Source organism: Nonomuraea sp. NPDC001636 (assembly GCF_040298265.1).
In the GTDB taxonomy this organism is placed as follows: domain Bacteria; phylum Actinomycetota; class Actinomycetes; order Streptosporangiales; family Streptosporangiaceae; genus Nonomuraea.
This window is the reverse complement of sequence record NZ_JBEOZT010000008.1, coordinates 52,518-166,520: the sequence shown is the minus strand read 5'-3', so window position 1 is coordinate 166,520 and position 114,003 is coordinate 52,518. Positions and strand designations below refer to the sequence as shown.

Sequence of the window (114,003 nt, the reverse complement as noted above, 5' to 3'; positions counted from 1 at the left end):
GCAGGGTGCCCTTGCGCCGCACCGTCAGCAGATCCGCGTCGCGCAGGATCTTGAGGTGGTGGGAGGTGGCGGGCTGGGACAGCTCCAGGTGCGCGGCGATGTCGCCGACGCTGCGGGGCTCCGCGGACTCCAGCAGGTGGACGACGATCTCCTGCCGGCGCTCGTCCCCCAGGGCGGTGAACAGCGGCCGGGTCCGCGCGAACAGCGCCAGGACGTCCCGGGCCTCGATCGAGCCGCTCATGCGGGCAGCGAGTCGCGCACGGCCGACAGGCGGCCGACCGGCAGCGCCCTGGCGGACCCTTCGGCGATCCAGCCGTCCAGCATCAGGCGTGTCTGCGCGCTCACCTTCGTGAAGTGCGTCTCCAGGTAGCGGCGCAGGTCGAACGGGAGCAGCCGGGGCAGCACGCGCAACGCCAGCCCCACGGCCCAGGACGGGACGGGGACGGGAGCACGCAGCCCGTGCCGGGCGGAGACCACGGCGACGGCCTCCCGGACGGCCGCGGCGGCGCCCCGCAACCGCGCGCCCGACGCGGGCAGCCGCCAGCCGGCGGACTCCAGCGCGGCGATGTAGGGGATCATCCGGGCGGCGGTGAGCTCCCCCGCGCCGGCCCGCGTCACCCGCCTGGCCCGCACGCCGCCGGCCCGCAGCGCGGCGACGACCTGCGGGGCGCGCGCTCCGGTGACGCCCATGGCCGTACCGGGCGGCACCCAGTACGCCACCCCCGGCGCGGGCACCTCGCGCTCCAGCGGCGCCTGGTAGGCCAGCAGCGTCGGGGTCACCTGGACGATCTGCTCCCGCGGCCAGACGCCGGCGAGGGTGCGCAGATCGCCCGGATCCTGGCCGATGGTGACCACCGTCGCCGCACCGGTCACCGCGCGCAGCGCGCCCGTCCAGTCGCCGCGCAGCGCCGGGGAGTCCACGCAGAGCCACACCATGTCCCACCGTTCGCGGGGCGGCTCGCTGCGCACCTCGTACGGCGTGACGCGCTCGGCGACCGGCGCTCTCCCCCGCCTGAGCCGGTACAGCGAAGCCCCTTCCCAGCCCTCCCGGCCAGGCCGCACGAGATAGCTGACCCGGGCCCCGCCCGCGGCCAGCCACGCCCCGAAGACCTGCCCCAGCGCGCCGGCACCGACAATCAGCACCTTCGTCATCACTGCTCCATACATCTAAATATTTGGATATACGGAACATTACCACCGGAGAGATCTCCGGCGTCCGCGGCGTCTTCTCCGCGCCGGCGACACCTTGACAGCGGGCCCCGCGCTGCCGATGATCGAGGCGCTATACCGATTTATCTCCAGCGCCCGCGCAGCCTTGCGGGAACGCGTGGACTGGACTTAACCGATATAGCAAATCATCCCCCCATGCCCTGAGGAGCCGATCGTGAGTTCACCGCTCATGCGCAGAAGGACCCTGCTCGCAGCGCTGGCCGCGACCACCGTGGGTGCCGCGTTACCCACCGCGGCACACGCCGAGCGCCGCGCGGCCGCCAAGACCGGCCCGCTCTCGGTGGTCTACATCGAGGTCAACAGCGAGAGCATGACGAACGTCGCGAAGTACACGCTCGCGCGAGGCGGTGCGCAGGTGTTCGACATCGCGGTCATCTTCGCCGCCAACATCAACTACGACGGCACGAAGGCCTACCTGCACTGCAACGAGAACGTCCAGCGGGTGCTCGACAACGTGGCGACCGAGGTCCGCCCGCTGCAGCAGAGGGGCATCAAGGTCCTGCTGTCCATCCTCGGCAACCACCAGGGCGCCGGCTTCGCGAACTTCCCGTCCCAGCAGGCCGCCGACGCCTTCGCCCAGGAACTGGCCGACGTGGTGACGACGTACGGGCTCGACGGCATCGACTTCGACGACGAGTACGTCGAGTACGGCAGGAACGGCACCGGCCAGCCGAACGCCTTCTCCTTCGTCTACCTGGTCCAGGCCCTGCGCCGGAAGCTGCCGGACAAGCTCATCACGCTGTACGACATCGGCCCGGCCGCCGACCGCCTGTCCTACAACGGCGTCAGCATCAACAACACCTTCGACTACGCCTGGAACCCCTGGTACGGCACCTGGTCCGTGCCGAACGGCCCGACCTCCAGGGCCCGCCTGTCGCCGGCCGCCGTGTCGTTCACCGGCACCGGCTCGTCCACCGCCGCGTCCCTGGCCCGCCGGACGGTCACCGAGGGGTACGGCGTCTTCCTCACCTACAACCTCACCTCGGCGAACACCGCCTCCTACATCTCGGCGTTCACCAGCAAGCTGTACGGCAGCTCCGCCGTCTACACCCCCTGACGACTCCACCGTGCACGCGGGTGAGGGGCGCCCGGACGGGCGCCCCTCACCGGAACGCGCGGTCAGCGGCCGAGCCGCAGGGTGACCAGCTCGAACGGCCGCAACGTCACCGGGATCGACCGGCCGGGCCGCTCGGGCTCGGCCAGCGGGCGCTCCAGCAGGTCGGTCACGGTCACCGACGTGACGGGGAAGCCGGCCGTGAGCGTGGCCGCCGCCCGGCCGCCGCGCGACTCGTGGAAGCGCACCACGACGTCGCCGCTGCCGTCGTCGGCCAGCTTGACCGCGGTGATCACGACCGCGTCGTCGTCCACCGTGACCAGCGGCGCCACCTCGGCGGCGCCGGACAGCACCCGCTCGGGCAGGTTGAGGAACCAGCCCTCGCGCACCGCGTCGCCGATCGTCGCGCCGGGCAGCAGCGCGTGCCGGAAGGTGTGCCTGCCCTGGTCGGTCTCGGGGTCGGGGAAGCGGGGGGCGCGCAGCAGCGACACCCGCAGGGTCGTGGTGGTGCCGCCGTCCGCGCGCACGGTCCGGGTCACGTCGTGGCCGTAGGTGGAGTCGTTGACCACGGCCACGCCCCAGCCGGGCTCCTCCAGGTGCACGAACTTGTGGTTGCACGCCTCGAACTTGGCCGCCTCCCAGCTGGTGTTGGTGTGGGTGGCGCGGTAGGCGTGGCCGTACTGGCTCTCGGCGGCGTAGCGCTCGGCGCGCACGTCGAGGGGGAAGGCCAGTTTGAGGAACTTCTCCGTCTCGTGCCAGTCGACGTCGGTGGCGATGTCGACCCGCCGCCCGTCCAGCGAGATCACCTGCGTGACGGACGAGCCGCCGAACGAGCGGGTGACGCGGACCGAGCCGGGCCGCTCGCCGGCCGTCACCTCGTCGGCCGCGGTGAGGTCGGCGACGGTGTTGCGGTAGAACTCGTCCACGTCCCAGGCGTCCCACATGTTGGGGAAGTCCTGGTGCAGCTGGAGCAGGTTGGCGGCCTGGCCGGGGGGCAGGGTCTCGCGCCGGGCCAGCAGGTCGTAGGCGGAGACGATCAGGCCGCGCCCGTCCACCTCGACCCGGAGCAGGCCGTTGTCCAGCACGAAGCCGCCGCCCTCGCGGGGTTGCCTGCTCGCCGGGGTCCCCGGTGCGGCCGGGGCCGCGCCGCCGGCCGGGACGCCGTTGCGGGCGTGCGGGGCCGCGTTGAAGACCAGCTCGTGGGGGCCGTCTCCGGCCAGGGCCCGCTGGGCGTCGCCGATCAGGCCGGTCAGCTCCTCGGCCAGCGCCGCGTAGGTGGCCCTGGCCTCGCGGTGCACCCAGGCGATCGACGAGCCGGGCAGGATGTCGTGGAACTGGTGCAGCAGCACCGTCTTCCAGATGCGGTCGAGCTGCTGGTACGGGTAGGGCGCGCCGGCCCGTACGGCGGCCGTGGCGGCCCAAAGCTCGGCCTCGCGCAGCAACGACTCGCTGCGCCGGTTGCCCTGCTTGGTCTTGGCCTGGCTGGTCAGCGTGGCCCGGTGCAGCTCCAGGTAGAGCTCGCCCACCCAGACCGGCGGGTCGGGGTACTCGGCCTCGGCCTTGGCGAAGAAGCCGGCGGGGGTCTCCCAGGTGACGGTGGCCGAGCCCTCCAGGTCGCGCAGCCGGGCGGCCTTGGCCACCATCTCGCGGGTGGTGCCGCCGCCGCCGTCGCCCCAGCCGGTGGGGGCCAGCGAGTGCCGGGCGACGCCCTTGTCCTTGAAGTTGCGGGCCGCGTGCGCGATCTCCCGGCCGTTCATCGAGCAGTTGTAGGTGTCGACCGGCGGGAAGTGCGTGAACACCCGCGACCCGTCGATGCCCTCCCACAGGAACGTGTGGTGCGGGAACGTGTTCGTCCGGCTCCACGAGATCTTCTGCGTGAGCAGCCGCTTCGAGCCCGCCGCCTTGATGATCTGCGGCAGCCCGGCCGCGAACCCGAACGTGTCCGGCAGCCACACCTCCTCGTTGTCGACGCCGAACTCGTCGATGAAGAAGCGTTTGCCGTGCACGAACTGGCGGGCCATGGCCTCGGAGCCGGGCATGTTCGTGTCGGACTCCACCCACATGCCGCCGGTCGGGACGAACCGCCCGGCCGCCACGGCCTTGGTCACCTTGGCCCACACCTCGGGCCGGTGCTCCTTGATCCACGCCCACTGCTGGGCCTGCGACATCGCGAACACGAACTCCGGCTCGTCGGCCAGCAGCGCCGTCATGTTGGAGGCGGTACGGGCGACCTTGCGGACGGTCTCGCGCAGCGGCCACAGCCAGGCCGAGTCGATGTGGGCGTGCCCGACCGCGCTGATCCGGTGGGCCGAGGGCACGGCGGGCGCGGACAGCACGCCGGCCAGCTCGGCGCGGGCCGCCGCGGCGGTGGCGTTGACGTCCTGGAGGTCGATCGCGTCCAGGGCGCGGTCGATCGCCCGGGTGAGCTCCGCGCGGCGGCCGCTGTCGGCGGGCAGCTCGTGCATCAGCTCCCCCACCACCTCCAGGTCGAGGATCAGGTTCCACACCGTCTCGTCGAACACGGCCAGGTCCATGCGCGCCAGCCGGTACTGCGGCTCGCTGCCCGCCGTCTCCTTGTCGCCGAGCAGGGTGGGCACGAACGGCTTGTAGTCGAGCACGACCGGGTTGGAGGCCGCCTCGATCCGCAGCTCGACCCGCTCGCCGCCGGTCACCGGCGCGCCGACGCGCACCCACTGGTTACGCGGGTTGAGCCCCTTCACGGGCGTGCCGTCGGGCAGGTAGACCAGGCCCTCGCACTGGAAGCCCGGCATGTTCTCGTCGAAGCCGAGGTCGAGCACCGCCTCGACGGTCCGGCCCGCCCAGGCGTCCGGGACGGTGCCGGTCACCGTGAACCAGCTCGTCGCCCACGGCGCGCCCCACGCCGCGCCGACCGCGATCGGCTCGGTCGGGGCCGCGAGCCCTTCGGCGACGGGCACGGGCTCGCCCGGCGCGGTCCACACGCGCACGTCCATCGGCACGGACTCGGGGTGGACGGCCGGGCGCAGACGTTCGTCCAGCACGCGCTTGAGACGGGCTTCGACCAGTGTGCGGTCGTCATGCATGGAGAGAGACTCCTCGTTCTCGGAACCGGCTCAGCCCTTGATCGCGCCCTCGGCGACGCCGCGGAAGAAGAAGCGCTGCAGCGAGGCGAACAGGAGCACGATGGGCAGGAAGGAGATCATTGTCCCAGCGGCGATGAGACGGGGGTTGGCGCTGAACGTGCCGTTGAGGTACTGCAGTCCGACGGTCAGCGTGAAGTTCTTCGGGTCGTTGAGCACGATGAGCGGCCACAGGAAGTCGTCCCAGGCGCCGATGAACGCGAAGATCGTGATCACGCTCAGCATGCCGCGCACGTTCGGCAGCCCGAGCCGGACGAGCCGCTGCCAGGGGGTCGCCCCGTCGATGACCGCCGCCTCGTCCATCTCCTTGGGGATGGCCTGGAAGGCGGTGCGCATCAGCAGCACGTTGAGCATGCCGATCGCGCCGGGCAGGGCCACGCCCAGCAGCGTGTCGGCCAGGCCCATGCCGCGGACGGTGACGTACTGGGAGACGATCGTCACCTCGCCCGGCAGCACGAGCGTGGACAGGAACAGCACCAGGAGCAGCTTGGCGCCCCGGAACTCCAGCCGGGCCAGCGCGAACCCGGCCAGCGTCGCGCCCACCGCGTTGCCGCCCACCACGATGACCGCCACGACCACCGAGTTGAGCGCGTACGTCCACACGGGGATGGTGTCCGCGACGCGCGCGTAGTTCTCCAGCGTCGGCCGGCGCGGGACGAAGCTCGGGGTCTGCGCGAAGACGTCCTCGAACGGGCCCTTCAGCGAGGTGGACAACTGCCACAGGAACGGCAGGATCGTGATCGCCAGGACCAGCAGCAGCAGCGCGTACCGCAGGACCAGCTCACCCGGCCTGGTGGCGCCGAACCCGCCCCGGCCCCGGCGGCGGCCGTGCCGCCCAGGCCGGGCCACCGCGGCGGCGGGTCGCGCGCTCGCCTTCATGGCCGCCATGTCAGTCCGCCTTCCTGTTGAGCCGGGTCAGCAGGAGCATCGGGCCGATCGTGATGACGAAGAGCAGGATGCTCAGCGCCGAGGCGTAGCCGAAGTGGCCGTAGAAGCCGCGGCTGTACATCTGGATCAGCATGACCAGCGACATCGCCCGCCCGCCCGGACCGCCCGTGCCGTTGGACAGCACGAACAGCTCGGAGAACACGCGCAGGGCCGACACCGAGACCAGCACCGACACCAGCAGCATCGTGTTGCGCACGCCGGGCACCGTCACGCTCCAGAACCGGCGTACCGCCCCCGCCCCGTCCACGGCCGCGGCCTCGTGCAGTTCGCGCCGCACGTTCCCGAGCGCCGACAGGTAGATGATCATGTAGTAGCCCAGCCCCTTCCACACCGTCAGGGTGATCGCGCTGAGGACCAGCAGCCACCGGTCGGTCAGGAACGGCAGCGGCCCCTGCAGCACGCCCAGCGCCTGCATGAGCCCGTTGATCAGGCCCCGGTCGCTCAGCAACCAGCTCCAGATCAGCGCGACCACGACGGCGGAGGCGACGACCGGCGTGTAGAAGGCGGTGCGGAAGAACGTGATGCCGGGGATCTTCTTCTCCACCAGGACCGCCAGCAGCAGCGGCAGCAGGGTGAGCACCGGCAGGCAGACCAGCATGAAGACGACGCTGTTGAGCAGCGCGTTGCCGAGCTGGTCGTCGTCGAGCATGCGGCCGAAGTTGGCCAGCCCGGTGAAGTGCCCCCCGCTGAGCGGCTTGGCGTTGGTGAAGGCCAGCACCAGCGTGTTCAGCGAGGGCCAGACGTTGAAGACGAGTAGCCACAGCGCGGCGGGCGCCACCAGCAGCCAGGGGGTGAGCCGGCGGCGGAGGGCGCCCTGTGCGGGGAGAGCGGGGGCGATCACTGGTTGAGCAGCTCGTTGCACTTGGCGACCGCGGCGTCCAGCGCCTCCTTGGCGGAGACCTCGCCGTTGAGCGCGAGGGCGATCTGCTGGCGGATGAACTTGCTCATCGCGTCGGTCACCTCGACCGGCTGCAGCATCTTGGCCGATGCCAGCGACTTGAAGGCGATGACCTTGGCGTCGCCGGCGTTGGTGCCGTCGCTCTGCGTGAAGAACGGGTCGCCGGCCGAGGCCTTGGTGCTGGGGAAGACGCTGACCTCGTGCGCGAACGCCGCCTGGTTCTCGGCGCTGGTCACCCAGCGGGCCAGCGCGATCGCCGCGGCCGGGTTCTTGCTCTTCTTCGACACCGACAGGCCCTGCACGTACAGCGGCGGGGTGCCCATCGCGGTCGAGGGCACGACCTTGGGCGCGAGGGAGGGGTTGTCGGTCTTGACGGCGATGATGTGGTTGGCGCCGGCCGTCGTCCAGGCCACGGTGCCCTCGTTGAACAGCTTGGCGTTGCCCGCGTAGGTGTCGGTCAGCACGTCGCGCGGCAGCAAGCCCTCCTTGAAGGCGGCCCGGTACTTCTCGATCACCGCGACGGCCTCGGGGGTGTTGAAGACGAAGCTCTTGCCGTCGTCGGACAGCAGCTTCACGCCCGCCTGCGCCAGGTCGCCCAGCTCGGGGCGGCGGCTCATCAGGTACGTCTTGCCGCCGGACTTCTCCTTGTAGGTCCTGGCCTGCTCGACCAGCTCGTCGAACGTCGTCGGCGGCTTGGCCGGGTCGAGGCCGTTCTTCTTCATCAACTCGGAGTTCCAGTAGTTGACGTCGGTGTTGAGGTACCAGGGGTAGCCGTACGTGCCGGGGTGCCCGCGGAAGGTGTAGGCGTCGATGCCGCCCGCGACGTACTCGTCGGCGAGCTTGGGGTCGGCGGCGGCGACGTCGAGCAGCATGCCCTGCTGGACCAGGGGCCTGGCGAAGTCCGGGGGCAGGTTGGTGACGTCGGGGAGTGTTCCGGAGGCGGCCTGGTTGAGTACCTTCTCGGAGTAGGCGTCCGCCGGCTGGTCGAGCCATTCGACCTTCGTGCCGGGGTACTTCTTCTCGAAGGCGGCGACGACGCCCTCGACGTACGCCGTGAACTTGGGCTTCAGGGCCCACGTCTGGAGGCTGACAGTGCCCTTCACCTCTCCCGTGGCCGCCGCGGTCGGGGCGGCGGCTCCCGGCTCGCCGGACCCGCCGAGGCCGCAGCCCGAGACGACCATGACGGCTGCCACCGCCGGTCCCGTCCAGTACCTACGCATGGCGCTCTCCTTGGTTACTAAATCGCTCTAGTTGCGGGACTATTCACCTGGCTAGACTCGTGTGTCAATAGCTGAGACGAATTCGTGAAGGAGCAGTGGTGCGCCGACCGACGATCACCGACATCGCCGAGCGGGTCGGGGTTTCCAAGGGCGCGGTGTCCTTCGCGCTCAACGGCCGCCCGGGGGTCGGAGAGGCCACCCGCGCGCGAATCCTGCAGGTGGCGAAGGAGATGAACTGGCGTCCGCACAGCGCCGCCCGCGCCCTCGGCGGGGCGCGCGCGGAGGCGGTGGGCCTGGTCATCGCCCGGCCCGCCAGCGCCCTCGGCGTGGAGCCGTTCTTCGCCCAGTTGCTGTCCGGCCTGCAGGCGGGGCTGTCGGCCCAGGCGGTCGCGCTGCAACTGCTGATCGTGGAGGACGCCGAGGCCGAGATGGAGATCTACCGCGAGTGGACCTCCGCCCACCGGGTCGACGGTTTCGTCATGGTGGACCTCATGGTGCGCGACCCGCGCATCGCCGTGCTGGAGGAGCTGGGCGTGCCCGCGGTCGTCCTGGGCGGGCCGGGCAGGCACGGGTCGCTGTCCAGCGTCTGGGCCGACGACCGGGAGGCCATGCTGTCGATCGTGGACTACCTGGCCGCGCTCGGCCACCGCAGGATCGCGCACGTCGCGGGCCTGCCGGCGTTCCGGCACACCCAGCGGCGCGCCCGCGCGCTGCGCGACCGCGCCGGGCGGCTGGCCCTGGAGGAGGCGGTGTCGGTGCACACCGACTTCAGCGACTCCGAGGGCGCCGCCGCGACCCGCGCGCTGCTGTCGCGGCCCCGCCGGCCCACCGCCATCGTCTACGACAGCGACGTGATGGCCCTGGCCGGGCTGGGGGTGGCCGGCGAGATGGGGGTGAAGGTGCCCGACGACCTGTCCATCGTGGCCTTCGACGACTCGGTGCTCACGCGGATCACCCACCCCGCGATCACCGCGCTCTCCCGCGACACCTTCGCCTTCGGCAAGCGGCTGGCCGAGGTGATGCTGGAGGTCATCGCCGACCCCGAGCAGCGCAAGGACGTCAAGACCGAGACCCCCCGGCTGACGGTCCGGGAGAGCACGGCGGCTCCGGGGGCTTGGCAGGGCGACTAAATCGCTTTAGGCTCCGCCGGGAGATCGTACGACCCCCGGAGGACGCGTGCCCCTGCTCGACCCCATCCGCCACGGCGCCAACTACGTGCCCTCCGCCGGCTGGTTCCACAGCTGGCTCGACCTGTCGCTCGACGCGGTCCGCCGCGACTTCGAGGACCTGGCCTCGATCGGCCTGGACCACGTGCGCGTGTTCCCGATCTGGCCGTGGATCCAGCCCAACCCGGGGCTGGTCCGGCAGCGCGGCGTGGCGGACCTGCTGGCCGTGATCGACGTCGCGGCCGAGTTCGGCCTGTCCGTCGCCGTGGACCTGCTCCAGGGGCACCTGTCCAGCTTCGACTTCCTGCCCTCCTGGGTGCTCACCTGGCACCGGCGCAGCCTGTTCACCGACCGCGGCGCGCGCGACGCCATAGCCGCCTACGCCGACCGGCTCACCCGCGCCGTCGCCACCCGCGGCAACGTGTTCGCCGTCACGCTCGGCAACGAGGTCAACAACCTCTACCCCAGCAACGCCACCACCCCCGAGGCGTCCACGGCGTGGGCCGCCGAGCTCATCGACGTCGTGCGTGCCGCCGCGCCCGGCCTGCTCGCCCTCCACTCCCTGTACGACGCCTCCTGGTACGACCCGGAGCACCCGTTCCGTCCCGCCGACAACGTGGACCTGGGCGACCTGACCACGGTGCACTCCTGGGTGTTCAACGGCGTCTCCGCGATCGACGGCCCGCTCGGCCCGGCCACCGTCTCGCACGCCGACTACCTGGTCGAGCTGGCCGCCGCCACCTCGCTCGACCCGGCCAGGCCCGTCTGGCTGCAGGAGATCGGGGCGCCCAGGCCCGACGTGCCCGAGGCCCGGACCGCCGAGTTCGTCCGCCGCACGCTCGACACGGTGACGGCCAACCCCGCCCTGTGGGGTGTCACCTGGTGGTGCTCCCACGACCTGGACCGTTCCCTCTCCGACTTCCCCGAGCGGGAGTACGAGCTGGGCCTGTTCACCGTGGACCACCGTCCCAAGCCGGCGGCCAAGGAGCTGGCCGCGATCATCGACGAGCGCCGCGGCCGGACCGAGGCGCGCCGTCCCGCCCTGCGGTGCGAGGTGGACCTGCGGACCGAGCCCGGACGCCGGGCCGAGGTCGCGCCGGGCAGCGCCTTCCACGCCGCATGGGTCCGGCTGCGCCAGGCCGGGCCCGTGGCCATCGTCGCCGGCGACCGCGCCGACGACCCCGGCCACCTCGCGACCCGGGGCATCGGCAGCGTCCTCACCCCGGAGTGAACGGCGGGCCGCCCGCGTGATCATCGATTTCCAGAAGGGAAGACCGTGTCAGTCGCCATCGTCTCCGTGGAGTCCACGGACCTGTTCACGGGCACCGAGGACGCCCCGCGCCAGGTGCTGCGCGTGACGCTCGACGGCCCGCCCGCCCGGGTCGCCGTCACCGGCCCGGGCGTGTCCGGGGAGGCGGAGGGCGCGGGCGCGGTCGAGGTCCCGCTGGAGATCGCCGACCCGGTCCCGGGGGCCGAGCTGCCGGTCGTGGTGACGGCGGGCGGCGCGCGGGCCGAGGCCGTGGTGGTCGTGGCCGAGCCCGGCTGGACGATGTTCCTGGTCTCCCATTTCCACTACGACCCGGTGTGGTGGAACACGCAGGCGGCCTACACCTCGCCGTGGGAGCTGCTGTCCGGGGACGCCACCACCCGCCCGCTGTGGGAGCGCAACGGGTTCGCGCTGGTGGAGGCGCATCTGGACCTGGCGCTGCGCGACCCGGTCTACAAGTTCGTGCTGGCCGAGATCGACTATCTCAAGCCGTACTTCGACGTCCATCCCGAGCGCCGGGCCGACCTGCGGCTGCTGATGGAGCGCGGGCAGGTGGAGCTGGTCGGGGGGACGTACAACGAGCCCAACACCAACCTCACCGGCGCCGAGGTCACGATCAGGAACATCGTGTACGGCATCGGCTACCAGCGCGACATCCTCGGCGGGGAGCCGGCGACGGCGTGGCAGCTCGACGCGTTCGGGCACGACCCGCAGTTCCCCGGCTACCTCGCCGCGGCGGGGCTGACCGGCAGCGCGTGGGCGCGCGGGCCGTTCCACCAGTGGGGGCCGATCCAGAAGAACTTCCGCGAGGCCAAGGACGACGCCCGGGTGATGCAGTTCCCGAGCGAGTTCGAGTGGATCGCCCCCTCGGGGCTGGGCGTGCTGACGCACTTCATGCCCCACCACTACTCGGCCGGCTGGTGGATGGACTCCGCCGCCGACCTGGCGGGCGCCGAGCACGCCGTGTACGAGCTGTACCGCAAGCTCAAGCCGGTCGGTGCGACGCGGAACCTGCTGCTGCCCGTGGGCACCGACTACACCCCGCCCAACAAGTGGGTCACCGATATCCACCGCTCCTGGAACGCCCGCTACGTCTGGCCGCGCTTCGTCTGCGCCACCCCGCGCGACTTCCTCGACGCGGTCCGGGCCGAGCTGGCGGCCACCGGACGCCGTCCCAGCCCGCAGACCCGCGACATGAACCCGGTCTACACCGGCAAGGACGTCTCCTACATCGACACCAAGCAGGCGCAGCGGGCGGGCGAGGTGGCCGCCGTGGACGCGGAGAAGCTGGCCACCCTCGCCGCGCTCGAAGGGCTCGGGACCTACCCCGAGGCCGCGCTGGACAAGGTGTGGCGGCAGCTCGCCTACGGGGCACACCACGACGCGATCACCGGCAGCGAGTCCGACCAGGTCTACCTGGACCTGCTGTCCGGCTGGCGCGAGGCGTACGACCTGGCGGGCGCGGTGCGCGACGTCTCGCTCGCCTCGCTCGTCGCCCGCGTGGACACCGGCGGCGAGGGCGTCGCGGTGGTCGTCGCGAACACGCTGTCGTTCGACCGGTCGGCGCCGGTGGCCGTACGGCTGCCCGCCGGGCTCGACGGCGGACGGGTGCTCGACGACGCCGGCGCGGAGGTGCCGTGCGTCGTGGACCGGGGAACCCTGCGGTTCCTGGCCGAGGACGTGCCCGCCACCGGCTGGCGCACCTGGCGGCTCCTGCCCGGATCGTCCCGGCCCGGTGCGGCCGCCTGGACGCCCGCGCCCGGCGTCACCGTCGAGAACGCCCGCTACCGCGTCACCGCCGACCCCGAACGCGGCGGCTGCCTGTCCGCCGTCCTGGACAAGAAGGCGGGACGCGAGCTGCTACGGCCCGGCTGCGTCGGCAACGAGCTGCGCGTCTACGAGGAGTACCCCGCCCACCCCGACTTCGGCGAGGGCCCCTGGCACCTGGTGCCCAAGGGCCCGGTCGTCGGCGCGGCGGAGGGCGCGGCCCAGGTGCGGCGCGAGACCTGCCCGCTCGGCGAGCGCCTGGTGATCACCGGAACGGTGGACGGCATCGGCTACGAGCAGACCGTCACGCTCTGGGACGGCGTGGACCACGTGGACCTGACCACCCGCGTCCTGGACTACCGCGGGGCCGACCGGCTGCTGCGGCTGAGCTTCCCCGCCGACCTGCCCGGCGCGCTGCCGGTGAGCGAGGTGGCCGGGGCCGTGGTCGGGCGCGGGTTCGCCCTGCCCGACGTGGACGCCGCCGAGGCGCCGTGGACCCTCGACAACCCCGCCAACACCTGGTTCGGCCTGGGCTCCACCGCCCGCGTCGCGCTCACCGGCCCCGGCGGCCGGCCGCTGGGCGAGCGGGCGCTCGGCGTGGCCGAGGTGGTCGTGCCCGGCCCGGACGACGCCGCCGGCGTGCGCGACCTGCTGGTCGCGCTGGTCAGGGCCGGGGTCACCGCGACCACGGCCGGTGCGGACCGGTCCAGGTACGGCTGGCTCGACGTCGACTCCAACCTCCCCGACTTCCGCATCATGATCGGCGGCCCGCACGAGAACGACGCGGTGCGCGAGCTGCTGGACCGCGCGGGCCCTGCCTATGCCGAGGTCCTGGAGCGGGACGGGCGCGTCTGGGTGCCCGCCGCCCGGCCGCTGCGCGAGGTCTGGCGGCCCAACGCCGACCTGCGCGACCTGCGGGCGCTGCCCGCCCTGGTCACCACCGACCCCGCCGCGCTGACCGCCGACCTCGCCGACGCCCGCGTGAGCTCCGCCTGCCCCGGCGAGGTACCGGAGTCCGAGCTGCTCACCGGCCACACCGTCGCGCTGCTCACCTACGGCCTGCCGGGGTTCGCCGTCGATCCGGCCGGCACGTTGCACCTGTCGCTGATGCGCTCGTGCACCGGGTGGCCGTCCGGGGTGTGGATCGACCCGCCCCGCCGTACGCTGCCCGACGGAGCGGGCTTCCAGCTCATGCACTGGACCCACGAGTTCCGTTACGCGCTGGTCTCCGGCGAGGGCGACTGGCGCACGCTGACGCTGCCCGCCCGGGGGCAGGAGTTCAACCATCCGCTGTACGCCGTGCTCGCCGAGCCGCACGGGGGCCCGCTGCCGGCGACCCGGTCGTACCTGAAGGTCGAGCCTGCCCGCGAGGTGCTGGTCGGCACCGTCAAGCCGGCGGGCAACCCGACCGCGCACGGGTCGGCCGCCGCGGCGGACCCGGCTTCCGGGGTGACCGTGCGGCTGATGGAGTCCACCGGACTCGGCCGCGACGCCGTCCTCTCCGGTGCGCTCGCCCTGCGCGAGACGCACCGCGCCGACCTGCTCGAACTGCGGCGCGGACCCGTCCAGGGGGCCGTCCCGCTGACCGGCGCCGAGGTCGCCACCGTGATCGCCGTCCCCGCCCTGCCCTTGGGCGGGGCGGCCCGCGGCGGTGCGGTGCTGGGGCCGGCGGCCGAGGTGGCGCAGCCGGTGCACGCGCGGTACTGGCTGCACAACCGCGGGCCGGCGCCGATGGGCTACCTGCCGGTGAGCGTCACGGCGTCGCCGGGCCTGGTGCGGACCGAGGGCGAGCCCGCCGAACTGTCGGTGGTGCTCTCCTCGCACCTGCTCGACGCGGACGTGGAAGGAGCCGTGGAGATCCTCGTCCCCGAGGGCTGGACGGCCGGTCCGACGCGGCGCCCGTACCGGCTGGCGGCGGGCGGGCACGTACGGTTCCCGGTGACGGTGACCCCTTCCGCGGGCGTCGAGCCCGGCCTGTACTTCGTCGCCGCCCGGATCCGGCACGACGGCCAGACCGTCGAGGACGTGGTCACCGTCGCCGTCGGCGACCTGCCCGGCGTGCTGCCCGTGCCCGGTGACGTCCCCGAGGACTGGGTGGCCGCGCAGGGCAGCAAGGACCGTCCCGGCCGCGACACCGGCCTGTCGGTGGAGGTGACGACGCCGTCGGTGCGCGTCGCTTCCGGCGGGCGTGCCGTGCTGGGGCTGGCGTTGCACAACCGCACGAACGGTGAGATCCGGGGCGAGCTGCAGGTCGTCTCGCCCTGGGGCACGTGGGACCTGATCGCCGCCCCGGTCCGCGGGTTCGTCCTGGCGGCCGGCGAGCGCACGGTCGCCGAGTTCGAGGTGTGCGCACCCCGCGACGCCGTCCCGGGCTCCGCGTGGGCCCTGGGCAAGGTCATGTGGTTCGGCCGCTGCCAGTACGCGCCGACCGTCGAACTGGTGGTGACCCCGTGACCCCCACTCCCCGCCCCGACCTTTCGACCTCTGCCCGCGTGCCTCACGTCAGCCAACCGGACTCCGCACACGCGCCCGTCACCGGCGAGCCGGTCGCGCCCGGGGTGGGGCCGGTGCTCGGCTGGCTCGACGGCTGCCCGCTCCCCCGCCACGAGCTGGACCGGCGGCTCGCAGCCCTGCGGGCCGGCCCGCGGTCCTCGGCGCTTCCGGCGCCGGGCACGGCCGAGGACCGGCAGCTCACGCGCTGGGTGGCCCAGGTGGTGCTGACCGAGCAACTGTGCGCCGCCGAGGCCACAGCCCGCGGACTCCCCCTGGACCAGCCCCCACCACCCCACCCCGACCAGCCCACCACCGACGCCCTCGCAGTACGGCGGGACCGACGAGCCACCGACACCATCACGGCAGAGCCTGTCCAGCGCGCCACCGCGGTGCGGCTCGATCAGCGGGCGGCTGTTGAGCTGGGGTCGATCGCTGCGGCGGCCTACGAGGGGAGCGCCGCCGTCCGGGCCGTCTATGAGGCCGTCACCGCCGACGTCACCGTCTCCGCGTCGGAGGTGGCCGCGTATCGGGAGGCCACCGCGCGACCGCCCACCGGACCGACATGGCGGCTGCGCACCCCGGACGGCGAGTTCGACGCCGACCCGACTTCGCTACCCGTCGCCCTGGCCGAAGCTCTGGCCGCCGCCGTACCGGGCCGGACGGTGACGGCCGGCCCTTGGACCGCCACCCTCGTCGCCTGCCACGACCCGGCCCCGGACCGGGATGCACCCGCCGACGGCCTCCTCGACTCCGCGCGCAGGGTGGCGTTCGTACGCTGGCTCGACCACGCCCGCGCCCACCGGCTGCGCCTGGTGCCGGGCCTCGAACACCCCGGGGACCCCGCCCAACCCGACAACCACCACCGCCACTGACACCACCGTCGACCCACCCGGACCCGGCCCGTCCGAGTCCCCCGCCCTCGACCAGGCGGCGGCGCTCCCCGGCGCGGCCGCCGGCCACTCACGTGCTCGCCACCCGTACCGAGAAGTTCACCCGGATTCGCCCGAGCACTGGGCGCTTCGGCGCGCTTCGAGGGCGTCCAGGATCAGGTCGAGGCCGTAGCCGAACTCGCTGGTGTAGTCGTAGCCCGGTCGCAGGGCGTGGTCGCGGATCAGCTCGGTGAGGTACGGCAACTCCTTCTCCGGCAGTTGCCGGAGGATGTCGCCGGCCACGTCCTCGACGTCGTCCGGCGTCGCCATCGGCAGGTTCGCCTCCTGCAGGACGAACCCGGAGACGTAGCTGTCGATCAGCGACACGGCGTGCGCGGCCATCGGCAGCGTGAACCCCGCCTCCCGCAGGACCCCCAGGACGGCGTCGTGGTGGCGCAGCGTCGCCGGTCCTGGATCGCGGCGGGAGTCCATGAGGCCGAGGGCCCAGCTGTGCTGCGACAGGACCGCGCGTGCGGAGGCGGCTCGCGTACGGATCGCATCGCGCCAATCGTCGCATTCGGCACCCGGCAGCTTGATCGCCGCGAACACCATGTCGACCACGCCGTCGAGGATCGCGTCCTTGTTGGGCACGTGGTGGTAGAGCGACATCGCCTCCACGCCGAGCTCCTGCGCCACCCGGCGCATCGTGATCGCCTCCGCGCCGCCGCGATCCGCGACCCGGATCGCGGCTTCCAGGACGAGGACTCTGCTGAGCGGTTGCGGCGGCATGACGGCTCCGGGACGTGTGCGGGTTGACAGCCTTACGAGCGTAAGCCAACCTTACAGCCGTAAGCAGACTTACAGGCGTAAGGCTGTTCTGGCGCTCACGAAGCCGCAGAGAGGGAAATTTCCATGCCGATGCCGAGGTGGTGGGGGCACGTGAACAAGAAGGTGTTCAACCCCCGCGCGATGACCGGTGGTAAATGGCCGGTGCTGATTCACGTCGGCCGCAATTCCGGCGCCACGTACCGCACGCCGCTCGACGCGCATCCCGTTGACGGCGGTTACCTGTTCGTCCTGGTGTATGGATCACGCTCGGACTGGGTGCAGAACGTCCTGGCGGCCGGAAACGCGCGGCTCCGGGTCGGCGGGAGAGAGGTGGAACTCACCGCCCCGCGCCTCGTCGGTGAGGACGAGGCTTTTCAAGCCCTTCCCGAGAAAGTGGCCCGCCCGCCGAAGCTGCTCCGCATCACCGAGTTCCTGCGCATGGACCTGCTCACAGACTGACCACCACGACGATCTCGGGACCAGAATTGCACACGAACAGGCGGGCAACCGCAATCGCCGGCGCCCTGGTCATCCTGGGTATGATCGCCGGTGCGCTGAGCGTCGTTCCCGCCGTCGACGAACCACGCCGGCTCGCTCTCGTTTCCGCACACGAGGGCCAGGTCATGCTCGGCGCGGTCGCTCAGTCCATCATGATCCCCGCGTATGTCGGGTTCGCGCTGTGCCTGTATCCGATGGTGCGGGCCGAGAACGAAGGACTCGGCCTGGGTTTCCTCGGGTTCAGGCTGATCGCGGCGACGTTCCACTTCATCGGCGTCATCATGCTGCCCTTGTTTCTCGTGCTGGGCCGGGAACTCGCCCAAGCCGGCGCCGCGGCCGCATCCGGCATCGAGGCCGTCGGTGAATTACTGCGGACGGCCCGCGACTTGGTCAATCATGTCGCATTGATCATCTCGCTGGGCCTTGGAGATCTCCTGTTGTTCCGCATTCTGTGGCGGTCGAGATCTGTCCCCCGATGGTTGTCCGGGTGGGGATTCCTGGCCATCGCAGCAGCGGTGTCGGCGAGTTTCCTGGTGCTGCTTGGCGTAACTGACGTCGTGACGCCGCTCTACCTGGCGATGAATGCGCCACTGGCCCTGCAGGGCTTCGTCTTCGCCGTGTGGTTGATGACAAGAGGCTTCGTCACGGAGAAGGCATCTTTTCAGAGCTAGCGGCGGGCCGTTCACCCCACCCCCCCGCGCCCGGCCTGTTCCTGGCGCGGAGGCGCTACCGTCGCCGCCGGCTCGTCAGGTAGGAGAGGGCTTTGGCGAAGGCTGCGTCGTGGCCGCCGTTCAGTTCCTCGTCACTGAGGACGCCGGGAACGGACAGGTGCGGCGGGATGCCCGTGACGTCGAAGGTGGTGCCGTCGCGGGTCAGGAAACGTTCGTTGGGCAGCGCGAAGCTCCACCCGTTGGGCAGCTTCCGCCACAGGAAGTCGGAGAACGCTCCCTGCGTGCTCTCCCCGATCCGCTCGGGGCGGGGCGTCCGTCCCGTCATGGCCTGGGTGAAGGTCTCGCCCGCGCTGATGGTCAGGCTGCCGGTGAGCATGGCGATGGGGCCCGTGTACACCGGGGCGGTCGCCGGCCGTACGGGCACCGGCTGGGGGCGGGTGAAGCCGGGCGGATCGCCGGGGGTGTTGCGGGCCTGCTTGGCGTACGCCCGGTACGGCCTGCCGGTGAGTCTGGAGGCGAGCCGCAGGCCGAGTGCGTCGTAGCCGCCCAGATTGACGCGGACGTCGATGATGAGACCGCGCAGCCGGCCGGGCCCGGAGGTGCGGGACACGGTGAAGATCTCGTCGAGCGCCCGGTCCAGCTCGGCGGCGTTGGGCTCGTAGCCGCCGTCGGCGTAGCCGTCGAACGCGCCCAGCCGCAGGTAGCCCAGGCCGTCCGGGAGGTCGGCGTACCCGATCACGCCTCGTCCCCACTGTTGCAGGGGCTTGCGGGTGTCGTACTTCTCGACGAACTCCCGGACGCGTTCGTTGAAGGCCATGTAGGCCGGCACCCCGTCCAGTTGCCTGGTGCCCGGACGCAGCGGTCTGGCGAACTGCCTGCCGCCCGCGACGAGCGCGGTGTGCGCGTCGCCGAGCTCCTTGAGGATGTCGCGCAGTACGGCGAACAGCTCCTCGTCCCCGGTGCTCGGGCTGATCCTGGACCGGTACCGGTCCCGTACGGCTCGCCAGTCGACGCCCTTGGTGGCGAAGAACGGGTAGTTCTCGGCGAAGGTCGTCCAGAAGACGTCGAACACCGTCGCCGGATCAGCGGGCGTGGGGGTGGCGCAGGCTCCGGGCAGGCGGGGCAGCTTCCGCAGGTCGATGGCGCCGACGCTGCCCGGATACCGGAGCCGCGCCCGGCCTGGCCCCCGCGTCTGGACGACGATCCGCCGGCCGCCCTCCCCGGCCGTGAAGGACGCCGAGTCGCGCGTCCGCGCCGTCTGTTCCGCCGAGAGCACTCCGCGCAGGCAGCTGATCGCCGTCGTGTCGTAGGTGGTGAGCCGCCCCTGGCCGATGTCGAAGACGGTGCCGTAACCGTCGGCCCGCCAGAGGCCGTCCAGCGGTTGCCGTCCGGCGGCGGCGTCCGCGGGCGGTGCGGCGACCTGTCCCGCCACGGCGACGCCCAGCGCGGCCAGTACGGCGGCCAGCCGCCGGAGCGTCCGTCCGCGCCCCCATTTTCTGCTGTCAATGCCGAGATCGTTGGTGTCGTTCATGGGGTCCGACGCTAGGCAGCGTGCCCGGCCGGGCACGTCACACCACGGAGCCGTCCATACCGGTCATACCTTCTGGCCATCCGGCCGGCGCGTCATACCCAGGTGGGAGGCCCGAAGTCGGCTCTGAGGCTGATCCGTGCGCGAAGGCCGACGGCTACGGTGATGGCATGTCGCGCGCCTTCACCCCGGCCCCGGCCCCGGCCGGAACGGCGGTCCTGTCCGCGCTCCGGTTCGCGCGAGTGCGGGCCGGAGCGCCCTGGGTGATCGCCTGCTTCATGTTCGCCATGAACGTGGGGATGCTCGCCACCGTCTACGGCGCTCCGGTCGAGCTGACGGTGGCGCTCGCGGCCGCCTGCGCGGCTCCGGTGACGATCTGCCGCCACCGGCCGGTGACCGCCTGGCTGCTGCTCTACGCCGGGATGCTGGTCACGCCGCTGCTGGTCGCGCCGCCGCCGGCGAACAATCCGTGGCCGTGGCTGCCGATGCCCGTGGTCGCCTACCTGATCGTGCTGTTCGTGCTGGCGCAGCACCGGCCGCGATGGATGCTGGCGGCCGTGTGGGCGCTGTCCCTGCTCGGCGCGCTGGCGGACGTGTCACTGGTGCCCATGTCGTCCACGGAGCGGGCCGTGGCGCTGCAGCTCGTGGCGGCCGTCGTGCCGGTGCCGCTGATCGTCGGCGACAACGTGCGCTGGCGCCGCCGGGCCCGGGCGCGGGTCGCCGAACAGGAACAGGTCAGCGCGGCCGAACGGGCCCGGCGCGAGCTGCTGGAGGAACGGACCAGGATCGCCAGGGAGATGCACGACGTGGTGGCGCACCACATGTCGGTGATCGCCGTACAGGCCGCCAGCGCGGCGCGCAGGCTCGGCGGGGTGCCCGCCGACGCCGAGCGGGAGTTCGACTCCATCGGGGCGGCGGCCCGGCAGTCACTGGCCGAGATGCGGCGCCTGCTGGGCGTGCTGCGCAGCGACGACGCGCTGCCGCCGCGCGCCCCGCTGCCCGGCCTCGACCAGCTGGACGTGCTGGCGGAGAGCGCCAGGCGGGCCGGCACACCCGTCGAGCTGACGGTGAGCGGCCTGCCCGCGCACGTGCCTCCAGGCGTGGAGCTGCCGGTCTACCGGATCGTGCAGGAGGCGCTCAGCAACGTGATCCGGCACGCGCCGGGCGCCGCCACGGCCGTGGCCGTCACCGGGAACGGGTCCGGGCTGCGGGTCGTGGTCGAGAACGCGCCGCCTGCGGGCGCGGCGCGCGCGCTCGCCGAGCCCGCGGGCACCGGTCACGGGCTGGCCGGGATGCGCGAACGGGCCGCCATGGTGGGCGGCGTCCTGCTGACCGGCCCGACGCCACGGGGCGGGTTCCGGGTCGAGCTGACGTTACCCCTGGTGCAGGCCGGACACGAGGAGGAGCACCCATGACGATCCGGGTGCTCGTCGCCGACGACCACGCGATGGTCCGGGCGGGCTTCGGCGCCCTGCTGGCCGCCGAACCGGACATCGAGGTCGTCGGTGACGCGGCCGACGGCGAGCAGGCGGTGGACCGGGCAAGGCGGCTGCGGCCCGACGTCGTCCTCATGGACGTCCGCATGCCCGGCATGGACGGCCTGCGGGCGGCCCGGCTGCTCCTGGCGCCGCCCGGCGGCCAGTACAGGCCGCGTGTGGTGATGCTGACCACCTTCGACCTGGACGACTACGTCTACGAGGCGCTGCGCGCAGGCGCCAGCGGGTTCCTGCTGAAGGAGGCGCCGCCCGCGGACCTGGTCTCGGCCGTGCGGGTGGTGGCGGCCGGCGACGCCCTGCTCGCTCCCTCGGTGACCCGGCGGCTCATCGAGGAGATCGCCCGGTGCCGGCCCGCGCTGCCGGGCGCCGCACCCCGGGTGCAGTCGCTAACCGAGCGGGAGTCCGAGGTGCTTGTGCACGTGGCTCGCGGCCTGTCCAACGCCGAGATCGCCGCGGCCCTGATCGTCGCCGAGCAGACCGTCAAGACGCACATCGGCCGCATCCTGGCCAAGCTCGATCTCCGCGACCGTGCCCAGGCGATCGTCTTCGCCTACGAGAGCGGCCTCGTCGTCCCCCGCTCCGACCTCCCGGCGCACGGAAACTGGAGAACGCCGAGTTGAAAGGGTGCCGAGAAGCCGGCACACGCGCACCTGCCCCACCTCGAACGTCCAGACGGAGGCCCGTCCCCTCGGGGACCAGTTGGCCGCGATCGCGAGCAGTCGTACCTGCCCGTCCGGCACATCCACGGCTTGCATCGCGTTTCCGCTGGTCACCCGAATGCGTACGTCTGCACCTGGCCCCCGGGCTCTTCGCCGAACCACTGTGCACGTGCACCGCCCACATTTCCCCGTGAAGGATTTCGGCCTGGCGCGGTAAGTACAGGTGACCGCATACGCCAGGAAAGGTCGGTATGCATGACAATCCCTCGCGAAGCAGTCGAGGTCGACGACGCGCTCCTCATCGAGAGATCGCTGAACGAACCCGAGCTCTTCGCCACGCTGTTCGACCGGCACGCGCCGCTCCTGCACCGCTACGTGACCAGACGCCTGGGCCCCAGCGAGGCGGAGGACGTCGTGGCCGACACCTTTCTGGCCGCCTTCCAGCACCGCGGCGGCTACGACAGGAATCGCCCCGACGCCCGACCGTGGCTGTACGGCATCGCCTCCAACCTGATCGGCCGCCGGCGGCGTACCGAGATGAGCCTCTACCGCGCGTACGTGCGCAGCGGCGTGCATCCGGCGGAGCTGTCCGGCTCCCGGGTCGAGGACGAGGTCAACACCCTGGCCGTCAACCGCCCGCTGGCGCTGGCCCTGATGGAACTCGCACCGGCCGACCGTGACGTGCTGCTGCTCGTCGCCTGGGCCGAGCTGAGCTACCAGGAGGTGGCCGACGCGCTGGCCATCCCGCCGGGAACCGTCGCCTCGCGACTCAACCGGGCCCGTCTTCAGATCCGGCAAGCCCTGGGCAGAGAAGGAGAACGCCGATGGACGCCCTGAAAGCCATGTGGCAGACCGTCCCCCCCGCCACCCCGGACGAACTCGCCGGAGCACGGCAGCGGCTGCTCCACGGGATGCACCCGCGGCGACGCGTCGTCACCGGCCCTCGGCTGCTGATCGCGGCCGGAGTCGCGGCGGCGATCACGATCACACCGTTGGTCGTCGGAACCGGGCCCGCCGCCCACGCGGTGACCAGAGGCCCGGACGGCACGGTCGAGGTCACCGTCAACGAGCTGCGTGATCCCGCCGGCCTGGAGGCCAAGCTCGATGCGGTGGGCATCAAGGCCGACGTGACCTTCCTGGCCCCGGCCACGCGGTGCGCGGGCCCGCGATTCACCGGCGTGGACCGCACCTACGGCGGGGAACCCGCCTCCAACGCGAGCGAGCTGCGTTCGCGGGTGGAGGAGTCGCGATCGTACAAGGCCACCCGGGTGAAGTCCGTCCGGACGATCCAGATCTTCCCGCGGTACATCAAGCCGGACGAGACGCTCGTGGTGGAGTTCCGCGACAACGGGAACCCGGAGGCGCCCTGGCAACTCGGCGCCTGGCTGGCCGAGGCGGGCACCCCCGTGAAGCCGTGCACGCCCGTCGCGGGCGCTCGGTGAAGGCCGCCGCGGCCGGTTCACCACCGCTCCGCCGCGTGCTCTGACCGGCGGGAAACGACCGGCCACGTCGGGTGTGCTCGACGGGACCTGGCCACGGCGCCTCATCCTCGCGGCCGGTGGCCGGCGGCAGGCGGGGTGGACGGCAGTTGGCCGAGGTGGATGGCGGCGTGCCAGTACGCCGGGTTCCCGGGCACGGTCCACGCCCTCTGCACCACCGCGCCGAGCCCGGGCGCGTCCCAGGACTCCGCGCCGTACCGGCTCAGGTCCGTCAGGATCGCGTCATGCACCGCCCCGAACCGATGCAGGAGCAGCGAGGCCGGGAGGTGCCGGCCCGCTTCCACGCCGCCGAGGTTCAGCGCCTGCCCGACGGCGGGGTCCTCCCATCGTGGATCGAGGCTCCAGTGCGGCCGGCCGGCGGCGGCTTCCGTCAGCACCGCCAGGTTGATCTCGTCCCACATCAGGACGTGTGCGATGAGGTCGTGCAAGGAACGGCAGAAGTCGCCGAGCGGGCCGGAATCCACCAGATGGTCGGCGTCGAGCTGCTGCTCGGTGAGTCCGGTGACGCGAGCGAGGAGGATGTCCCGATCGGCGCTCAGGCGGCCGATCGCCTCTTCCGGGGACAGGATCGTCACGGTGGTTCTCCCTCGATGAAGTGGTTGGGAGGGACTTCAGCACCACCGCGGCCGTCCGGCCAGCGGGCTGACGAATCCGATCAATCGTGCTCAGCGCAGCAGCAGCGACAGCACGTCCTTGCCGAGCTCCTCCAGGACGTCGGCGGCGAGCCGGTACCGCACGAAGCGTCCCTGACGGGCCGTGGTGGCCAGTCCCGCCGCGGTCAGGGCGCGCAGGTGCCGGTTCACCTGGGTCGGGTCGACGTTCCACAACATCGCGATCTCGCCGGCCGTCCGCGGTTCGGTGGCGATCGCCCGGGCGACCTCCAGGCGGCCCTGGTGGGCGAGGGCCTCCAGCCGTCGCCGCACCACGGCGGCGGAGGGCACGGGGAGGCCGGCGTCGACGGGGTGGAGGAGAAGGAGCGGCCGGCCGGGAACGTCGGCCACGTACAGGTGGGGACGGATGAAGGTGCTGGGCGCGACGACCAGCCCGCGCCGGGACACGTCATGACGGGCGGCCTGGATCTTGGCGATGCGTACGGCCACCCCGGCCGGAGCGAGCTCCATCGAGGGGTCGAGGGCGGCGAGCGCGGGGCCGGGCCCCTGCCGGGAGGCCAGGTCGGCGAAGCGTCGCGCCCGCCCGGCCAGCACCGGCCGGATCCGGGTCCACTCGGCCTCGAACCACTCCTGCCGGCTGCGACGCAGGAACGAGACGAAATCCGCGGCCGCCTCCCGCGGCCGCTGGACGAGCGCTTCGACGCGGGCCGCCACCGCCGGATCTCGCGCGCGCGACCACTGGAGCGCCACCTGCCGGTCGCCCGAGGGAGCGATCGGCCGCAGCAACTGACCTGCCAGCTCCTGGGCGGGCATGGCACGCAGCTGTTCGAGCCGGTCGTCGAAGCTCTCCGCCGGGGGCTCGGGGGTGACGAACGGCGTCGCCCTGATGGCCTGCGCCGTCCACCACCACGATCGGGTCCAGGCCGCCAGGTCAGGGCTCATCGCCGTGAGGATCTTCGCCGCCCAGTCCTCCAGGCCGTGGTGACCGGGGTCGCGCAGGACATGCAGCGCCGAGCCGAACTCGGTCATCGCCGATACCGCCGGCAGCAGGGACCCCGCCTGCATGCACCGGTCGAGGCCAGTGATCACTGTGGGCATGGGACCGATCCCATCATCCCCGCACCGTGTCCGGTCACGCAGCCGGGGCCCGGCCGAGGAGGCACGGCTCAGGCCCCACGGAGGCCGGCGAACTGCGGGCCAGTCGGCCGTGAGCGTCGGGGTGCGCGCAGCGATCACCAGGGTGGATATCCGGATCCTTATGATCCTGGCTCTCATATCGCTATTGGACATGCCGCTGCCGCCTCTGGTCTTCTGGTCGCGCTCAGGAAGATCCGGATCGAGATCGGGGAGTCGGGATGAGAGACGTTCCTTACGGAGGGCTGCGTGCCAGGCTCGGCGCCTCCGTGCTGGCGACCTCCACGGCGATGGCGGCCGTCGTCGGGCTGGCGGGCTCGGCGGGGGCCGACACGCGCTCGGCGTCCGCCGGTGCGGCCGCGCAGCCGGAGAGCGGGACGGCCGGCGTCAAGAAGCGACTGCGCGCGCTGGAGGACTCCTACCAGGGACGCATCGGGGCCTACGCGATCGACACCGGCACCGGGAAGACCGTCTCCTACCGCGGCGGCGAACGGTTCGCCAGCGCCTCCACCTTCAAGGCCATCCTGTGCGGCGCCATCCTGAACAAGGCCCGCACGACCGATCCCGGCCTGCTAGACCGCACGCTGCACTGGACGGCCGAGGACGTGGTCGCGAACTCGCCGATCAGCGGACTGCCGGAGAACGTCAGGAACGGCATGACCGCGGACCGGCTGTGCCACGCGGCCGTCACCGTCAGCGACAACACCGCGGCGAACGTGCTGCTCAAGCAGATCGGCGGACCCGCGGGGCTGACCCGCTACTACCGCTCGCTCGGGGACCCGGTCGGGCGGCTCGACCGCTGGGAGCCGGAACTCAACGACTGGCAGCCGGGCGAGAAGCGCGACACCGTCAAGCCCGCGTTCATGGCCCGCGACCTGCAGAAGCTCAGCCTGGGCGGCGCGCTCGTCCCCGAGGACCGGCAGCGGCTGAACGACTGGCTGCGGGCGAGCGTCACCGGCGCCGAGCGCATCCGCGCCGGGGTGCCGCGGGACTGGATCGTCGGCGACAAGACCGGGGGCGGCATCGGCGCGTACGCGCCGGGCAACGACATCGCCGTCGCCTGGCCGCCCTCCGGCGCGCCGGTGATCATCGCGATCTACACCAATCGCACCGACCCGGCCGCGACCATGGACAACAGCGTGATCGCCAAGGCGGCCACCGTGCTGGTGCGCGGGCTCGGCCTCGCCGAGTAGCGTGAACGTGGCTGGTCGGTCCGGGCTGCTCCGGTAGTGACGGCCTGGCGGTAATTGCCTCGCGCAGGAGCCGTCCCGTGATCTACCCTCGCGGCCATGACGTCATCCGATGCGTCCGAAGGCTCCCGGACCGCTCCCGACGGTGCCGGGCTGGTGATCCGGCGAGAGACCGCCGACGATCACCAGGACGTCCGGGAGGTCCACACACGCGCCTTCGGTGACGGCGAGCGGGTTCCCGGGCTCGTGGAGGCGCTGCGCGTCGCGGAGGCCCCGCTGGCGCCGATGTCCTTCGTCGCCACCGTCGATGCCCGGGTCGTGGGGCATGTCCTGCTGAGTGCCGGCCGGTTGGACGCTCCGCGCCGGATCGTGGACGTCCTGTCCCTGTCGCCGCTGGGCGTGGTCCCGGAGTTCCAGCGCCAGGGGATCGGCACCCGGCTCATCGCGCACGCCCTCGACGCGGCCGACAGCCAGGGCGTGCCGTTGGTGTTCCTGGAGGGTTCGCCGCGTTACTACGGCACGCGCGGCTTCGAGGGTGCCGTCGCAGCGGGCTTCCGTTCGCCGTCGCTGCGTATCCCTGAAGCCGCGTTCCAGGTCGCCCGGCTGTCCGCGCACGAGCCGTGGATGACGGGCACGTTCGTCTACTCAGAGACCTTCTGGGCCCTCGACTGCGTCGGCCTGCGCGACCCCGAGGGCTGAGGGCCCGGTCGAAGCCGCACGGAATCCGGCGCGGGCGTCGCAGGCAACCTTGTGCGGCGCTCACGCGTATGGGGTGGGGACATCACTTCCCGACCTCTGGAGGCAAGACATGAAGCTCGCGACCGCACGGGTCCGGCCGCTGATCGCCGTCGGCACCGGTCTGGCCGCCGTGGGCGTCGCCGCCCTGCTGGGCCCGCCGAGTGTGGTGAAGGCATCGCGGACACAGCTCGCGGCCGCCGCGTCGGCTCCGGCGGAAGGCGCCTACTGGCATACGAGGGTACTGTCCCAGCGCACCGGTCCGCGCCAGATGGGCAGCGGCGCGAATCGCTACTGGGTGGTGGAGCAGGAGCTCATCGAGGACTGGACCGCGCCCGACGGCAAGGCGTGGCTCGGATACCGGAAGGCGGGGGCGTACCCGAAGAGTGCGGCGGACCGGAAGGCGTGGCGCCGCGACGGTTCGCCGGCCAAGTGGACCCGCACGGCCGACGGCCAGGTCGTGAAGCTGTCCACCGAGCCGGACAAGGGCCACGTCGTGCCCGTGCGCGGCAACAACGACAAGTTCTCTCTGGCCGGGCAGTGGCTGACGTACGACGAGGTCCAGCGGCTGCCCGCGGACCCGAACGGCCTGAAGTCCTGGCTCTCCGAGGCCGGGCGGGTCTCACGGGTCAAGCAGAACGACATGGACCAGTTCGTCACCGGGGCGCTGCCGGAGATGCTTTATCGGCTTCCGGCGCCCAAGAACGTCCGCGCCGCGGCCTACCAGGTCCTGCTGACGATGCCCGCGGTCCGTTCGCAGGGACAGTCCAAGGACGGCATGGGCAGGGCCGGCGCGGCGCTGTCGATCGACCATCCGGAGGTCGTGCAGAAGAACGGACTGACGATCAAGGAGCAGACCGGCCTGATCGTGGACACCGGCACGATGCTGCTGCTGTCCAAGAGCCTGACGACCGCGATCAGTGGCAAGTTGTCCCTCAACGAGGCCACGACCGACACCATGCTCGAGGTCGGCTGGACCAACACCGCGCCCGCCGTGCCCGCCGTGCCGTAGCGGCGCGCGCCTTCAGGAGCCGCGGCGCAGCTCCAGGAGCCCTTCGGCGATCCTTCCGACGCCCTCGGCGATCACGGGTTCGTCGGCGGTGAGGCTGATCCGGAAGCACCGCCTGGCGTGGGCCGCGGCCGCGGCGTCCGGCGTCGGGGTCGCGAAGAAGTGGCGGCCGGGGACGACGAAGACCTTCTTGGTCTTCATCAGCCGGTACAGGGCCATGTCGTCGAACCAGTCGTGATCGATCCACAACCAGCAGAACATGCCGCCCTCCCCGGCGTGCAGCCGCCAGGTGACGGACTCGGGCAGGAGGTCGGCCAGCAGGCGCTCGGCGTACAGGCGGCGGGCTCGGTAGAACGGGTTGATCACCGTGGCGGCGAGCCGGTCCAGCAGCCCCGAGGCCAGCGCCCTGGCCGCCACCCGCTGCATGAGCTGCGGCGCGTGCAGGACGGAGTTGGCCATGAACGACACCATCGCGCGGACGTACCGGGACGGCCCGATCGCGAATCCGACGCGTTCTGCGGGCATGCCCGCCTTGGACAGGGTGAAGCAGTTGATCAGGTGGTCGTCCCACTGCGGGGCCACCCGGGAGGCGGCGACGCGGGGGAAGGGGGCGCCGTAGGCGTGGTCGACGATCAGCGGCACGTCACGCCGCCGGGCCACGTCGAGCAGCCGGGCGAGCTCGTCGCCGTCGATGCTGCGGCCGGTCGGGTTGCTGGGGCTGGACAGCAGCAGCATGCCGACCTCGGGGCAGCGTTCCACCGCCTCGAAGTCGAAGGCGTAGCGGAAGGACCTGTCGCCGGTCAGCTCGATCTCGGGGGCGATGCCGGTCACGCCGTCGGGGTCAGTGGACAGGCCCAGGTAGCCGGGGTAGTCGGGGGTCATGGGCAGGACCACGCGCTGGAACGAGCCGTCGGCGGTCTGGCCGGAGAACAGCGCGGTGGCGATGAAGAAGAGCATCTGGCTGCCCGGTCCCACCACGACGTTGTCGGCCGTGATGCCCCAGCCGTACCGGGCGTTGAAGGAGGTGACGATCTCCTCGACCAGGGTGGGCATGCCGCGCGAGGGCCCGTAGCGGCTGCTGGTCGCGGCGAAGTCCTCGGCCACGACGGTCGCGGTCAGGTCCCGCCAGGCGTCGATGACCTCTTTGATCTGGGCGGGGTTGCCGATGCTCAGGTTCAGCCAGTCGGACGCGCCCGAGGCGGTGGAGGTCGCGACGTCCTCCATGATGCTCCGCAGGCCCGACATGTCAGACATCTTCTGGCCGCTCCGCGATAACTTCATTCTTGCGTGTCCCTTCTCGGATCTGGCCCGCCGCCGGCACACACCCGCGGTTTGTCGTGATCAAGCGAGTCCACCGCATTAGTCGTCGCCGCACAAGACGGTGACGACGTGCGCCGGCACGGGCGGAGCGCGCCGCCGGGCGTCGCGCACGAAGATCCAGGCCGCGGGGCGGAGAGCCGCGCCTCCGAGAAGGGATCGCCGGGATCAGGGCCGGGGCTCGTACGGGTCGGCGGCCGCCGCGGCCCAGTACTGGCCGATGCTCTCCTCCATCAGGCGGGCGGCGAACACGGCGTCGTCCGCGCTCTGTCCGCGCCGCAGGCCGTGCTCGGCCACCGTCAGCGCCTGCCGTTCGAGCTCGTCGGACTGCCCGCCGCCGTAGTAGACGACGAACTCCTCCGGCACGTCGAGCCCGGTCTTGGACAGGCGGGCGAGCATCTCGTCGCTGTCGGGGAAGTAGCGGACCATGTCCCAGTACAGGGCGAGCGCGGCGTCGGCCTGGGTGCCGAGGAGGCCGAGCCAGCCCCACGTCCCGGCCACCTGGTAGGCGGCGGGGTCGGCCGGCCAGCGGTGCAGGCGTTCCTCGTCGAGGTCCAGGGCGGCCATCACCTTGCGCAGCTTGGGCCGGGCACGGTGGATCAGGCCGAGCATGCCGTCGAAGAACTCGACCGCGAGCGGGTGCGGGTCGCGGGCGATCAGCGTGGCGAACGCCGTGATCTCGGCGGGGTGGCACTTGTGGGTCACGCCCACGAGCTGCCTGACGTGGTCCATCGTGAGCGTCCCGGCGTCCAGGCGGTCGAGGAACCGGTTGCGCACGGGGTTGTCGTCGCGCATCTGCCGCAGCCGCCGTACGGCCTGGCCCGCCAGGGGGGTCGGCTCGAAGTCGGTGTACATGGTTCTCCCCTCGTCGATGGGACGTGCGTCTGCCTCCCTCCTGCCAACCCGGCCTGACGTGCGGCTGATGGTGCTGTGACAGGGCTCTGACGTGCGCGGCGGTCGCCGTGTGCCCCCGTGGAGGGCCGGGTAGGGGCGGCGCCCGGCCCGCGGATTCCGCGAGCAGGCGATCGGACGAGCAAGCCGGCACGATCACGCGAGCAGACGCTCACGCGACCACCTGACCAGTCGAACGGGAGCTCCCAGTGACACGACGACCGCAGGAAGGGATCGAGGCGTTCCTGGCAGAAGTGGGCGGCGACGCCTCCCCGGGACTGCACGAGACGACCGTGGAACGGCCGATCCCCGTTCCGCCGGACGCGGCGCCGGAGCCGGCGGTCCTCCTCGTGGCGGGCCTCGCCGCCCTGCTGTCCCTGTACGGCGCGGACGGCGGCGTGCGGCTCGCCCTGCACCGCCCCGGCGACGGCCCGCCGCGGACGATCGAGGTGCGGGTCGGGGTGGACGTCCCGTTCTCCCGGCTGTGCCGGGAGGTGTCGGAGTGCCCCGCGCTCTCCCCGCCGCCCGGCACCCTCACGGTACGGACGGCCGGCCCCGGCCGGAACGCATCGGGCCCGCTGCACGTGCGCCTGGCCCTGGAGGACGGACGGCCACGGGCCTGGCTGGGCGTGTCCGGCCCCCGCCCGGCCACGGAACGCGTCGGACAGCTGACCGGCCACCTGGGCGCGCTGCTGGACACGGTGGCCGGATCGCCGGACCTGCGGCTGGGCGACCTCGACCTCGTGCCCCGCCCGGATCCGGCTCCGGCGGCGCGGGCGGCGTCCGGCGCGACCGTCCACGGCCTCGTCCGGGCACGGGCCGAGGCACAGCCGGACGCGGTGGCGGTCGTCGGGGACGGCGAGCGCGTCACGTACGGCGAGCTGTGGCGACGGGCCACCCGGATCGCGGGCGGTCTGGCCGCGATGGGGGTCCGCCCGGGAGATCCCGTCGCCCTCAGGCTGCCGCCCGCCCCCGCCACCGTGGAGGCCATCCTCGGCACGCTCCTGGCGGGCGCCTGGTACGTCCCGATCGATCCCCGCCATCCCGGCTCCCGGGCCTCGTTCATCCTCCAGGACAGCCGCAGCCGGCTCCTGGTCGAGGAGACCCCGTCCGGGGAGAACAGCGCCGTCACGCTCGACGCCCTCCGTGCGGCGGCCGGGCCGTCCGGGAACGGGAACGGCCCGCTCGCGGAGCTCCCGGGATCGTCGCCCGCCTACTGCCTGTACACCTCGGGCACGACGGGGCAGCCGAAGGGCGTCCTGGTCACCCATGCCAACGTGGTGTCCCGGATCTCGGGCCCGCACTTCCCCTTCGACTTCTCACCGCGCGACGTGTGGGCGCAGTTCCACTCCTGCGCCTTCGACATGTCGGTCTGGGAGATCTTCTGCTGCCTGGCCACCGGCGGCCGGCTGGTCGTCATGCCGGACGGGGACGTCCAGAACCCCTGGGCGCTGCGCGAGACGCTGCTGCGCGAGCGCGTCACCGTCCTCAACCAGACGCCGTCGGCCTTCGCCCGGCTCGTCGCCGTGGACGACGCCGACCCCAAGCCGCTGCCGGACCTGAGGTGCGTGCTGTTCGGCGGCGAGCGGCTGGACCCGCCCCGGTTGCGCGACTGGCGCCGCCGCCATCAGGGCGTGCGGCTGGTCAACCTGTACGGGATCACCGAGGCCACCGTCCACGCCACGATCCACGAGGTGACCGCCGAGGACTGCGAACGGGACGTCAGCCCGATCGGCCACCCCCTCCCGCACACCAGCGTGCACCTGGTGGACCCGCGTACCGGACGGCGGCTCGTCCCGGAGGGCGCGACCGGCGAGATGTGGCTCGGCGGAGCGGGCGTCGCCGCGGGGTACCTGCGCCGGCCGGAGCTGGACCGGGAACGGTTCGTGCGGGACGCGTTCGGCGCGGACGTGCTCCTGCGGACCGGCGACCTGGCCCGCCTCGGCCCCGACGGCGGCCTGCTCTACCTGCGCCGCGTGGACGACCAGTTCCAGTGGCACGGCTACCGGATCGAACCGGGCGAGATCGCCGCCCGGCTCCGCGAGCACCCCGGCGTCGGCGACGCGGCCGTGCTGCTGGAGGGCGGCTCCGAGGGCAGGATCGCGGCCTACCTGGTGCTCTCGGGCGCGCCGCCGACGCCCGACGAGCTGGCCGGCCACCTGGCCGAACGGCTGCCGCCGTACATGATCCCGCACGCCTACGCCACCGTGCCCGGCCTGCCCCTGACCGTCAACGGCAAGCTCGACGTCGAGGCGCTCGCCGAGAACGCCGCCGACCTGCGCAAGACGGGCGCGGACGAGTCGCCGGCCTCGGCCACCCAGCGGCAGATCCACCTGGCCGACCGCCTGCTGCCCGGCTCCTACCAGGAAACCGTCGCCTGGCGCGCGGCCGGGCGGCTGGACGACGGCGCGCTGCGCCGGGCCGCGGCCGAGCTGACCGGGCGGCACGAGGTCCTCCGCACCCGCTTCTGCTCCGGCGAGCACGGGCTGCGCCAGCTCGTCGGCGAACCCTGGCAGCCGGACGTGGACGTGCGGGAGATCCGGGCGCGGGAGGTGTCCCCGGACGACGTCGCGCGGTGGGTGGCCGGGGCTCCCGCTCTGGACCCGGCCGCGGGACGGCTGCTGCACCTGGCCGTCCTGCGGCCCGCCGCCGGGGACGACGTGCTGGTGCTGCGCCAGCACCACCTGGTCACCGACGGGGGGTCGGTGCGCGTCCTCATGCGCGACCTCGGCCGCTGCTACGCGGCCGCGCTGGCGGGCGCCGCACCGCCGCCGTGGGAGGGGCCGCAGTTCCGCGACGTCGCGGCGGCCGAGCTCGCCGGGGACGACGAGGCCGCGCTCGCCCGTGCCGGACGGCGCCTCGCCGGCGCGCCGAGCACGATCCTGCGGCCGTCCGCACATCCCGGCGCGGAGCCCGTCACGGTTCCGCTGCCGCCGGTGGGAGGTGAGGAGCTGCGCGCCGCCGGGCGGCGGCTGCGGGCCACCCCGTTCACGGTGGTGGCCGGCGCCGTGGCCGCCGCTCTGCACCGCTGGACCGGACGCGACGACGTCACCTTCGGCGTGCCCGCCGAGAACCGGGCCGATCCCGCGCTCGCCGAGGCCGTCGGGCCGTGCGTCAACCTGGTGGTCCTGCGGTCCCGCACCGGGCCGGCCGGCACGCCGGACGAGCTGGTCGCCGTCCTGCGTGACCAGATCGCCGAAGCCGTCGACGACCAGCACGTGCCCTACGAGCGGGTCGTGGCCCGGCTGCGGCCGGCCCGGCGGCTGGACGCGGCGCCGTTCTGCGAGGTCCTGCTCGCCTTCGAGACCGGCGACGCCGGCGAGCCGGCCGAGCTGGGCGGGCGCCCGTTGACCAGGCTGCGCTTCCCGGAGATCCGGCCGCATGCCGCCCACCCCGTCATGATCACGGTCTGGGCGGCCGCGGACGGCGGCCTGGACGGGACGATCACGTGCCGGGGCGGCCTGCTGGACGAAGGCGACGCGGCCCGCCTGGCGCGGCTCGTCGCCGCGGCCCTGGACGACCTCGCCCGGGGCCGGACCACGCCGCTGAGACCCGGCGACCCGCCGGCGGCCGCCCCGCCACGGGCGGACGCGGCAGGCGCCGGCCTCTCGGGCGGGCCGGCGGCGGCGCTGGAGGAGCACGTCCTGGGCGTGTGGCGGGAGGTGTTGCGCCGGCCGCAGATCGGCGTGGACGACAACTTCTTCGAGGCCGGCGGCGACTCCGGCCTGCTCACCCGCGTCCAGGTACGGCTGGAGGACGAACTCGGCGCCGAGGTGCCCGTGACGGTCTTCTTCGCCTGCCCGACCGTGCGCTCCCTAGCCGCCCGCCTGGCCGCGGACGGCGTGGCGGCGGCCGTCGGAGGAGGCGGGCATGCCTGACCTGATCGCCGTCGTGGGCATGGCCTGCCGCTTCCCCGGCGCGGCGGACGTGCGGCAGTTCTGGCACAACCTGCGCACCGGCGCCGACACGATCGAGCGCCGCCCGGCCCCGCGCGGCGGCGCGGACCCGTCCGGCGAGGGGTTCGTCGCGGCGTACGGCGTCATGCCGGGGGCGGCCCTGTTCGACTGGCGCTCCTTCGGCTACAGCCGGGCCGAGGCCGCGTCCATGGATCCGCAGCAGCGGGTGTTCCTGGAGACGGCCTCGCTCGCGCTCGACGACGCCGCCCTCGACCCGGACCGCTTCGACGGCGCGATCGGCGTCTTCGGCGGCTGCGACCCTCCCCTGGTCAAGGACGGCGCTCCGGAGACCGCCTGGGACAAGGACATGCTGGCCACCCGGGTCGCCTACAAACTCGGCCTGCGCGGGCCGGCGATCACGGTGCAGTCGGCGTGCTCGACCTCGCTGCTGGCCGTGCACCTGGCGTGCCGGAGCCTGCGCGACGGCGAGTGCGACGTGGCGCTGGCCGGGGGCGTGCGCATCGGCGTCCATCCGGCGGGCGGCTACCGGCACGCCGAGGGCGACGTGCTCTCGCCCGACGGCTACTGCCGGCCCTTCGACGCCGGAGCCGGCGGCACCGTGCCCGCCGACGGCGTGGGCGTCGTGGTGCTGAGGCGGCTGGAGGACGCCCTGCGCGAGCGGCACGAGATCGTCGCCGTCGTCCGCGGGTCGGCGGTCAACAACGACGGCGCCCGCAAGGTGGGCTTCACCGCTCCGTCCGTGCAGGGGCAGCGGGACGTGACGGCGCGCGCCCTCGACGCGGCGGGCGTCGATCCGGCCGAGGTGTCCTACGTCGAGGCGCACGGCACCGGGACCCGGCTCGGCGACCCCGTCGAGGTGGCGGCCCTGACCGAGGCGTTCCGCGCGCACACCGGGCGGACCGGGTTCTGCGGCCTCGGCTCGGTCAAGGGCAACATCGGGCACACGGGCGCGGCGAGCGGCGTCGCGGGCCTCATCAAGACCGCGCTGATGCTCCGGCACGCGGAGATCGTCCCGAACGCGCACTTCGAGCGCCCCAACCCGGACCTGGGCCTGGACGGCGGCCCCTTCCACGTCGTGACGGAGCGGCGGCCGTGGCCCGGCCCCGCGCTGGCCGGGGTGAGCTCGCTCGGCATGGGCGGGACCAACGTCCACGTCGTGCTCGCCTCGCCGCCGGCGCCGACGGCGGGCACGCCCCGTCCCGGGCCGCGGGTGCTGTGCCTGTCGGCGCACAGCGGGACTTCGCTGTCCGCCTACCGCAAGGACCTCGCCGACCGGCTCGGCGCCGCGGACGCCCCCTCGTTGCCGGACGCCGCCCGCACGCTGAGCCTCGGCCGCCGCGAACTGCCCCTGCGGCGGGCGGTGGTGGCCGAGACCCCGGAGGCGGCCGTCCGCGAGCTGGCCAGGGAGACCACTCCGCTGCGGGCGCGGGACGCCGGGCGGGTCGCGCTGCTGTTCCCCGGCCAGGGCGGTCCGCGGGCCGGCGGCGCCGCCGAGGCGCTGCGCGCCTGCCTGCCGGCCGTGCGGGAGGCCGACGCGCGTGCCCGGCCCGTCCTCGCGGAGCGGCTCGGGCTCGACCCGGACGTCCTGGGCCGGGACGGCGGCGACGACACGCTCGTCCAGCAGGTGAACCTGTTCGTGCTCGGCTACGGGATCGCGCGCCAGCTCGTGGACTGGGGCCTGCGGCCGGTCGCCGCGCTGGGCTCCAGCCTGGGCGAGTACACCGCGGTGGCCGCCGCCGGGCTGTGGACGTTCGAGGACGCCCTCGTCCTGGTGGCGGAGCGCGCGACCGCGATGCGCGCCTGCCCGCCCGGCCGGATGCTGGCCGTCGATCTGCCGCTCGACCGGGTGGCGGAGGCGGTGCCCGGCTTCGGGCGGGACACCAGCCTGTCGGTGGCGGTCGAGGACGTCGGCCGCACGGTCCTGGCCGGCCCGCGCGAACGTATCGAGCGGCTGCGCGCGGAGCTGGCGGCCGCCGGAGTGGCCCACGCGCCGCTGCGTACGGGCCACGCCTTCCATTCCCCGTCCATGCGCGCGGCCGCCGACGCGCTGTCGCGGGCCGTGGCCAGGACGCCCGTGCGGGGCGGCCTCGACTTCACCGTGCTGTCCGGCCTCACCGGCGAGCCCCTGGACGCCGGGACCGCGGCCGATCCCGGCTACTGGGTGGCGCAGCTGTGCGGCACCGTCCGGATGCGCGCCTGCGTGGGCAACCTGCTGTCCGGCCCGGCCGAACTGTTCGCCGAACTGGGCGCGGGGACCGCGACGACGGCCTCCCTGCGGCGCCATCCGTTCTGGAACGCGGATCTCGCGGCCGTCGCCCTCCCCGGCCGCCACGGCACGGACCGGACCGGCGTGCTCGACGCGCTCGGCTCCCTGTGGGCCCACGGCACCCCCGTGAACTGGCCGGACGTGGACGCCTCCGACCAGGACGCCCCCGACCGGGACGCCCCCGACCGGGACGACGCCGGGGCCTGGCGGCGACGCTCGCTCCCGGCTCCGCCGTTCGACCCGGTCACGCCGGACGACGCCACCCCGCTCCCACCGCCCCCGGCCTCCCACGACCGGCCGGACGCCTCCCGCACGTCCTTGGAGGACCTGTGGCGGGACGCGCTCGGCGTGGACGCGGTCTCCCCCGAGGACGACTTCTACCGGCTGGGCGGCGAGTCCCTGGGCCTGGTCCGGCTGGCCGCCGCCGCGCGGGAGCGGCTGGGGGCCGAGATCCCGGTCGGCGTCCTCGCCGAACGCCCCACCTTCGGCCACCTGCTCGACCTCGCCGAACGCCCCAGCTCCGGGCAGCTGATCGACCTCGCCGACCGGCCCTCCCCCGGCGACGGGCCGGACGCCGGGCCCACGCTCCTCGCCCGGGGCACGTCGCCCGACCCGATCTTCCTGGTGCCGCCCGCGTCGGGCAGCTCGCTCGCCTACCGGCCGCTGGCCGGCGCCCTGACCGGCCGGACCTGCCACGCCTTCGACACCCCCGGGCTCGTCGCCGGGACCCGCCACCCCGGCACGGTCGAGGCCCTGGCCGCCGGCCACGTACGACAGCTCCGGCGGGTACGGCCGGACGGGCGGCCCGTCATCCTGCTCGGCTGGTCGATGGGGGCGGTCGTGGCCCACGAGATGGCCAGGCAACTGACCCGGGACGGCGACCCGGTCGCCCTCCTGATCTGCGTGGACGGGCATCCGCCACCAGGGCCCGGCATCCCCGTGGGCGCCCACCCCCGCCACCTGGCCGACGCGCTGACCCACCTGCGCCACCTGCGCCGTGCCCGCCGCAGCCCCGGCGGAGCCGCCACCGAGGCCGCCACCGTGACCACCACCGAGGCCACTTCCGAGGCCGACACCGAGGCCGGGCGGCGCATCGCCGGGCTCGTCGAGGCGTCCGGCGACGGGTTCGACCTCGCGGGGGTCTACCGCCGCAACCTGCGCGCGCTCCTCCTCCACCGCCCCCGCCCGGCGCCCTGCCCGGCGGTCGTCCTGCGGGCCGGCGCCTCGCCGCGCCGCTGCCGGTGGCTGGAACGGTGGCTCTCGTCCCTGTACCCGGCCGGCGTACGGGTGCGGCCGATCCCCGGCGACCACTGGAGCGTGCTGACCGACGAGGGGGCCGCCGCGATCGCCCGCGCCGTACAGGACGTCCTGCCCCCGACCACCCGAGAGGTGAGCCACCCATGAACGTGACCGTGCCCGACATGGTGTCGCGGATCGCCGCCGCCCATCCCGGCCGCGTCGCGATCGAGGACGACCGCGGCGGCCTCACGTACGGCGAGCTGCTCAGGCGCGCCGTCAGCGGCGCCGCGGCCCTGGACCGGGCGGGACCGCCGGGCGCGCCGGTCTGCGTGCGCCTGCCGCGCGGGCGCGACTTCGTGGTCGCCGCGCTGGCGGCCATGTTGTCCGGCCGCCCGTACGCGCCCATGGACGCGGCGCTCCCCCGGCGGCGGCAACAGGCCCTCCTCGACCAGATGGGGCCGGGCACGATCCTGGTGTCCGGCCGCTCCGGCCGCACGCCCGGTGAGCTCGACCGGGGCGGGACGGAGTTCCGGCGGGCCCCGGCCCTGGCCGCCTACATCGTGCACACCTCGGGGACCACCGGGACGCCCAAGGGGGTCCTGGTCGGCCACGAGAGCCTGGCCAACCTGGTCTCCTGGCACCACCGCACCTACCGGACGGGCCCGCACACCCGTCAGCTGCACACCGCCGGCCTGGGGTTCGACGCGGCCGTATGGGAGATCTGGCCCTGTCTGTGCGCCGGAGGCACGCTCGTGGTGGCTCCCGACGAGGTGCGGGTCTCGCCCGTGGAGCTGGTCGAGTTCGGCCGCGAGCGGGCGATCGACATCCTGTTCGCCCCCACCCCGCTCGCCGAGATGATCGTCGAACTGGACGCCGACGACGACATCCCCTGGCGCACGATGCTCACCGGCGGTGACGCGCTGCGCCTGCGCCGGCTCCCCCGGGGCTGGAACCTGGTCAACCACTACGGGCCCGCCGAGGCGACCGTCTGCGCCACCTGGCACCCCGTCGGACGGGTGCCGGACTCGGGTCTGCCGCCCATCGGCCGGCCGATCGACGGCGCCCGCGTCGTCCTGGTGGACCCGCGGGGGCGGCCCGTGCCGGCCGGGAGCACCGGGGAGGTCCACATCGGCGGCACGGTGCTCGCGCTCGGCTACCATCGCAGGCCCGAGGAGACCGCCCGCCGCTTCGTCACCCTGCCCGGCCTGCCCGGCCGCTGGTACCGGACGGGCGACCTGGCCGCCGCGAACGCCCGCGGCGAGCTGGAGTTCCAGGGGCGGATGGACGACGGTCAGCTCCAGGTGCGCGGGGTGCGCGTCGAGGCCGCCGAGATCGAGGCCGCGCTGCTGCGCCATCCGCGCGTCCGCCAGGCGGCCGTCGCCACCGTCGGCGACACGCGGGCCCTCGGCGCGCTCGTCGTGGTGTCCGGGCCGTGCCCCACCGTGGGGGAACTGCGGCGTTTCATGTCGGCGGACCTGCCGGAGAGCGCCATCCCCACCCGGGTCGTGCCCGGTCCGGGGATCCCGTTGACGCCCAACGGCAAGATCGACCGGCCCGGAGTACGGCGCCGGCTGGCGCAGGAGCAGAAGAGGAGCGGGCGATGACCATCCCCCTGACCGGCATGGTGGAGATCTGGCGTGAGGTCCTCATGGTGGACGACGTCGGCCCCCGGTCCGACTTCTTCGACCTCGGCGGCCACTCGCTGGCGGCCACCCGCATCGTCCAGCGGGTCGAGGAGGTGTGCGGCGTCCGTCTTCCGGTGTCCGCCGTCCAGGACCATCCGACGCCCGAGGCCCTGACCGCCCTCGTCGCCGGCCCGCGGGGTACGGGCCGGGGTCGGTGATGCGGGCGGGCAGGGCCTGGTGCCGGGCCGCCGGAACGTCAGCCGGCCGACACCGCTCGCCAGAAGTACCCCATGACGTCGCGCATCACGTCGCTGAGGCGCAGCGCCTCGTCCGGGTCGTCGCCGGCGTCCAGACCGGCCTGGATGAAGGCGACGGCCGACGCGCTCAGCCCCTCCGGCTCGCTGCCGTAGAAGGCCACCGCCTCCTCGGGCGCCCCGATGCCGGAGCTACGCAACCAGGCCCCCAGCTCGTCGGAGGTGGAGAAGTACGAGCGGACGTCCACCAGTGAGGCGGCGCCCAGACCGGCCCGGTTCGCGTTGAGCGCGAGCCAGCTCAGGTAGGAGCCATAGGCGTAGGCGGTGAAGCCCTCCGTCCGGCCGTCGGCTCCGGTGCGCGGTTCGATGGGCAGGACGCGCGCGCAGTCCAGGAGTTTCGTCCGGGCGCGCGACGCCATTTCCTGCAGGCGCAGGCAGTACACGTCCTCCGGCTTGCCGGTGAACCTGGACGCGGCCAGCGCGTAGGCGGCGAGTTCGGTGCGGTTCAGCCGCACCTCGAATTCCAGCAGCCGCCGCAGATCCGCCGGCGTGAACCGGTTCGCGCGCAATTTCGCGACGATCGGATTGTCGATCGGGCTTTCCGCCGTCCGCCGGTCGATCTCCTGCACGAGGGAGACGGCGTCGAGCCTGCGGTCGGTCTTCATATCGTTTTCTCCTTGTCTGGTCCGGCTATTTGGTGGATCGATTGAGAATGGCCAGCATTTGCCTTTCCAACGCGGGCGAGGGGGACAGTCCGATCTCTTTCGCGAAGGACACGCGGGCGAGCTGGTAGATCCCGAGCGCGTCGGCGGGACGGCCCGCGCGATGCAGCGCGACCATCAGCTGGGAATAGAGCCGTTCTTCGAGGGGGTTCTGCAGCACCAGCGCCTCCAGCTGGGGGATGATCTCGACGTGCCGGCCCAGGTCGAGGTTGATCTCTATGAGGCTGGCGGTGGTCAGCATCCGCCGGCTCTCCAGGAGCTGCGCGGCCTGGTCCCTGATCGGGCCGCGCGGCACGTCCTGCAGCGCCGGGCCGCGCCACAGCGCCAGCGCCTCGCGGAGGAGGGCGACGGCCTTGTCCGGCTCGGCCGACTTCAGCGTGTTCGCCGCCGCGTCGAGCGCTTCGAAGCGCACGGCGTCGATCGCGTCGGCCGGAACCTGGAGGCAGTATCCGGGATAGCGGGTCTGCAGGGATATCGGCAGGCCGTGGCGTTCCCGCCAGCGCATGATGGACGTCCGCAACCGGGACGCGTGCGCGTGCAGCGCGTTCGCCGCCTGCCTGGGCGGGTCGTCCCGCCACAACTCGGCGACCAGGTCCTCGACCGGGACGACGTCGCCGTGCCGGAGCAGCAGCACGGCGAACAACGAGCGTTTTTTCGGGCCGGCTATCTGAATCCGGTCTTCATCGACCCTGACTTCCAATGGGCCCAGAATGTCAAATGAGATCATCATCGCCCGCATCGATTGTGCCGCGCCCGGCAACTGTAAATGTTAACTTATCCACGGGAACCGCGCGGAGAATGTGTTTCCTGGGATGCTGCTGTGCTTTGATGTAGGTAGCCGGTTTCGCGCAGCCATCCGATATAGAGGTCGAGCAGTCCGGCGTCCACCGGCGGGCAGGCGGCCGGCACGTCCGGGGCCGCCTCGGCCAGGTTCGTGAGATCCGGCTCGGGCAGGGCGCCGGCGAGCTGCCGGGCCGCCACGGAGCCGGCCGCGGCCTCCTCGCCGGTGAGCAGCGTGAGGTACCCGGCCAGCGGCGCGGCCGGGTCGGCGGCGCAGAGCCGCTCCATCTCCCGCACCCAGTCGTCCCTGGAGGTGACCCGGACGGGATAGCCCTGCCGGCGCAGCCGCTCGACCAGCAGGGGCAGGGCGGCGGGGCGCGGGTTCGCCAGATGGTAGACGCGGCCACGGGCGGGCGCCCCGGCCAGCAGCGCCACGACGGCCTCGGCCACGTAGTCCACGGGGACGAAGTCCAGCCGGAGCGGCACGTCCGGCGCGAGCCCGGTCTCGGCGATCGCCTTGATCACGGCGGCCATCATGGTGCCGGTGTTCCACACGCCCCGGTCCCGGCTGCCGGTGATCTCGTACGGCCGGTAGAGCGCGACCGGCAGCCCGCGCCCCGCGGCCTCGCCCAGCAGGGCCTCGGCCACCCATTTGGTCTCCGCGTACCCCTGCCGCAGCCGTTCCGGACGCGGCAGCGGATCGTCCTCGCGCACCCGCCCGCCGGCGGGCGGCCCGTCCGCGGCGGCGAGCACGTCCACCGTGGACACGTGGTGGAAGGGGCGCGCCCGCCCGCCGTGGGCGGCCAGGCGGACGAGCGAGCGCACGCCGCCGACGTTGACGTCCTGGAGGCGGGAGTAGGGATAGACGAAGTTCACCCTGGCGGCGGCGTTCAGGACGACGTCCGTGCGGCCGGCGAGCCCGTCCAGCTCCGCCGCCGTCAGCCCCAGGCCGGGCCGGGCGAGGTCGCCGGGCACCGCGGTCACCCTCGTGCCGAGGTCCGCCGCCGGCAGGCCGTACCTGCGCAGGGCCGCGCCGATCCGGCGGATCCCGTCCGGGCCGTCCGCCGCCCGCACGAGGCACGACAGGCGCAGGTCCGTGACGTCGAGCAGCCGCCGGACCAGGAAGGCGCCCAGGAATCCGGTCGCGCCGGTGACCAGGATCTCCCGAGGGGGCGCCGGGTCGGCCGGGCCGAAGCGGAGGCCGGGGTCGAGCCGGGCCTCCGCGGCGAGGTCCACGGCCGGCTCGCTCTCCGTGCCGTCGTCCGCGCCCTTGCGCAGGGCGGCGATCCGGGTGGCGAACGCCGCCAGCGACGCGGAGTCCAAGAGCGCGCGCACCAGCGCGGGGCCGGGCAGGCCGCCCATGCCGGGACGGGCACGCAGCGCGGTGACGATCTGGACGGCCTGCAACGACGTGCCGCCGAGCTCGTAGAAGTCGTCGGCGCGGGACTCCACCGGCGTCCCGAGTACGGCCGCCCACACGTCGGCCGCGCACCGCTCGACCTCGCCCCGCGGCGGGTCGGCAGGCGCGGCCGGCGACTGGTCGCCGGCCCCGGCCAGAGCGCGCGTGTCCACCTTGCCGCTGCTGTTCAACGGCAGCTCGTCGGCGACCGCCACCCGGCCGGGGACCATGAACGCGGGCAACCGGTCTCGCAGGAACGCCCGCACCCGCAGCGCGAAGGACCGCCGGTCCGCCGGCCGCCGCGGCACCGCCCACGCCACCAGCGCCCGGTCGCCCCGCCCGGACTCCCGGACGGCCACGGCGGCCTCGCGCACCTCCGGATGGGCCGCCAGCTCCGACTCGACCTCGCCGATCTCCACCCGGTAGCCGCTGACCTTGACCTGCCGGTCCAGCCGGCCCAGGAAGTCCAGCACGCCGTCCGGCCGCCAGGCCGCCCGGTCGCCGGTCCGGTACATGCGCGCGTCCCCGCCGAGGAACGGGTCGGGCAGGAACCGTTCGGCCGTGCGTTCCTCGTCGCCCACGTAGCCGAGCGCCACGCCGTCGCCGCCGACGTACAGCTCCCCCTCCTCCTCGGGCTCGCAGGGGCTGCCGTCCTCGCGCAGCACGTAGCAGGTGGAGTTGGCGATCGGCCGTCCGATGGGCACGCGTTCGGCGTCCGGCGGCAGCCCGGTCACCTCGTGGGCGGTGGAGAACGTGCCGTTCTCCGTGGGGCCGTAGCCGTTGACCAGGTGCTCGGGCGGGCCGGCGGCCAGGACGCCGCGCACGCAGTCGGGGTTCAGCACGTCCCCGCCCGCCACCAGGTAGCGCAGCGAGGAGAACATGCCGGGGTCGGCGAAGCCGAGCTGGTGGAACAGGCCCGCGCTGAGCCACAGCACGGTCGCGCCGCGCTCGCGCAGCTCGCGGGCCAGGTCCGGCGGCGACAACAGCGCCTCGGGCTCGGGCACGACCAGGTGCGAGCCGTTCAGGTGCGCCCCGAAGATCTCGAAGCAGGACACGTCGAACGTCGGGTTCGTGGTGGCCAGGACGACGTCGTCGGGGCCGAACGCGGCGCAGTCGGTGCCCGTCGCCAGCCGGACGGGCCCGCGATGCGGTTCGGCGACCGCCTTCGGGACGCCGGTGGATCCGGAGGTGAAGATGACGTAGGCCGGATCGGTCGCCGAGGCCACCTGCGGCGGCAGCGGCCCCGCCTCGGGCACCGGCCCGTCCAGCAGCAGCACGTGCCGCGCGTCGGGCAACGGACGCCGGTGGGCGCGCGTCACGACGTGCTCGACGCCCAGCCGCCGGGTCAGCTCGCGCAGCCGGGCCGCCGGGTCCCCGGGGTCGAGCGGGACGTACGCGCCGCCCGCCTTGAGCACGGCCCAGATCCCCACGACGGCCTCGGCCGACCGTTCCACGGGCAGGGCCACGGGCGTCCCCGCCCGCACGCCCTGCCGCCGCAGCACCCTGGCCAGCGCGTCCGCGCGGCCGGCCAGCTCCCGGTAGGTCAGCGTGCGGCCGCCGCCGGTCAGCGCGGGGGCGTCCGGGGTCCGGGCGGCCTGGGCGTCGAACAGCTCGGGCAGCGTCGCGTCACGCGGGTAGGGCCGCGCGGTGTCGTTCCATTCCTTCAGGCTCATGTGGGGTCCTCTCCAGCTCAGCCGGTGTGCGCGGCTGCCTTCCAGAAGCTGCCGATGTGCTCCTCCAGCTGCCGGGCGCGGGTGATCGCGGTGGCCTTGTCCTCGCCGTTGCGCAGGCCGTGCTCGACGACCTCCAGCGCCCGCCGTTCCAGCTCGTCGGACTGGCCGCCCTCGTAGTAGTCGACGAACTCCTGCGGCACGTCCAGCCCCTGCTTGCGCACCGCTTCGAGCAGGGCCTGGCAGCCGGGGAAGTAGACCGTCATGTCCGTGTGGAGGGCCAGCGCGTTGTCGGCCTGGCCGCCGTGCAGGGCCAGCCACGAGACCCAGCCGTTGAACGCCTGCGCGTCGGGCCCGGACGGCCACCGCCCCGCCGCGTCCGGGTCCATGCCGAGGGGGCGGACGCAGGCCAGCAGCTTGGGGTGCGCGTCGTGCACCAGGCGGGCGACGTCCAGGTAGAGGCCGACGACGGGACTGTCGGAGAAGCGGGCGATCACGGTGCCGTACGCGGCCAGCTCGGCGATGTGGCACTGCAGCTCGATCCCCACGAGCCGGCGCAGGTGCTCCAGGGTGAGCCCGCCGACCTCGGCCAGGTCCAGCAGGCGGTTGCCGACCGGAGAGCGGTCGCGCAGCCGTTGGAGCTCGGTGACGGCGGAGGTGGCCAGGGTGAGCTCTGCGGTGGCGGTCATGGTGAAGCCTTTCTCTTGTGCGAACCTGTCTGCGTTCCCCGAGGCCGTGACAAGGGCCTGACGCGGACCTGACATCCGGCTGCCGTGCCGCGCGGCCCTAATCGAGCAGGGTGCGGACGATCAGCTCGGCGGCGAGGTCCTGCGCGCCGGCCCGGCGCAGGCGCGCCATCGTCCCCCGGAGCTGCGCGCCGTCCTCGCAGGCCACCCGTACGGTCAGGTCGAAGTCACCGACGACCACGTGCGCGCCGACCACGCCGCTCATCTCGCGCAACCGTCGCTCGTAGTCGCGCGTCGTCACCCCGGGGGCCAGGCGGACGTGCACGTCGGCCCGGACCGGGGCGGTCATGCCGGGCTCCTGCCGTGGCGTCCGGGCCGTCGCCCTCACGTGCGGGCCGCCGCCGTCCAGAGCAGGGCCATGTACCTGTCGCACAGCCGGGCCGCGCGCAGGGCCTCTCCGGGGTCGTCCCCCCGGGCCAGGCCGTCGTCCACGACCGCCGCGGCGTCCTCGGTCAGCAGGGGGTCGGGGCTGTTGCCGTAGTAGGCCGTGAACTCCCCGGGCACCGTCACGCCGTGCTCGTCCAGCAGCCGCACCAGCTCGACGGCGCCGCCGTAGTAGACGCCGTCCGGGGCCGAGTACAGCGACAGGGCCATGGCCGCCTGGCTGCCGTGCAGGGCCAGCCAGGAGACGTACCCGCAGAAGGCGTGCGCGGCCAGGTCGTCGCCGAGGTCCGGCGGCTCGCCCAGGCGCTCGGCCACGACGGCGAGCGCGGCACGCGCCTCGTCCACCAGCCCGGCCACCTTGAGCAGGAAAGCGGCGGCCGGCGGGTGCGGGAACTGGGTGAGCAGCTCGCCGTAGGCCACGAGCTCGGCGTGGTGGTAGGCGCGCTCGATCGCGACGAGGCGGCGCAGGTGGCCGACGGTGACCCGGCCGTCGGCCGCCAGGGCGAGCAGCGGGTTGGGCGGCGGCGACTGCGCCCGGGCCCGCGCCAGCTCCTTGATCAGCGTCTCGGCGGTCATTCCGCGGCTCCTTCCGCCGGGTTTCTGAGGCCGCCCTTGTCGAGGAACTCGTGCGCCTGGGTCATCGTGGCCTGGCCGCTGTGGAAGAGGTTGTTGACCAGGGCGTGCCGGGCGCCGCCCGTCGTGAGCCCCTCGTACAGGTGCTCGACGGCGCCGGCGCCGCCCGAGGCGATGACCGGGACGTCCACCGCCGAGGCGATGGCCGGCGTCATCTCCAGGTCGTAGCCCTTGCCGGTGCCCTCCTGGTCGAGGCTGTTGGCCAGCAGGCGGCCGGCGCCCAGGTCGGCCAGCATCTTCGCCCAGACGACGGCGTCCAGGTCGGTCTCCTGCTCGCCGCCGCGGATGGCGACGTTCCAGCGGCCGTCGCCGGCGCGGGCGACGTTCATGACGCCCACCACGCGGCCGGATCCGTGCCGCTGCACGAGCGTGTGCAGGACCGAGGGGTGCTCCACCGAGGTGGTGCTCAGGCCGATCGCCGCCGCGCCCGCCGCCAGCAGGGACTCGGCCGCCTCGATCGAGGGCATGTAGCCGTTGTCCACGGTGACCCAGAACGTGCCGCCCGTCCCGCTCAGCGCCTGGATCAGGGGCAGGAACGTCTCGTGCTCCGTCCACGGCTCCTGCACGTCCACGAAGATCGGCCCGGCGCCGTCGCGCAGGTAGACCGAGGCGATCTCGACGGCGTCTGCGGGGTCGGCCAGGCCGGGGATGCCCGAGGGGGGCGTCGCCCTGCCGCCGGCCACGTCGATGCACGGGATGATGAGGTCGTTCATGATGTCCTTTCCGTCATTCGGGTTGGGGGTCGCCGGCCGGCCTCTGGGCGGGGACGTCCGGTCGTCGTTCGGTGAGCAGCACCTTTCCCGCGCCGCCGGTCCTGGCGCTGTGCCGCACCGCCGCCCTGACCTCGGGCAGCGCGTACCGGCCGGCCACGTCCACGCCGGGCCAGCCGTCCGCGACGTCCGCGACCACCTCCTCGGTGAGGCGGGCGCGGTCGTGCGGCTCCAGCGCGGCGAGCCGTTCGGGCAGCCAGAACCCGCGCACGGTGAGTGAGGAGAAGATGACCTGGCGGGACGGCAGCGGGATCGGCTCGCCGGACAGCGCCCCGAACACGACCAGCCGGCCGCCGGGACGCAGGCAGTCCAGCAGGCCCCGCCCCACCTGGCCGCCGACCGAGTCGATCGCGGCGGCCGCCCCGCCCGACGTGACGGCCAGCACCCGGTCCACCCACGGGCCGGCGGAGACGTCGATCACCTCGTCCGCCCCCAGCAGGCGCAGCGGCGTCACCTGTTCCGGCCGCCTGACCAGGTGCAGGCACCGGATCCGGCGTCTGGCCGCGCAGGCCAGGACCATCCGGCAGACGGCCGACGCGCCCGCCGACAGCAGCAGCCACCCGCCGGGCGGCACGTCGAGCTGGTCCACCAGCAGGCGCGCCGCGAACGGGTTCACCGTGAGCTGGCAGGCGACCTCGTCGGGCATGGCGTCCGGGACCGGGATCAGCTCGGCGGGCGCGGCGCTGACGTAGTCCTGCCAGGTGCCGGTGGCGGCCACGGCGACCCGCGCGCCCTCGCGGTACGTGCCCGCCCGGTCGGCCCGCTCCACCACGCCCACGCCCTCGAAGCCCGCCGGTGCGGGGAACGTCGCCTCGCGTCCGTACTCCCCTCGCACGTACATGAGGTCGGAGGGGTTGATCGGCCGGGTGGTCATCCGTACGAGCAGGTCGTCCGGCCCTTTGACGGGGACGGGCACGTCGTCCACGGACAGGACGGCGGCGGGGTCACCGTGATGACGGAACCGCACGGCGCGCATGGCATACCTCCTTGCCTCGGTCGGATGTGTCTCGGTTGGACCTGTCCCGTTCAGGCGGACAGGAGCTGCGCCAGGCGCGGCGAGCGCGGCGCGAGCCTGCGGGCGACGGCGACCGCCGACCGCACGGCCGACTCCTGGCTGGAGACCCACGTGGTGTACTGGCCGGCGAGGTGCAGCCCACCCCGCCCCTGCAGCGCGTCGAGGCGGCGCTGGGCCCGGACCGCCGCGGGCGTGATGAGCAGATGCCGGTAGTCCTCCCGCAGGATCACCTGCCTCGGCAGGCGGTCGCGGTGGGTGAGCTGGCTCTTGAAGACCTCGACGCCCCTGGACGGGCCGAACCAGTCGGTGCTCTCGCTCCAGCCGTCGTGCACCTCGAAGGCGCTGGTCGACCAGTGGGCGCGGCTCTCCGGCAGGTACGCGGGGTCCAGGTGCAGCGCGTACGTCGTGTCCACCGGCTCGAAGCCGGCCAGGACGTCACGGACCTCCCGGGTGCCCGCCAGCGGCCCGAGCAGCCGCACCGCCTCCCACGGCGGCACCGCGAGGACCAGCTCGTCCACGACGTGCCGCTCGCCGGCGGTGTCGAGGAGCTCGTAGCGCCCGTCCGCGCGGCGGACCTGCCGCACCCCGGCCGCGGTCCTGATCCTGGCGGCGGGGGCCCGCGCGGCCAGGGCCCAGGCCGTGCTCTCCAGCCCCGGGAGGAGCTGCTGCCATCTCGGCTCGCCCGCGGTGTTGACGTAGAAGGCGACGGCGGCGCGGGCCGAGAGGGTCATGGCCTGTTCGAGGCTGCAGCAGAACAGGAAGGCCGGGCGGGCGTACAGCACGTCCCGTTTGATCTCCTGGCTCACCGGCAGGGGCTCGACCAGGTCGGCCAGCGGTCGTTCCCAGCTGACGTCCTCCTTGTCCCATTCGGTGGCCCGCTGGAGGAAGGCCCCGACCGCCTGCCAGGCCGCCCCGAGCCGCTCGTCCCGGGGCCAGGACGGCTCCGGGGTGTGCGGGCTGACCAGCAGCGGCTCCCGGCGTCCCGCCTTCAGGACGGTGAGCGAGGCCGGCAGGTCCACGAACTGCTCGTCGCCGTACCCCAGCAGCTCCAGCAGCCTGCGATGCGTGGGGAACAGGTCCGGCGAGATGTCCTGGGCGCCGAGGTCGAGTGTCGCCTCGCCGCCGTCGGCACGGACGCGGACCGATCGCATCGTGCCGCCGACGCGGTCGCGGGATTCGAGCACCACGGTCTCGCAACTGTCGGCCAGGAGCCAGGCCAGGGTGAGCCCCGACAGACCGGCTCCGACGATTCCGACGCGCATGTCATTTCACCTTGAGAAAGCTAGAGGGGACGTGCTTCCGGTAGCGCGCCATTACCCGTCGCCCTGGAGATCGCACGGCGACTTTCAAGGGAATCGCCAGGCGTACGGCGGATGTCAGCGCGAATTCAGGGCCACGTCAGGAATGCGTGGCAGCGAATTGTCCGGCAATGCCTGCGCGATGAAGGAGGAATTTCCATGAACGGGCCGTCGAACAGGGCTCCCGTGGTGGTCGGCGCCGACGTTTCCGCGCCTTCGTCCGTCGCCCTGGAATGGGCGGCGGAGGACTCGATCCGCCGGAAAAGGCCGTTGCGGATCGTGCATGCCATGGATTTGGCCGGATATTTCGCGGGGCCTCCGGCGGCCAAGGCGTTCGCCGCTCCGATGATCGTCGAATCGGCGCACGAGATCGCCGTGGGCGTCGCCGCCGACGCGCTGGCCCGTGTCCGCGGCAGGCTGCGGCACCCGGCGGTGACGGCGCACGTCGCGCCCGGTGCGCCGGCGGCCGTCCTGCGCGACGCCGGGCGGGACGCCGTCGAGATCGTGATCGGCCACCGTCCCCGCAACGAGGTGATCGACCTGCTGTTCGGCTCGGTCGCCCTCGCGCTGGCCGCCAGGGCCGACGCGCCGGTGGTCGTGGCCAAGCGCGCGACGGCACGTCCGTACGACGACGTCGTCGTGTTCCTGGAGCCCGGGCCCGCGCCGGACGCCCTCCTCGGCTACGCCTTCCGTACCGCGTCCGCGCACGGCGTCCGGCTGCGCGTCCTGCGCGCCGGCTCGGCCGCCGGGCCTGCGCTGGGCAGGTGGCGGCGGCTGCATCCGGAGGTCCGGGTGCACGAGCAGCGCTGCGACGGGGACGCCCGCTCCGCCCTCCTGGCGGCCTCGGTCGCGGCCCGCCTGCTGGTGGTGGAGTTCCGGCGTCCGGCGGGGGTCCTGGCGTGGCGGCGGCCGTGGGGGCTGGCCCGGCTGATCCGGCGCTCGGCGTGCCCGGTGGCGATCGTCCCCACCCCGGCGGACGCCGGACGGCTCGCGCCCTGAACGGCGGTTCGTGGCGCGGCGGCCGTTGTTCATGCCCAGCCGAGTCCGTGGCGGGCCAGGCGGTCGAGCGCCTCGTCGAGGATCGGCCGTGGGTGGCCGAGGAACAGCCGCACGTGGGCGTGGCCGTCGCCGGGAGGGCCAGGGGTGACCATGCTGCCCGTGCCCGGCAGGACGCCTGCCCGGTCGAGGCAGAGCCGGCGATAGCCCTCTTCGCCGCCGGTCTCGTCCACGTACCGGGGCGGGACGCGCAGGCGCAGATAGGACGTGCATTCGCCCGCGTGGCAGGCGTGCCGGGGGAAGCCGAGCTCGGCGGTCAGGCGGGCGGCGGCGTGCCGGCGGGCGGCGGCGTAGTGGGCTCGCATGGCCCGCAGGTAGATCTCGCAGGCGGGGTCGCGCAGCCAGCGGGCCATGGCGGCCTGGAGGGGCAGGCCGCTGCCGTAGGAGTGATGGTGCTGCTGCGCCGCCAGGGCCGCCAGCGTCCCCGGATGAGCGGTGAGAGCGCCGACGCCCCAGCCGTTGCAGTGGAACTGCTTGCCGAGCGTGCGGACGGCGAGCCAGGGCGTCGCGCCCCGCGGATGCCGCCCGATCTCCGCCAGCAGGATCTTCAGCGTGTTGGTGGGCCGGACGTCCGGGTCGTGGACGGCGTAGTAGGCGTCGTCGACGAGGACGGCGGCACGGTGGTCCAGGGCCGTGGCGATCATGGCCTGGACGGTTCGCGCGTCCCAGTTCGCGGCGGTGGGGTTGTGCTGGGCGTTGAGCACCAACAGCGGGCGGCCGGTCGCCGCCGCTCGTTCCAACTCCGTCGCCACCTGGTCAAGGACGGGCTGGTGGCCTTGCGCGGCATCGACCGCGTAGTACCGGACCCGGCACCCGAGCGGCGCGAAGACCCCCGGGTAGTCCCATCCGGGCGCCGGGACGAGCACGGTGGGCGGCGCCGCGCCGTCGCGTACGAGCAGCCGGCCGAAGTCGAACATGGCCGCCCGGGTGCCGTCCTGGCTGACCGCCACCTCGTAGTCGGCCGGGCCTGACGGGCGCGGCAACCGGTGCGTGGTGGCGATGTGCTCGGTGAGCGCGCGTCGCAGGTCGGGCAGCCCGTACGGCGAGAGCGTGTAACCGTGGCTCAGCTCGGGCAGCCCCCGCGACAGGGCGGCCACGAGGCCGGGAGCCGCCTGTGTCCAGGTCTCCCCCAGGCTGAGATAGATGAGGCCGTCCGGATCGCCGCCCGAGCTCCGGTAATGCTCGATGAGCCGGGCGTCGCCCAGCGGGTTGGCCAGCCGGCCGCTGTCTAGGACGTCATGTAACGCGTGCATCGTGTCTCCCGCCGTACACCTCGGATGTCGCCGCGACCCGTCGCCGCAGCGCCGCCAGTTCCTCTTCGCGCAGGACGATGCCGAAGGCGTTCAGCACGTCGGGCAGGCCGTCGGAATCCACCGAGCTCTCCTCGGCGTGCTCCGCGGTCACTCGCGTCAGCGTGTGACCGCGGAGCTTCAGCCGGGTGGTGCCGGACAGCCGCTGGAGGTACAACTCCCGCTTGAGCATCGAGCGGGGATGCGTGCTGAGGTAGTGGTGCGCGACGGCGAAGTCGACCGGCGGGCGGGCCTCCAGGCTCAGCAGGTACAGGCATTCCCACTCCCCGTTCCGGTTCACCTCCACACGACACTGGTGGTCCTGGTGGGTCCGGACGCGGAACGCGCGCGAGCCCTGTGCGGTCACCTCGCCCGGCCGCAGCGGCAGCGGGTCGAGGAAGCCCTCCTCGCCGAATCCCACGTCGCACAGCCAGGCGTCGCCGTCGGCCAGGACCCGCAGGGCCATGTGCGTGCGGGGGCGCGGGCCCCGGCCGCCGAGGATGACCCGGGCCGCCAGGCGGTCCACACGGAAGCCGAGGCGTTCCAGGACGCAGCCGAAGAGCAGGTTGTGCTCGTGGCAGCAGCCGCCGCGCGGCCGCCGGCACATCTTGTCCACGATGTCGGGCACGTACAGGCTCGGCGTGCGGTCGAGGAGCAGGTCGAGGTTGTCGAACGGCAGCGTGGTGGCATGGGCCCGGTGCAACCGGGTCAGCAGGGACAGTCCGGCGGTGCCGGGCAGCGTGCCGGGGCTCACGCGGGCCAGATAGGCGGGCAGGTCGAGCGTGTCGGTGTCCCACAAGTCGGACACGGCTCCTCCTCAAGGGTCGTGGTGGGCGGGGCCGCCGGCCGGGTCGGCGGAGGAACGCCAGGTCCGGGCGCATCGCGCGGCCAGTGCGAGCAGAAATCTGTCGGTATGGGGCGGGGTGTCGAGGAGCAGCCCGACGGGCAGCCCTTCGGGGGTCGTACCGGCGGGCAGGCTGATCGACGGCCAGCCCACGACCGCTGCGAAGGCGGTGTTGCGGATGTAGGAGAGGAAGACCGGCTCGGGCCGGCCGAGCACGCTGACCTCGGCGCCGACGTCCGCGGGCGCGGCGGGCAGGATGGTCGTGGGCGACAGGAAGGCGTCGGCCCGATGCTCGCGCAGCAGGCCGACGGCGGCGCCGGCGAGGTCGTCCTGAACGCGCAGCGCGTGCCGGTAGCGCTCGTCGGGGACCACTGGGCCGTGCAGCAGTGGAGCGAGCACGTCGGCCACGTCCGGGCTGGCGATCCGGCGGATCAGTTCGCCGGGGTCGCGGCAGGTCTCGCACCGGGCCAGGTAGCAGGCCAGCTCGTGCCAGGTCTCGTGCAGCGGCACCGGCAGTGCCGCCTCGCCCAGCAGGTCGGCCGGGCCGGGCAGGTCGACCTGCACGAGGTCGGCTCCGGCGCACCGCAGCTCCCGCAGGCGGCCGGCGGCCACGGCGGCCACCCGGGGGTCCAGCCCCGTCCAGGCCGGCCGTGGCAGCAGGAGCCGGAGCCGCCCGTCAGGCCGGGGCGACGGTGCCCGCGGGTCCGCGTACCGCTCTGCCGGGTCCGCGGCCAGGAGGCCGTCGAGGAAGGCGACGTCCGCCAGGTCTGTGGCGATGACTCCGACGGTGTCCCGGGTCCGGGAGATGCGCAGGACTCCGGCGGCCGGATAGCGACCGGTGGTCGGACGCATGCCGACCAGGCCGCAGAGCGCCGCCGGGATGCGGACCGAGCCGCCGGTGTCCGTGCCGAGTCCCGCCGGGGCGAGCCCGGCGGCGACGGCCGCGGCCGTTCCCGAGCTGCTGCCGCCGCAGATGTGGCCGGGGACGACCGGGTTGCCCACGGTGCCGAAGGCGGCGTTCTGGCCGGTGACGCCGTAGGCGAGCTCGTGCATGCCGGTCTTGCCCAGGGCCAGGGCACCGGCACCGGCCAGACGCCGCCAGACCTCCGCCGAACGGCCGGGCCGATGATGCCTCAGAGCCGGAGTACCGGCGGTGGTGGGCAGGGGGGCGACGTCGATGTTGTCCTTGACGGCGAGCGGGACGCCGTGCAGGGGACGGCGGGCGGGATCCGCGCGATCGGCGGCCCGCGCCGCGGTCAGCAGGCGGTCGGCGTCCAGGGTGACGAAGGCGTTGCACGAGGCGTGCTCGGCACACCGGTCCAGAACGTCGCGTGCGTGTTCCTCGCAGCTCACACGGCCCTCGCGCAGCAGTCGCGCGGTCAGCGTGAGCGAGCGGGCGGGCCGGCTCATGGCATCGCCGGAGCAGGCGCCAGGAGATCCGGATGGCGCTCGGCCAGGTAGGGGCGCAACGTGTCGAGGGCGTGGGCGAAGGCGGCGGCGAAGGCGGTCACGTCCGCGTCGTCCATCGGCAGGCTCAGGCACAACAGGCCGTGCCGGGCGGTGAGGAATCCCTGGTTGAGCAGGTGCAGGTGGAGCAGGGCACGCAGGTCCTCCCGTCCGTGCCGCAGGGCGGCCGTCGCGGCGGCATCACGGGGCCGGTCGGCGCCGAAGTGGAAGTAGCCGAGCGAGCCCGCTCCCATGGCGTGGCCCGCGATGCCGCGCTCACGGGCGGCATCGTCCAGCAGGGCACGCAGCCGTCCGCCCATGGCGTTGAGCCGGTCGATGTCGTCGGGGCCGAAATGGTCGAGCGCGGCGATGCCGGCGGCCAGCGAGAGGTTGTTGGCCCCGAACGCGCTCGCGTGGTAGACGGGGTCCGGCCCGGACGGGTCGAAGATCGCCATGACGTCGGCCCGGCCGCCGAACACGCCGATCGGCAGCCCACCGCCGATGATCTTGCTGAAGGTGGTGAGGTCGGGCCGCAGGTCGTGGCGGACCTGCCACGGGCCGATGCGGAAGGTGGCGCACTCGTCCAGGATGAGCAGCGCGCCCTCCTGTTCGGTGGCCGTCCGCAGGCCCTCCAGGTATCCGGGCTCGGCGGGCACCCCGCCGCCCACGCCGAGCATCGGCTCGACCAGCACGCCCGCCACCTCACCGCGGCATTCGCGCAGCACCCTGCGCACGGCGTCGAGGTCGTTGAACGGAACGGTCACCACGCACTCCAGCACCGCGCGCGGCACGCCTTGGGCCAGGCGGGCGTCGGGCAGGCCGGGCAGCCGCTGCGGGAACCGCGGACCGGAGGTGATGAAGGCGCTGACATGGCCCCAGTCGTGGGTGCCGTGGTAGCCGCCGTCGATCTTGACGATGAGGTCGCGGCCGGTGAAGGCGCGTGCCGTGCGGATGGCCCACATCGTCGCCTCCGTGCCGGAGTTGCAGTAACGCAGGCGTTCCAGCGCGGGGACCCGGGCGCACAGCCGCTCGGCGTGCCGGATCTGCAGCAGACTGGGGCCGCCGGGCGCGGTGCCCCGGCCGACCTGCTCCCGCACGGCGGCCACCAGGGCGGGATGGTTGTGCCCGTGGACCAGCGCGCCGTAGTTGGACAGCACGTCGAGGTACCGGTTGCCGTCCACGTCCTTGACGTGGGCGCCCTCGCCCTCGTCGAAGTACAGCGGGTACGGCGTGTAGGTGATCATCGAGCGCGTGTCGCCGCCGGGCAGCACCTCCGCCGCCGTTCGGAAGGCGGCCCGTGAGGAGGGGCTGCGGGCGGCGTAGTCGTCGAGGATGGCCTGGGCCACATGGTCGGCGTCGGACATGGTCTTTTCTCCGTTCGATGGCGGTTCGGCAGGACGGGATGCGGTGCGGGGGCGCGGGTCAGCCCTTGTCGCGGGCGGCGGGGCAGCGCTCGGGGTTCGGTGCCGGCCGGGCGTCGTCCGGCCCGAGGTCGGACCTGGCCTGCCACAGCTCGGGGAAGAAGCGGTGCTGGACGCTGCGGCGCAGCCAGCCCACACCTGCCGTGCCACCGGTGCCGGGCACGCCGCCGATGGTGCGCTCGACGGTCAGCAGGTGCCACGAGCGCCATCTGCCGAAGGCGGCGGCCACGTCCGTCAGCGCCTCGGCCAGCCGGAACAGGTCGTCGTCCGGCCCGCGGTCGCGGTAGAGGGCGGCCCATGCCGCGCGCAACGCCTCGCCGCCGAGCTCGCCGGGACGGCCGGGCACACCGATTCCCGTCCCGCGCCTGGCCAGCAGGGCGGTCGCCTCGTCGTAGAGGCTGGTCTGGCGAAGAGCCCGGTAGACCTGCTCCGCCACGCCCGGCACCCCGGCGTGCCGGCGCGCCATCTGCTCGGACTTGTGGCCGAGCACGAACTCCACCATGCGGTACATGTAGGAGTCGATCCCGGAGGCGCCGTCCAGTTCGCCGCGGAAGGCGCCGAACTCCGGCGGTGAGATCGTCTCCAGCACCGACCAGGCGTAGGCCAGCAGGTCGATGGTCCGGCACACGCGCCGCAGGGCCCAGGTCGCGTCGTCCACGCGGTCCTCGACCAAGGCCAGCCGGGCGGCGCAGGCCTCCTCGTACACCAGCTTGAACAGCAGTTCCTTGACCTGGCCCACCAGATAGAACGACATCTCGGCCGGTTGGCGGGTGTGCGGGTGCTGCAACGACAGCAGCACGTCGATGCTCTGGTAATCGATGTACGGCGTCCTGGTCGCTGTCGTCCCCGGCCCTTGGGCCGCGGCCCGGTAGAGCTCGGCGAAACGTGGATCGACGTGCGCGGCGTCGTCGCGGTACCGGCCGGCGAAACGCTCCTGGTACGCGGCGAAGGTCGCCGGATCGGCGTGCAGGAACAGGATGTCGTGCAGGGCCATGCGGCGGATCGCGAACAGCGGGCGCGGCGCGCGCGAGACCGCGAACCCGGGGTTGCGGGCGGCCGGTTCCGGGCAGCCCGGATGGAACTGGCCGATCATGAGCCCGTCCGCCACCACGTCCCCTTTGACCCGCCGATGCGCTTCGTCCAGCAGCGGCGTACGGTGCTCGGGCAGGCCCCGCACCAAGGTGACCAGCGTGGCCAGACCCTCCTTGCCCTCGGGCGGCCGCCGCCTGGCGAACCGCCTGGCCTGGGCGCGCATCGCGGCGCACAGCTCGTCCAGGCCCTCTCCCTCCTCCAGCGCGGCCACCTCGATCGTGACGGTCCCCGCGTCCAGGGCCGAGCGGACGAAGGGACACACCGCGTTGTCCCGGCCCAGTTCCGGGTGCGGACGGGTGAGATAGTCCTCGAACCACGGCAGGATCGCGGCGGCCTCCGCCGCGGAGGCTCGCTCCAGCTTCATGGGAACTCCTTGGTCATGGAGTCGACGTGCGGGACGCCGCGCCGGAAGGTTCCTTCCGGCAGGCGCCGCCTCCTACCCGTCCCCCCATGCCGCGAACGCCGGTCGGACTCGATGTGGGCCGGACGTCAGGACCGGGTAAGGCGCAGGTCAGGATGGCGGAACGGGGACCCGCGACGTCGCGCCGGCACATGGAGCGGCAAGGCGCAGGTCACTGCGCCCCCGGCCGTTCCGTACGCCGGTGTGCCGGTCGGGTCAGTCCTGGTCCGGACGCTCCTCCACGATGGCCTTGAGCTGTTCCATCGCGGTGATGACCCGCGGGAAGCCCGCGTAGGGCAGGCACTGGATGAACGTCTCGGCGATGTCGGAGACCGGGACGCCGACGTTCAGCGCGGAGTTGATGTTCGCCCGCATCGGCGCGCCGCCGACGCCCATCGCGGCCAGGGCGGCGAGCCGGACGAACTGCCGTTCGCGCAGCGACAGCACGGATCTGCTGTAGATGTCGGCGAAGGCGAACTCGACCAGGAACCGTCCGAGATCGGGGGCGATGGTGGCGAACTCGTCGAGCATGCGCCCGCCGTCGGCGGGGTCGATCTCGTTCATCAGTTCCAGGCCGCGCTGGCGGCGCGGGTCCTGCGGTCGGTCGCTCATGGCGGGGCTCCTGGGCGCGTGGGTGTGGTGCCGGTCAGGGGTCGAGAACGGTGCGGGCGGCGTAGATCTCGGGGAAGAGCGGCCGGTCGACCAGGGAGGCCAGGTACGGCACGCCGCGGGAGCCGCCGGTCCCCCGCTTGTCGCCGATGACGCGCCGCACGGTGCGCATGTGGCGGAACCGCCACATCTGATGCCGCTCCTCCAGCTCCACCAGGCGTTCGGCCATCTCGTACTCGGCGGCGTGGGCCCGCTGGTCCTCGTAGACGCGGCGGAGCACGGCGACGATCTCCTGGTCGGGCTCCTCGTGACAGCTGTGGGTGCGGTCGAGGTGGCGGGCGGGGACAGGATGCCCTGCCCGGTGCAGGAACCGGATGAACTCGTCGTACACCGTCGGCTGCGCGATCGCCGCGCGCAGCGCGTCCTGCCGGACGGACCCGTCGTACTCCTCGACCAGTTCGGGACGCTTGTCGCCGAGCCGGAACTCCAGCATCCGGAGCTGGACGGACTGGAAGCCGGTGGCGTCCCCGAGCACCGGGCGGAACTCGGCGAAACGGTCGGGTTTCAGGGTGGCGATGACCGACCATTGCTCGATGAGCTGCCGCTGGATCACGAAGATCCGGTCGAGGGAGCGGAACGCCGAGCGGAGCCGGTCGTGCCGGAGTTCGCGGATCGCGTCGTCGAGCTCGTGCAGGATCAGCTTCACCCACAGCTCGGTCGTCTGGTGCTGCACGATGAACAGCAGCTCGTCGTGGTGCGGCGGCTCCGCGATCGGGCGCTGGGCGCCGAGCAGCCGGTCCAGGCAGAGGTAGTTCTCGTAGGTCAGGCCGGCGGGCGCGGTGGCGCGCCGGCGACGTCTCAGCATGACCGCTCCCAGTTCGTCCCGGCCTCCGCCAGCCGGTGCAGCGCGGTCTCGACGCTGCTCATCGGCGGGCCGAGGAACATCCGCACGTAGGGGACGGCCATGGCCTGCCCCTCCTCGGGCGCCGCCTGCGGGGTCATGGTGCCGGCGCCCAGCAGCACCCCGGCGCGGCGCAGGCAGTCGCGGCGGAACCGGGTGACGCCGTCGCGCGCGTCCGCCGCGTACGGCGGCGGCACCCGGAACAGGAAGTAGCTGGTGCAGTTTCCCGGGCAGAGCGCCTCGGCGGGACAGCCGAGCTCCTGCCGGAGGAAGCCGGCCGCCCATGCCCGCTTGTCGGCGCAGCCTTGCCGGAACGCCCGCAGGTACTCCTCGGACTCGCCGCCGTCCAGCCACCTCGCCATGGCGTTCTGCAACGGCACCGCGGCGGTGAAGGAGCGCTGGAGCTGGAAGTCGTTGACGAGTCTGTCCAGGATCGGCGGCGGCGCGATGCCGACCCCGATGCCCCAGCCGTTGCAGTTGAACTGTTTGCCCAGGGAGCGCACGGCCAGCCAGCGGACGGGCCGGTCCCCGGCGCCTGGACGGGCGAGCCGTTCGGCGAGCAGCCGCAGGGCGCTGGTGGGCGCGACGCCCGGATCGGTGACCCCGTAGTAGGCGTCGTCGATGAGCAGGTTCGCCCGCGCCTCGACGGTCAGGCGCACCATGTCGGCGACGAGGTCTTCGTCCCAGTTGACGCCGGTGGGATTGTGCTGGGCGTTGATGACGACGATGACCCCCCGCGGATCGCCCGCCTGTCCCAGCGCCTCGCGCAGGGCCTCCGGCGCGGGCTGGAAGCCCTGCGAGGCCGCCAGCGGCAGGTAGGTCATCCGGAAACCCAGCCCGGCGAACACCCCCCGGTAGTCCCAGCCGGGGGCGGGGGCGATGACGGTGGGGGACGCGGCGCGCGGCGCGTCGGCCAGGACCAGCCGTCCGTAGTCGAACATGGCGTTCCTGGTGCCCGAGCACGTGACGGCGACCTCGAAATCGGCGCCCGCGGTGAAGCCGGCGGGCAGGGCGTGGGTCCGGGCGACGTAACCGCGCAGCAGGCGTTGCAGCGCGGGCAGGCCGTACTGGGAGATGACGTATCCGTGCGCGTACGACGGCAGCCCGCTGCCGAGCAGGCGGGCCAGCCCCTCAGGCGCCTCCGACCACGTCTCCCCCAGGCTGAGGTATATCGGGTCGCCGGACGGCGCGCCGGCGTCCAGGTATTCCGCCACCCATTCGGCGTCCTTGAAATGGCCGCGCAGCCAGGAATCCTCGGTCACCTCGTCGAGAACGGTTCCCATGTCAACTCCGCCGTCCGGTGATTCCGGTCGGTCGGCACCATTACCCGGCATATTCGCGCATTAACAACAGACTTTTCACGGCTTTTATCACACCGGCCGCAAAAGCCTCCTGAATGCTCGGCGAACTCTCGTTCACGGGCCCGACATTCCGTCCCGCCCGGAGGTGTTACGTTGGTTCGTGGCCGGCTCGTTCGGCGCCCCTGAAAGGTGAACGCCCATGTGTGACGACGTGGCCGCCTGGAGTTCGCGGGCGGCCGTCAACGCGATCCGGGACAGGCGCATATCCGTTTCCGAATACGCGCGATGCCTGCTCGGGCGATGCGCGGAGGAGTCGCTCGGCGCGTTCGTCTCGTGCGACGAGCGCGCCGTCCTCGACGCCGCCGCGCAGGCCGACAGGGCGGACCGGCGCGGCCCTGTGCACGGCGTCCTCGTCGCGGTCAAGGACAACATCGACGTCGCCGGTCATCCCACCACCGCCGGCACGCCGGCGCTGCGCGCCCATCGTCCCGGGCGGGACGCCGAGATCTGGCGGCGGCTGCGCGCCGCCGGCGCACTGGCGCTCGGCAAGACCAACATGCACGAGCTGGCCGTCGGCATCACCGGCAACAATCCCGGTTTCGGCCCCGTCCGCAACCCGTGGGCCGCCGATCGCTTCGCCGGAGGCAGCAGCAGCGGCAGCGCCGCCGCCGTGGCCGCCTTCCTGGCTCCGGCCGGTCTCGGCACCGACACCGGAGGTTCCGTGCGGATCCCGGCGGCCCTGTGCGCCGTGTTCGGCTACCGTCCGTCCGCGGGCCGCTATCCGCAGCGCGGCCTTGTCCTGCTCTCCCGCACCAGGGACACCGCCGGCTTCCTGACCCGCACCATGCGCGACATCGTGCTGCTCGACTCCGTCGTGGCCGCGCCCGGCCCCGCGCCCGAACCGGTGCGCTGGGCGGGGCTGCGGCTGGGCGTGCCCCGCCGGCCGTTCTGGGAAGGGCTGGAGCCGTCGCTGGCCGCGGTGGCCGAACGCCGCCTGGAGGAGCTGAGCGCGGCCGGCGCCGTGCTGGTCGAGGCCGATCTTCCGGCGGGCGCCGGCGCGTCGCTCGCCCGCGACGCCATGACGGTGGCCCTGTACGAGGCGGCCTGGGAGATCCCCTACTACCTGGCCCAGACGTCGGCCGCGCCCACCCTCGACCAGGTGCTCGCCCAGATCGCCTCGCCCGGCGTGCGGGCGGCATTGAACGACGCCCTGGGCCCGGCGCGCGTGCCGGCCGCCGACTACCGGGCGGCGTGCGCGAACCTCTCCCGTGTGGCCGGCGCCCTGTCGGACCACCAGCGCGCCCACCGGCTGTCCGCCCTCGTCCATCCCACCACTCCGCTGCCCGCCCAGCCGTTCGCCTGCGAGGAGTCCGTGGTGATCGACGGCCGGGAACATCCCACCTTCCCCACCTTCATCCGGAACACCGACTGGGCCGGCGTCCTCGGCCTGCCCGCGCTGAGCCTGCCCGCGGGCCTGACCGCGGACGGGCTTCCCGTCGGGCTCGAACTGTGCGCGCCGGCCGGCGCCGACGCCCATCTGCTCCAGATGGGATGCGCCTACGAGGAGATCTGGCCGCCGCCCGTTCTGGAGCCGGCCACCGCCCACCGTCCCGGCCTCCCCCCGAAGGTCCCGGGCCGATGACCGGCGCGGGCGAGCCGCACCTCCTCGTCACCGCCGCGCAGGGCTGGGACGGCCTGCGCGACGACTGCCTGCGCCCCTTCGAGGTGCTCATGCGCGGTGACCGGATCGTCGAGACCGGCACGCGCGTGGAGCGTCCGCGCGGGACCCGCGTCCTGGAGACGTCCGGGACGGCGCTGCCCGGCCTCATCGACTGTCACGTGCACGTGGCCTCCGGTGACGGCACGGGCGGCCCGCCCGCCTCCCGCCAGGCCCTCGACGCGCTGCCCGCGTTACGGACCCTGCTGTCCCACGGCTTCACCACCGTCCGTGACCTGGGCTGCCCCGCCGCGGACCCGGTGACGGTGGAACTGGCCCGCGCCGTGGAGGCCGGGCTGATCGAGGGGCCGCGCATGCTCGTGGCCCCCCACATCATCTCCCCCCGGGGCGGCCACGGCGATCCCCGCTCCACATTGCAGCCGCCCTACGGAGGCCGCGCGGCGGCCGTCGCGGACGGGGTGGACGAGATCGTCCGCCAGGTCAGGATCGAGCGCCGGCTGGGCGCCCACTGGATCAAGTTCGCCGCGACCGGCGGCTTCGTCAGCCCCGCGGACGCGGCGGACACCGTCGCCTACACCCAGGAGGAGATGACCGCCCTGGTGGCGGCGGCCCGTGACCTGAACCTGCCCACCGCCGCGCACGCGCACTTCGACGAGGGCGTCCGCCGGGCCGTGCGCGCGGGCGTCCGCAGCGTGGAACACGGCACCTTCGCCACCGACGAGACCCTGCGCCTCATGGCGGAACACCGGACGACGCTCGTGCCCACCCGATGGGCCTGCCACGTCTACGTCGACCATCTCGACGACCCGGGGTTCTGGGCGGGCCAGCCGGCGGGCGCGAGGGACAAGGTGGCGCCGGTGGCCGACGACATCCTGCGCAACGCACGCCGCCTGCTGTCGGGTCAGGTCCCCGTCGCCTTCGGCACAGACGCGGGGACCGTTCCGTTCGAGGACAGCTGGCGGGAGTTCGCGGTGCTGGTGTCGGAGGGGATGACGCCCCTGGCCGCGCTCCGGGCCGCCACCTCGCAGGCCGCGCGGCTGCTCGACCGGGCCGACCTCGGGGTCCTGCGGCCCGGTGCGCGCGGGGATCTCGTCGTCGTCGCGGGGGATCCGTTCGCCGACATCGAGACGATCGGTGAGGTCGCCCACGTCGTCCAGGGCGGGCGGGTGCGCGAGCGGCGGTGACGGGGTGCTCGCCGTGCTCGATCCCGTGCGCGGCGGGTTCTGTCAGGTGAGGAGTCCGGCCAGCCGGGCCATCTCGGTGGGTGGGTCGATCACCGGCTGGATGAGCAGTTCGTCGACGCCGGCCTGTTCGAGGGTGGCGATGCGGGCGCGGAGGTCGTCGCGGGTGCCGACCAGGGCCAGGGCGTTCATCAGCGAGGGCAGGATCAGGTCGCGATCCTCGGGCGCGATGCGTCCGAGGTAGCCGGGGTAGAGCTTGGTGTGCCGGTCGGGTGCGGTGGCGGTGGTGCCGCGCCGGTCGAGGAGCCGCCGCACGGCCTCGCGTTCGCCGGGGCCGAGACGCTCGGCGAAGGCGGCTGTGTCGGCGGCCGTGTCGGCGGCGAAGGTCAGCAGCGACAGGACGAGGTGGCCGGTGGCGTCCCTGGCCGCGTCGCCGTGGGGATCCTCGTCCTGGTCCAGGACGTGCAGTGCGGTGACCACGTAGGAGGCGGGGTCGCGGGGCGCGCCGTGGGCGGCACGGCGGCGGGCGTCGTGCAGGGCGCGCCAGGCGGCGGGGTCGAGCAGGCCGAAGGAGATCAGGCCGGTGCCGCGGCGGCCGGCGACGGCGGCCGCCTTCGGCCCGCTCAGCGCGGCCACGACGAACTCGATCGGGTCGTCCGTGTGCACGTGCGCCCCATCGTGCAGGAACCGGACGTCGCGGGCCCGGTCGCCCTCGCGGTACTCGACGCTCCGCCCGGCGCACAGGTCCTGCAGCGCGGCGGTGAAGTCCTCCATCGCCGCCACCGAGGCCGGCCGCATGCCCAGCGTGCGCCGGGCGGTGTTCCCGGTGCCGACCCCGCAGACGATCCGGCCCGGCGCCAGGGCGTTGAGGCTGGCCAGCCCGCTCGCGGCGGCGGGGGCCGAGCGCAGCGCCGGTGAGGTCACGCCGACGCCCAGCCTGATGCGGCTGGTGGCCTTCGCGCACAGCCCCAGGGCGACGAAGGGGTCGCCGTGGAGCATCGGGCTGTCGTTGACCCAGAAACTGTGCAGTCCCAGCTCCTCGGCCCGTACGGCGAGATCCTCCACACCGGGCCGGGCGGCGACCACGACGCCTGCGCGCATCAGACCTCCACGAAAAGGATCTTCACGAAAGGATCGGCTCGAACGTCCTCAGCCTGACAGCCGAAGCCGCTCAGCGCAGCACGGCCGTCAGCAGATCCGCGCCCAGCGCCGTCAGATCGGGGACATTGACGGTGTAACGGACGTAACGGCCGTGCCGCCGGGCCGTGAGCAGGCCCGCGCGGCGCAGGACGGCGAGGTGGCGGGAGACCTCCGGAGGCGAGAGCTCCCAGGCGTGGGCCAGCTCGCCGGTGGTGTGCGGGCCGCGGGCCAGGGTGCGCAGCAGCCGCAGCCGCACCGGATGCGCGAGCGCCTCCAGCCGCAAAGTGACCGTTTCCAGCGACACCGGCTCCGACGGGCCCGCCTCGGCCACGGGGTACTGCACCACCGGCTGCCATCCGGGCGCGTGGACCACCACCAGGTGCGGGCGGCCGAAGACGCTGGGCAGGAAGGTGACCCCGGTGCCGTGGGCGGTGGTGGCGTTGTCCTGCAGCTTGTCCACGACGATGCGGTTGCCGTCCGGCGCCAGGGTGACCGCGCCGGAGACGGACGCGAGCGCCGCCTCGATGCCCTGGCGCTTCAGCAGGTCGTTCTTCAGGCGCAGGTCGGTGGCCAGTTGCGCGGCGACGCCCGTCCAGGCGGCGTCGAAGAACGCCTCGGCGCACTGTTCGAGGGTGTCGCGCACCCGCGCCCGCACGGCGGCCGGGTCCGCGAGCAGCCGTTCCGCGAAGGCCTCCTGGAGCGCGCCGCGGGCCTGGGCCAGGTCCAGCGCCCGTTCGCGCGCCGTCGCGTCGGTGAGCGGCGACGGCGCGGCGAAGTGCACCCGGTTGCTGCCGCACGTGGTGATGAGCGCGGCGGTCACGTAGGTCTCGTCGTCGATCCGGTCGACGTCGTCCAGTTCCTCGGCGAGGGACGGCCGGGGACGCGCCGGGACCAGGAAGTCGGCCCGTGAGGAACGCCAGAGGAACTCCGCCTCCCGCAGGCGCTCGGCCAGCTCCGGCCGCAGCCCCGCCCAGACGTCCCCGGCCCAGCCGGCGAGCTGCGGGTGATGCCCGGGTTCGGCCAGCACGTGCAGCATCGCGGTCAGCTCGGCCAGCGGGGAGGCGGCGAACCGCAGCCGCCCGGACGGCAGGCCGCCGATGTCGATCCTCAGCGTCATCCCCCCATCATCCCTGGCCGGACGGCCGGCGACCGCCTCGATTGACGGTGTCCGTCAACTGACGGAGCCACCCCGCGCGGCCGAACGCATGGTGGACGCCATGGCATCCACCACCAAGATCCGGCCACGCGCCCTCGTCCGCGCCTCCGGAGGCCCCCGCTACGCCGTCGCCCTGGCCGTGGACGCGCTCGGCACCGGCCTGCTGCGGCCCTTCCTGCTGCTCTACGGGGTGACGGTGCTGAGGCTGTCCGCGCCGGTCACCGGCATCGCCATGACGGCCGGCGTCGTCGTGGGCCTGGTGTGCATGCCCGCCGTCGGCCGGTGGCTGGACCGGGGCGCACGCAGCACGGTCGTGGCCGCGTCGATGCTGGTGCGGGTGCTGGGCGTGGCGCTGCTGCTGGCCGCCCCGGCGGGGCACGTCTGGCTGTTCGCGACGGCGGCGCTCTTCCTCGGCATCGGCAACCAGGCGTGGCCGGCCGCCCACGCGGCCCTCGTGGCCACGGTCGCCCACGGCCGCGAACGCGACGCCGCCCTCGCGGCGGGCCGTGCCCTGCGCAACGCCGCCCTGGGTGTGGGCGCTCTGCTCGCCACCGCGTGCCTGGCGGGCGGCGCCGCCGCGTTGCAGGCGATGGCGGCCGTCACGGGGCTCGCCTATCTCGCCGCGGCGGCCTTGGCGTGGTCGGTGCGCCTGCGTGCCCGTCCGGCCGCCGCGCCGGCCACGGACGTGCCCGGCGGGCCCGTGCCCCGGATGCGCGCGCTGCTGGCCGCCAACGTGGTCTACGTCTTCTGCCTCAACGTCCCCGAGATCGCGGTGCCCCTGGTCCTGGTGACGCAGATGCACGCGTCCCCGGTGTGGCCGGCGGCCGTCTTCGTGGCCAACACGGTGCTGGTGGTCACCTTGCAGGTGCCGGTGACCGTCCTGCTGTCCCGCTTCCCCCGGCGGACCGTGCTGGCGCTCGCCGGCGTGGTGCTCGCCGCGTCCTACCTCGGCTTCCTCGCGGCCACCTCCCTGGGGCCCGGCTGGGGCGCCCCGGCCGTCGCCGTGGTGTCCGTGGTCTGCACCATCGGCGAGATCGTCTACGCCGGCAGCGCGACGGCGCTCGTCACCGCCCTCGCGCCGGCCCATCTTCTGGGCCGCGCCCTCGCCCGCTTCCAGCTCTCCACGGGCTTCGGCCTCGCCGTCTCCCCGGCGGTCATCACCACCCTCGCCGCCCACGGCCCGGCTCCCCTCTGGGGCACCCTCTCCACCGCGACCCTCCTGTCCGCCTCCGCCGTCGCCGAACGCCGGGTTCGCCGGCGGCCTGGGGGCTACACAGCGGGGCAATAACATGTACAGTCAGTAGGGAATGTGGACTATGACCGCGGGTCCCGGCACGTGACAGGAGGACGTCCCCCATGAGCGTCACCGACCAGCTGATCGCCAACTCCGAACGCTACGCCGCCGCCTTCGACTCCGGCGACCTGCCGCTGCCGCCCGCCCGGGGTGTGGCCGTGGTGGCCTGCATGGACGCCCGGCTCAACGTCTACGGCCTGCTCGGCCTGCGCGAGGGCGACGCGCACGTGATCCGCAACGCCGGCGGCGTCGTCACCGCGGGCGAACGTCGCAGCCTGGCCATCAGCCAGCGCCTCCTGGGCACCCGCGAGATCATCCTCATCCACCACACCGACTGCGGCATGCTCACCTTCACCGACGACGGCTTCAAGGACGACATCTACCAGGAGGTCGGCGTCAAGCCCGACTGGTCCGCCGAGGCGTTCCAGGACCTGGAGGCGGACGTGCGCCAGTCGGCCAGGCGCATCCAGGCCGACCCGTTCATCCCGCACAAGGACTCCGTCCGCGGGTTCGTCTACGACGTCACCACGGGCCGGCTGAACGAGGTCAAGCTGGACGCCGGTCCGCACAGCTCGTCCGACTGATCGGGAGGATCCGGCGTGCCCCGCCGCGTGACCGAGCGCACCCCGGCCGGCATCGGCGTGCTCGATCTGGCGCTGGTCAGCTCGTAGCCGCGGACCGATCCCTGCGTCGGGCCGCGGCGGCCACGTTGACCGGCATCCGGCCGAAGATCAGGCCGTGGAAGGGCGAGATCGCCCACCAGTACAGGTGGCCGAGCAGTCCGTGCGGATGAAAAATGGCACGTTGGGTGTAGATCGTCCGGCCGCCGGAGCGGGTGACGCCGAGCTCCAGCCAGGCCAGTCCGGGCAGCCGCATCTCGGCGCGCAGCCGCAGCAGCCGTCCGGGCAGCACCTCCTCCACCCGCCAGAAGTCGATCGAGTCACCCACCCGCAGCCGGGCCGGATCGCGCCGGCCGCGCCGCAGCCCGACCCCGCCCACCAGCCGGTCGGCCAGGCCCCGCAGCTGCCACGCCACCGGCAGCGAGTACCAGCCGTTACGACCGCCGATGCCCTCGATCACCTGCCACAACGCCTCCGGGCCGGCCTGCACGGCCAGGCTGCGGTCGTCCACGAACAGGCTGCCGCCCGCCCAGTCGGGATCGGTGGGCAGCGGATCGCTCGGCGCGCCCGGCGTGGAGGCCGAGGACCAGCGCGTGGCGACGTCGGCCTCCTTGATCTTCATCAGCGCCAGCGACACCGCCCGGCGGAAGCCGACCAGCCCGCCCTCGGGGTCGGGGACGTACCGGGCGATGTCGTGCTCGCCGCACACGGCCTCGTTGCGCAGCGACTCCACCAGCGGACGCGCGATGCTCGCGGGGACGGGCGTGACCAGCCCCACCCACAGGCTCGACAGCCGGGGGGTGAGCAGCGGCACCGGAATGATCAACCTCGGCGGCAGCCCGGCCACCGCGGCATAGCCGTGCATCATGTCGGCATACGTGAGGACGTCAGGCCCGCCGATGTCGAACCCCCGGTTGACCGTTCCCGGCACATCCGCCCACGCCACCAGGTAGCGCAGCACGTCCCGCACCGCGATCGGCTGCGTCCGGCTGCGCACCCAGCGCGGCGTCGTCATCACCGGCAACCGCTCGGTCAGGTAACGCAGCATCTCGAACGAGGCCGACCCCGACCCGATGATCACCGCGGCCCGCAGCACCACCGCCGGCACCGCGCCGCGCAGGAAGATCTCCCCCACCTCGGCCCGCGACGACAGGTGCGGCGAGAGCCGCTCGTCCGCCGTCAACCCGCCCAGATAGACGATCCGCCGCACCCCCGCCTCGGCCGCCGCGGCCGCGAACGTGCGCGCCGCCAGCCGGTCCCGCTCGGCGAACCGGCCGCTCGTCCCCATCGCGTGGATCAGGTAGTACGCGACGTCCACCCCGTCCAGCGCCCGGCGCGTGCGCTCGGCGTCGGTGGCGTCGGCCTCGACCGCCTCGACCCGTTCGGCCCACGGCAGATCGCGCAGGCGTCCGGCCGAGCGCACCATGCACCGCACGTCGTGACCGGCGGCCAGCAGCTCAGGCGCCAGCCGCCCGCCGATGTACCCCGTCGCCCCGGTCACCAGGCACAATGCCATGTCTACGCCCCTTCCCCGTCCCCCGGGCCTCATGCCGGAGCGGGCCGGTCGCCGTCACGTCCACCCGAACGGCCGCCGCGCGCGTGCGGGCGCGGCCGGCGGGGCATCTGTGAGGCATGGCTGAGGTGCACGGTCGTGGCAGGCCGCGAGGGGCGGCGCCGAGCCGCCCGCTCGGCGAGCCGGCGCGGCACGACGGCGGCCACCACGGCGGCCACCACAACGCCCGCCTCCGCACCCGCCCGGCCCGCGCGGCCGTGTCGTGACACGACCCGCGACCGCGGCTCGTCTCGTCGTGAAGGGACCGTCGATGGACACGGTGATCGTCCTGCTCAACAGGGACCTGCGGGTGCACGACCACCCGGCCCTGACGGCCGCCTGCGAGCGCGCCCGCGCCGTGGTCCCCCTGTTCGTGCTGGACGAGACCGTCCCCGCCGGCCGCCGCCGCGGCTTCCTGCTGGAGTGCCTGGCCGACCTGCGGGCGTCTTTGCGGGCACGCGGCGGGGACCTGGTCGTCCGGCACGGCGACGTCGTGACCGAGACCATGAAGCTCGTCCAGGAAACCGGAGCCGAGGCGGTCTTCGCCAGTGCCGACGTCAGCCGGCTGGCCAGGCGCAGGCAGGACCGGCTGGCCCGCGAACGGATCGCGTACGAGCTCTTCCCTGGGGTCACGGTGGTGCCGCCCGGCACGCTCACCCCGTCCGGGGGCGGGGATCACTACCGGGTCTTCACGCCGTACTGGCGCGCCTGGAGCCGGCACGGGCGCCGTCCCCTGCTCGCGGCCCCCCGCCACGTGCCGACGCCCCGCGACCTCGACGCCGGGCGGCTGCCGGGCCCGGCCCGGCCGGAACCCGTGCCCGGCGGCGAGAGCGCCGCCCGCGACCGCGCCCGGCAGTGGATCCGCCGCGCCCTGCCGGGGTACGCCGACGGCCACGACGACCTGGCCGGCGACCGCACCTCCCGGCTGAGCCCGTACCTGAGGTTCGGCTGCCTGTCGCCGCTGGAACTGGCGCACCTGGCCGCGGGCAGCGAGCCGTTCGTCCGCCAGCTGTGCTGGCGCGACTTCCACCACCAGGTCACCTACGCCTTCCCGCGGATCAACCGGGACGACTACCGCCCCCGCGGCCACCGCTGGCGCGACGACGAGGACGCGCTGCAGGCGTGGCGGGAGGGCATGACCGGGCTGCCCGTCGTGGACGCCGGCATGCGCCAGCTCCTGGCCGAGGGCTGGATGCACAACCGGGCCCGTCTCATCGTCGCCTCCTACCTGGTCAAGGTCCTCGGGATCGACTGGCGGGCCGGCGCCCGGCACTTCTTCGAGCACCTGCTCGACGGCGACGTGGCCAACAACTCGGGCAACTGGCAGTGGATCGCCGGCACCGGCAACGACACGCGCCCCAACCGCGGCTTCAACCCGCTGCGCCAGGCCCAGCGGTACGACCCGGCGGGCGACTACGTGCGCCGTTACGTGCCCGAGCTCGCCGGGGTGCCCGCCGCCCACGTCCACCAGCCGTGGTTGCTGGACGCGCCCCCGGCCGGGTACCCGCGTCCGATGCTCTGACCGGCGACGTCCGGATCAGCCGTCGAGGGCGGCGGCGGTCGCGGCTCCGGGCGCCACCGGCACGATCTCGAACTCGACGAGGTCCGACCACTCGGCGACCCATCGTTGCAGGAGTGCGACGTCGTCACATTCCATGAGCTGGAAGCAGCGGCTCAGATCGGCCGTCACCCAGCTGGAGACGAACACCAGGCCTTCGCCGGTCATGCGGCCCTTCTCCCGGAAGCGCCGGTAGACGGCCTTGGCGTCCTGGCCGCGGAATCGTTCGATCACCATGAACAACATCAGTCCTCCGACGGCTCCTCGTCCGGGACGGGCCGGAAGCCGGAGCACAGGATACGCAGCCAGGCGATGCGCTCGCCCGCGACGCTGTAGTAGACCTGCTGTTCGACCAGGTGACGGGTGGCGCCGGTACGCACCTGGAGGCGGTAGGCGAGATGTTCCCGGTCGCCCACGCGGCCGGTGGCGACGTGCAGGAGACGTTCGATGTCGTCGCCGGGTTCGAACCACTGGCCGAGGATGATCCGGTCCACGACCTCGCCGGGGTCGTCGGCGTCCCAGTGGGCTCCGGGGGTGAGCGCCTTGAAGTCGACCGGGTCGCCGAGCAGGGCGTGCAGCGTGTCGCGGTCCTTGGCGGCCAGCGCCCGCGCGAACGCCGTGCCGAGCGCGTCCCCGTTCACCGGCGGTCCTCCTCCGCCTGGAGGGTCACGGGACGGCCGTGCTCCTTCCAGGCGTTGAGCCCTCCGTCGAGGTGGGCGACGTCGGCGTAGCCGAGTTCCCGCAGCGCCAGCGCGGCGAGCGCGGAGCGGCCGCCTGACGCGCAGTACAGGATGGTCGTGGCGGCGGGATCGAACTCGGGCCGGTGGTAGGGGCTGGCCGGATCGGCCCAGAACTCCAGCATGCCGCGCGGCGCGAGGACGGAGCCGGGAACCCTGCCGTCGCGGGCCACCTCGCCCGGTTCGCGCAGGTCGATGAGGGTCACCGTGCCCGACTCCAGGGCCTCGGCCACCTCTGCGACCGACAGGTTGCGCACCTGTGCGCGGGCGTGCGCGATCATTTCGGCGACGGAGCTTGCCATGCGCGGGTCCTTTCAGGAGGCTTCCGCCATCACACCTCATGCTCGGAGCCGGCGCATCCGTGCTCAGTACGGAGCTTTCTGGGGGATGATTCGCCTCATGAAGGACGCCGCGCTGCCGGAGGCGTTACGGTCCGCCGGGGTCACCAGGCGGGAGGCGGAGGTCTTCTGGCTCGTCGGTGACCGGCTGGCCAACCGGGAGATCGCCGACCGGCTCAGGCTGTCCGAGCGGACCGTGGAGAGCCACGTGTCGTCCCTGCTGCGCAAGCTCGGCCACCCGGCCAGGCGGGACCTGGTCGAGCGCGCTGCCCTGCTACGGAGTCGGGCGCACGCCCTGCCCAGGCCGTTGTCGTCGTTCGTCGGCAGGGAGCGCGAGCTCCGCGACCTGGCCGGGCTGGTCGCCGGCGGCCGCATGGTGACCCTGACGGGGCCCGCGGGCATCGGCAAGACGCGCCTCGCCCTGCGCCTGGCCCACGAGGCGGCCGGGCCGGCTCCCCAGTCCTGGTCGACCTGGCCTCGGCCGCGCCCGGCAGGCCGGTCGAGCGGGCGTTCGCCGACGCGCTCGGGGCGGGCGGCGACGGCCGGGACCTCGGCCCGCAGCTCGTCGCCGCGGTCCGGGCGAGCCCGTGCTGGCTGCTGGTGGACAACTGCGAGCACGTCGCCGACGCCGTCGCGGCCCTGCTGGCCGGGCTGCTGGCGGCGGCCGGCGGGCTGCGCGTGCTGGCGACCAGCCATGGGCCGCTGCGGGTGAGCGGCGAGGTCGTCTACCAGGTGCCGCCGCTGCCGGTGCCCGGCGAGCGCGCCGGTCCCGGCGAGATCCTGGACAGCGCCGCCGTCCGGCTGTTCACCGACCGGGCGGCCGCCGTCGTGCCCGGCCTCACCGTCACGCCGGCCGACGCGGCGGTGGTCGCGACGATCTGCCGCCGCCTCGACGGGTTGCCGCTGGCCATCGAACTGGCCGCCGCGCGTGCCCGGTTCGCCTCGCCCGGCGAGCTGCTGCGTCTGCTCGACGACCGGTTCGCGCTGCTGACCGACGCGCCGCGGCCCAACCGCCACCGCACCCTGGAGGAGGCCCTGCGGTGGAGCTACGACCTGCTGGACGGCGACGAGCGTCTGCTGCTGGACCGCTGCTCGGTGTTCCCGGGCGAGTTCGACTACGACACCGCGACGCTGGTGCTGGCCGCGCCGCCGCTCACCGGCGCCGGTCTCACCCGGCTCTTCCCGCGCCTGCTGGACCGCTCGTTGATCTCCGCCCGGCGCCAGGGCGGGGAGACGCGCTACCGCCTGCTCGACAGCGTCCGCCAGTTCGCCGGCAACAGGCTGGCCGAACGGCAGGAGTGCGAGGAGATCCACGACCGCCACGCCCGCCGCCATCTGACGCACGCCGTGTCGCTCGCCCCCGCGTTGCGCGGCCAGAACCAGCCGGCGGCCCTGCGCTGGTTCGCCGACCGCTGGACCGACCTGCGGACGGCCATGGGCCGCGCCCTCGACTCCGGCGACACCGCCGCGGCCTGGGGCCTGCTCACCGGCATCGGCACCGGATGGGAGATCCTCGGGGCCCGCGGCGAGCTGTTCACCTGGGTGCACGCGCTGCTCGACCGTCCGCTCCCGGACGGCTCCGCGGGGGTCCGCGCCGCGATCACGTCCTGCCTGCTGCTCTGCTACCAGGACACCGACAGGGCGCTGGAGCTGGCCCGCCGGGCGGCCGAGCACGCCGCGACCGAGGAGGAGCGGGCGTCGGCCGCGCTGGCGGCCGGCCAGGTGGCCCTCTACCGGCGCGGGCACGCCGCGGCGGCCCGGACGCTCGACGACGCGGCCGCGGTCTTCGAACGGCTGGGCGACGACTGGCATCACGCGCTGGCGTTGTCCGTGCTCGGGAGCATGGCGGGCGACACCGCGACCGCGGTGGACCGGCTCCGCGCCGCGGCGACCCTGTTCGGCCGCCTGGGCGACCACGTGAAACGCGCCAACTGCCTCAACCACCTCGCGGGCCGCCTGATCCGCGACGAGGTCCGCCTGGCGGAGGCCGAGACCTGCCTGGACGAGGCGCTCGACCTCGCCCTGAGCACGGGCAGCGACCACGAACGCCTGCACGCCCAGCTCCACCGGGCCCGCCTCACCCAGCACCGCGGCGACCAGGGGGCGGCGACGGCGCTCCTCACCGACCTCCTGCCGGAGTTCCACCGCATCGGAGACCTTCGCTGCGCGACCTACTGCCGTCTGGGGCTCGGCCGCGCGGCCGCCTCGCGCGGCGACCACCGGCGCGCGCGACGCCATCTCCTCCAGGGCGCCGGCACCGCGATCTCCCTCAACGACCACCATCTGATCGCCACCGGCCTGCGGCTGCTCGCCGAGACCGAACACGCCGCCGGCTTCGCGACCCGCTCGGCCTGGTTGCTGGGCGCCGCGACACCCACCGGCCCCGACGGCCCCGATGTCCCCGGCGGTCCCGGCGGGCCGGGCGGGCCGGGCGGGCCGGGCGACAGCCGGCTGCGGCGCGCGCTCCGCGCGGAGCTCGGCGCGACGGCCTTCGCCGCCGCGCTCACGGCCGGCCGCGGCACGCCACCCGCCGAACTGCTCAAAGCCCTCAAGGCGGCGGACACGGGAACCGGGTGAGCCCCGGGCGTCGGCGTCCGGCGGCGGCCGCGCCGACAGCACGTGGAACTCCGCCGGCGGTCGAGCTGCTCGCCGGAATCATGCCGTCGTGACGCAACCTTCGCGGGTGCTCGCGCATGGAGAAGACATGCAGTTCGACATCACCCATGGCCCTCCCCGTTCTCCGGCCGCCGCGGCGTCGGCCGACGCGGCGGTGACCGAGTTATTCCTTTTTCACCGGCTTGCCCTGGTACGGCTGGCGTTCCTGCTGGTCGGCGACCAGGAGACCGCCGAGGACGGGGTCCAGGACGCCTTCGCCGCGGTGTATCGCAGGTGGAGCGCGCTGGCCGACCACGAACAGGTGCTGCCCTACCTGCGCACGGCCGTGCTCAACGGAAGCCGGATGGTGTTGCGGCGCAGGGCGGTCATCGGGCGGTTCCGCGGCCAGCGCGAGGTTCCGCTCTGGTCGGCCGAGGCCGCGGCGGCACGAGCGCCGCCGTCTGCGTGAAGCTGCCGATGCTCGCGAAGAACCCGGCGTGCCAGTACACCCGCGACGTCGCGCCGGTCCGCGGGCTCGGCGCCGTCGCGCTCGGCGCGTACACCCTGGCCGAGATCCTGGCGCTGCCCGCCGACGAGAAGGGGCTGCGGGAGTGGCTGAGGGCCGAGGCGGCCAAGAAGGACAAGGGCGCGGCGCGGCCGTTGGAGGAGGTCATCGCCGGTGCCCGGTTCCTGCTGTCGAAGCCCCTCCGCCCGGTGGTCCGGGCCACCGTCCTGCGCCTGCTGGCGGACCTGCCGACGACCGCCGTCCGTGGGGTGGTCAGGGACCCGCTGAGCCGTGAGGGCCTGGCCGTGGACTTCGACCAGGGCAAGCGGTACTTCAGGGAGTTCGGCGAGGACGACGAGGTGCTCGAGGACCATACGACCGTCCTCGACCCGGCGACCGGCGAGATCCTGGCGGAGATCACCAAGGCCGGAGAGGACACCGTGGGCCTGTCCAAGGGACAGACCATGGACTCCCATACCTGGACGCCCACGACGGGCTGGACCGACGACCGCCCGGAACGCCCGCGCAACTGCCGTCGCCCGCAGCCGGTCGCCGGCGGATGACCGGCTGCCGGTGGCCGCTCCGCGCAGCAGCCTTCAGGTTCGGCGCGAGATGAACATGATGTACTCGCAGGGAGCGTTCGTCCGGTTGGCGAAGCCGTGGTCGGCGTCGGCCTGGAAGAACAGGGAGTCGCCGGTCTCCAGGGTCTCGTTGATCCCGCCGATCGCGACGGTGAGGGTGCCTTCGAGCACCACGAGCTGTTTCTCCGTACCCGGCGGATAGGCGGGCAGCAGCCCGGTGGACACCTGGGCGGGGAGGTGGTGGAAGACCATCTCGGCTCCTCCCGCGCCCGGGGCCGCCGACACCATGTGCCGCTCGAAGCCGGTCTCCGGGTCGCGGAACACGGGACGATGGCCCTTGCGCATGACGACGGCCACGCCGGACGCGGCCCCGGCCGGCGCGCCGATCAGGTCCGACAGCGACGCGTCGAGCGCGTGGGCGATCCTCGACGCGACGCCGATCGTCGGGCTCTTCTCACCGCGTTCGACCTTGGACAACATCGCCCGGCTGACCGACGCCTTCGCGGACAGCTGCTCCAGCGTCAGGCCCGCCTCCTCGCGTCGTCGCCGCACGTTGACGCCGAACGCCCCGGCCAGGTCGTCGCCGTGCTGTGGTCCGGCCACGTCTGCGTCTTTCTCGACCACCGTGCTCCTCGATCGATCCGTACCTCGCTGTCCCACAGTGTAGGGTTTCTTCTAAAGAAGATTATGTCTTCTATCGAAGACGGGCGATGCGCGCCCGCCATGACGGAGGTTCCATGCGTTTCAGTTCGGGTGGCGGGCTCCATGCCACGTTCGAATTCGGCGAGCTGCAGGTGATCTCGTTGCGCGACGGGTACATCGACATGCCGCCCACACGGCTGCGCGACGAGGACGGGCGCACGTTCGACGAGCTGCCGGCCGCCGTCCCGCTGGCCGGCGACAACCTGCGGCTGGCGGTCAACGCCTTCTACGTCACCGACGGCACGCGGTCGGTGCTCATCGACACCGGCGCGTCCGACGCCTGGCACGACCCCACCATGGGGCTGATCTACGACGCGCTCGACGAGGCGGGCATCGACCGCGCGGACGTGACGGACGCGGCCATCACCCACAACCACGAAGACCACGTGAGCGGCCTGATCGCGCCGGACGGCTCAGAGGCGTTCCCGAAGCTCGAACGCGTGTGGATCGGCGCGGGCGACGCCTCGGTCTTCGCCGGGCGGCGGCTGGCGCCGATCCGCGACCGGGTCGTGCCCGTGTCGGAGAAGGTGGCGATCAACGAGTGGGCCACCGCGCTCCCGACGCCGGGCCACACCCCCGGGCACACCGTCTACGAGATCAGGAGCTCCGCCGGCCGCCTTCTCGTCTGGGGCGACACCGTGCACGTCCCCACGCTGCAGTTCGACCGGCCGAGGGTGACCTGGGAGTTCGACGGCGACCAGGCCGAGGCCCGCGCCGCGCGAGCGGCGCTGCTCCAACGGCTGAGCCGGCCGCACCACTTCGTGGCCGGCGCCCACCTCGACTCACCCGGCATCGCCCGCGTGACCCCCTCCGGCGAGGGCTACGCGCTGGAGTACCTCGCACCGCCGATCGGCTGATCGAGCCCGCCGGCTCCGGGCCGCGCCCGCGACGGAGCAGCCGGCCGGTCCGGCGCTCACGCGTCGGTCACCACGACGTCCTCGCTCCTGACGAACATGACGCGGTGGCCGAACTGGATCTGGTGGTACTCCTGGGTGCCACGGACCACCCGGTGCTGCGTGGTGTCGAAGGTCGTCGCCCTGTAGTACTCGCCGGTGGTGGTCAGACCGACCGTGTACGACTGCCCGGCCGGGAACGTGTACTGCAGCGGGACCAGCGGCTGCACCTCGACGTCCGGCGGGTACGCTGCCTCCTCCGGGTAGGCGCGGCCGTACACGGGGACGGAGTCCAGGCCGGGCCGGGGCGTCGCCGTCCGGGCCCGGCTGGGCACGGCCACGGGACCGGACGCCGGGTTGTGGAACCACGCCTTCTGCCCCAGGTACCAGATGGCGGTCCAGTCGCCCTGCCGCTCGGCGACGACGTAGCGCTGCCCGGTGGCGGCGCGGGCGGCGTGGTCGTACACGCTGAACGTGGACTGGTCCGTCGGATGCTTGCCGATGTCCTTGACGAGCGGCGCGTCCTCGCTCGGCCCGGTGTGCAGCCAGACCGAGGCCGACCCGTGGGCCGGGCAGTCGGTCTCGGGGTGGTCGTCGTCGCAGCCGATGTAGTGCGGACGGTTGGTGTCGTAGTCGGGCCGGATCATGACCGTGGCCGTGCCGGAGTCGCCGTCGGGGCTCAGCGGAGCGCCCAGCAGGTCGAAGAAGTGGGCCCAGTCCCAGTACGGGCCCGGGTCCTCGTGCATCCCCTTCACCTTGTCCGGCAGCATGCCGGGCACGTTGTCGTGGCCGAGGATGTGGGCGCGGTCCAGCGGGACGCCGAACCGGTCGGCCAGGTACCGCACGAGCTTGGCGGACGTGCGGTACATCGCCTCGGTGTACCAGGTGCCGCCGGCGGCGAGGAAACCCTCGTGCTCCAGGCCGATCGCCTTGGCGTTGACGTACCAGTTGCCGGCGTGCCAGGCCACGTCCTTGGTGTGCACGTGCTGGGCGAGGTGGCCGTCGTGTGAGCGCAGCGTGTAGTGCCAGCTCATCTCCGACGGGTCCCGCACGAGGTCGAGGGTCTTGTCGTACAGCTCCTCGGTGTCGTGGATGACGATGTACTGGATCGTCTGGCTGGTGGGGCGGTCGGCGATGTCGTGGTTGCCGTACTTGCCGTTCGGCAGCGGGCTGTAGGGGGCCGGGATCCACTCGCCGGACAGCGAGTCGGGGCACTCCACGGCGTCCGCGCCGGCCAGGCGGGGCAGGTCCAGCCGGGCCAGCCAGGAGCGCGCCGGGTACACCTCGGGAGAGGGCGGCAGCGTCACCTCGGCGCCGCTGTCGGTCACGCGGGTGGCGCCCTCGTGGATGACCTCGTACACCTCGTCGGCGAAGTTCGCGGCGATCTCCTCGGCGGTGGCGCCCGAGTAGCGGGCCACCGCGCCGTACCAGTCGGCGGGGTCGGCGCTCGGCGGGGCGCCCAGGGCGCGCTGGTAGTCGGCGAGCAGCGCCGCGCCGCCGTCGATGTTGGCCGCCGGGTCCTTGCGCAGGCGCTCGGCGCTCTCGCCGGTCAGCTCGGCGGCCCGTTCGAGCGTGTGCAGGGACGCGGGCAGGCCGCCCGGCCGCTCCACCGGCTCTCCGGGACGCAGCGCGGGCCGGGAGTCGTCGCCGCGCGGGTCCTCTTCACCGTCGATGTGGTGGTGCCGCGAGGTGCGCAGCATGGCGCCGTCGGTGAGGTGCATGGGGCCGAACCCGCCGGCCGTGCTGGGCCTGCCGCCGTTGCAGTCCCAGCGCGACTCCATGTACGAGACGGCGAGCAGGACGCTCTCCGGCACACCGTGTCTCCGCGCGGCCTGTTCGAACGCCTGCGGCATCGTCGTCGTCATCACCACCACCTCCACCTGCACCGTCGCATGGATACGGGCCCAGCTGGAGGTCACATGTCATAGTTTTCCGCTTTCTTTCTGGAGACCCCGGCCTTCCCCCTGAAGACCCCGGCTCCTTCTTTCCAGAGACCCCCGCACAGGCTCTCCGCCTTGCTCGTCCAGCCCGCCTCTCACGCCAGGTCGAGCACCGCCTTGCCGTGCACGCGGCGGTCGAGGAGGGCGGTCGCGGCCTCGCCGGCGTCGTCCCAGCCGCCGCGCCAGGTGATCTCCGGGCTCAGCGTGCCGTCCGCGACCCGCCCGGCCAGCCAGGTCAGGTCGCGGTGCAGGCCCTGGCAGTAGAGCAGGTGGAAGGTCACCAGCGAGCGGTCGTGGCGCTCGGGCCCGCCGAACAGCGCGCCGAACGGGAAGCTCTCGCCCTCGCCGGTGGAGTGCCCGACGGCGACCAGCGTGCCGCCCTCGGTGAGCTGGTCGAACGCCTCGACCAGCGGGACGCCGCCGAGCAGGTCCAGGACGCCGTCGAGCCGTCCGCCGCTCTCCGCGGGGGCGGTGACGACCTCGTCCGCACCGAGCGCACGCAGCCCGTCACCGTGCCGGCCCGGGTCGCCGGTGGCGGCGATGACGTACGCGCCGCCGAGCCGGGCGAGCTGCACGGCGTACCGGCCGACGCCGCCCGTCGCGCCGGTGACCAGGACGCGCCGCCCCAGGATCGGCCCCAGGCGGTCGAGCGCGCGCAGCGCGGTGGCGCCGGCGACCGGGATCGTGCTGATCGCGCCGGGGTCCGCGCCCTGCGGCACCACCCCGATCCGGTCGGTCGGGACGGCCCGCAGCTCGGCCCACCCGCCGTCCCAGCCCAGCGTGACCACGGGCGTGCCCGCGGCGGGCCCCGAGCCGTCGGCCGCGGCCTGGACGACGACCCCCGCGGCGTCCCAGCCGAGCACCGTGCCCTCGGGCGCCTCCTGCAGGGCGTGCCTGACCTCGCCGTAGTTGAGCGACGTGGCGGTGACGCGGACCAGCGCCTCGCCGGGCGCCGGCACCGGGTCGGGCGCCTGGCCCACCCGCAGGCCACCGGGAACGGAACGGTCGACGATCAGAGCGCGCATGATGACATCCTCCAAAGTGCCACTGAGTGGCATAAGCCTATAGGAGGCATATGCGCTCCAGATACACTGGGCACGATGACCGCCGACCTGCTGCCGCTCCGCGAGCGCAAGAAGCTCAAGACCAGGGCCGCCCTGGTGGACACCGCGCTCGCGCTGTTCACCGAGCGCGGCTTCGACCAGGTGACCCTCGACGAGCTGTGCGCGGAGGTCGAGGTCTCCAAGCGCACGTTCTTCCGCAACTTCGCCAGCAAGGAGGAGGTCGCCTCCGCCCCGCTGGAGGCGCTGTGGACCGCGCTCCTCGACGACGTCGAGCACGCGCCGCTCGGCGGCCGTCCCGTGCTGGAGGTGCTGCAGGAGGCGATGCTCGCAGCGGTGCGCCGGATGTCGGCGGAGGGGCCGGAATGGGTGGCCCGCGTGCGGCTCAGTCAGGAGCTGTCGCAGCGTACGCCGTCCATCGCCGCGCATGGGCTGCAGTTCTGCGACCGCACCAGCGCGGCCTTCGAGACCACCCTGCGCAGGCGGCTCGGCCTCGGCGACCGCGACCACCGGCCCAGGCTGGCGCTCGACCTGCTGGTGGCGGCCTTCCACGCCGCCCTGCGCGGCTGGACCACCACCTCACCGGACCCCACGCTCGACGACCTGCTCACCGAACTCCGTACCGTCTTCGCGGCGACGCCGGCAGCGGCCACGTTCACCGGCGACGAACCGAGCCACTGAGCCGCTCCCCCTGCAGATTCAGGCCGGCCCATCCCCCCGTGCGAACCCAGGCCTCAGCGGGCGTCACGACCGCAGGTGGGCCGGCCCACCACCACGACCAGGCGATGCGCCTCCACCAGCTCGGCCACCCGCTCGACCAGCGCGGTCCGGCCGAAGAAGTACGCCTGATCGGTCGTCTCGAACCTGGCCGGCCCCCGATACGGCGACCGTGCCGCATCCCCGCCCGAACCGGTGGCCCCACGGGCGGCGGTGAGGGCCTCCTCCCATCGGGCCCGCCACCGCTCCGCGTCGCCGCCGCCCCCATATCCCCGAATACGGGCAAACCAGCACAACGCACCCAGCCAGGTGAAGGTGATCAAGTTTTGTCCAGGTGGCGCATCGGGGTTCCAGACAATCCAGCAGCCGCCAAGACTGGCCCCTGCCTGCCGTTATCCGCTCGGCGGGCCGACGAATTCACGGCCTGGGACCGTCCAGGCAACAAAGCGAGGAGAGCTCATGCTGAAAAGATTCATCCCGGCAGCCGTCGCCGCCGTCTCCCTGGCCACCGGCGCACCGATCGTGCTCGGCTCGGCGCAAACGCCGTTACAATGTAGATTAAACTTGGGCATCGGCGACACACCGACCCGCAACCCGCTCTCCCCTACACCTACCGCTTAACCTGCAGAAACACGTCCATGGACATGGACGTGACCCTGCCCGGGGAAGAACGGAGCCGCCCGACATGCCTGCCGCCCCGCCCGGACCCGGCCGTACCGCCGAGCAGATCCTCGCCGACACGGCGCGGATCACCGATCCGGCGCTCATGCGCGCGGTGAACTGCCTGCCCTCACCGCTGCGGGAGAGCGTGTACTACCACTACGGCTGGGCCGGCCGGGACGGCGGGCCGGCCACCGGTGTCCGCGGCGGAACCGGACGCAAGGGCATCGCCTTCACCCTGCTGTGCGCGGGCATCGACGGCGGCCCGGTCGAACGCGGCCTGCCCGCCGTCGTCGCCGGCAACCTCCTGATGAACGTGGCCACCCTGCACGACGACATCATCGACCTGGAGGCCCAGCGTCGCGGCCGGCCCACCGTCCTGGCGGCCTACACCACCGGGCACGCCATCATGGCCGGTGACGCCCTGCTGGCCCTTGCCTTCTCCCACCTGGGCGAGCACCCGCACCCCCGCACCCAGCAGGCGCTGCGGACGATGCGCGCGGGCTGGCTCCAGCTGTGCGCGGGCCAGGTCCGCGACGAGGAGCACGAGGGCCGCTGCGAGACCAGCCTCGACCAGGCCGTCTCCGTGCAGGCGGCCAAGACCGCCGAGGGCGTGCGCGCGGTGTGCTCCCTGCCCGCCCTGCTGACCGACGCCTCCGGCACGCAGGTGGAGGCCGCCGGCCGGTTCGGGTTCCATCTCGGCATGGCGGTGCAGTACCACAACGATCTGTCGGATCTGTGGCCGGCGGAGCAGCTCAGCCGGTCCCGCTACGGTGACGTCCGCCGTCGTAAGATCACGCCCACGGTCGCGGCGTGCCTGGAATCAGGGCACCGCGACAGCGGGCGGCTCGCCGAGTTCTACCAAGGGGACGGCGAGCCCGCCGAGGAGGGGCTGGCCGCCGTCGCGGACCTGATCGACCGGTGCGGCGGCCGCGCCTGGACCCGTGCACAGAACCACGCGCACCTGCGCCTGGCCCTCCGGAGCCTCCAGGAAGCCGACCCACCGCCGGCCGTCTACAGCGACGCGGTCACCCTCGCCGGCATCTACCTGGTGGGAGATGCCGAGCCCTCCGCCCACACCTGAGCCGTTCCGCCTGGTCCAGAGGGCGGAGCCGTCAGTGCGGCACGTCCAGACCGGCGCTGCGGGCCGCGTCCATTCGCTGCGGTGACGAACTGCTCGTAGGTGCCCATGCCACGCGGCTATGCCCCCTACTACGCCACCGGTGTGCCGGAAGCGGCTCTGTTCAAGGTAACCGACGGTGTGGAGTCTCAAACGCCTACGAATATGACGGGTTGGCCCGCGTAACCGCGGAGAAGTTCCTCACCGGCAACGGCATCGGACAAGAGAAGTGGCGAACCACCACCAGGTACGGCGGTGACCGGATACACGTGGACCCGCCCATCGGTGGCACACCGACCACCACCATCACCGACGCGCGGGAGCGCACAACGGAGATCCGCCAGCACAAGGGAGACGGCCCCAACGGCGACTACGATTCCACGACCTACAGCTACGGTCTAACCGGCCAGCTGTCTAAGGTCACCGACAGCTCCGCCACGTCTGGACGTACACCTACGACCTCCGTGGCCGGCAGATCGAGGCTCCGGACCCTGACAAGGGAGCCACCAAGAGCAGTTACGACGACCTCGATCGCGTCACTCAGACCCGCGACGGCTCGCCCACCGGCACCCTCGCGCGGTCACGATCCTGCGCAGCGCGGGAGAGAGCGCCGCGCTCGCGGGCAGCCTCGCCTCCGCCCTCGCCCCGATCATCCCGGCCACGCAGGCTCCGGACAGCGAGAACCCGGCCGACCTAGACCAGTGACACCAGGTCGTCCCAGCGGGTGAAGAGCACCCCGAGCGCCGCGCCGAGCAGCCCGGCCAGCACCGCGATCCCCACGTCCGCGGCACCCGAGCCCGCCGTAGCCACCAGTCCCAGTACGGCCAGCGAAACGAGCACCAGGTTACGGACGACGTGCGGCACCCCGAGCGGTGTCTCCGAAGCGCCGAAGCACCGGCAGGGCACCGCGGCGCCCCGCCGCATGACCAGCAGGGTAGCGACGGTGAACCCGCCCAGCAGCACGGCCGCCAGCGTGAACCCGACCGCGCCCGCCCACCCCAGCGGCATTGCGGTCAGCACGATGACCGCGGCCTCGCCCGCCGCCACGGCGAACGGGACGGCCGGCGAGCGCCAGGTCGTCATGTCCGTCGCCGACGTGGCGAAACGCCGCCACGCCTCGCGCCCGGAGACCTTGCTCGCCAGCGCCACCGCGAACACGGTGACCAGCAGCACACGACACCCAACAGCGACATAAAGCATGATCACCGTCTCCGTCCACGACGACACCGCACGCAGTATGGCCCGTCGTTCTCAGCGATTTCTCAACGCCATCTCAATGACTACGCTCGAAGATCGTGCTGATTCGGTTGCTTGGGCCGGTCGAACGGGAACGCGCGGGCAAGATCATCCCGATACGCCCTCCGCAGGTGGCGCTGGCCGCGCTGGCCTGGGAGGTCGGGCACGTCGTATCGGAGGAGACGCTGTAGAACAGGATCTCGGGAGAGCAGGTGCCGAACGGCGCCAGGAAGACCCTGTACACGATCATCACCCAGATCCGCCGCGAGGTGCTCGGCGACGACGGCGACGTGTTACGCAGGCTGGGCGGCTACCTGCTCGACGTGGACGAGTCAGCAGTCGGCGTCGCCCGCTTCCGCACGCTGGCCGAGCGCGCGGTCACCGCATCCGATCCGGGGCCGCTGCTGGAGGAGGCGCTCACGCTGTGGCGCGGCGAACCGCTGACGGGGGTGCCGGCGAGTGGGCGGAACGGGCCCGAAGGGCGCTGGGCGAGGAGCACAAGGAGGTCTCACTGCGCTGGGCGCGCGCCGTGACCGAGACCGATCCGGGCGCGGCCGTGGCAGCACTGGCGCCGCTGGCGCCGCCGGCCGAGGATCACCCGCTGGACGAGCTCGTCGCCGCGGTGCTGATCGAGGCGCTGCAGGCGCACGTCCACCTGGGCCTGACGGTGCCGCTGAGCAGGCTCAGGCCGGGGCGGGAGCTCGGGCACGCGTACGGGCGATGGAGCTGTTCAGGCAGGCGGGCGACGCCGTCGGCGAGCGCGGGCGCTGACCAACGCGAGCTGGTGGCGGGCCAACCGCGGCGAGTACGCGCAGGCGCTGGAGAACAGCCGCAGGTCACAGCGGCTGCCGGCCGAGTACGGCTACGCCCAGGGCGAGGGCCACGCCTGGGACAGCATCGCCTCCGTGCTCAACGCGATGGGCGAGCATGCGCGGGCGGTCGAGTGCCACGAGGCCGTCGGCGACGCCGACGCCGACAAGATCCAGCAACGGGCACCGGCATTGAGAAACCGTTGAGAATCCGCTGAGACCCACGGCGCATGATCCGGGCAACAACCCGATCCCCAGAAGGGAGAGCTCCATGAGCACGATGTCCGCGCTTCCTGGAGAGAGTCGCCCGCACGGACATGGTGCTGAAGTATCCCTCGAAAACCGGAGGTAGTCATGCCGTTCGCGGTAGCTCTCGTGGTCTTCGCCTGCGCGCTGTGCGCGGTGGACCTGACGTTGACCCTCGCGGTGGTCAGGCGGTTGCGTGACCACACCACGCGGATCGACGCACTCTACGCCGCCGTCGCGGGCGAACTGGAGGCCAAACAGGAGAACAACGCTGTGTGAGCGGCGCCGCGGACCGACATGCCGTGACAACGGAGGAAGGTTCGATGAAGACCCTGAGCAACCTGGCCGACCGGATCCTGGAAAAGGTCGCCCCCCACGCCATCGCCCGCGCCACCGACTGCGGCTACTACTGCTGCGGCGCCCAGTTCTATGGGGCGTACTGCTGCTTCTACCCCAACGGGAGCAGCCACTGCGGCGACTGCGTGCGCCGCTATTGCTAGCGGTGAGCGGTCTCGCTGATTGATCTGGTGCCCGGCCGCCCCCTGCCGGGCACCCCCCTTACGAACCGGAGGTGTGCTGTGCCGTTCGTGATCGCCGTCGCGGTGCTTGTCGGCGTGCTGTGCCTGGTCGACCTGGCGATGACCCTCGCCGTGACCAGGCGGCTGAAGGAACACGTCAAGCTGATCGACGCCCTGGACGAGGTCGTGGAGATGGGCGGGCTGTTCGGGAAGGGCGGCCTGGCCGTAGGTGACCGCGTCGGCGACTTCGACGTGCGTACGGTGGACGGGACCATGGTGGCACTCGACCGGCTCCCCGACGACACGGTGGTCGCGTTCATCGCGGCTGAGTGCGCGACGTGCCGCAAGAAGCTGCCCGAACTCGTCTCCTGGGCATCCGGCCAGGACAGGTCGCGGGTGCTCGTCGTGATCGACGGCCGCGGCGGCGGCCACGAGCAGATGGTCGGCAGCCTGTCCCCGGTCGCCCAGGTCGTGCTCGAGGACGGCGGCGGCGCCGTCAGCGCGGCGTTCGACGTCAACTCGTTCCCCAGCTTCTTCCTGGTCGGGGAGGGCGCGGTAACAGGAAGGGTGCGCGACGTCGCGCGGCTGCCCAGCGGATCCGCGGCGTGATGGGCGGCAGGCGGGAGACCCCCGGGTTCAGCCACCTGGCCGCGGGCGCGGCGCGGGGTGCCGCGATGGTGTGCAGGGCGGCACCTGCGCAGGTCATCGGCTACCTGGCCGTGACGCTGGTGGGCGCGGGCGCGCCGGTCGTGCTCGCCTGGCTGACCAAGGCCGTGCTCGACGGCATCGCCCGCGGAGAGGTCTCCGCGCTGCCGGGACAGGCCGTAGGGATCGCGGTGATCACCACGCTGGCCGCGGCGGCCGCGCAGGCAGGGCAGTACCTGCGGGCCGAGGTCGACAGGCGGGTCTCGCTGCGGGCCAAGGACGAGCTGTTCACCGCGATCTGCGGTTTCACCGGCCTGGCGCCGTTCGAGAGCCCGGCCTTCCTGGACCGGTTGCGGATGGCGCAGCAGAGCGCGAGCAACCCCGGCAGGCTGATCGACACCGCGCTGTCGGCCGTGCGCAGCGCCATCACCGTGGCGGGCTTCGTGGGCTCGCTGCTGGTGATCAGCCCGCTGTTCACCGGGCTCGTGCTGCTGTCGGCGCTGCCCGCGTTTCTGATCGAGCTGCGGCTCTCGCGCAGCCGGGTGAACATGATGTGGCGGATCGGCCCGGTCGAGCGCAGGGAGATGTTCTACGCCCGGCTGATGTCGACCGCGGAGGCCGCCAAGGAGATCCGGCTGTTCGACCTGGGCTCGTTCCTGCGCGGGCGGATGCTGGGCGAGGTGCGCACCGCCAACGCCGCCCGCCGTTCGGTGGACAGGCGCGAGTTCGCCGTGCAGGCCGGGCTGGCGGGCGCGGCGGCGGTGGTGGCGGGGATCGGCCTGGTCTGGGCGATCCTGGCGGCCGGGCAGGGCAGCCTGAGCGTCGGTGACGTGTCGATGTTCGTGGCCGCTGTCGCGGGCGTGCAGTCCGCGCTGAACACGGTGGTGTCGGCCGGCGTGATGGCGCACGAGCAGTTGCTGATCTTCCACCACCACATCAGGATCACCGGCGAGGGCCCGGGGCTGCCCGCCCCCGCCGAGCCCGCCGTACTGCCCGAGCTGCGGGGCGGGATCGAGCTGCGCGACGTGTGGTTCCGCTACAGCGACGAGCACCCGTGGGTGCTGCGCGGCGTCGACCTGTTCATCCCGCACGGGCAGACGGTCGCTCTCGTGGGGCGCAACGGCGCGGGCAAGAGCACGATGGTCAAGCTGCTGTGCCGCTTCTACGACCCGACCCGGGGCTCGATCCTGTGGGACGGCGTCGACATCCGCGACGTACCGCCCGAGTCGCTGCGTGCCAGGGTCGGCGCGGTGTTCCAGGACTTCGTCGCCTACGAGTTGACCGCCCGCGAGAACGTCGGCGTCGGCGACCTGACCGCCGCCCAGGATCACGTACGGCTGGAGCGCGCGGCCCGCGAGGCGGGGGTCCATGATGCGGTGTCGGCCCTGCCGTACGGCTATGACACGCTGCTCAGCCGCGATTTCGCGCCCGAGCAGGACGAGGAGGAGGACGGGGTGCTGCTGTCCGGCGGGCAGTGGCAGCGCCTGGCCCTGGCCAGGGCGTTCCTGCGCAGCGACAGGGACCTGATGATCCTCGACGAGCCGAGCGCGGGCCTGGACGCCGAGGCCGAGTACGAGGTGCACACCCAGCTCGCGCGCCTCAGGAGGGGCAGGACCAGCGTGGTGATCACGCACCGGCTCGGCTCGACTCGCGACGCCGACGCGATCGTGGTGCTGTCCGACGGCGTCGTCACCGAGCGGGGCACGCACGCCGAACTCCTGGCCGCGGGCGGCACCTACGCGGGCCTGTACGGCCGCCAGGCCAGCGGCTACCGCGACGACCTGGCGGCCAGGCCGTGACCGCCGTCGTCGTCGCCGTTGCCGCCCTGGCGCTGCTCGCGCTGGCCTGGCTGCGGCTGCGCTACCTGGTGGTGACCGTCGAGGGCGACAGCATGCTGCCCACCTACCAGCCAGGAGAGCGCGTCCTCGTACGGCGGGCCAGACCCACCCGCGTCCGCACCGGCCAGGTCGTCGTGCTGGCACGGATGGCGGACGAGGGCGAGACTCGGTGGATCATCAAACGCCTGGCAGCGGTCCCCGGCGACCCGATCCCCCGCGAGCAGATCCCCGCGCTCCGCGACGCGCCGGGAACTCAGGTGCCCGCCGGTCGCCTCGTCGTCGTGGGCGACAACCCGGCGCAGTCGTTCGACTCCCGCGTGTCGGGCTACCTGAGGGCCGACCGCCTGCTCGGCGTGGTCCTGCGCAAGCTGGCCCCGCGCTAGCGCGCGTACGGTGAACAGCAAGCCCACCGTGAACGGCCAGCCCGCGGTGAACTGCGCGGCCGTTTACCTCGATATTGACCTCCTGTGGTTCATCAACTCAAATGCAGGTGACGCCGTCCATCGCGCGCCGGCGCAGGAGGAGCGACCCCATGAGACGCAATGCCGTGTTAGTCCTGGTCACGAGTGCCGTCTGTGTGCTCGTGGCCACTTCGGTCCCCGGTTCGGCGAACGCCGCCAAAGGCGATCCCGCCGACCTCCTGGTGAAGGCCAGGCCCGCACTGCTGCACAGCTCGCCCGAGGACGCGTACGTACGGCAAAGCCCGGCCGAAGGGCAGGGCGGGCTGCGCTACACGCCCTACACCCGCACGTACGCGGGGCTGCCCGTCTACGGCGGCGACTTCGTCGTGGTCAGCACCGCCGCCGGCGAGGTCCTGAGCACCTCCGTCTCCCAGGAAAGCCCCCTGGACGTGGCCACCACGCCCAGGCTCGGCGCCGCCGAAGCAGCCCGGGTGGCCAGGAGCCAGCTGCCCCAGGTCTCCTCGATCGCCACGCCCCGGCTGGTGGTCATGGCTGAGGGACGCGGCCGGCTGGCCTACGAGGTGCTCGTCCACGGCGCCGTCAGCGGCAGGGAGAGCAAGCTGCACGTCTTCGTCGACGCGCTGACCGGCGCGGTCGTCCTGAAGTCCGACGAGGTCAAGGCGGGGGTGGGCAACAGCTACTACAACGGCAACCCGGTCACCATCGGCACCATGGCGACCGGCTCGTCCTTCGCCATGATCGACCCGGTGCGGCGGAACGTGCGCTGCGGCGGCCCGAACGGCTCCGCCTTCACCGGGCCCGACGACTCCTGGGGCAACGGCAGCGGCACCAACCTGGAAACCGCCTGCGTCGACACGCTCTTCGCGATCGACACCGAATGGGACATGCTCAAGACCTGGCTGGGACGCGACGGCTTCAACGGCGCCGGCGACGGCTACCCCGCCCGCGTCGGCCTGAACGACGTCAACGCCTACTGGAACGGCGTCAACACCGTCTTCGGCCACACCTCCGACAACCTGCGCCAGCTCACCGCGATGGACGTCGTGGCGCACGAGTACGGCCACATCGTCTTCGCCACCACGCCCGGCCTCGACCTCGGCGACAACGAGAAGGCCATACTCAACGAGTCCACCGGCGACATCTTCGGCGCGCTGACCGAGCAGTACGCCAACGAGCCCGCCACCCTCGACCCGCCGGACTACACCGTCGGCGAGGAGGTCAACGTCGACGGAACCGGCCCGATCCGCTACATGTACAAGCCGTCGCTGATCCCCGGTCACCCCGACTGCTTCAGCAGCGCGGTGCCGTCGATGCCGCCCCAGGTCGGGGCCGGCGTCCAGAATCACTGGTTCTACCTGCTGGCCGAGGGCAGCAACCCGACGAACGGGCAGCCGCCCAGCCCGACCTGCGACTCCTCCTCCATCGTCGGGCTCGGCGCGCGCAAGGCGGGCCAGATCTACATGGGCACGCTGCTGCGCAAGACCTCCGCCTGGCCGCACACCATGGCCCGACGCGCCTCGCTGCAGGCGGCCCTGGACATGTTCCCCTCGTCGTGCCTGGAGTACAACACGGTCAAGGCCGCGTGGAACGCCGTCCGCGTGCCCGCCCGGGCCGGCGAGCCGTACACGTGCGACTTCTCGGTCTCGGTCAGCCCCGCCGCGGCGAGCGTGCAGCCCGGCCGGACCGTGAGCGTCACCGTCGGCAGCGCCGTCGTCTCGGGCGCCCCGCAGCAGATCTCGCTGTACGCCCGGGGGCTCCCGGCGGGCATGACGGCCTCCTTCAGCCCGTCGAGCATCACCACCGGCGCCACCTCCACGCTGACCGTCACGGTCGGCGCGAGCACCCCGTCCGGCACCTACCCGATCACGGTGCTGGGCGACGGCGTCGCCCTCGACCACACAGCCACGCTCACCCTGACCGTGGCCCCATGAGCCGATGACGCCTCAGCCGGGCCGTGCCCGGCTGGGGTTGCGGCGGCCGCGCAGGCAACCGCGTCGCGAGCGCGAGCGCGGACGGTCCCGGCAGCCAGATCGCGGCCCACAGCAGCCCGTACCCGCCCAGCAGCCGGTCCGTCCCTGCGGCTGTGCGGATGAAGGCATCGTTTTCCCGTCCTGAGTCACCAGGGCCGTCTTGTGATCCACTGGTCACGCCCGCGCTCCGGCGGTGGGCGTCCCGCACGTCGTGGGCGGCGGATTGCCGAACCATGACCGGCGCCCGCGTGTGGCCGTCATGGCCGCGGGTGCATGTAGAGGAACATGGGTCCCCGCAGCGGGTTCGACGCCTTCCGCGCCCTGGCCGACCGTCGTGGCCGGCCCGGCGTCCGGCTGCTCGACGCCCTGACCGAAGCCGCCGGGAGCGGGCACGGGCCCGCCGCGGCCTGGGCGCCCGACGTGGCCGGGCGGTTCGGGCTGCCCGCGGCCGCGGGGCTCGGACCGGCCACCTTCTACGCCGATCTGGCCGCTCCGCACGGCCGCCGTCACGTGCGCGTCTGCACCGCGGCGGCCTGCTTCGCCGCCGCGGCGGGCCGGCACATCGGCGAGGTCGAGGAGACGCTGGGGGTCGGCGTCGATCAGGTCTCCGCGGACGGGGAGGTCTCCCTGCAGGGTGTCCGCTGCCTCGGCTACTGCTACGCCGGTCCGGCCTGCCTCGACGGCGACACGCCGTGCACGGGCCCGGCGCTCGCCGCCCAGCTCTCCGGCCGCGCGCTCCCCCACGCCCCGCCGATCCCGGCCACCGACGTCACGGGCGCTCCCGTCGTGCTGGCGGGCGTCGTCGAGGGGCAGGACGCCTGGCAGGTGTGGCCGGACGTGCTGCGGGCCGGCGCGCCGGAACGGGTCCTGCGCGAGGTGGCGGCCTCCGGGCTGCGCGGGCGCGGCGGAGCGGGGTTCCCCGTCGCCGCCAAATGGGCCGCCGCCGGACGTTCGCCCGGCACCGTGGTGGTCGCCAACGGCGACGAGGGCGATCCCGGCTCCTACGCCGACCGGCTGCTGATGGAGGCGGATCCGGGGCGGGTGCTGGAGGGGCTCGCGCTGGCCTGCTTCGCCTGCGGGGGCCGCCGTGGCGTGGTGCTGGTCCGGTCGGAGTACCCGCGCGCGCTGGCGACCATGCGGACGGCGGTCGAGCAGGCCCGCGCCGACGGACATCTGGGACGGCGGGTGCACGGCACCGACGTCGATCTCGACATCGAGGTGGCCGAGGGCTCGGGCTCCTACGTCGCCGGCGAGGAGACCGCCCTCGTCGCGGGGCTCGAAGGCGGCCGCGGCTGCGCCCGGCCGCGCCCGCCGTACCCGACGCAGCACGGCCTGTGGGACGCCCCCACCGTCGTGAACAACGTCGAGACGCTGGCCGCGATCCCCTGGATCGTCCGGCACGGCGGGACCGCCTACGCCGGGCGCGGCACACCGTCGGAGACCGGCACCAAGCTGGTCTGCCTGTCCGAACGGTTCGCCCGGCCCGGCTGCTACGAGGTCGAGATCGGCACTCCCGTAGGCAGGATCGTCGAGGAGTTGGGCGGCGGCCTGCGCGAAGGCGCGGACCTGGCCGTCGTCCAGGTCGGCGGGCCTCTGGGCGGCTTCCTCGCCGCCGACCGGCTCGACGTTCCGTTGACGGAGGCGGATCTCGCAGCCCGCGGAGCGGCACTTGGACACGCCGGGCTGGTCGCCTTCGACCGGCGGGTCGCACCCGAGGAGGTGCTGCGCCACGTCTGGGAGTTCGCCGCGGCCGAGAGCTGCGGCGCCTGCTCGCCCTGCCGGGTCGGGTCCCGCAGGGGGCTGGAGATCGTCCGGGCCGGGCAGCCGGGCGCGGAGTACGAGCGGCTGCTCCGCGTCATGGGTGAGGCCAGTCTGTGTGCCTTCGGGCGGCGCGTCCCGGCGGCCGTGCGCAGCCTCGTCCACGCCTTCGGCGACCGGCTCGCGGGGTGGGACCGGTGAGGGTGCGGGTCGGCGAGGTGGTCGTGCGGGTGGCCGGCGACGCCTCGATCCTGGACGCCGTGCGGGAGGCCGGGGTGAGCCTGCCCGCCCTGTGCGACGACGCCCGCCTGACGCCGGCCGGTTCCTGCCGGGCCTGCCTGGTGCGAGCGGGCGGAAAGCTGGTCGCCGCGTGCGTGACGCCGGCCGCCGAGGACGTCCCGGTCGAGGTGGACGCCGACGATCTGCGCGCGTCGCGTCGCGCGGCCGTGGAGCTCATCGTCTCGGCCCTGCCGCCGTACGCACTCGACGACGACCACGCCGGCAGCGAGCTGGCCGGGGTCTGCCGGGACCTGGGTATCACGCCCGGGACGGCCCGGGGAAGCGGCGGCAGGGGCCGGGACGACAGCCACCCGTACGTCCGCCTCGACCGGGACCTGTGCATCGCCTGCGGCCGGTGCGTACGGATGTGCGCCGAGGTGCAGGGCACCTTCGCCCTGACCCTGACAGGACGCGGATCCGGCACGGTGGTCGCGCCCGGCACGGGCGGACCGTGGGCGCGGTCCGACTGCGTCGCGTGCGGCGGCTGCGTCGACACCTGCCCCACCGGCGCGCTCACCGAGCCCGGCCTGCCCGGCGGCGGCCACGCGCCGGAGCTGCCGCGTACCCGCACCACCTGCGGATACTGCGGCGTCGGCTGCTCCCTGGACGTGCTCACCAGTGACGGCGCCGTGACCGCGGTGCTGCCCGCCCGCGACGGCCCGGTCAACCGCGGGCACGCCTGCGTCAAGGGCCGCTTCGCCCACGGCTTCCTCCGCTCGCCCGACCGGCTCACCCGGCCGCTGCTGCGCCGCGCCGGCCGCCTGGAAGCGGTGAGCTGGGAAGAAGCCCTCGACCACGTGGCCCGGGGACTGTTGGCGGCGGTCACGGCAGGCGGGCCGGACGCGGTGGCCGCGATCTCCTCGGCCAGGGCGACCAACGAGGAGAACTACCTGCTCCAGAAGTTCATGCGGGTGGTGATCGGCACCAACAACGTCGACAACTGCTCCCGGCTGTGCCACGCGCCGTCGGCCGCCGGGCTGACCGCCGCGTTCGGTCTGCCCGGCGGCACCGACCGCTTCGAGGACGTGGAGAGCGCCGACTGCCTGCTGGTGGTGGGGGCCAACCCGGTCGAGGCGCACCCGGTGGTCGGCGCCCGCCTGCTGCAACGGGTCCTGCGCGGGGCACGGCTGGTCGTGGCCGATCCGCGCGCGGTCGGCCTGGCCCGCCACGCCGACGTCCACCTGCGTCCCCGTCCGGGCACCAACGTCGCGCTCTTCCACGGGATGGCGCACGTGCTGCTGGCCGAGAACCTGGTCGACGAGGAGTTCCTGCGCCTGCGGGCGGCCGGCCTGCCGGAACTGACCGCGCTGCTGGCCGGTTACTCCCCCGAGCGTACGTCGGCCGTCACCGGCGTCCCGGCCGCCGACGTCGTCGCCGCCGCGCGGCTGTTCGGCCGGGCGCGGAGACCGGCGATCGTCTACGGGCTGGGCGTCACCGAGCACCTGCACGGCACGGACGGCGTACGCGTCCTGGCCAACCTCGCGATCCTGCGCGGGGCGGTCGGAACCGGGCGCGGGTTCGGCGTGAACCCACTGCGCGGCCAGAACAACGTCCAGGGCGCGTCTGACATGGGCGCTCTGCCGGACCTGCTGCCCGGGTACGGCAGGGTGACCGACCCCGACGCCCGCGCCCGCGCCGGACGCATGTGGGGGGTGCCGGTCCCGCCCCGGCCCGGCCTGCGGATCCCGGAGATGTTCGCCGCCGCCCGCTCGGGAGAGCTGCGCGCGTTGTGGATCGTCGGAGAGGACGTGTGCGCCACCGACCCGGACAGCACCCACGTCGTCGAGGCCCTGGAGAGCTGCCCGCTCGTCATCTGCGACGAACTGTTCCTGTCCGAGACCGCACGCAGGGCCGACGTCGTGTTCCCCGCCGCTTCCTGGCTGGAGAAGGAGGGCACGTTCGTCAACTTCGACCGCCGCTTCCAGCGGGTGCGGGCCGCGCTCGCCCCGCCCGGAGCGGCGCGGCCCGACTTCGAGATCATCCACGCGGTCGCCGCGGCGCTCGGGGTCGATCTGGGCTGCGCCACGCCGGCGCAGGCCCTGGCCGAGTGCGGCCGGCTGGCGCCCGTCTTCGCCGGTCTCTCCCACGAACGGCTCGACCGCGAGGGTGCCGTCCCCTGGCCCTGCCCTGATCCCGACCGTCCGGGAGAGTCCTCGCTCTACCGGGAACGGTTCGCCACCCCGGACGGGCTGGCGCACCTCAGCGCCGCGCCCTACCTGCCGCCCGGCGAGGAGCCCGACGCCCGCTACCCGCTGGTGCTGGTCACGGGGCGGCGCTGGGCGCACTACAACTCCGGCGGCATGACCCGGCGGACGGACAACCTGCGGCTCGACCCCACCGACCGGCTCGACGTGCATCCCGTGGACGCGGCCCGCCACACCCTGGCGGACGGCGACCGCGTCACCGTCCGCAGCCGCCACGGCCAGGCCCGGCTGACCGTCCGGCTCAGCGACGACGTGCGCCCCGGCCAGGTCTTCTGCGCCTTCCACTTCCCCGCCAGCGGGGTCAACGCCCTCACCTCGGACCGGGGCGACACCGCGACGTCGTGCCCCGAGTACAAGGTCACCGCGGTGCGGCTGGAGCCCGCGTCCGCCGGCGGAGAACCCGCGGCGCGCCAGACATGACGGTGGGCGGCTTCGGGGTAGGGGAAGGGCGGGGGCTCGGGGGAGGCGCAAGATGGCTGGACGGATCGTGGCGGGCGTGGACGGCTCGCCGCCGTCGATGGCGGCCGTGGAGTGGGCCGCGGCGGACGCCCGCAGGCGCTCGCTGGCGCTGCGGCTGGTGCACGTGTGCGAGCCGTGGACGGGCGACGTCGGGACGGCCGAATACTGCGCCGGGATGCTGGAATCGGCGGCGGACCGGGCGCGCGGCCTGGTTCCCGGCGTGGAGGTCGGCACGGAGATCCTGCCCGGTCCGGTGGTGGAGGACCTGGTGCGCGAGTCGGCGGAGGCCGACAGCCTGGTGCTGGGCAGCAGAGGGCGGGGCGGTTTCGCCGGGATGGTGCTCGGCTCCACGAGCCTGGCGCTGGCCGGGCGCGCCACGAGCCCGGTCGTGGTCGTCCGGGAGGCCGCCACGCTGCGTCACGGCCGGATCGTGGTCGGATACGACGGCTGGCAGTCACCGGCCGCCATGGAGTACGCCCTGAAGCAGGCCCGCGCCCAGGACGCGGAGCTGCTGGTGCTCTACGCCTGGCGGCCGCCGATCCTGTCCTCGTACGCCTCGGCCTACAGGATGCTCGGCGAGAGCTTCGAGGACAACGCCCGCGACGCCGCCCAGGAGGTGATCCCGTGGCGGGAGGGGAACCCTGACGTGCGGATCGTGGACGAGCAGGTGTGCGATCATCCGGTCGCCGCTCTCAGAAACGCGTCGTCCACGGCCGACCTGGTCGTGGTGGGCTCGCGCGGGCTGGGCGAGTTCGCCTCCACGATGCTGGGGTCGGTGAGCCACGGGGTGCTGCACCACGCGGCGTGCCCAGTGGCCGTGGTGCCGCCCGGCGGGGCCGCACATGCGTCCCGCTGACGGGTCGGACGCCCCGCCACCCATGGTTCGGCCGGTCACGCGCTCCGGCTCTGGTCGGCGAACAGCCGGTCCAGATGCAGGTCGATCGCGGCGAGGGCGTCCTGGGGGGTGATCACGTCCAGTTCGAGGAGCGGGGTGAGGCCGGTGAGGGCGAGGAGCAGGTTGGTCTCCGTGGCCGGGTCGCGGTCGGGGGCGATGTGCCCGTCGGCGATCGCCTGGCGGACCAGCTGCTCGACGAGGGCCCGCCCCCGGACGAGGCCGCGGCGCGCCTGCTCGTGGACGGCCTCGTCGTGCAGCGCCTCCAGGACGTAGGCGGCGCTCATCCGGCTGGTCGCGCGGGCGTCGGCGTGCAGGGGCAGCATCTCCGCGAGCGTCAGTCGCAGCACGTCACGCGGGTGCGGACGGTCGCCGAGCCCGGCGAGGCCCTGCTCGACGCGGAGCGAGGTCTGTTCCGAGGCGAAGTCCATGGCGAAGGAGAGCATGGCGGCCCGGGTGGCGAAGTAGTGCTGCAGCTGCCCGAGTGAGATGCCCGCCTCCTGCGCCACCACCCGGGTCGTCAGGTGCGCGACGCCGCGCTGCGCCACCACCCGCCACAGCGCGCGGGCGATCGTTTCGCGGCGTTCACGGTGGTCCACCTGTTTCGGCATCCTGGCCTCTCCCTCGTCACTCCGCACCTTTCCCATACAGTTGACATAATACACTTGACCTATAACCATGGGGGTCCGTTCGAGGAAGGAGCCGTCATGTCCGGAGAGCCGAGGGTGCGGACCGCGGAAGGTGCGGTGCAGGGGCGCCGGCGGCGGGGGCACGCGGTGTTCCGCGGCATCCCCTATGCCCAGCCGCCGGTGGGAGCGCTCCGCTTCGCCGCGCCCGCCCCGCCGCACCGCTGGGACGGCACGAGGCAGGCGACGGAGTTCGGCCCCCCGGTGCCGTTGTCCCTGCCGATCGACGTGGGCCCGCCGCGGGGCACGGACTGGCTGACGCTCGACGTCGGCACCCCGGATCCGGGCGCGGCCGGGCTGCCGGTGCTGGTGTGGCTGCCCGTGGGCGGCTACGTCTCGGCAGCGTCGAGCGACCCGATGTACGACCCGGCGGCGCTGGCCGGGGCGGGGCTCGTCGTGGTGACCGTCAACTGCCGCGTGGGCGCGGAGGGCTTCGCGTTCCTCGACGACGCGCCGCTCAACCGCGGCTTCCTCGACCAGATCGCGGCGCTGGAGTGGGTGCAGCGGAACATCGCCGCGTTCGGCGGCGACCCCGGCCGGGTCACCGTGGCCGGACAGTCCGCCGGGGCGGGGTCGGTCGCCGCCCTGCTGACGATGAAGCCGGCGCGCGGCCTGTTCCGGCGGGCGATGGCCCATTCGGTGCCGGGGCTGCACAGCACCCCCGCGCTGGCCCGGCAGGTCACCGCCGCGCTCGCGGACCGGCTCGGCGCGGCGGCCCCCACCGCCGCGGCCCTGCGCGACATCGACCCCTGGCGCCTGGCCGCGGAGCTCACCTCCTTCAACGCCGCCCTCCATGCGCACCGGGAGCGCTGGGGGCGGCTCACGGAGACCGGCACCGCCCTGTGCCCCGTCGTCGACGGCGAGGTTCTGCCCGAGACGCCCTGGTCCGCGCTGACCGGCGGGCGCGCGGACGGGATCGAGCTGCTCGCCGGCCACACCCGGGACGAGTTCCGGCTGTTCAGCGTCATGAGCGGACGGCAGGGCACCTTCACCGAGCAGGACGCGCGCACGGCCCTGGAACTGCTCGGGCCCCAGCCGCACGGCGCGCGGGCGTACCGCGCCGGGTTTCCGCAGGCCGGTCCGGAGGAGCTGGTGGAGACGGTGTACTCCGACGCCCTCTTCCGCATGCCGTCACAGCAGCTGGCCGAGGCCAACGCCGCGGCCGGCGGCACCTCGTACCTGTTCGAACTGTGCTGGACAGCCCCGGCGCTCGGCGGCGCTCTGGGCGCCTGCCACAGCCTCGACGTCCCGCTGGCGTTCGGCACGCTGGACAGCCCCGTCGGCGCGCAGCTCCTCGGCGACGAGCCCGCCCCCGTGGCCGTCGCGCTCTCCGGCGAGCTCAGGGAGGCCTGGGTGCGCTTCGTCACCACCGGCGACGCGGGATGGGCCGCGTACCGGCCCGACCGGCGGCTGACCCGCGTCCTGGACGCCGAGCCGGCCACTCTCCCCTACCCCGAAGAGGTCTCCCGCCGGATCTGGGCCGGCCACTCCCCCGCGCCCTTCGACCTCCCGCGGCGCGGAGAGACGGCGCCCGTTCCACGGACGAGCCGCGCCTGAGCAGGCCAGATGTGCGCTCACCGCGGCGCCTGACGCAGGAACGCCGAGGTGACGGCCACGAACCGGCCGGCGTCGTCGAGCCACGGAAAGTGCCCCGCCCCGGCCTGCACGACGAGCTCGGCGTGCGGGAACAGCGCGACGAGCTCGGCCACCGCGGCGGGCGGGGAGTTCAGGTCCACCTCGCCCGCGAGCAGCAGCACCGGCGAGGTGAAGCGGGTGAGCGCGGCGCGGGTGGCGTCGGGGGCGAAGGCGCCCTCGGCGCCGAAGACGGCTGCCGCCTCGTTGTTCCGCTGCTCGTCCTCGGCGGCCTTGTGCGCCTGGGCCGTCTCGTCCCAGCGGCCGTACCAGAACGGCGCGACGGCCTGCCAGGCGTCGTGGGTGGCCTGGCCTGACATGACCTTCTCCAGGGCCGCGAACGCCTCCGGGAACCAGGGCTCCCCCTCGCGCAGCCGGGCGGTCTCCCGCCGGACCTCCTCGGTGATCCTGATGCCGGCGGCGGCGACGCTCGGAGCGACCAGAACGAGCCTTCTGACGCGTTCCGGATGGCGAGCCGCGTAGAGCACGGCCAGATTCGTGCCCCCGGAATGGGACAGCAGGTCCATCCGGTCGAGCCCGAGGTGCTCGCGCAGGGCCTCGACGTCGTCGACAAGGCGGTCGCAACGGTAGGAGGCGGTGTCCGGCGGCACGGCGGACTGACCGGTGCCCCGCAGATCCGCCATGATCAGCCGCCGGTGCGCCGAGAGGCCCCCGAGATCGCCGAGGTAGGCGGAGGCCTGCATCGGCCCGCCGGGCAGGCAGACCACAGGGGGGCCGTCGCCGGACACGTGGCAGGCGAGCTTGAGGCCGTCGTGGGAGGTGAAGAAGTCCATGCCCGCCAGCCTGCGGGGAGACGGCACGCCTCGGCTATCGTTAAGCCACAGCTACATGATGAGGGCGGATGGCGGTCGAGATCAGGTTCACCGCGGCGTCCGTCGCGAAGGTGCGATTCGCCGTCTCACCGCTGGGCGAGACGGTGCTGGCGCTGCGGATCCTGTTCGGTACCGGCGGTCATGCCGTCCACCTGCCCTGGGTGCGCCAGGCGCGCCCGCTGCTGGCGGGCGAGAGCGAGCTGCCGCTGCTGCGCGCGCTGATCGCCGGGCCGCTGCCGTCGTTCCTGTTCCCGGCGCCGGCCGAGCGCCTGCCGTCCATCGCAACGGAGCTGGACGTGGTGCGCGCCACGCAGGACGACTTCTTCCGGCAGGAGTACGGCGCGGTCCTGGGCATGCCGGCCGACGACGCCCCCGAGCCCGCGACGGTCCTGCCACGGCTGGCCGACGCGCTGCACCGCTGCCACGAGCTGCTGATCGCGCCCCAGTGGGGCCGCATGCGCGCCGTGCTGGAGGCCGACATCGGACGGCGCGCGCTGACCCTGGTGGAGGGCGGGGTGCAGGCGCTGTTCGCCGAGTTGCACCGCGACATCGCCTGGGACGACGGCCAGCTGGTCGTGCACGGCCGGCGCACCCCGCACTCCGTGTTCACGGTGGACACCGGCGGGCACGGCCTCGTTCTGCAGCCCAGCGTCTTCAACTGGCCGGACGTGGGCGTCGACAAGGCCCCGGTCGCCGCCGCGTCGATCCGCTATCCGGCGATGGGCGTCGGCGTGCTCCGGGAGTCGCCGCGACCGGCGCTGACGGGCCTGATCCCGGTGCTCGGCCACACGAGAACGCTGATCCTCGCCGCCTTGGCCGAACCCCTGACGACCGCGGCGCTGGCCGTCCGCCTGGACATCACGCCGAGCGCGGTGTCCCAACATCTGGGCGCGCTGCGCGGGGCGGGCCTGGTGTCGACACAACGCAAGGGCCGCACGGCCCTCCACCTGCGCACGGAACGAGCCACCCACCTGATGGACGGTCCGGCCCCGACCGGTCACTGACCCGGCGGCGGCACAGCGGCGGCCAGGTCTCAAGGCGCAGGATGGGCGAGCCCGCCGACCACCGATCACGGGCCGCCAGCGCCGCCCGCCACGGCACCCAGGACGAGGCGGAGCATCGAGCGGGCCAGGGCCTCCGGGTCTCCGTCCGCGCTCTCCGGCAAGGCGCCCGCGGCGCGCCGCTGCGCGGATCGAACGCCGGGATCGTCCACACGGTAGAGCTCCGGACGGAACATCACCTCGAAGTAGGGCCGGTGGTCGGCCGGACGCGTGACCCGGTCACGAGCCCTCGACCGGCCACAGCCAGCAGCCCTCGGCATCCACGAACCAGCCTCCCGAGACCAGGAAGGTTCCCTCGGGATGGAAGGCCAGTGCGGCCGCCCTGCGGTCGGTCACGGTCGCCTTCGCCCGACCGGTCGCCGCGTCACACAGCCGGATGCCGTCCTTGTCGGCCACTGCCAGGGTGGCGCCGTCCGGGCTGAAGGCGAGGGCGTCGACGTCCGCGTCGCTGATGGCGTGCAGCCCGGATCCGTCGCCGGACGTCAGGGAGCAGCCGTGGGCGCCGCCCAGCGCGTACTGCTTCCCGTTCGGGCTCACGGCGACCGCCGAGCCTTCTCCGCCGGGGCCGATCGCCTCCAGGTCGCCGCTGCCGAGGTTCCAGCGCCAGAATCCGTCGGTCCCGTCGGCTGCGGTGAGGTCCTTCCCGGCCAGCAGGATCGCGTGGCCGTCGCCGATGAACGCCGCCGAGTTCACCGCGGAACTGGCCTTCGTGGCGAACGGCAGCTTGTGCTTCGGCTCCTTGGCTGCGACGTCCCACACGACACAGATCTCGGCGGCTTCCAGGTTGCCGACCGGGATGGTTCCCGCGACGACGAGTTGGGCGCCGTCCGTGCTGAACGCCATCGTGCGAGCGCTCCCGACCGGCGAGGGGAGCGAGTGCGTCACCTGCCCGGTGGAGGGGGCGCGGAAGCTCAACGGCACCTTCATCCCGGCTGTCACCAGTGCGGAACCGTCGGGGGTGAAGGCCATGGCTCCGTTGACGGAGTTCTCGGCGGAGAAGTCGGCGATCATCTCGTGCGAGTCAGCGGCCCACAGCCAGCCGTCGCCGTAGATGTTGCCTCCCGCGACGGTGCGCCCGTCGGGGCTGAACGCCACCGTGTGCAGATCCCTGTCGGTCAGCCGGTTGCGGCGGGACCAGAGGTTCCAGCCGACCGGGACGGCCGCGGCGCCCAGCGTGGCCAGACCGCCGAGCAGGAACAGGCGCCGGGTCGGCCGGCGCCTGCCGGCGGGCATGTCGGAGCCGCTGGGTGCCGGGTGACCCGGCTCGTGCGGGTACCGCTCCGTGTCGCCGGGAGCGTCCGGGGCTCGACCGCGATCGGGATCGTGTCGGGTGCCGCCCTGGTGGGGGCCGGGATCGGAAGGCGGGAACGGCGCCGGGGCCGGCGGGGTCCGCAGCTCACGTTCGGCGACCATGGTCGCGAACGGCGGCGGGAGCCATTGGGTGGTTGTCCGGGTGGGGTCGGCGAGTTCCTTGAGGATCTCGGCCACGCCTGGACGGTCACCGGGCTCCTTCGCCAGGCAGCGATTCACCAGTTCCGTCAGGGGGGCGGGCAGGCCGGTCAGGTCGGGTTCGTCGTGGGTTATGCGGTAGACGACCGCCTCGGCCCGTCCCGCGCCGAACGGGCTGCGACCGGTGGCGCCGAACGCCAGGACGAGCCCGAGGGAGAACACATCGCTGGACGGGCCGATCTCGCGGCCGCGCGCCTGTTCCGGGGACATGAACGACGGCGTGCCGACCACCGCGCGGGAGAGGGTGTGCGAGGTGGCGTCCAGTGCACGGGCGATGCCGAAGTCGATGACGCGGGGGCCGTCGGCGGCCAGGATCACGTTGGACGGCTTGAGGTCGCGGTGCACCAGGCCGCAGGCGTGGATCGCGCCGAGCCCCTCGGCCAGTCCCGCGCCCAACACGGTGACCGCCTCCATGGGCATCGGGCCGTGCGCTTCGACCGCCTGGTGCAGGGACGGGCCGGGAATGTAGGCGGTGACCAGCCAAGGCGGGTCGGCCTCCGGGTCGGCGTCGACGAGTTGGGCGGTGTAGAACCCCCCGACCCGGCGGGCGGCCTCGGCCTCCAGGGCGAACCGGCGCCGGAACCCGGGATCGCCGGCCAGGTCGGGCCGCACCAGCTTGACCGCGACCGGGCGGCCGCCGGGGGAACGCCCGAGGAACACCTGCCCCATCCCGCCCCCGCCCAGCCGCCCCTCCAGCCGATAGGCCCCCGCCCGGCGCGGGTCACCGGGCCGTAAGGGCTCCGGCCAGAGCGGGAAGTTCATGGCACCTCCGTGTGCAGGTCCTGGAAGCCTTCCGGCACGCGGTACGCCCGGTGGACGGAGAAGCGTCCGTCAGCTTCACCCACTTGCGATCCATCGGCGCACACCCATCGAGAAGAACACAGCTGTCCGCCCATCGGAGATCTTTTCAGGAAACAGCCCGCGGGGAGAGGCGTGAGCGCTGCGACTCATTCGAGTGTTGAGCCCTGCTGTCCCAGGCGCATCGTGACGGGCGTCCGGGCGAAGGGGATCTGCTCTACTCGTCGTGCTCACGTTCCGGGTGTTCCGGCGTCTGGGATTTGGGGGCGCGGGTGTTCGGGCTGACTGCCAGGGCAACCGCTGCGATCATGAAGCCGATTCCGACCATCGCCAGCACCATCATGTTGCCGGCTCCCGCAGCGGACTGGACTCCGCCAGTGAGCACGTGAAGTCCGGCGAACAGGAGGACCAGCATGCCCGCGCCGATGAATAAGTCTCTTCCCATCATGGCGGTGACCTTAAAGAGCCCTTCTCCGCGCGTACGAGAAAGCCCCGGCCGGGATTCTCTTTTTGGCCGGGGCGCACGTCTCCGGGAACGGAGTAACGCGTCACGCCTTTCCGGGCAAGTCATCGCGCTTTTCAGGCGCGGACGAAGCCGTTGACGATGAGCGGGAGCGACGCGTCCAGACCGGCCACGTTCAGGACGCCTTCGTCCTTCGGATCGCCGATCGAATGTCCGGCGGCCGTCATCGCGGCGACGACCACGCGGGCGTCGGCGTTGACGGTCCGGCGGTAGGCGTCGAGGGCCTGCGTCGGGTGGGAGCGTCCCGCCCAGGTCTCGTTGTCGGTGAAGACGATGATGCCGTCCACCTCCATGCGCTGGTCACGCGCCCACGTGAACGGCAGGGACAGGTCCGTGCCGCCGCCCGACGGCTGCCACGAGGCGATCTGGCGCAGGTTCGTGCGCGGGGTCACCTTGGAGGCGTGCACGGACGTGTCCACGTCGATGACGTGCAGGTTGCCCTTCTCGATGCGCGACAGCATGACCGCCATCGCGTTGCCCACCTCGTACGGGGAGCCGATCGGGGAGCCGCCCACCCGGACGCCGCCGCCCCAGCTCATCGACCCGGACGAGTCGACGGCGACCAGCAGCCGCTTCCCGGACGGCTCGACCGCGCCGAACGACAGCTCGTACGTCTCCTCCAGCGCGTCGAGGATCGCCGGGACGGGCTGCCAGGTGTGCCGGTCGGCGCGCGGGTCGGGCTGTGCCTGCCCGGAGGCGTAGACGCGCATCGCGAGCCAGGCGTCCATCGGGTGGATGCGGGCGCGCAGGATCGCCTGCTGGTCGGTGAGCCGCAGCACCGCCCGCGACGTGGCGTCCGCCATCGGCTTGAGGGTGCCGAGCCGGGTCATGCGGGCCAGGTTGCGGATGAGCGCGGTCAGGCCGACCGTCTCGATCAGCGCCTCCCACACCGACGGCTCCCTCAGAACCGGGTCCGGCAGGAACTCCCACGGCACCTTCGCCTCGGTGACCACCCGGACCGCGTCCTCGGCGGTGGTGACGGCCTTCGCGGTCAGGAACCGGTCGACGGCGGGCAGCTCGTCGCGCGCCTCGTCATCGGAGACGTTGCCGGCGATCCAGCCGAACAGCGTCCTGCGCTGGTCGGAGTCGGCGACCGGGTGGGCGATCCGCAGCACGTCCCGCAGCGCGAACGCCTCGCCCTGCGGCGTCCTGCGCTGGGCTGCCTTGCACGCCTTGAACGCGACCGCGTCGGCCTCACCGGTGAGGAACCAGGAGCCGAGCGCCGAGCGCAGGCTCCGGCCCATCGTGGGCGCGGTGCCTCGACCGGTCGCCTTGCCGCCGAGGTTCTTGTAGTAGCCGAAGAACTGGGCCAGGTGGTCGGTGGTCCGGGCGACCTTCGCCAGGGCCTGCTTGGCCGCCTGGCGGGTGTCGGCGTCGCCCTTGGCGTAGCAGGCAGCGAGAGCGAACAGGGCCGGACGCTGCTTCGGCGCCCGCGGCGGCCGGGCCGTCGAGATGTCGGTGAGCAGCCTGACGACGCGCGGACCGTCCTCGGCGATGGCCTGGAACAGCACGCCGGCGTTGTCGGCGGTCAGCTGGTTCTCGCCGACGTAGTAGGTGCCGCCGGTGGTGCCGAGGATGAGGAAGTCCTCCAGCTTGCGCCACACGTCCTTGGCGAACGCGTAGCCGCCGGCAGCGTTCCGCACCTGGTCGGTACGGCCGGGGATCGGCTGCGTCTGCGGGGTCGCGAGCGCCGAGACGCTCGCGAGAGGGTCACGTGCCATCGTTGGCTCCTTGCTTTCGACCCGCCCGAGGGCGGATATGACGAAGGGGAGCGGATGTGGTGATGTCCACCGGCCTTATGACAGACGCTCTTCCAGCTGAGCTACCACCCGGTCTTGCCGGGTGGGCAGGACTCGAACCTGCGACAACCTGTTCCCGATAACCGACGAACTTCGACCCGCTCCCCTGCCTGTGCGCGTCAGCCTTGCCAGCGGTACGGATGTGGAGGTTCCGACCGGCCTTTCAGCGTGCTGCCAGTTACACCACGGCCCGCGAGTGCGGGCCGCCGGGGCTCGAACCCGGACAACTCGAATGAGAATCGATAACCGATCGAATTCGACCCGTGCCGGTACCAGACCTGAGCAGATTCACGCGGCCCGGAAAGGCGCGGGTGTGGGTGGCGGGCACCGGAGGGTTCTTTTTGGAGAAAGATAACCGATGCCCATTCGACCCGCGCCTTTCCGTGTCTCGCGAAGCTGGTTCCCACAGTAGCGATCAGCGTGCCGGATCACACCTGAATATCTCCCAGAAGACGAAATGTCAGTCCATCGCCCCACGCAGGCGCGTTGCGAAGAGATGAAGTGGCCGAGCACGCTGAAGGGCTTCCCGGGCATTGACGCTCGTGACGGCGTCGCGCGCACAACAGGTCGTGGCTGGGAGCCCGCTCCTCGACGGTGACCCCGGCGCATCGGCGTGTACAGCCTCGCGGGGCGTCTCGGCGCGGGTGGCCAGGGGGCGTCCATGAGACGTACGGGCCGGCTGGTGACCGGGTGGCGGTCAAGGTGCTGCACGCCGGAGCGGCCTCCCTCCGTCCAGCCGGCGGCGAAGTGCGGGCGTTGTCGCGGATCGCCCCCTTCCGCACCGCCAGGATCCTCGGCTTCGACCTGGAGGCCGAGCGGCCGTACTCGTCAGCGAGTTCGTGCCGGGGGCGAGCCTGCGTGTGACCGTCCAGGAGCACGGGCCCTTCAACGGCGACGAGTTGCACCGGCTGGCGGTGGGGGCGGCCAGGGCTCTGGCGGCGGTCCAGCGCGCGGGCGTGGTGCGCCGCGATCTCGAACCGGACAACGTGCTGGTGGGACGGACGGGCCCGCGTCATCGACTTCGGCATCGCCCGGCTGTTGACCGGCTCGATCATCCCGGGCGGCGCCGTCGGCACCCGCTCGACATGGCCCCCGGGGTGCTGCGCGGCGCCCCCGCGGGCCGGGCGGCCGACGTCTACGGCTGGGCAGTCGTCATGTTGTACGCCGCGTCGGGCCGTCCGCCGTGCCAGAGGCGGGCGCACACCGTCCAGCTCCCGGAGCCGCTTCACGCACTCGTGAACGCGGGGCTGGCCGAGCGGCCGGAAGAGCGTCCGACGGCCCGCGACCTCCAGCTCGGCCTGCTGGAACACCGGGCCGACCACGTGAGCCTCATGGAGGCCGGCAGCCGGACGCGGGCGCCGTCGCCGCCATGAACGGCGCTACCGCGAACTCTGCAGAACCGCCGGGCATGACAACCGCGCGGGATCGCCGATGGTCGGGGCGGTCCCGGTGCTCAGCCGCGGGCCTCGCGCAGTTCCCGCTCCAGCCGCTCGATGCGTTCCTGCATCGAGGTGAGCGCGCCCTCCACCGCCTGGCGCGGGAAGAGCTGCGGGATGTGCTGGTGGCAGTTCCAGTCGAAGGCCTCGACCGTGATGAGCACGGTACGTTCCACCTTGGCACGGTAGTCCGCCACCGCCAGCGGCGAGTCGCCCTCCTCCACCCGGGCGCGGCCGAGGATCTTCATGCGGGCCTGGTGGGCGTAGTCCATGAGGAACAGGGAGACCCGCTCGTCGTGGTCGAGGTTGCCGACGGTGATGTACTGCCGGTTGCCGCGGAAGTCGGCGAAGCCGATCGTCCGCTCGTCGAGCACCTTGAGTAAGCCGGGCGGCCCGCCGCGGTGCTGGATGTAGGGCCAGCCGGTCCGGCCGACGCTGGCCAGGTAGAAGCTCTCGCGGGTCTCGATGAAGGCCCGCTCGTCCTCGCCGATCCGGTCGGGGTCCTGCGGTCCTTCCATCATGCGGCGGTAGGCGCGGTCGCTGCCGTGCTCGCGCTGGTGCCGCTGGACGTCCTGGGTGAAGGCGAGCTGGGCGAACCTGCCGGTCATCGCCGCGGCCCGAAGATCGTGCGGTCGGCCTCGTCGATGGCGACGTCGTTGACGCCGGGAAGCGGGAGGCGGGGCATGGGGCTCCTCCTCGGAGGTGGTGCCGGTACGGCCCGCGCCGCGACTGTGCGCGCGGGCCGTACCGGAGTCGGCTGGTCGGTGGTCTCGCCGTCGGAGGCTTGACCTCCGTCTTCTAACGGTTGCAATGATCGTCAACCATTAGAAGAGAGAGGCGATTCCCGGTCCGCCGAGAATTCTCACGTGACGGCCCACCGCGGCGGAGGTCTGTGGAGCCCGGCCGGCCGGGCCGGTCTTCCCCGCTTGATGACGCCCGCCGGCGGGACGGTCAGGTGCAGAAGGAGGTCCAGGCGGCGCGGCCTCCCGGGTCGCGCAGACGGTAGTCGCCGGTGGACCAGTCGAGGTCGAAGTAGAGGGCCCACAAGGAGGCGTGCTGGCTGAGGTACGCGGTCATCTGCCCGAGCCAGGCGGCACGGCGGGTGCCGTCGTCGCCTGCGGCGATGTGGCTGCCGAGTTCGGCCACGCCGTGCGGCAGGTTCTCGGCCTGGTTGACGGCGTACGTACGGTCGAGCAGGGCGGCCGGGGTGAGGTACTGGCCCTTGGCGGCGGTGCTGTCGTAGTTGTAGACGTCCCAGGCCAGGACATCGATGGCGGTGCTGCCGGGGTAGTAGTCGTGCCAGTCGCGGCCCGAGGCCGGGTCCACCGTCCAGCCCATCAGGATGAGCGTGGCTCGCAGGCGGGGGTTGGCCGCCTCGTCGGCCAGCGCGGCGAGGTGGCTCCAGGCCTGACGGTAGGCCGCGGCGGTGAACTCGCCGTTCCTGATGTTGTCCTCGGGTTCGTGGTAGTAGGTCCAGTAGATGTCCTGGTCGCGTGGTGCTGCGGCGAACCAGGCGCGCATCGCGGCGTCATGGGTTCCGGCGACGATCGCGGCGGGGGCGGCCTTGAACGAGATGACCATGGGACGCTTGCCCGCGTTCAGCTTGCCGGGCCAGGGGTCGGGCAGGCCGCCGTAGAAGACGCGTACCGCCTTCAGCCCGCCGAACAGGGAGTCCTCACGAGCCAGCGCCTGCTGATAGGTCTCGCCGGTCTCGGCGGCGAAGGACGCTCCGCACAGGGTCGGCCGGGTGTAGGTGATGATCAGGCGGGGGCCCAGGTCACCGGCCTCGCGCGAGTGCACGACGGTGGCCGACTCCGCGCTCGGGTTGGTCATCGCGAAGGAGTACGTCCCGGCCGCGCGAACCGTGGCGGAGACGTCGAAGCTGATGCTGGTGGCGCCCGGCGCGGGCAGGGTGGCGGTGGCCACGACGGGGCCGGGCGCGGGCCGGACGGGGTAGGTCATGGACTCGGTCCAGGAGTTGTCGGCGACCGAGCGTAGTTCGGTGACGTCGGCCTGCTGCTCGGTCTTCTGGTAGAGCATCTCCAGCCGGGCCGAGGCGATGCTCTGCCCGGCGGGCGGAGCGGGCACGGAGAACTTCAGGTAAGCCTGGCTGTGCCAGGGTGTGCTCCAGTTGGAGGCCGCGAGTTTGGCCGACGTCCCGTAGACGGTTCCCGGTGCCTCGGCCACCACGTAGGTGTCGGCGACGGGCGCGAGGCCGTCCCGTGCCGCCTGTGCCGCCTGTGCCGAGGCCGGCAATGGGGCGAGGCCGCCGAGCAGCAGGCCCGGCAGGAATACCCAGGCACCTGATCTCACGAATGAGCGGAGCATTCTTTGTCGCACGTCTCTCCCTGTCGGCTGTGAAATCGTCCCTCGGTAATCTTCATGCACGGCCCGCAAGCTCCAGAAAAAGGCGAACCGGGCAACGGAGAATGCCACGGCAAGAAATCAATGGACACGAAAAAGGATGCGGCCGCGGCCATTTTTCGCCCGGCTGCACATCTGCATTCTCGGTGATCGTCGGTCGGCCCCCAACGTTTGTCAACCCCGGCCACGACGGCCGCTCTAAGATGCATTCCGCGCTCTCGGACGATGCCGAGGGGGCCGCCGATATGGCACTCCGCCCCCTGCTGGTCATCCCGAGGGCGCCGACGACCAGAGAGCCCTTCGGAGGAGAGCCATGTCATTTCCCGAACTGCCCCAGCCGGAGCCCGGCGAGGTGCTGCTGCTCCGCGTGTGCTTTGACGACGACACGGAACGGTGGGACGGGCTGCCCGACGAGATCGGGGGCCGCCGGGAAGGCGACGTGCTCGTCCTCGGGGACGGGGTGCGGCTGCGGCCGATCGAGGACATCAGGTGGGAATCGCTGCGCGGCGGAAACGTCCCGGCGCTGGTCACCGACGGCGGCCCGGTCGCCGTCCTGGTGGACCTTCCGGCGGTGTACGGGGACGGGCTGCTGCTGGTCGATCTGGCGGCGACACCCGGGCGCGGCGTCCGGGTCCCGTCGGCCCGGCTCGGCGAGATCCTGACGGCTCTGCTGGACGGCACCCTGGAGTTCGACCATCTGGTACGCGACATGGACGTGTACGGCATCTACCAGGGGGACGGCGGCCGACCGGCCTTCCCCACGCCGGCCGCCGTACCGCATCGGTCCTTCCCGGCGCTGCCCACCGGGGTACTGCTGGTCCGCACCTGTTTCGACGACGAGGAGGGCTGGCATGCCCTGCTCACCGAACTCGGCGGCGCCGACCAGGAAGGCTGGATCGGCGCGGACCTGGACCTCGACGAGATCGACGTCGATCACTATCCGCTCACGGCGTCGGTCCTCGACGACCGGGCCTTCGACGGTCTCCTGCCCGGTCAGGTCCCGGCGCTGGTCCCTCCCGGCACGGATGACCTCACGCTGGTCATCCTCGCCGACGCCCGGACCTTCGCCGAGCCCGGCCGACCACTGACCGTCGTCGACCTGTACGACGCCCCGGGACAGATCGCCGTCCTCCCCTGCCGCATGGTCGGATCGATGGCGGCCAACCTGGAGATCGCCAACATGGACTTCCACGAGTTCGTCGCCGTGGAGGACACGGATCCGTGGTGGCAGGGCTCCTGAGAGGGTGCCACGATCACGCCCCGCCGCAGCCCGCCTGTCGCAGGTTAGAGAATCGCTGAGGCTCGCCGACTGGCAGCCCGGCCCGTCAGCGCCGCCGGTACGGCACGGACACGCCGGGCTGGACGGCGCGCCGCCCCGTCGCGCAGGTCGAGCATGGAGCCGCCGTCAGGCCGGTAGTGCAGGCACTTGGAGCGCCGCCCTCCGGGCGGTGCGTCAGGGCCAGTTCATCCCGGCCGGGCTCGGGATCGTCATCCAGGTCTCAGCGGAACACGCAGATCAGGCGTACCGCGCGGCCTGGACGTCCCGAGTTAGTTCACGCCCTCTTCGCCGCTTCTGTGCTCAGGTGAGGCTGAGCGGGGCCGGTTCCACGTCGAGTTCCCTCATCGCCTCGGCATAGAGCCGGTAGCGTCTACGGGCCTCGCCATGGCGGCGGGCCTTGGTCAGCGTTCGCACCAGGTCCAGGTGGGCCGCCTCGTCGTAGGCGTCCCGTTCGAGCAGCCGAAGCAGGTAGCGAACCGCTCTGTCGGGGGCGTCGGCCGCCTCCGCGAGTGAGGCCAGTTCGCGAAGCAGGGCCTGGTGCACGGCGCGAGCCTCCTCACGAAGGGGCTCCAGCCACTCGGCGTAAGGAGAGTCCTCGCAGACGTCCCCGGTGTAGCGGGCTTCGGCCGCGACGAGCAGATCCTCGTCTCCGGCGGCGAGCGCCCCGGCGGCAGCGCAGAGGAACTCCTCGACATCGGTACGGAGCCCGACCAGCTGGATGCTGTACTTGTCGGCGCGTACGAACTCCCCCGGGCCGAACTTCCGCTGCGGATCCAGGACCGAACGCACGGTGGACAGAGCGACCGAAAGCCGGTTGGAGCAGGACGCGGGCTCCTCCCCCGGCCAAAGGATCTCCATCGCCGCTTCCCGGGCGACAGTGCGGCCGCGTTGGCACGCCAGCCAGGTCAGCAGGTCGCGCGCCTTGCGGGACTGCCATTCGACAGCGCCGCCGCGGCGGCTGAGCCGTACTCCGCCCAGCATGCACAACCGCACGGCGTCATGGTCGAGGAGCGTGATCCCGCGGAGCAGGCCGGCGCCGGAGCTGTGCGGCCCGCGGATGCCGGCGCGGCGGAGCTCCTGCTCCGCCTCGTCGAGGCCGGAGCCGCTGAGCCGCGCGCGGGCGAAGGCGTTACGCGCGATGTCCACAGGGCTGCCGATCCGCGCCCAGATCTCCGCCGCGGACGCCAGCAGGTCTGCCCGCTCGCCCGGGGATTCGGCCACGGTGAAGGCCGACAGTTCCAGGGCTTCGGCCATCTTGGCCCGGTCGCGGCGGCAGACAGCCGCCTCGTGGGCGGATCGGGCGTAGGAGCCGGCCTTGGTCCGGTCGCCGGTCTCCGCCCAGACCCAGCCGGCGGCCAGGAGCGCGTCCACCCGGCTGGAGCCGCCGCCTGCCGCTACCGCGCGTTCGGCCAGCCGTACGGCCAGCGCCGGATCGTCGACCGCGTGGACCCGGGCCAGTCCGGCCAGGGCCGTCTGGGTCAGATGGGCGTTTCGGAGTTGTTCGGCATGCTTCAGGGAGTTCTCGAAGCTGATCCGGGCATGCATCAGCTCGCCGCGTTCCAGATAGACCTGGCCGAGCCCCGCCAGTGGGTGGCCGAGCTTGTCGCTGCCCACCCGGCTGAAGATGTCGCGGGCCCGTTGGAAGTCGGCCAGGGCTTCGTCGAGTCTGCCCAGGCCCATGAGCGCCTCGGCGCGGTTGTGCAGGGCGATCGCGGTCTGGACGGGGTCCCCGACCAGGTCCGCTCGCCGTACCGAGAGGTCCGAGTCGGCGATGGCCTCGTCGTAGCGGGCCTCCTCGGCGCGGCTCGCGGCGCGGTTGGCCAGGACGCGGGCCGACAGCAACAGGTCTCCTGAGCTCTCCGCGGCGGCGAGGGCGAGGGCGCTGTGCCGTTCGCTTCCGGCCCCGTCGCCGGCGTCGTGGGTGACCATGGCCAGCGCGGTGTGGGCGCAGGCGGCAGCGCGTTCGTCCTGGCAGCGGGTGGCCATCGCCAGGGCCTGTTCGGCCAGCTGGGTCGCCTCGGCGCTCTCGCCGACCAGCCAGCGGGCGCTGGCGGACCAGGCCAGCAACATCGCGCGGTCGGAGGAGCTCGACGAGGGCAGCGCAGACGCCGAGCCGTCGAAGCCGCCGGCCAGCTCGAACGTGGACAATGCCGCCTTGTAGTCCCCCCGCTGGTAATAGATCATCCCCATCCGCCAGGCCACCGCGGGGTCGGTGGGGTCGACACGGCGCAGGCACTCCAGCGCGCCGGCCCAGTCCCCCTGAACCTGGCGTGCCCGCCCCTCGGCCAGATTCACGGCACACGTCCGCGACTCCTCCGGTACGGCGACGCAGGCCCGGACGAGCTCAGCCGCGTGCCCTTCGGCCAGCAGCGACTCGTGCCACCTTTCGATCATCGCCACCCGATGGCCGGGCTCGTCACAAACCGCCAGCGCCTCCCGGACGAACCCATGCCTCTCATACCAGTGGGCCGCCGCCGACCTCCGTCCGGCATCGCCCATGAACTCCCGGACCAAGGTGGACACCACGTAACCCTGATCGCAGGGCGTGATCAGGATGTGCTGGGCGGCCAGAGCGCGGAGCTCCTCGCGGGAGACGGCGACCCCCATCGCCTGGCACAGCTCGTGAGTGAACCACGGCAGCCGAGCGGTCGCGCGGAGGAACTCCTCGTGCTCGTCCTTCACCACCTCCTCGACCAGATAGTCGAACACCGGCGTGGCGGCGATCCGCCTGGCACGGTCCGGCAGGGGCAGGCCGCTAAGCCAGCTCAGCGTGAGCCGTACGGCGACCGGCCACCCCTTGGTGAGCTCGTGAACCTCCTCCGCCAGGTCGTCCGACCCCAGGACGATCGAGGAGAGCGAGCGGGTCTCGGCAGGAGTGAAGGCCAGCTGTTCGGCCGACACCTGCAAGACATGGCCCAGGCCGCGCATGCGCTGGATCGGGAAGGGCACGGCGGAGCGTGAGATCAGCACCAGGTGCAGGTCGTCGCCGCCGTGGTGACAGAGCTCTTCCAGCAGGCGCGCCCCGGGGGCGCCCGGCTCGATCCGCTCCACCTCGTCGATGACGAGGACGGTCGGCCGGCAGACGGCGGCGGCCAGTTCGGTGGCGAGCCCGGCGGAGCGGATCCAGCCGGCCGGCGCGCCCAGGGCTTGGCAGATCTCTTCGATCAGGGTGGCGTCGTCGGCCCAGGTCAGCCATGCCACCGGATGATCAGGCCGGGCCCGCGCCCAGCCGCGTACGGCTGAGGTCTTACCGCCGCCCGGGCCGGCGGTCACCACCGTGAGCCGGTGTCGCGGGATCTGGTCGAACAGGGCGGTGAGTTGCGCTCGTGCCAGCAGAGGCTCGGTCGCCGTCACAGCGAGAAGTATCTGCCGGGCCGGACTTCAAGGCAATCGCCGCCCGCCGTCGGCGCTTCTCCTTGAGTCGAGAAGGGCCTCGTCAACAGGACGACGGTCAGTCAGCGGTTGTAGTCGCGGGCCGTCACGCTCCCGAGTCCGTTGCTCCCGTTCTTCGACAGGTAGACGGTCATCCCCTCGTCGTGGAGGTTGACCCACCCGCCGCCCTGACCGTAGGGGGCGTCCTTCGCGCGTACGGAGTCGGCGTACACGACACCATGGGTGGTGGTGTCCGTCCCGCCCGGGTACACCCGCAGCCCGAACCTGGAGAAGGCGATCCATGCCCCGACCGCTGTCGTTCTGGGTCGTCAGCCGCTGGGGAAGCCGGGGGCCGAGACGCTGCCGCCCCACGGTGGCAGCCGGTAGGTGGCGACCTTCCGGATCTTGCCGGTGGTCACGTCGATGGCGTAGGCGATGTCCCCGAGGTCGGGCCACCGGTCGGAGCCCGGGTCCCGTATGGCGGTGCCCAGGGCCAGGACCTCACGCTCGTTGAGCCAGTATCCGAGCCGGTGCGGATTCAGCTGCCGCGGCGGGTGGAGCTTGACCTCGGACCTGACCTGGCCGCTCGCCCGGTCCACGGTGACGATCTTGTCGTACGGCTCGCTGTTCGTCACGGTCTCCCCCTTCGCCGCCGGGCCGGTCAGCATGGCCACGGTCGTGCCGTCCGGGCCGACGGCTCCGGTCAGCGCCCAGGTCTTCGGCTCGGCGAAGACCGTCACCTTGCCGTCCGAGAGCACGCCGAACCGGCCGTCCTCGTGCTCCACGACCATGGGGACGCCCTCGTCGGCGGGATCGAGGCCGTGCCAGCCCTTGGGCACCTCCTCGACGACCCGCCCGCTCTCCACGTCCACGACGACCTCGGGGATGCCGATCACGTTCAGGCCGAGCCGGCGCCCGTCCGGCGAGAAGGTGATCAGCCCGCCGCCCTTGACCATGGCCTTGCGCCCGACCACCTGGGGGATCTCCCAGACCTGCCCGGTGTCGAGCTCGCGGACGGCGAAGCGTTCACGCCCGGGGACGTAGTAGGCGATGCGGCGTCCGTCGCGGGAGATCGCCAGCGGGGCGGCGGTGTTCATGTAGTTCTTCTTGGTCTGGTCGGTGTAGACGCTCAGCGCGTCGGCGACCCGGTACCGGGTTCCGTCCCGCAGGACCACCTTCCACTGCAGGCACGTCTCGTCGGCCACCGGCGCGTTGTCCTGGCCGGGCTTCCACGCGTCCTGGCAGAAGTCGTAGTAGGCGTAGCGCACCGGCCCCACCCCGGACGCGGGCAGCACGGCACGGACGGGGACGAGGTCCTCCGGCGACGGTGTCGGCCCCCCGGGGACGCCGCGGAAGGCCGGAGCGGACGAGGGCGTACCGCTCGTGGCGGCGCCGACGTCGGCGGGCCCGCCGGGCTTGACGAGAAGAGCGACGGCCAGCGTCAGCGCGGCGACGGCCGCGACCGCGGAGCCGCTGATCAGGGTCGTCCGCGTACGCCGGGCGCCCCGCAGCGCGACCTCGGCGAGATCGACGTCGGGCGCCTGCCGGGCGATCGCGTCGAGCTCGTCACGGAACCTGGTCATCGCGGCACCTCCACCGGATCGATTTCGGACAACAGATCGGCCAGTTCGGGCGCGAGGACGCGCAGGCGGCCCAGGGCGTAGTGGGTCTGGCTCTTGACCGTGCCGGGTGAACAGCCCAGCGCTTCGGCGGTCTCCTCGACGCCGAGGTCCTCGTAGAAACGCAGCACGAGGACGGCACGCTGGCGTGGAGTCAGCCGGACGAGCGCCTGCTGCAGGACCATCCGGTGCAGCCCGGCGGACTCCGGATCGTAGGCCGGTTCCGGCGGGCTGCTGGTCAGGATGTCCGTGCGCCTGCGCCGCAGCCAGGACACGTGCTCGTTGACCAGGGCCCGCCGGGCGTATGCCTCGGGGTTGCCGTCCTTGGCCAGCTTGGGCCAGTGCCGGGCGATCCGGGTCAGCACGGTCTGCAGGAGGTCCTCAGCCCGGTGGGCGTCTCCCGTGAGCAGGTACGCGGTGCGCATCAACGCCTGCTGGCGGGCGCTGACGAACTCCCTGAATCCCTCGTATTTGTCCATGCGACTCCTTCCGCCCTAATGAACGCAGGACGCCGGAAGCCGGTTGGAAACGATCCCCGCCCCCGGAACCCAGAGGAATCACAGAAGCGGCCCCGCCCGGGCCGCCCGGGCGCGTAGACCAGGTGGGGGGAGCGC

At 73.1% G+C, this 114,003-nt stretch carries 99 protein-coding genes (1 of these 99 cut by a window edge); 48 read left to right on the top strand and 51 right to left on the bottom strand.

Annotated elements, in window-relative coordinates; genetic code table 11:
• Together ABT158_RS18080 and ABT158_RS18075 are read right to left on the bottom strand one after the other, a co-directional pair.
• Positions 1-241, bottom strand: the 5' portion of a protein-coding gene (locus ABT158_RS18080) for an ArsR/SmtB family transcription factor (RefSeq protein ID WP_352354561.1). Its footprint begins 116 nt before the window's first position; 241 of the gene's 357 nt are visible here — the first part of the coding sequence; its start codon is at positions 239-241; its stop codon lies off the left edge, out of view.
• Positions 238-1,152 (bottom strand): ketopantoate reductase family protein, encoded by a 915-nt coding sequence (locus ABT158_RS18075; RefSeq protein WP_352354559.1) that lies wholly within the window; start codon positions 1,150-1,152, stop codon positions 238-240. Before ABT158_RS18075 ends, ABT158_RS18080 begins: the two co-directional genes overlap by 4 nt.
• Positions 1,153-1,384: 232 nt before the next feature.
• On the opposite strand from ABT158_RS18075, the gene ABT158_RS18070 reads away from it, so the two are divergent.
• A complete protein-coding gene (locus ABT158_RS18070) occupies positions 1,385-2,287 on the top strand; it encodes an endo-beta-N-acetylglucosaminidase H (RefSeq protein ID WP_352354557.1) in 903 nt (300 codons plus the stop codon).
• Between the two features lie 62 nt (positions 2,288-2,349).
• Here ABT158_RS18070 and ABT158_RS18065 read toward each other — a convergent pair whose 3' ends face one another.
• The 4 genes from ABT158_RS18065 to ABT158_RS18050 are packed head-to-tail and all read right to left on the bottom strand — an operon-like array spanning position 2,350 to position 8,469.
• Complete coding sequence (locus ABT158_RS18065) at positions 2,350-5,346, bottom strand: alpha-mannosidase (RefSeq protein WP_352354555.1); 2,997 nt, start codon at positions 5,344-5,346, stop codon at positions 2,350-2,352.
• 30 nt (positions 5,347-5,376) lie between these two features.
• Positions 5,377-6,291: a carbohydrate ABC transporter permease gene (locus ABT158_RS18060; RefSeq protein ID WP_352354553.1), complete on the bottom strand. Its 915-nt coding sequence runs from the start codon at positions 6,289-6,291 to the stop codon at positions 5,377-5,379.
• Between the two features lies 1 nt (position 6,292).
• Complete coding sequence (locus tag ABT158_RS18055; protein WP_352354551.1) at positions 6,293-7,192, bottom strand: carbohydrate ABC transporter permease; 900 nt, start codon at positions 7,190-7,192, stop codon at positions 6,293-6,295.
• Positions 7,189-8,469 carry an ABC transporter substrate-binding protein gene (locus tag ABT158_RS18050; RefSeq protein ID WP_352354549.1) on the bottom strand — a complete coding sequence of 427 codons (1,281 nt, stop codon included), beginning with the start codon at positions 8,467-8,469 and terminating at the stop codon, positions 7,189-7,191. Before ABT158_RS18050 ends, ABT158_RS18055 begins: the two co-directional genes overlap by 4 nt.
• Positions 8,470-8,567: 98 nt before the next feature.
• On the opposite strand from ABT158_RS18050, the gene ABT158_RS18045 reads away from it, so the two are divergent.
• The 4 genes from ABT158_RS18045 to ABT158_RS18030 are packed head-to-tail and all read left to right on the top strand — an operon-like array spanning position 8,568 to position 16,034.
• Positions 8,568-9,599, top strand: a complete 1,032-nt coding sequence (locus ABT158_RS18045; protein WP_352354547.1) for a LacI family DNA-binding transcriptional regulator — start codon at positions 8,568-8,570, stop codon at positions 9,597-9,599.
• 46 nt (positions 9,600-9,645) lie between these two features.
• Positions 9,646-10,866 carry a glycoside hydrolase 5 family protein gene (locus tag ABT158_RS18040; RefSeq protein ID WP_352354543.1) on the top strand — a complete coding sequence of 407 codons (1,221 nt, stop codon included), beginning with the start codon at positions 9,646-9,648 and terminating at the stop codon, positions 10,864-10,866.
• Between the two features lie 45 nt (positions 10,867-10,911).
• Positions 10,912-15,123 (top strand): glycoside hydrolase family 38 N-terminal domain-containing protein, encoded by a 4,212-nt coding sequence (locus tag ABT158_RS18035; RefSeq protein ID WP_352354541.1) that lies wholly within the window; start codon positions 10,912-10,914, stop codon positions 15,121-15,123.
• A gap of 38 nt (positions 15,124-15,161) precedes the next feature.
• Complete coding sequence (locus tag ABT158_RS18030; protein WP_352354539.1) at positions 15,162-16,034, top strand: DUF7158 domain-containing protein; 873 nt, start codon at positions 15,162-15,164, stop codon at positions 16,032-16,034.
• Positions 16,035-16,151: 117 nt separating this feature from the next.
• On the opposite strand, the gene ABT158_RS18025 is transcribed toward ABT158_RS18030, so the two are convergent.
• Positions 16,152-16,820, bottom strand: a complete 669-nt coding sequence (locus tag ABT158_RS18025; RefSeq protein ID WP_352354537.1) for a TetR/AcrR family transcriptional regulator — start codon at positions 16,818-16,820, stop codon at positions 16,152-16,154.
• Between the two features lie 150 nt (positions 16,821-16,970).
• Between ABT158_RS18025 and ABT158_RS18020 the strand changes: the two genes are divergently transcribed.
• Positions 16,971-17,318, top strand: a complete 348-nt coding sequence (locus ABT158_RS18020; RefSeq protein ID WP_352354535.1) for a nitroreductase family deazaflavin-dependent oxidoreductase — start codon at positions 16,971-16,973, stop codon at positions 17,316-17,318.
• A 26-nt stretch (positions 17,319-17,344) separates the two neighbouring features.
• Positions 17,345-18,028 carry a DUF4386 domain-containing protein gene (locus ABT158_RS18015; RefSeq protein ID WP_352354533.1) on the top strand — a complete coding sequence of 228 codons (684 nt, stop codon included), beginning with the start codon at positions 17,345-17,347 and terminating at the stop codon, positions 18,026-18,028.
• A 55-nt stretch (positions 18,029-18,083) separates the two neighbouring features.
• Here ABT158_RS18015 and ABT158_RS18010 read toward each other — a convergent pair whose 3' ends face one another.
• On the bottom strand, positions 18,084-19,559 hold the full coding sequence (locus ABT158_RS18010; protein ID WP_352354531.1) for a S41 family peptidase: 1,476 nt from the start codon (positions 19,557-19,559) through the stop codon (positions 18,084-18,086).
• Positions 19,560-19,726: 167 nt separating this feature from the next.
• Between ABT158_RS18010 and ABT158_RS18005 the strand changes: the two genes are divergently transcribed.
• From ABT158_RS18005 to ABT158_RS17990, 4 genes are all read left to right on the top strand, one after another.
• Positions 19,727-20,971 (top strand): sensor histidine kinase, encoded by a 1,245-nt coding sequence (locus ABT158_RS18005; RefSeq protein WP_352354530.1) that lies wholly within the window; start codon positions 19,727-19,729, stop codon positions 20,969-20,971.
• The gene (locus ABT158_RS18000; protein WP_352354528.1) at positions 20,968-21,672 is read left to right on the top strand and encodes a response regulator; all 705 of its coding nucleotides are present in this window, start codon (positions 20,968-20,970) and stop codon (positions 21,670-21,672) included. Before ABT158_RS18005 ends, ABT158_RS18000 begins: the two co-directional genes overlap by 4 nt.
• A 294-nt stretch (positions 21,673-21,966) precedes the next feature.
• A complete protein-coding gene (locus ABT158_RS17995) occupies positions 21,967-22,548 on the top strand; it encodes an RNA polymerase sigma factor (RefSeq protein WP_352354526.1) in 582 nt (193 codons plus the stop codon).
• On the top strand, positions 22,536-23,153 hold the full coding sequence (locus ABT158_RS17990) for a hypothetical protein (RefSeq protein WP_352354524.1): 618 nt from the start codon (positions 22,536-22,538) through the stop codon (positions 23,151-23,153). The genes ABT158_RS17995 and ABT158_RS17990 overlap by 13 nt, the downstream gene beginning before the upstream one ends.
• Before the next feature lie 101 nt (positions 23,154-23,254).
• Here ABT158_RS17990 and ABT158_RS17985 read toward each other — a convergent pair whose 3' ends face one another.
• A complete protein-coding gene (locus tag ABT158_RS17985; protein WP_352354522.1) occupies positions 23,255-23,785 on the bottom strand; it encodes a hypothetical protein in 531 nt (176 codons plus the stop codon).
• Between the two features lie 90 nt (positions 23,786-23,875).
• Positions 23,876-24,919 (bottom strand): ArsR/SmtB family transcription factor, encoded by a 1,044-nt coding sequence (locus ABT158_RS17980; protein WP_352354520.1) that lies wholly within the window; start codon positions 24,917-24,919, stop codon positions 23,876-23,878.
• A 257-nt stretch (positions 24,920-25,176) separates the two neighbouring features.
• Between ABT158_RS17980 and bla the strand changes: the two genes are divergently transcribed.
• From bla to ABT158_RS17965, 3 genes are all read left to right on the top strand, one after another.
• Positions 25,177-26,148: a class A beta-lactamase gene (bla, locus tag ABT158_RS17975; protein WP_352354518.1), complete on the top strand. Its 972-nt coding sequence runs from the start codon at positions 25,177-25,179 to the stop codon at positions 26,146-26,148.
• A gap of 96 nt (positions 26,149-26,244) precedes the next feature.
• Positions 26,245-26,844 carry a GNAT family N-acetyltransferase gene (locus tag ABT158_RS17970; protein WP_352354516.1) on the top strand — a complete coding sequence of 200 codons (600 nt, stop codon included), beginning with the start codon at positions 26,245-26,247 and terminating at the stop codon, positions 26,842-26,844.
• Between the two features lie 109 nt (positions 26,845-26,953).
• Complete coding sequence (locus tag ABT158_RS17965; protein WP_352354514.1) at positions 26,954-27,892, top strand: hypothetical protein; 939 nt, start codon at positions 26,954-26,956, stop codon at positions 27,890-27,892.
• Between the two features lie 12 nt (positions 27,893-27,904).
• Here the strand turns inward: ABT158_RS17965 and ABT158_RS17960 are convergent, their stop codons facing one another.
• Both ABT158_RS17960 and ABT158_RS17955 read right to left on the bottom strand, forming a co-directional pair.
• Positions 27,905-29,170 (bottom strand): valine--pyruvate transaminase, encoded by a 1,266-nt coding sequence (locus tag ABT158_RS17960; protein ID WP_352354512.1) that lies wholly within the window; start codon positions 29,168-29,170, stop codon positions 27,905-27,907.
• A 204-nt stretch (positions 29,171-29,374) separates the two neighbouring features.
• On the bottom strand, positions 29,375-30,061 hold the full coding sequence (locus ABT158_RS17955) for a hypothetical protein (RefSeq protein ID WP_352354510.1): 687 nt from the start codon (positions 30,059-30,061) through the stop codon (positions 29,375-29,377).
• Between the two features lie 245 nt (positions 30,062-30,306).
• Here ABT158_RS17955 and ABT158_RS17950 point away from each other — a divergent pair, with 245 nt between their 5' ends.
• The 4 genes from ABT158_RS17950 to ABT158_RS17935 are packed head-to-tail and all read left to right on the top strand — an operon-like array spanning position 30,307 to position 39,362.
• Positions 30,307-33,975, top strand: coding sequence for a non-ribosomal peptide synthetase (locus tag ABT158_RS17950; protein ID WP_352354508.1), 3,669 nt, complete (start codon positions 30,307-30,309; stop codon positions 33,973-33,975).
• Positions 33,968-37,684: a type I polyketide synthase gene (locus tag ABT158_RS17945; RefSeq protein ID WP_352354506.1), complete on the top strand. Its 3,717-nt coding sequence runs from the start codon at positions 33,968-33,970 to the stop codon at positions 37,682-37,684. The genes ABT158_RS17950 and ABT158_RS17945 overlap by 8 nt, the downstream gene beginning before the upstream one ends.
• Positions 37,681-39,123 carry an amino acid adenylation domain-containing protein gene (locus ABT158_RS17940; protein ID WP_352354504.1) on the top strand — a complete coding sequence of 481 codons (1,443 nt, stop codon included), beginning with the start codon at positions 37,681-37,683 and terminating at the stop codon, positions 39,121-39,123. Before ABT158_RS17945 ends, ABT158_RS17940 begins: the two co-directional genes overlap by 4 nt.
• A complete protein-coding gene (locus ABT158_RS17935; protein ID WP_352354502.1) occupies positions 39,120-39,362 on the top strand; it encodes an acyl carrier protein in 243 nt (80 codons plus the stop codon). Before ABT158_RS17940 ends, ABT158_RS17935 begins: the two co-directional genes overlap by 4 nt.
• Positions 39,363-39,400: 38 nt before the next feature.
• On the opposite strand, the gene ABT158_RS17930 is transcribed toward ABT158_RS17935, so the two are convergent.
• The 9 genes from ABT158_RS17930 to ABT158_RS17890 form a co-directional block, all read right to left on the bottom strand.
• Positions 39,401-40,063 (bottom strand): hypothetical protein, encoded by a 663-nt coding sequence (locus tag ABT158_RS17930; RefSeq protein ID WP_352354500.1) that lies wholly within the window; start codon positions 40,061-40,063, stop codon positions 39,401-39,403.
• 25 nt (positions 40,064-40,088) lie between these two features.
• Positions 40,089-40,880, bottom strand: coding sequence for an AfsR/SARP family transcriptional regulator (locus ABT158_RS17925; RefSeq protein WP_352354498.1), 792 nt, complete (start codon positions 40,878-40,880; stop codon positions 40,089-40,091).
• 14 nt (positions 40,881-40,894) lie between these two features.
• Positions 40,895-43,972, bottom strand: a complete 3,078-nt coding sequence (locus ABT158_RS17920; protein ID WP_352354496.1) for an amino acid adenylation domain-containing protein — start codon at positions 43,970-43,972, stop codon at positions 40,895-40,897.
• Between the two features lie 17 nt (positions 43,973-43,989).
• Entirely contained in the window at positions 43,990-44,658 is a 669-nt protein-coding gene (locus tag ABT158_RS17915) for a hypothetical protein (protein ID WP_352354494.1), read from the bottom strand.
• 97 nt (positions 44,659-44,755) lie between these two features.
• A complete protein-coding gene (locus tag ABT158_RS17910; RefSeq protein ID WP_352354492.1) occupies positions 44,756-45,004 on the bottom strand; it encodes an Lrp/AsnC ligand binding domain-containing protein in 249 nt (82 codons plus the stop codon).
• Positions 45,005-45,039: 35 nt separating this feature from the next.
• Entirely contained in the window at positions 45,040-45,675 is a 636-nt protein-coding gene (locus tag ABT158_RS17905; RefSeq protein WP_352354490.1) for a hypothetical protein, read from the bottom strand.
• Complete coding sequence (locus tag ABT158_RS17900; protein ID WP_352354488.1) at positions 45,672-46,445, bottom strand: HisA/HisF-related TIM barrel protein; 774 nt, start codon at positions 46,443-46,445, stop codon at positions 45,672-45,674. Before ABT158_RS17900 ends, ABT158_RS17905 begins: the two co-directional genes overlap by 4 nt.
• Positions 46,446-46,458: 13 nt before the next feature.
• The gene (locus ABT158_RS17895; RefSeq protein WP_352354486.1) at positions 46,459-47,478 is read right to left on the bottom strand and encodes a zinc-dependent alcohol dehydrogenase family protein; all 1,020 of its coding nucleotides are present in this window, start codon (positions 47,476-47,478) and stop codon (positions 46,459-46,461) included.
• Between the two features lie 50 nt (positions 47,479-47,528).
• Complete coding sequence (locus ABT158_RS17890; protein WP_352354484.1) at positions 47,529-48,779, bottom strand: FAD-dependent oxidoreductase; 1,251 nt, start codon at positions 48,777-48,779, stop codon at positions 47,529-47,531.
• Positions 48,780-48,974: 195 nt separating this feature from the next.
• Between ABT158_RS17890 and ABT158_RS17885 the strand changes: the two genes are divergently transcribed.
• Positions 48,975-49,814 carry a universal stress protein gene (locus ABT158_RS17885; protein WP_352354482.1) on the top strand — a complete coding sequence of 280 codons (840 nt, stop codon included), beginning with the start codon at positions 48,975-48,977 and terminating at the stop codon, positions 49,812-49,814.
• Between the two features lie 29 nt (positions 49,815-49,843).
• Here ABT158_RS17885 and ABT158_RS17880 read toward each other — a convergent pair whose 3' ends face one another.
• The 8 genes from ABT158_RS17880 to ABT158_RS17845 form a co-directional block, all read right to left on the bottom strand.
• Positions 49,844-51,124: a pyridoxal phosphate-dependent aminotransferase gene (locus ABT158_RS17880; protein ID WP_352354480.1), complete on the bottom strand. Its 1,281-nt coding sequence runs from the start codon at positions 51,122-51,124 to the stop codon at positions 49,844-49,846.
• Positions 51,108-51,968 carry an arylamine N-acetyltransferase family protein gene (locus ABT158_RS17875; RefSeq protein ID WP_352354478.1) on the bottom strand — a complete coding sequence of 287 codons (861 nt, stop codon included), beginning with the start codon at positions 51,966-51,968 and terminating at the stop codon, positions 51,108-51,110. The genes ABT158_RS17880 and ABT158_RS17875 overlap by 17 nt, the downstream gene beginning before the upstream one ends.
• A gap of 9 nt (positions 51,969-51,977) precedes the next feature.
• A complete protein-coding gene (locus ABT158_RS17870) occupies positions 51,978-53,414 on the bottom strand; it encodes an amidase family protein (protein ID WP_352354476.1) in 1,437 nt (478 codons plus the stop codon).
• Complete coding sequence (locus tag ABT158_RS17865; protein ID WP_352354474.1) at positions 53,411-54,814, bottom strand: aspartate aminotransferase family protein; 1,404 nt, start codon at positions 54,812-54,814, stop codon at positions 53,411-53,413. Before ABT158_RS17865 ends, ABT158_RS17870 begins: the two co-directional genes overlap by 4 nt.
• Before the next feature lie 58 nt (positions 54,815-54,872).
• Positions 54,873-56,327, bottom strand: a complete 1,455-nt coding sequence (locus ABT158_RS17860) for a tryptophan 2,3-dioxygenase (RefSeq protein ID WP_352354472.1) — start codon at positions 56,325-56,327, stop codon at positions 54,873-54,875.
• Positions 56,328-56,579: 252 nt separating this feature from the next.
• The gene (locus ABT158_RS17855; RefSeq protein WP_352354470.1) at positions 56,580-56,975 is read right to left on the bottom strand and encodes a carboxymuconolactone decarboxylase family protein; all 396 of its coding nucleotides are present in this window, start codon (positions 56,973-56,975) and stop codon (positions 56,580-56,582) included.
• Positions 56,976-57,009: 34 nt separating this feature from the next.
• Positions 57,010-57,837 carry a tryptophan 2,3-dioxygenase gene (locus ABT158_RS17850; protein ID WP_352354468.1) on the bottom strand — a complete coding sequence of 276 codons (828 nt, stop codon included), beginning with the start codon at positions 57,835-57,837 and terminating at the stop codon, positions 57,010-57,012.
• Complete coding sequence (locus ABT158_RS17845) at positions 57,831-59,156, bottom strand: aminotransferase class I/II-fold pyridoxal phosphate-dependent enzyme (protein WP_352354466.1); 1,326 nt, start codon at positions 59,154-59,156, stop codon at positions 57,831-57,833. Before ABT158_RS17845 ends, ABT158_RS17850 begins: the two co-directional genes overlap by 7 nt.
• Before the next feature lie 217 nt (positions 59,157-59,373).
• Between ABT158_RS17845 and ABT158_RS17840 the strand changes: the two genes are divergently transcribed.
• Positions 59,374-60,816 carry an amidase family protein gene (locus ABT158_RS17840; RefSeq protein ID WP_352354464.1) on the top strand — a complete coding sequence of 481 codons (1,443 nt, stop codon included), beginning with the start codon at positions 59,374-59,376 and terminating at the stop codon, positions 60,814-60,816.
• Positions 60,813-62,036, top strand: coding sequence for a metal-dependent hydrolase family protein (locus tag ABT158_RS17835; RefSeq protein ID WP_352354462.1), 1,224 nt, complete (start codon positions 60,813-60,815; stop codon positions 62,034-62,036). Before ABT158_RS17840 ends, ABT158_RS17835 begins: the two co-directional genes overlap by 4 nt.
• 42 nt (positions 62,037-62,078) lie before the next feature.
• On the opposite strand, the gene ABT158_RS17830 is transcribed toward ABT158_RS17835, so the two are convergent.
• Both ABT158_RS17830 and ABT158_RS17825 read right to left on the bottom strand, forming a co-directional pair.
• Complete coding sequence (locus tag ABT158_RS17830) at positions 62,079-63,134, bottom strand: LLM class flavin-dependent oxidoreductase (protein ID WP_352354460.1); 1,056 nt, start codon at positions 63,132-63,134, stop codon at positions 62,079-62,081.
• Positions 63,135-63,204: 70 nt separating this feature from the next.
• Positions 63,205-64,290: a DUF5937 family protein gene (locus tag ABT158_RS17825; protein WP_352354458.1), complete on the bottom strand. Its 1,086-nt coding sequence runs from the start codon at positions 64,288-64,290 to the stop codon at positions 63,205-63,207.
• 100 nt (positions 64,291-64,390) lie between these two features.
• On the opposite strand from ABT158_RS17825, the gene ABT158_RS17820 reads away from it, so the two are divergent.
• Both ABT158_RS17820 and ABT158_RS17815 read left to right on the top strand, forming a co-directional pair.
• Positions 64,391-65,617, top strand: a complete 1,227-nt coding sequence (locus ABT158_RS17820) for an MFS transporter (RefSeq protein ID WP_352354457.1) — start codon at positions 64,391-64,393, stop codon at positions 65,615-65,617.
• Positions 65,618-65,685: 68 nt separating this feature from the next.
• A complete protein-coding gene (locus tag ABT158_RS17815; RefSeq protein ID WP_352354456.1) occupies positions 65,686-66,207 on the top strand; it encodes a beta-class carbonic anhydrase in 522 nt (173 codons plus the stop codon).
• Between the two features lie 76 nt (positions 66,208-66,283).
• On the opposite strand, the gene ABT158_RS17810 is transcribed toward ABT158_RS17815, so the two are convergent.
• Complete coding sequence (locus tag ABT158_RS17810; RefSeq protein WP_352354454.1) at positions 66,284-67,759, bottom strand: SDR family oxidoreductase; 1,476 nt, start codon at positions 67,757-67,759, stop codon at positions 66,284-66,286.
• Positions 67,760-67,875: 116 nt separating this feature from the next.
• Between ABT158_RS17810 and ABT158_RS17805 the strand changes: the two genes are divergently transcribed.
• Positions 67,876-68,022, top strand: a complete 147-nt coding sequence (locus tag ABT158_RS17805) for a hypothetical protein (RefSeq protein ID WP_352354452.1) — start codon at positions 67,876-67,878, stop codon at positions 68,020-68,022.
• Between the two features lie 44 nt (positions 68,023-68,066).
• The gene (locus tag ABT158_RS17800; protein ID WP_352354450.1) at positions 68,067-69,317 is read left to right on the top strand and encodes a cryptochrome/photolyase family protein; all 1,251 of its coding nucleotides are present in this window, start codon (positions 68,067-68,069) and stop codon (positions 69,315-69,317) included.
• Between the two features lie 15 nt (positions 69,318-69,332).
• Here ABT158_RS17800 and ABT158_RS17795 read toward each other — a convergent pair whose 3' ends face one another.
• From ABT158_RS17795 to ABT158_RS17785, 3 genes are read right to left on the bottom strand one after another with little or no spacing between them, the layout of a single operon-like run.
• Positions 69,333-69,590, bottom strand: coding sequence for a DUF3303 domain-containing protein (locus ABT158_RS17795; protein ID WP_352354448.1), 258 nt, complete (start codon positions 69,588-69,590; stop codon positions 69,333-69,335).
• Positions 69,591-69,598: 8 nt separating this feature from the next.
• Positions 69,599-69,994 (bottom strand): hypothetical protein, encoded by a 396-nt coding sequence (locus ABT158_RS17790; RefSeq protein ID WP_352354446.1) that lies wholly within the window; start codon positions 69,992-69,994, stop codon positions 69,599-69,601.
• A complete protein-coding gene (locus tag ABT158_RS17785; RefSeq protein WP_352354444.1) occupies positions 69,991-70,392 on the bottom strand; it encodes a rhodanese-like domain-containing protein in 402 nt (133 codons plus the stop codon). Before ABT158_RS17785 ends, ABT158_RS17790 begins: the two co-directional genes overlap by 4 nt.
• Positions 70,393-70,489: 97 nt before the next feature.
• On the opposite strand from ABT158_RS17785, the gene ABT158_RS17780 reads away from it, so the two are divergent.
• The 4 genes from ABT158_RS17780 to ABT158_RS17765 all read left to right on the top strand — a co-directional run bounded on the left by ABT158_RS17780 (position 70,490) and on the right by ABT158_RS17765 (position 74,091).
• Complete coding sequence (locus tag ABT158_RS17780) at positions 70,490-71,140, top strand: LuxR C-terminal-related transcriptional regulator (RefSeq protein ID WP_352354442.1); 651 nt, start codon at positions 70,490-70,492, stop codon at positions 71,138-71,140.
• The gene (locus ABT158_RS17775; protein WP_352354440.1) at positions 71,029-73,005 is read left to right on the top strand and encodes an ATP-binding protein; all 1,977 of its coding nucleotides are present in this window, start codon (positions 71,029-71,031) and stop codon (positions 73,003-73,005) included. The genes ABT158_RS17780 and ABT158_RS17775 overlap by 112 nt, the downstream gene beginning before the upstream one ends.
• Before the next feature lie 127 nt (positions 73,006-73,132).
• Positions 73,133-73,492, top strand: coding sequence for a sigma factor (locus tag ABT158_RS17770; protein WP_352354438.1), 360 nt, complete (start codon positions 73,133-73,135; stop codon positions 73,490-73,492).
• A gap of 8 nt (positions 73,493-73,500) precedes the next feature.
• On the top strand, positions 73,501-74,091 hold the full coding sequence (locus tag ABT158_RS17765; RefSeq protein ID WP_352354436.1) for a hypothetical protein: 591 nt from the start codon (positions 73,501-73,503) through the stop codon (positions 74,089-74,091).
• A gap of 33 nt (positions 74,092-74,124) precedes the next feature.
• On the opposite strand, the gene ABT158_RS17760 is transcribed toward ABT158_RS17765, so the two are convergent.
• Positions 74,125-74,733, bottom strand: coding sequence for a helix-turn-helix domain-containing protein (locus ABT158_RS17760; RefSeq protein WP_352354434.1), 609 nt, complete (start codon positions 74,731-74,733; stop codon positions 74,125-74,127).
• A gap of 113 nt (positions 74,734-74,846) precedes the next feature.
• Here ABT158_RS17760 and ABT158_RS17755 point away from each other — a divergent pair, with 113 nt between their 5' ends.
• Positions 74,847-75,668, top strand: coding sequence for an MBL fold metallo-hydrolase (locus tag ABT158_RS17755; protein WP_352354433.1), 822 nt, complete (start codon positions 74,847-74,849; stop codon positions 75,666-75,668).
• Between the two features lie 56 nt (positions 75,669-75,724).
• Here the strand turns inward: ABT158_RS17755 and ABT158_RS17750 are convergent, their stop codons facing one another.
• Both ABT158_RS17750 and ABT158_RS17745 read right to left on the bottom strand, forming a co-directional pair.
• On the bottom strand, positions 75,725-77,569 hold the full coding sequence (locus ABT158_RS17750; protein WP_352354431.1) for an N-acetylmuramoyl-L-alanine amidase: 1,845 nt from the start codon (positions 77,567-77,569) through the stop codon (positions 75,725-75,727).
• A gap of 170 nt (positions 77,570-77,739) precedes the next feature.
• Positions 77,740-78,669 (bottom strand): zinc-binding dehydrogenase, encoded by a 930-nt coding sequence (locus ABT158_RS17745; protein ID WP_352354429.1) that lies wholly within the window; start codon positions 78,667-78,669, stop codon positions 77,740-77,742.
• Between the two features lie 75 nt (positions 78,670-78,744).
• Between ABT158_RS17745 and ABT158_RS17740 the strand changes: the two genes are divergently transcribed.
• On the top strand, positions 78,745-79,386 hold the full coding sequence (locus ABT158_RS17740) for a TetR family transcriptional regulator (protein WP_352354427.1): 642 nt from the start codon (positions 78,745-78,747) through the stop codon (positions 79,384-79,386).
• 53 nt (positions 79,387-79,439) lie between these two features.
• Here the strand turns inward: ABT158_RS17740 and ABT158_RS17735 are convergent, their stop codons facing one another.
• A complete protein-coding gene (locus ABT158_RS17735; RefSeq protein ID WP_352354425.1) occupies positions 79,440-79,745 on the bottom strand; it encodes an nSTAND1 domain-containing NTPase in 306 nt (101 codons plus the stop codon).
• 362 nt (positions 79,746-80,107) lie between these two features.
• Here ABT158_RS17735 and ABT158_RS17730 point away from each other — a divergent pair, with 362 nt between their 5' ends.
• Positions 80,108-81,166 carry a polyprenyl synthetase family protein gene (locus ABT158_RS17730; RefSeq protein ID WP_352354423.1) on the top strand — a complete coding sequence of 353 codons (1,059 nt, stop codon included), beginning with the start codon at positions 80,108-80,110 and terminating at the stop codon, positions 81,164-81,166.
• 729 nt (positions 81,167-81,895) lie between these two features.
• Here ABT158_RS17730 and ABT158_RS17720 read toward each other — a convergent pair.
• Positions 81,896-82,402, bottom strand: a complete 507-nt coding sequence (locus ABT158_RS17720; RefSeq protein WP_352354804.1) for a MauE/DoxX family redox-associated membrane protein — start codon at positions 82,400-82,402, stop codon at positions 81,896-81,898.
• 95 nt (positions 82,403-82,497) lie between these two features.
• Here ABT158_RS17720 and ABT158_RS17715 point away from each other — a divergent pair, with 95 nt between their 5' ends.
• The 11 genes from ABT158_RS17715 to ABT158_RS17665 all read left to right on the top strand — a co-directional run bounded on the left by ABT158_RS17715 (position 82,498) and on the right by ABT158_RS17665 (position 94,442).
• Positions 82,498-82,629 (top strand): hypothetical protein, encoded by a 132-nt coding sequence (locus ABT158_RS17715; protein ID WP_352354421.1) that lies wholly within the window; start codon positions 82,498-82,500, stop codon positions 82,627-82,629.
• Between the two features lie 21 nt (positions 82,630-82,650).
• Positions 82,651-82,971 carry an AfsR/SARP family transcriptional regulator gene (locus tag ABT158_RS17710; RefSeq protein WP_352354419.1) on the top strand — a complete coding sequence of 107 codons (321 nt, stop codon included), beginning with the start codon at positions 82,651-82,653 and terminating at the stop codon, positions 82,969-82,971.
• A gap of 630 nt (positions 82,972-83,601) precedes the next feature.
• Complete coding sequence (locus ABT158_RS17705) at positions 83,602-83,772, top strand: hypothetical protein (RefSeq protein WP_352354417.1); 171 nt, start codon at positions 83,602-83,604, stop codon at positions 83,770-83,772.
• A gap of 44 nt (positions 83,773-83,816) precedes the next feature.
• Positions 83,817-83,993 (top strand): hypothetical protein, encoded by a 177-nt coding sequence (locus tag ABT158_RS17700; protein ID WP_352354415.1) that lies wholly within the window; start codon positions 83,817-83,819, stop codon positions 83,991-83,993.
• 78 nt (positions 83,994-84,071) lie between these two features.
• Complete coding sequence (locus tag ABT158_RS17695; protein ID WP_352354413.1) at positions 84,072-84,620, top strand: TlpA family protein disulfide reductase; 549 nt, start codon at positions 84,072-84,074, stop codon at positions 84,618-84,620.
• A complete protein-coding gene (locus ABT158_RS17690; RefSeq protein WP_352354411.1) occupies positions 84,620-86,455 on the top strand; it encodes an ABC transporter ATP-binding protein in 1,836 nt (611 codons plus the stop codon). Before ABT158_RS17695 ends, ABT158_RS17690 begins: the two co-directional genes overlap by 1 nt.
• Positions 86,452-86,877, top strand: a complete 426-nt coding sequence (locus ABT158_RS17685; protein WP_352354409.1) for a S26 family signal peptidase — start codon at positions 86,452-86,454, stop codon at positions 86,875-86,877. Before ABT158_RS17690 ends, ABT158_RS17685 begins: the two co-directional genes overlap by 4 nt.
• Before the next feature lie 149 nt (positions 86,878-87,026).
• Positions 87,027-88,847 carry a M4 family metallopeptidase gene (locus ABT158_RS17680; RefSeq protein ID WP_352354407.1) on the top strand — a complete coding sequence of 607 codons (1,821 nt, stop codon included), beginning with the start codon at positions 87,027-87,029 and terminating at the stop codon, positions 88,845-88,847.
• A 324-nt stretch (positions 88,848-89,171) separates the two neighbouring features.
• Complete coding sequence (locus ABT158_RS17675) at positions 89,172-90,845, top strand: NAD(P)H-dependent oxidoreductase subunit E (RefSeq protein ID WP_352354406.1); 1,674 nt, start codon at positions 89,172-89,174, stop codon at positions 90,843-90,845.
• On the top strand, positions 90,842-93,547 hold the full coding sequence (gene fdhF, locus ABT158_RS17670) for a formate dehydrogenase subunit alpha (RefSeq protein ID WP_352354404.1): 2,706 nt from the start codon (positions 90,842-90,844) through the stop codon (positions 93,545-93,547). The genes ABT158_RS17675 and fdhF overlap by 4 nt, the downstream gene beginning before the upstream one ends.
• 52 nt (positions 93,548-93,599) lie before the next feature.
• Positions 93,600-94,442: a universal stress protein gene (locus ABT158_RS17665; RefSeq protein ID WP_352354402.1), complete on the top strand. Its 843-nt coding sequence runs from the start codon at positions 93,600-93,602 to the stop codon at positions 94,440-94,442.
• 35 nt (positions 94,443-94,477) lie between these two features.
• Here ABT158_RS17665 and ABT158_RS17660 read toward each other — a convergent pair whose 3' ends face one another.
• Positions 94,478-95,089 carry a TetR/AcrR family transcriptional regulator gene (locus tag ABT158_RS17660; protein ID WP_352354400.1) on the bottom strand — a complete coding sequence of 204 codons (612 nt, stop codon included), beginning with the start codon at positions 95,087-95,089 and terminating at the stop codon, positions 94,478-94,480.
• Between the two features lie 96 nt (positions 95,090-95,185).
• On the opposite strand from ABT158_RS17660, the gene ABT158_RS17655 reads away from it, so the two are divergent.
• Positions 95,186-96,721 (top strand): carboxylesterase/lipase family protein, encoded by a 1,536-nt coding sequence (locus ABT158_RS17655; protein WP_352354398.1) that lies wholly within the window; start codon positions 95,186-95,188, stop codon positions 96,719-96,721.
• 17 nt (positions 96,722-96,738) lie between these two features.
• On the opposite strand, the gene ABT158_RS17650 is transcribed toward ABT158_RS17655, so the two are convergent.
• Positions 96,739-97,590 carry an alpha/beta fold hydrolase gene (locus ABT158_RS17650; RefSeq protein ID WP_352354396.1) on the bottom strand — a complete coding sequence of 284 codons (852 nt, stop codon included), beginning with the start codon at positions 97,588-97,590 and terminating at the stop codon, positions 96,739-96,741.
• Between the two features lie 68 nt (positions 97,591-97,658).
• Here ABT158_RS17650 and ABT158_RS17645 point away from each other — a divergent pair, with 68 nt between their 5' ends.
• Positions 97,659-98,633 carry an ArsR/SmtB family transcription factor gene (locus ABT158_RS17645; protein ID WP_352354394.1) on the top strand — a complete coding sequence of 325 codons (975 nt, stop codon included), beginning with the start codon at positions 97,659-97,661 and terminating at the stop codon, positions 98,631-98,633.
• 276 nt (positions 98,634-98,909) lie between these two features.
• Here the strand turns inward: ABT158_RS17645 and ABT158_RS17640 are convergent, their stop codons facing one another.
• The 3 genes from ABT158_RS17640 to ABT158_RS17630 form a co-directional block, all read right to left on the bottom strand.
• On the bottom strand, positions 98,910-100,961 hold the full coding sequence (locus ABT158_RS17640) for a WD40 repeat domain-containing serine/threonine protein kinase (protein WP_352354392.1): 2,052 nt from the start codon (positions 100,959-100,961) through the stop codon (positions 98,910-98,912).
• A 253-nt stretch (positions 100,962-101,214) separates the two neighbouring features.
• The gene (locus ABT158_RS17635) at positions 101,215-101,445 is read right to left on the bottom strand and encodes a hypothetical protein (RefSeq protein ID WP_352354390.1); all 231 of its coding nucleotides are present in this window, start codon (positions 101,443-101,445) and stop codon (positions 101,215-101,217) included.
• A gap of 131 nt (positions 101,446-101,576) precedes the next feature.
• Positions 101,577-103,241, bottom strand: coding sequence for a TROVE domain-containing protein (locus ABT158_RS17630; RefSeq protein WP_352354388.1), 1,665 nt, complete (start codon positions 103,239-103,241; stop codon positions 101,577-101,579).
• Positions 103,242-104,009: 768 nt separating this feature from the next.
• Between ABT158_RS17630 and ABT158_RS17625 the strand changes: the two genes are divergently transcribed.
• Both ABT158_RS17625 and ABT158_RS17620 read left to right on the top strand, forming a co-directional pair.
• The gene (locus ABT158_RS17625; RefSeq protein WP_352354386.1) at positions 104,010-104,183 is read left to right on the top strand and encodes a hypothetical protein; all 174 of its coding nucleotides are present in this window, start codon (positions 104,010-104,012) and stop codon (positions 104,181-104,183) included.
• Positions 104,180-104,692, top strand: coding sequence for a protein kinase family protein (locus ABT158_RS17620; protein WP_352354384.1), 513 nt, complete (start codon positions 104,180-104,182; stop codon positions 104,690-104,692). The genes ABT158_RS17625 and ABT158_RS17620 overlap by 4 nt, the downstream gene beginning before the upstream one ends.
• Positions 104,693-104,772: 80 nt before the next feature.
• Here the strand turns inward: ABT158_RS17620 and ABT158_RS17615 are convergent, their stop codons facing one another.
• Positions 104,773-105,363 carry a pyridoxamine 5'-phosphate oxidase family protein gene (locus ABT158_RS17615; RefSeq protein WP_352354382.1) on the bottom strand — a complete coding sequence of 197 codons (591 nt, stop codon included), beginning with the start codon at positions 105,361-105,363 and terminating at the stop codon, positions 104,773-104,775.
• Between the two features lie 343 nt (positions 105,364-105,706).
• A complete protein-coding gene (locus tag ABT158_RS17610; RefSeq protein WP_352354380.1) occupies positions 105,707-107,068 on the bottom strand; it encodes a CBM96 family carbohydrate-binding protein in 1,362 nt (453 codons plus the stop codon).
• Between the two features lie 364 nt (positions 107,069-107,432).
• Here ABT158_RS17610 and ABT158_RS17605 point away from each other — a divergent pair, with 364 nt between their 5' ends.
• Positions 107,433-108,359 (top strand): DUF6924 domain-containing protein, encoded by a 927-nt coding sequence (locus tag ABT158_RS17605; RefSeq protein ID WP_352354378.1) that lies wholly within the window; start codon positions 107,433-107,435, stop codon positions 108,357-108,359.
• Positions 108,360-108,698: 339 nt separating this feature from the next.
• Here the strand turns inward: ABT158_RS17605 and ABT158_RS17600 are convergent, their stop codons facing one another.
• The 4 genes from ABT158_RS17600 to ABT158_RS17585 all read right to left on the bottom strand — a co-directional run bounded on the left by ABT158_RS17600 (position 108,699) and on the right by ABT158_RS17585 (position 113,868).
• Positions 108,699-111,752, bottom strand: coding sequence for a tetratricopeptide repeat protein (locus ABT158_RS17600; protein WP_352354376.1), 3,054 nt, complete (start codon positions 111,750-111,752; stop codon positions 108,699-108,701).
• Between the two features lie 101 nt (positions 111,753-111,853).
• The gene (locus ABT158_RS17595; protein WP_352354374.1) at positions 111,854-112,003 is read right to left on the bottom strand and encodes a hypothetical protein; all 150 of its coding nucleotides are present in this window, start codon (positions 112,001-112,003) and stop codon (positions 111,854-111,856) included.
• A gap of 96 nt (positions 112,004-112,099) precedes the next feature.
• Complete coding sequence (locus ABT158_RS17590) at positions 112,100-113,353, bottom strand: hypothetical protein (RefSeq protein ID WP_352354372.1); 1,254 nt, start codon at positions 113,351-113,353, stop codon at positions 112,100-112,102.
• Positions 113,350-113,868: a SigE family RNA polymerase sigma factor gene (locus ABT158_RS17585; RefSeq protein WP_352354370.1), complete on the bottom strand. Its 519-nt coding sequence runs from the start codon at positions 113,866-113,868 to the stop codon at positions 113,350-113,352. The genes ABT158_RS17590 and ABT158_RS17585 overlap by 4 nt, the downstream gene beginning before the upstream one ends.
• Positions 113,869-114,003: the final 135 nt, after the last annotated feature.

Coding starts and splice junctions, on each gene's coding strand:
- ABT158_RS17965 (WP_352354514.1), top strand. CDS start 26,954: ATGAAGCTCGCGACCGCACGGGTCCGGCCGCTGATCGCCGTCGGCACC.
- ABT158_RS17915 (WP_352354494.1), bottom strand. CDS start 44,658: ATGACCGCCACCGCAGAGCTCACCCTGGCCACCTCCGCCGTCACCGAG.
- ABT158_RS17680 (WP_352354407.1), top strand. CDS start 87,027: ATGAGACGCAATGCCGTGTTAGTCCTGGTCACGAGTGCCGTCTGTGTG.
- ABT158_RS17755 (WP_352354433.1), top strand. CDS start 74,847: ATGCGTTTCAGTTCGGGTGGCGGGCTCCATGCCACGTTCGAATTCGGC.
- ABT158_RS17855 (WP_352354470.1), bottom strand. CDS start 56,975: ATGAGCGACCGACCGCAGGACCCGCGCCGCCAGCGCGGCCTGGAACTG.
- ABT158_RS17840 (WP_352354464.1), top strand. CDS start 59,374: ATGTGTGACGACGTGGCCGCCTGGAGTTCGCGGGCGGCCGTCAACGCG.
- ABT158_RS17665 (WP_352354402.1), top strand. CDS start 93,600: ATGGCTGGACGGATCGTGGCGGGCGTGGACGGCTCGCCGCCGTCGATG.
- ABT158_RS17675 (WP_352354406.1), top strand. CDS start 89,172: ATGGGTCCCCGCAGCGGGTTCGACGCCTTCCGCGCCCTGGCCGACCGT.
- ABT158_RS17945 (WP_352354506.1), top strand. CDS start 33,968: ATGCCTGACCTGATCGCCGTCGTGGGCATGGCCTGCCGCTTCCCCGGC.
- ABT158_RS17825 (WP_352354458.1), bottom strand. CDS start 64,290: ATGACGCTGAGGATCGACATCGGCGGCCTGCCGTCCGGGCGGCTGCGG.
- ABT158_RS17870 (WP_352354476.1), bottom strand. CDS start 53,414: ATGAGCCGGCCCGCCCGCTCGCTCACGCTGACCGCGCGACTGCTGCGC.
- ABT158_RS18000 (WP_352354528.1), top strand. CDS start 20,968: ATGACGATCCGGGTGCTCGTCGCCGACGACCACGCGATGGTCCGGGCG.
- ABT158_RS17585 (WP_352354370.1), bottom strand. CDS start 113,868: ATGGACAAATACGAGGGATTCAGGGAGTTCGTCAGCGCCCGCCAGCAG.
- ABT158_RS17650 (WP_352354396.1), bottom strand. CDS start 97,590: ATGGACTTCTTCACCTCCCACGACGGCCTCAAGCTCGCCTGCCACGTG.
- ABT158_RS17750 (WP_352354431.1), bottom strand. CDS start 77,569: ATGACGACGACGATGCCGCAGGCGTTCGAACAGGCCGCGCGGAGACAC.
- ABT158_RS18065 (WP_352354555.1), bottom strand. CDS start 5,346: ATGCATGACGACCGCACACTGGTCGAAGCCCGTCTCAAGCGCGTGCTG.
- ABT158_RS17805 (WP_352354452.1), top strand. CDS start 67,876: ATGGCTGAGGTGCACGGTCGTGGCAGGCCGCGAGGGGCGGCGCCGAGC.
- ABT158_RS17590 (WP_352354372.1), bottom strand. CDS start 113,353: ATGACCAGGTTCCGTGACGAGCTCGACGCGATCGCCCGGCAGGCGCCC.
- ABT158_RS17830 (WP_352354460.1), bottom strand. CDS start 63,134: ATGCGCGCAGGCGTCGTGGTCGCCGCCCGGCCCGGTGTGGAGGATCTC.
- ABT158_RS17980 (WP_352354520.1), bottom strand. CDS start 24,919: ATGCCCACAGTGATCACTGGCCTCGACCGGTGCATGCAGGCGGGGTCC.
- ABT158_RS17795 (WP_352354448.1), bottom strand. CDS start 69,590: ATGGTGATCGAACGATTCCGCGGCCAGGACGCCAAGGCCGTCTACCGG.
- ABT158_RS17720 (WP_352354804.1), bottom strand. CDS start 82,402: ATGCTTTATGTCGCTGTTGGGTGTCGTGTGCTGCTGGTCACCGTGTTC.
- ABT158_RS17890 (WP_352354484.1), bottom strand. CDS start 48,779: ATGCGCGTCGGAATCGTCGGAGCCGGTCTGTCGGGGCTCACCCTGGCC.
- ABT158_RS18025 (WP_352354537.1), bottom strand. CDS start 16,820: ATGCCGCCGCAACCGCTCAGCAGAGTCCTCGTCCTGGAAGCCGCGATC.
- ABT158_RS17660 (WP_352354400.1), bottom strand. CDS start 95,089: ATGCCGAAACAGGTGGACCACCGTGAACGCCGCGAAACGATCGCCCGC.
- ABT158_RS17635 (WP_352354390.1), bottom strand. CDS start 101,445: ATGATGGGAAGAGACTTATTCATCGGCGCGGGCATGCTGGTCCTCCTG.
- ABT158_RS17940 (WP_352354504.1), top strand. CDS start 37,681: ATGAACGTGACCGTGCCCGACATGGTGTCGCGGATCGCCGCCGCCCAT.
- ABT158_RS17850 (WP_352354468.1), bottom strand. CDS start 57,837: ATGCTGAGACGTCGCCGGCGCGCCACCGCGCCCGCCGGCCTGACCTAC.
- ABT158_RS17815 (WP_352354456.1), top strand. CDS start 65,686: ATGAGCGTCACCGACCAGCTGATCGCCAACTCCGAACGCTACGCCGCC.
- ABT158_RS17745 (WP_352354429.1), bottom strand. CDS start 78,669: ATGCGCGCTCTGATCGTCGACCGTTCCGTTCCCGGTGGCCTGCGGGTG.
- ABT158_RS18050 (WP_352354549.1), bottom strand. CDS start 8,469: ATGCGTAGGTACTGGACGGGACCGGCGGTGGCAGCCGTCATGGTCGTC.
- ABT158_RS17770 (WP_352354438.1), top strand. CDS start 73,133: ATGCAGTTCGACATCACCCATGGCCCTCCCCGTTCTCCGGCCGCCGCG.
- ABT158_RS17910 (WP_352354492.1), bottom strand. CDS start 45,004: ATGACCGCCCCGGTCCGGGCCGACGTGCACGTCCGCCTGGCCCCCGGG.
- ABT158_RS18010 (WP_352354531.1), bottom strand. CDS start 19,559: ATGAACGACACCAACGATCTCGGCATTGACAGCAGAAAATGGGGGCGC.
- ABT158_RS17645 (WP_352354394.1), top strand. CDS start 97,659: ATGGCGGTCGAGATCAGGTTCACCGCGGCGTCCGTCGCGAAGGTGCGA.
- ABT158_RS17765 (WP_352354436.1), top strand. CDS start 73,501: ATGCTCGCGAAGAACCCGGCGTGCCAGTACACCCGCGACGTCGCGCCG.
- ABT158_RS17700 (WP_352354415.1), top strand. CDS start 83,817: ATGAAGACCCTGAGCAACCTGGCCGACCGGATCCTGGAAAAGGTCGCC.
- ABT158_RS17835 (WP_352354462.1), top strand. CDS start 60,813: ATGACCGGCGCGGGCGAGCCGCACCTCCTCGTCACCGCCGCGCAGGGC.
- ABT158_RS17655 (WP_352354398.1), top strand. CDS start 95,186: ATGTCCGGAGAGCCGAGGGTGCGGACCGCGGAAGGTGCGGTGCAGGGG.
- ABT158_RS17690 (WP_352354411.1), top strand. CDS start 84,620: ATGGGCGGCAGGCGGGAGACCCCCGGGTTCAGCCACCTGGCCGCGGGC.
- ABT158_RS17860 (WP_352354472.1), bottom strand. CDS start 56,327: ATGAAGCTGGAGCGAGCCTCCGCGGCGGAGGCCGCCGCGATCCTGCCG.
- ABT158_RS17640 (WP_352354392.1), bottom strand. CDS start 100,961: ATGAACTTCCCGCTCTGGCCGGAGCCCTTACGGCCCGGTGACCCGCGC.
- bla (WP_352354518.1), top strand. CDS start 25,177: ATGAGAGACGTTCCTTACGGAGGGCTGCGTGCCAGGCTCGGCGCCTCC.
- ABT158_RS17880 (WP_352354480.1), bottom strand. CDS start 51,124: ATGCACGCGTTACATGACGTCCTAGACAGCGGCCGGCTGGCCAACCCG.
- ABT158_RS17995 (WP_352354526.1), top strand. CDS start 21,967: ATGACAATCCCTCGCGAAGCAGTCGAGGTCGACGACGCGCTCCTCATC.
- ABT158_RS17920 (WP_352354496.1), bottom strand. CDS start 43,972: ATGAGCCTGAAGGAATGGAACGACACCGCGCGGCCCTACCCGCGTGAC.
- ABT158_RS18060 (WP_352354553.1), bottom strand. CDS start 6,291: ATGGCGGCCATGAAGGCGAGCGCGCGACCCGCCGCCGCGGTGGCCCGG.
- ABT158_RS17780 (WP_352354442.1), top strand. CDS start 70,490: ATGAAGGACGCCGCGCTGCCGGAGGCGTTACGGTCCGCCGGGGTCACC.
- ABT158_RS17705 (WP_352354417.1), top strand. CDS start 83,602: ATGCCGTTCGCGGTAGCTCTCGTGGTCTTCGCCTGCGCGCTGTGCGCG.
- ABT158_RS17905 (WP_352354490.1), bottom strand. CDS start 45,675: ATGACCGCCGAGACGCTGATCAAGGAGCTGGCGCGGGCCCGGGCGCAG.
- ABT158_RS17960 (WP_352354512.1), bottom strand. CDS start 29,170: ATGAAGTTATCGCGGAGCGGCCAGAAGATGTCTGACATGTCGGGCCTG.
- ABT158_RS17990 (WP_352354524.1), top strand. CDS start 22,536: ATGGACGCCCTGAAAGCCATGTGGCAGACCGTCCCCCCCGCCACCCCG.
- ABT158_RS17605 (WP_352354378.1), top strand. CDS start 107,433: ATGTCATTTCCCGAACTGCCCCAGCCGGAGCCCGGCGAGGTGCTGCTG.
- ABT158_RS17630 (WP_352354388.1), bottom strand. CDS start 103,241: ATGGCACGTGACCCTCTCGCGAGCGTCTCGGCGCTCGCGACCCCGCAG.
- ABT158_RS18075 (WP_352354559.1), bottom strand. CDS start 1,152: ATGACGAAGGTGCTGATTGTCGGTGCCGGCGCGCTGGGGCAGGTCTTC.
- ABT158_RS17885 (WP_352354482.1), top strand. CDS start 48,975: ATGAACGGGCCGTCGAACAGGGCTCCCGTGGTGGTCGGCGCCGACGTT.
- ABT158_RS17820 (WP_352354457.1), top strand. CDS start 64,391: ATGGCATCCACCACCAAGATCCGGCCACGCGCCCTCGTCCGCGCCTCC.
- ABT158_RS17970 (WP_352354516.1), top strand. CDS start 26,245: ATGACGTCATCCGATGCGTCCGAAGGCTCCCGGACCGCTCCCGACGGT.
- ABT158_RS18005 (WP_352354530.1), top strand. CDS start 19,727: ATGTCGCGCGCCTTCACCCCGGCCCCGGCCCCGGCCGGAACGGCGGTC.
- ABT158_RS17810 (WP_352354454.1), bottom strand. CDS start 67,759: ATGGCATTGTGCCTGGTGACCGGGGCGACGGGGTACATCGGCGGGCGG.
- ABT158_RS17900 (WP_352354488.1), bottom strand. CDS start 46,445: ATGAACGACCTCATCATCCCGTGCATCGACGTGGCCGGCGGCAGGGCG.
- ABT158_RS17845 (WP_352354466.1), bottom strand. CDS start 59,156: ATGGGAACCGTTCTCGACGAGGTGACCGAGGATTCCTGGCTGCGCGGC.
- ABT158_RS17785 (WP_352354444.1), bottom strand. CDS start 70,392: ATGGCAAGCTCCGTCGCCGAAATGATCGCGCACGCCCGCGCACAGGTG.
- ABT158_RS17930 (WP_352354500.1), bottom strand. CDS start 40,063: ATGAAGACCGACCGCAGGCTCGACGCCGTCTCCCTCGTGCAGGAGATC.
- ABT158_RS17865 (WP_352354474.1), bottom strand. CDS start 54,814: ATGTCCGACGCCGACCATGTGGCCCAGGCCATCCTCGACGACTACGCC.
- ABT158_RS17740 (WP_352354427.1), top strand. CDS start 78,745: ATGACCGCCGACCTGCTGCCGCTCCGCGAGCGCAAGAAGCTCAAGACC.
- ABT158_RS17615 (WP_352354382.1), bottom strand. CDS start 105,363: ATGACCGGCAGGTTCGCCCAGCTCGCCTTCACCCAGGACGTCCAGCGG.
- ABT158_RS17935 (WP_352354502.1), top strand. CDS start 39,120: ATGACCATCCCCCTGACCGGCATGGTGGAGATCTGGCGTGAGGTCCTC.
- ABT158_RS17895 (WP_352354486.1), bottom strand. CDS start 47,478: ATGCGCGCCGTGCGGTTCCGTCATCACGGTGACCCCGCCGCCGTCCTG.
- ABT158_RS17730 (WP_352354423.1), top strand. CDS start 80,108: ATGCCTGCCGCCCCGCCCGGACCCGGCCGTACCGCCGAGCAGATCCTC.
- ABT158_RS17955 (WP_352354510.1), bottom strand. CDS start 30,061: ATGTACACCGACTTCGAGCCGACCCCCCTGGCGGGCCAGGCCGTACGG.
- ABT158_RS17800 (WP_352354450.1), top strand. CDS start 68,067: ATGGACACGGTGATCGTCCTGCTCAACAGGGACCTGCGGGTGCACGAC.